At 71.2% G+C, this 113439-nt stretch carries 110 protein-coding genes, 2 pseudogenes and 1 riboswitch; of the genes and pseudogenes, 74 read left to right on the forward strand and 38 right to left on the reverse strand.

Annotated features, from left to right (window positions below):
* From GA0070215_RS14770 to GA0070215_RS28455, 3 genes are all read left to right on the forward strand, one after another.
* Positions 1–2406, forward strand: a 2406-nt coding sequence (locus tag GA0070215_RS14770; RefSeq protein ID WP_141708202.1) for an ATP-binding protein, incomplete at its 5' end; no start/stop codon positions are given.
* Complete coding sequence (locus tag GA0070215_RS14775; protein ID WP_018787866.1) at positions 2403–2960, forward strand: response regulator; 558 nt, start codon at positions 2403–2405, stop codon at positions 2958–2960. The genes GA0070215_RS14770 and GA0070215_RS14775, both read left to right, overlap by 4 nt.
* A 25-nt stretch (positions 2961–2985) precedes the next feature.
* On the forward strand, positions 2986–3144 hold the full coding sequence (locus GA0070215_RS28455) for a hypothetical protein (RefSeq protein ID WP_244167005.1): 159 nt from the start codon (positions 2986–2988) through the stop codon (positions 3142–3144).
* Positions 3145–3237: 93 nt separating this feature from the next.
* Here the strand turns inward: GA0070215_RS28455 and GA0070215_RS14780 are convergent, their stop codons facing one another.
* Entirely contained in the window at positions 3238–3570 is a 333-nt protein-coding gene (locus GA0070215_RS14780; protein WP_018787865.1) for an STAS domain-containing protein, read from the reverse strand.
* Between the two features lie 146 nt (positions 3571–3716).
* On the opposite strand from GA0070215_RS14780, the gene hemL reads away from it, so the two are divergent.
* Genes hemL through ccsB form a run of 6 tightly spaced genes read left to right on the forward strand, consistent with a single transcriptional unit; the run spans position 3717 to position 9775 of the window.
* On the forward strand, positions 3717–5054 hold the full coding sequence (gene hemL / locus GA0070215_RS14785; RefSeq protein ID WP_091046388.1) for a glutamate-1-semialdehyde 2,1-aminomutase: 1338 nt from the start codon (positions 3717–3719) through the stop codon (positions 5052–5054).
* A 3-nt stretch (positions 5055–5057) separates the two neighbouring features.
* Positions 5058–5705: a histidine phosphatase family protein gene (locus tag GA0070215_RS14790; RefSeq protein ID WP_018787863.1), complete on the forward strand. Its 648-nt coding sequence runs from the start codon at positions 5058–5060 to the stop codon at positions 5703–5705.
* Positions 5705–6280 (forward strand): TlpA family protein disulfide reductase, encoded by a 576-nt coding sequence (locus GA0070215_RS14795; protein ID WP_091046392.1) that lies wholly within the window; start codon positions 5705–5707, stop codon positions 6278–6280. The genes GA0070215_RS14790 and GA0070215_RS14795 overlap by 1 nt, the downstream gene beginning before the upstream one ends.
* The gene (locus GA0070215_RS14800; RefSeq protein WP_091046396.1) at positions 6280–7182 is read left to right on the forward strand and encodes a cytochrome c biogenesis CcdA family protein; all 903 of its coding nucleotides are present in this window, start codon (positions 6280–6282) and stop codon (positions 7180–7182) included. The genes GA0070215_RS14795 and GA0070215_RS14800 overlap by 1 nt, the downstream gene beginning before the upstream one ends.
* Positions 7182–8798 carry a cytochrome c biogenesis protein ResB gene (resB, locus tag GA0070215_RS14805; protein WP_091046399.1) on the forward strand — a complete coding sequence of 539 codons (1617 nt, stop codon included), beginning with the start codon at positions 7182–7184 and terminating at the stop codon, positions 8796–8798. Before GA0070215_RS14800 ends, resB begins: the two co-directional genes overlap by 1 nt.
* Entirely contained in the window at positions 8798–9775 is a 978-nt protein-coding gene (gene ccsB / locus GA0070215_RS14810) for a c-type cytochrome biogenesis protein CcsB (RefSeq protein WP_091046402.1), read from the forward strand. Before resB ends, ccsB begins: the two co-directional genes overlap by 1 nt.
* Here the strand turns inward: ccsB and GA0070215_RS14815 are convergent.
* Together GA0070215_RS14815 and GA0070215_RS14820 are read right to left on the reverse strand one after the other, a co-directional pair.
* Positions 9741–9965, reverse strand: a complete 225-nt coding sequence (locus tag GA0070215_RS14815) for a hypothetical protein (protein ID WP_018787858.1) — start codon at positions 9963–9965, stop codon at positions 9741–9743. The two genes, ccsB and GA0070215_RS14815, sit on opposite strands and share 35 nt — an antisense overlap.
* Before the next feature lie 44 nt (positions 9966–10009).
* Positions 10010–10480: a MarR family winged helix-turn-helix transcriptional regulator gene (locus GA0070215_RS14820; protein ID WP_091046406.1), complete on the reverse strand. Its 471-nt coding sequence runs from the start codon at positions 10478–10480 to the stop codon at positions 10010–10012.
* A 63-nt stretch (positions 10481–10543) separates the two neighbouring features.
* On the opposite strand from GA0070215_RS14820, the gene GA0070215_RS14825 reads away from it, so the two are divergent.
* From GA0070215_RS14825 to mqnP, 3 genes are all read left to right on the forward strand, one after another.
* Entirely contained in the window at positions 10544–11098 is a 555-nt protein-coding gene (locus GA0070215_RS14825) for a carboxymuconolactone decarboxylase family protein (protein WP_091046409.1), read from the forward strand.
* Positions 11099–11191: 93 nt separating this feature from the next.
* Positions 11192–12649 (forward strand): menaquinone biosynthesis decarboxylase, encoded by a 1458-nt coding sequence (locus tag GA0070215_RS14830; RefSeq protein ID WP_091046412.1) that lies wholly within the window; start codon positions 11192–11194, stop codon positions 12647–12649.
* Positions 12649–13554, forward strand: coding sequence for a menaquinone biosynthesis prenyltransferase MqnP (mqnP, locus tag GA0070215_RS14835; protein WP_091046416.1), 906 nt, complete (start codon positions 12649–12651; stop codon positions 13552–13554). Before GA0070215_RS14830 ends, mqnP begins: the two co-directional genes overlap by 1 nt.
* A 37-nt stretch (positions 13555–13591) precedes the next feature.
* Here the strand turns inward: mqnP and GA0070215_RS14840 are convergent, their stop codons facing one another.
* Positions 13592–14578 (reverse strand): terpene synthase family protein, encoded by a 987-nt coding sequence (locus GA0070215_RS14840; RefSeq protein ID WP_377467852.1) that lies wholly within the window; start codon positions 14576–14578, stop codon positions 13592–13594.
* 121 nt (positions 14579–14699) lie between these two features.
* Here GA0070215_RS14840 and GA0070215_RS14845 point away from each other — a divergent pair, with 121 nt between their 5' ends.
* Positions 14700–15344 (forward strand): UbiX family flavin prenyltransferase, encoded by a 645-nt coding sequence (locus tag GA0070215_RS14845; protein WP_026268468.1) that lies wholly within the window; start codon positions 14700–14702, stop codon positions 15342–15344.
* 57 nt (positions 15345–15401) lie between these two features.
* On the opposite strand, the gene GA0070215_RS14850 is transcribed toward GA0070215_RS14845, so the two are convergent.
* On the reverse strand, positions 15402–15668 hold the full coding sequence (locus GA0070215_RS14850; RefSeq protein ID WP_013473529.1) for a BldC family transcriptional regulator: 267 nt from the start codon (positions 15666–15668) through the stop codon (positions 15402–15404).
* A 257-nt stretch (positions 15669–15925) separates the two neighbouring features.
* Here GA0070215_RS14850 and GA0070215_RS14855 point away from each other — a divergent pair, with 257 nt between their 5' ends.
* The 3 genes and pseudogenes from GA0070215_RS14855 (at position 15926) to cds1 (ending at position 18232) form a co-directional block, all read left to right on the forward strand.
* Positions 15926–16384: an Lrp/AsnC family transcriptional regulator gene (locus tag GA0070215_RS14855; RefSeq protein ID WP_018787850.1), complete on the forward strand. Its 459-nt coding sequence runs from the start codon at positions 15926–15928 to the stop codon at positions 16382–16384.
* Positions 16385–16426: 42 nt separating this feature from the next.
* Positions 16427–17127, forward strand: a pseudogene (locus tag GA0070215_RS14860) (SDR family NAD(P)-dependent oxidoreductase).
* Between the two features lie 10 nt (positions 17128–17137).
* The gene (gene cds1, locus GA0070215_RS14865) at positions 17138–18232 is read left to right on the forward strand and encodes an L-cysteine desulfhydrase Cds1 (RefSeq protein WP_091046424.1); all 1095 of its coding nucleotides are present in this window, start codon (positions 17138–17140) and stop codon (positions 18230–18232) included.
* Positions 18233–18241: 9 nt separating this feature from the next.
* Here the strand turns inward: cds1 and GA0070215_RS14870 are convergent, their stop codons facing one another.
* Both GA0070215_RS14870 and GA0070215_RS14875 read right to left on the reverse strand, forming a co-directional pair.
* Positions 18242–18859: a putative glycolipid-binding domain-containing protein gene (locus GA0070215_RS14870; RefSeq protein ID WP_091046427.1), complete on the reverse strand. Its 618-nt coding sequence runs from the start codon at positions 18857–18859 to the stop codon at positions 18242–18244.
* A gap of 94 nt (positions 18860–18953) precedes the next feature.
* Positions 18954–19169, reverse strand: coding sequence for a helix-turn-helix transcriptional regulator (locus GA0070215_RS14875; RefSeq protein ID WP_091046429.1), 216 nt, complete (start codon positions 19167–19169; stop codon positions 18954–18956).
* 185 nt (positions 19170–19354) lie between these two features.
* Between GA0070215_RS14875 and GA0070215_RS14880 the strand changes: the two genes are divergently transcribed.
* A complete protein-coding gene (locus GA0070215_RS14880; protein ID WP_091046434.1) occupies positions 19355–19606 on the forward strand; it encodes a flavin reductase in 252 nt (83 codons plus the stop codon).
* Complete coding sequence (locus GA0070215_RS14885; RefSeq protein ID WP_091046437.1) at positions 19599–19820, forward strand: hypothetical protein; 222 nt, start codon at positions 19599–19601, stop codon at positions 19818–19820. Before GA0070215_RS14880 ends, GA0070215_RS14885 begins: the two co-directional genes overlap by 8 nt.
* A gap of 76 nt (positions 19821–19896) precedes the next feature.
* Here the strand turns inward: GA0070215_RS14885 and GA0070215_RS14890 are convergent, their stop codons facing one another.
* From GA0070215_RS14890 to GA0070215_RS14900, 3 genes are all read right to left on the reverse strand, one after another.
* Positions 19897–21837, reverse strand: a complete 1941-nt coding sequence (locus GA0070215_RS14890) for a DEAD/DEAH box helicase (RefSeq protein ID WP_091046439.1) — start codon at positions 21835–21837, stop codon at positions 19897–19899.
* A 191-nt stretch (positions 21838–22028) separates the two neighbouring features.
* Entirely contained in the window at positions 22029–23807 is a 1779-nt protein-coding gene (locus tag GA0070215_RS14895; RefSeq protein ID WP_091046443.1) for a hypothetical protein, read from the reverse strand.
* Positions 23808–23916: 109 nt separating this feature from the next.
* Positions 23917–25569, reverse strand: coding sequence for a C40 family peptidase (locus GA0070215_RS14900; protein ID WP_208600349.1), 1653 nt, complete (start codon positions 25567–25569; stop codon positions 23917–23919).
* Positions 25570–25791: 222 nt separating this feature from the next.
* On the opposite strand from GA0070215_RS14900, the gene mqnE reads away from it, so the two are divergent.
* From mqnE to GA0070215_RS14935, 7 genes and pseudogenes are all read left to right on the forward strand, one after another.
* The gene (gene mqnE, locus GA0070215_RS14905) at positions 25792–26961 is read left to right on the forward strand and encodes an aminofutalosine synthase MqnE (protein ID WP_018787841.1); all 1170 of its coding nucleotides are present in this window, start codon (positions 25792–25794) and stop codon (positions 26959–26961) included.
* Between the two features lie 7 nt (positions 26962–26968).
* Positions 26969–27397, forward strand: coding sequence for a hypothetical protein (locus GA0070215_RS14910; protein WP_018787840.1), 429 nt, complete (start codon positions 26969–26971; stop codon positions 27395–27397).
* A 26-nt stretch (positions 27398–27423) separates the two neighbouring features.
* Entirely contained in the window at positions 27424–27702 is a 279-nt protein-coding gene (locus tag GA0070215_RS14915) for a DUF4229 domain-containing protein (protein ID WP_091046449.1), read from the forward strand.
* 323 nt (positions 27703–28025) lie between these two features.
* Positions 28026–29348, forward strand: a pseudogene (locus GA0070215_RS14920) (M14 family metallopeptidase); the annotation flags it as partial.
* A 119-nt stretch (positions 29349–29467) separates the two neighbouring features.
* A riboswitch (cobalamin riboswitch) is annotated at positions 29468–29560 on the forward strand.
* 104 nt (positions 29561–29664) lie between these two features.
* Positions 29665–30597 carry an ABC transporter substrate-binding protein gene (locus tag GA0070215_RS14925; protein ID WP_018787837.1) on the forward strand — a complete coding sequence of 311 codons (933 nt, stop codon included), beginning with the start codon at positions 29665–29667 and terminating at the stop codon, positions 30595–30597.
* A gap of 80 nt (positions 30598–30677) precedes the next feature.
* Positions 30678–31772, forward strand: coding sequence for a FecCD family ABC transporter permease (locus GA0070215_RS14930; protein WP_026268464.1), 1095 nt, complete (start codon positions 30678–30680; stop codon positions 31770–31772).
* Entirely contained in the window at positions 31769–32548 is a 780-nt protein-coding gene (locus GA0070215_RS14935) for an ABC transporter ATP-binding protein (RefSeq protein ID WP_091046452.1), read from the forward strand. The genes GA0070215_RS14930 and GA0070215_RS14935 overlap by 4 nt, the downstream gene beginning before the upstream one ends.
* A gap of 150 nt (positions 32549–32698) precedes the next feature.
* Here GA0070215_RS14935 and GA0070215_RS14940 read toward each other — a convergent pair whose 3' ends face one another.
* From GA0070215_RS14940 to GA0070215_RS14950, 3 genes are all read right to left on the reverse strand, one after another.
* On the reverse strand, positions 32699–33457 hold the full coding sequence (locus GA0070215_RS14940) for a VOC family protein (protein ID WP_091046456.1): 759 nt from the start codon (positions 33455–33457) through the stop codon (positions 32699–32701).
* A 94-nt stretch (positions 33458–33551) separates the two neighbouring features.
* Positions 33552–34289: an ABC transporter permease gene (locus GA0070215_RS14945; RefSeq protein WP_018787833.1), complete on the reverse strand. Its 738-nt coding sequence runs from the start codon at positions 34287–34289 to the stop codon at positions 33552–33554.
* A 9-nt stretch (positions 34290–34298) separates the two neighbouring features.
* Positions 34299–35186: an ABC transporter ATP-binding protein gene (locus GA0070215_RS14950; protein ID WP_091046459.1), complete on the reverse strand. Its 888-nt coding sequence runs from the start codon at positions 35184–35186 to the stop codon at positions 34299–34301.
* Between the two features lie 149 nt (positions 35187–35335).
* On the opposite strand from GA0070215_RS14950, the gene GA0070215_RS14955 reads away from it, so the two are divergent.
* Genes GA0070215_RS14955 through GA0070215_RS14970 form a run of 4 tightly spaced genes read left to right on the forward strand, consistent with a single transcriptional unit; the run spans position 35336 to position 37561 of the window.
* Positions 35336–35656 carry a type VII secretion target gene (locus tag GA0070215_RS14955; protein WP_091046463.1) on the forward strand — a complete coding sequence of 107 codons (321 nt, stop codon included), beginning with the start codon at positions 35336–35338 and terminating at the stop codon, positions 35654–35656.
* An 11-nt stretch (positions 35657–35667) separates the two neighbouring features.
* Positions 35668–36594: a WXG100 family type VII secretion target gene (locus GA0070215_RS14960; protein ID WP_091046467.1), complete on the forward strand. Its 927-nt coding sequence runs from the start codon at positions 35668–35670 to the stop codon at positions 36592–36594.
* Between the two features lie 9 nt (positions 36595–36603).
* Positions 36604–36957 (forward strand): YbaB/EbfC family nucleoid-associated protein, encoded by a 354-nt coding sequence (locus GA0070215_RS14965; protein ID WP_091046471.1) that lies wholly within the window; start codon positions 36604–36606, stop codon positions 36955–36957.
* 4 nt (positions 36958–36961) lie between these two features.
* Positions 36962–37561, forward strand: coding sequence for a hypothetical protein (locus GA0070215_RS14970; protein WP_091046475.1), 600 nt, complete (start codon positions 36962–36964; stop codon positions 37559–37561).
* 79 nt (positions 37562–37640) lie between these two features.
* Here the strand turns inward: GA0070215_RS14970 and GA0070215_RS14975 are convergent, their stop codons facing one another.
* Positions 37641–39686 carry a HelD family protein gene (locus GA0070215_RS14975; RefSeq protein WP_091046479.1) on the reverse strand — a complete coding sequence of 682 codons (2046 nt, stop codon included), beginning with the start codon at positions 39684–39686 and terminating at the stop codon, positions 37641–37643.
* 35 nt (positions 39687–39721) lie between these two features.
* Here GA0070215_RS14975 and GA0070215_RS29085 point away from each other — a divergent pair, with 35 nt between their 5' ends.
* From GA0070215_RS29085 to GA0070215_RS14995, 4 genes are all read left to right on the forward strand, one after another.
* A complete protein-coding gene (locus GA0070215_RS29085; protein WP_244167006.1) occupies positions 39722–39985 on the forward strand; it encodes a hypothetical protein in 264 nt (87 codons plus the stop codon).
* A 55-nt stretch (positions 39986–40040) separates the two neighbouring features.
* Positions 40041–40622: an ArsR/SmtB family transcription factor gene (locus tag GA0070215_RS14985; protein WP_091046483.1), complete on the forward strand. Its 582-nt coding sequence runs from the start codon at positions 40041–40043 to the stop codon at positions 40620–40622.
* A 40-nt stretch (positions 40623–40662) separates the two neighbouring features.
* The gene (locus GA0070215_RS14990) at positions 40663–41919 is read left to right on the forward strand and encodes an MFS transporter (protein ID WP_091046486.1); all 1257 of its coding nucleotides are present in this window, start codon (positions 40663–40665) and stop codon (positions 41917–41919) included.
* A 136-nt stretch (positions 41920–42055) separates the two neighbouring features.
* A complete protein-coding gene (locus tag GA0070215_RS14995) occupies positions 42056–42907 on the forward strand; it encodes a menaquinone biosynthetic enzyme MqnA/MqnD family protein (RefSeq protein ID WP_018787823.1) in 852 nt (283 codons plus the stop codon).
* A gap of 37 nt (positions 42908–42944) precedes the next feature.
* Here GA0070215_RS14995 and GA0070215_RS15000 read toward each other — a convergent pair whose 3' ends face one another.
* Both GA0070215_RS15000 and GA0070215_RS15005 read right to left on the reverse strand, forming a co-directional pair.
* The gene (locus GA0070215_RS15000; RefSeq protein WP_091046490.1) at positions 42945–43883 is read right to left on the reverse strand and encodes a hypothetical protein; all 939 of its coding nucleotides are present in this window, start codon (positions 43881–43883) and stop codon (positions 42945–42947) included.
* A complete protein-coding gene (locus tag GA0070215_RS15005; RefSeq protein ID WP_091046493.1) occupies positions 43883–44863 on the reverse strand; it encodes a hypothetical protein in 981 nt (326 codons plus the stop codon). Before GA0070215_RS15005 ends, GA0070215_RS15000 begins: the two co-directional genes overlap by 1 nt.
* 360 nt (positions 44864–45223) lie before the next feature.
* On the opposite strand from GA0070215_RS15005, the gene paaA reads away from it, so the two are divergent.
* From paaA to GA0070215_RS15140, 27 genes are all read left to right on the forward strand, one after another.
* Positions 45224–46291: a 1,2-phenylacetyl-CoA epoxidase subunit PaaA gene (paaA, locus tag GA0070215_RS15010; protein WP_018787820.1), complete on the forward strand. Its 1068-nt coding sequence runs from the start codon at positions 45224–45226 to the stop codon at positions 46289–46291.
* Positions 46288–46632, forward strand: coding sequence for a 1,2-phenylacetyl-CoA epoxidase subunit PaaB (gene paaB / locus GA0070215_RS15015; RefSeq protein ID WP_377467826.1), 345 nt, complete (start codon positions 46288–46290; stop codon positions 46630–46632). Before paaA ends, paaB begins: the two co-directional genes overlap by 4 nt.
* Positions 46629–47348 (forward strand): 1,2-phenylacetyl-CoA epoxidase subunit PaaC, encoded by a 720-nt coding sequence (gene paaC / locus GA0070215_RS15020; RefSeq protein ID WP_018787818.1) that lies wholly within the window; start codon positions 46629–46631, stop codon positions 47346–47348. The genes paaB and paaC overlap by 4 nt, the downstream gene beginning before the upstream one ends.
* Positions 47349–47403: 55 nt before the next feature.
* The gene (paaD, locus tag GA0070215_RS15025) at positions 47404–47880 is read left to right on the forward strand and encodes a 1,2-phenylacetyl-CoA epoxidase subunit PaaD (protein ID WP_091046662.1); all 477 of its coding nucleotides are present in this window, start codon (positions 47404–47406) and stop codon (positions 47878–47880) included.
* Positions 47877–48989, forward strand: a complete 1113-nt coding sequence (gene paaE, locus GA0070215_RS15030; RefSeq protein WP_018787816.1) for a 1,2-phenylacetyl-CoA epoxidase subunit PaaE — start codon at positions 47877–47879, stop codon at positions 48987–48989. Before paaD ends, paaE begins: the two co-directional genes overlap by 4 nt.
* Positions 48990–49067: 78 nt before the next feature.
* Positions 49068–49346: a type II toxin-antitoxin system Phd/YefM family antitoxin gene (locus GA0070215_RS15035; protein ID WP_013283593.1), complete on the forward strand. Its 279-nt coding sequence runs from the start codon at positions 49068–49070 to the stop codon at positions 49344–49346.
* Positions 49343–49753, forward strand: a complete 411-nt coding sequence (locus GA0070215_RS15040) for a type II toxin-antitoxin system VapC family toxin (protein WP_018787815.1) — start codon at positions 49343–49345, stop codon at positions 49751–49753. Before GA0070215_RS15035 ends, GA0070215_RS15040 begins: the two co-directional genes overlap by 4 nt.
* A gap of 73 nt (positions 49754–49826) precedes the next feature.
* Positions 49827–51017 carry a cyclic dehypoxanthinyl futalosine synthase gene (gene mqnC, locus GA0070215_RS15045; RefSeq protein ID WP_091046497.1) on the forward strand — a complete coding sequence of 397 codons (1191 nt, stop codon included), beginning with the start codon at positions 49827–49829 and terminating at the stop codon, positions 51015–51017.
* A 425-nt stretch (positions 51018–51442) separates the two neighbouring features.
* The gene (locus GA0070215_RS15050) at positions 51443–52702 is read left to right on the forward strand and encodes a cell wall anchor protein (protein ID WP_091046503.1); all 1260 of its coding nucleotides are present in this window, start codon (positions 51443–51445) and stop codon (positions 52700–52702) included.
* 98 nt (positions 52703–52800) lie between these two features.
* Positions 52801–53511: a demethylmenaquinone methyltransferase gene (locus GA0070215_RS15055; RefSeq protein WP_091046507.1), complete on the forward strand. Its 711-nt coding sequence runs from the start codon at positions 52801–52803 to the stop codon at positions 53509–53511.
* Between the two features lie 74 nt (positions 53512–53585).
* Positions 53586–53804 (forward strand): hypothetical protein, encoded by a 219-nt coding sequence (locus GA0070215_RS15060; RefSeq protein ID WP_018787811.1) that lies wholly within the window; start codon positions 53586–53588, stop codon positions 53802–53804.
* Between the two features lie 134 nt (positions 53805–53938).
* Positions 53939–55249: a geranylgeranyl reductase family protein gene (locus GA0070215_RS15065; RefSeq protein WP_026268460.1), complete on the forward strand. Its 1311-nt coding sequence runs from the start codon at positions 53939–53941 to the stop codon at positions 55247–55249.
* A 132-nt stretch (positions 55250–55381) separates the two neighbouring features.
* Positions 55382–55747 carry an NADH-quinone oxidoreductase subunit A gene (locus GA0070215_RS15070; protein WP_013283601.1) on the forward strand — a complete coding sequence of 122 codons (366 nt, stop codon included), beginning with the start codon at positions 55382–55384 and terminating at the stop codon, positions 55745–55747.
* Positions 55748–55758: 11 nt separating this feature from the next.
* On the forward strand, positions 55759–56439 hold the full coding sequence (locus GA0070215_RS15075; protein WP_013283602.1) for a NuoB/complex I 20 kDa subunit family protein: 681 nt from the start codon (positions 55759–55761) through the stop codon (positions 56437–56439).
* Entirely contained in the window at positions 56436–57170 is a 735-nt protein-coding gene (locus GA0070215_RS15080; RefSeq protein ID WP_018787809.1) for an NADH-quinone oxidoreductase subunit C, read from the forward strand. Before GA0070215_RS15075 ends, GA0070215_RS15080 begins: the two co-directional genes overlap by 4 nt.
* A complete protein-coding gene (locus GA0070215_RS15085; RefSeq protein WP_018787808.1) occupies positions 57167–58492 on the forward strand; it encodes an NADH-quinone oxidoreductase subunit D in 1326 nt (441 codons plus the stop codon). Before GA0070215_RS15080 ends, GA0070215_RS15085 begins: the two co-directional genes overlap by 4 nt.
* Positions 58489–59655 carry an NADH-quinone oxidoreductase subunit NuoE gene (nuoE, locus tag GA0070215_RS15090; protein WP_091046509.1) on the forward strand — a complete coding sequence of 389 codons (1167 nt, stop codon included), beginning with the start codon at positions 58489–58491 and terminating at the stop codon, positions 59653–59655. Before GA0070215_RS15085 ends, nuoE begins: the two co-directional genes overlap by 4 nt.
* A complete protein-coding gene (gene nuoF / locus GA0070215_RS15095; protein ID WP_018787806.1) occupies positions 59652–60968 on the forward strand; it encodes an NADH-quinone oxidoreductase subunit NuoF in 1317 nt (438 codons plus the stop codon). Before nuoE ends, nuoF begins: the two co-directional genes overlap by 4 nt.
* Positions 60968–63409: an NADH-quinone oxidoreductase subunit G gene (locus tag GA0070215_RS15100; RefSeq protein WP_091046513.1), complete on the forward strand. Its 2442-nt coding sequence runs from the start codon at positions 60968–60970 to the stop codon at positions 63407–63409. Before nuoF ends, GA0070215_RS15100 begins: the two co-directional genes overlap by 1 nt.
* Positions 63406–64761: an NADH-quinone oxidoreductase subunit NuoH gene (gene nuoH, locus GA0070215_RS15105; protein WP_018787804.1), complete on the forward strand. Its 1356-nt coding sequence runs from the start codon at positions 63406–63408 to the stop codon at positions 64759–64761. Before GA0070215_RS15100 ends, nuoH begins: the two co-directional genes overlap by 4 nt.
* A gap of 1 nt (position 64762) precedes the next feature.
* A complete protein-coding gene (nuoI, locus tag GA0070215_RS15110) occupies positions 64763–65410 on the forward strand; it encodes an NADH-quinone oxidoreductase subunit NuoI (RefSeq protein ID WP_018787803.1) in 648 nt (215 codons plus the stop codon).
* A complete protein-coding gene (locus GA0070215_RS15115) occupies positions 65407–66177 on the forward strand; it encodes an NADH-quinone oxidoreductase subunit J (protein ID WP_018787802.1) in 771 nt (256 codons plus the stop codon). The genes nuoI and GA0070215_RS15115 overlap by 4 nt, the downstream gene beginning before the upstream one ends.
* A 55-nt stretch (positions 66178–66232) precedes the next feature.
* Entirely contained in the window at positions 66233–66532 is a 300-nt protein-coding gene (nuoK, locus tag GA0070215_RS15120; RefSeq protein ID WP_013283611.1) for an NADH-quinone oxidoreductase subunit NuoK, read from the forward strand.
* Positions 66533–66539: 7 nt separating this feature from the next.
* Positions 66540–68501 carry an NADH-quinone oxidoreductase subunit L gene (gene nuoL / locus GA0070215_RS15125; RefSeq protein ID WP_091046518.1) on the forward strand — a complete coding sequence of 654 codons (1962 nt, stop codon included), beginning with the start codon at positions 66540–66542 and terminating at the stop codon, positions 68499–68501.
* Between the two features lie 64 nt (positions 68502–68565).
* Positions 68566–70098, forward strand: coding sequence for an NADH-quinone oxidoreductase subunit M (locus tag GA0070215_RS15130; protein ID WP_018787800.1), 1533 nt, complete (start codon positions 68566–68568; stop codon positions 70096–70098).
* On the forward strand, positions 70095–71648 hold the full coding sequence (gene nuoN / locus GA0070215_RS15135; RefSeq protein ID WP_018787799.1) for an NADH-quinone oxidoreductase subunit NuoN: 1554 nt from the start codon (positions 70095–70097) through the stop codon (positions 71646–71648). Before GA0070215_RS15130 ends, nuoN begins: the two co-directional genes overlap by 4 nt.
* Positions 71649–71735: 87 nt before the next feature.
* The gene (locus tag GA0070215_RS15140) at positions 71736–72776 is read left to right on the forward strand and encodes a polyprenyl synthetase family protein (RefSeq protein ID WP_018787798.1); all 1041 of its coding nucleotides are present in this window, start codon (positions 71736–71738) and stop codon (positions 72774–72776) included.
* Positions 72777–72852: 76 nt separating this feature from the next.
* On the opposite strand, the gene GA0070215_RS15145 is transcribed toward GA0070215_RS15140, so the two are convergent.
* On the reverse strand, positions 72853–74049 hold the full coding sequence (locus tag GA0070215_RS15145; protein WP_091046665.1) for an MFS transporter: 1197 nt from the start codon (positions 74047–74049) through the stop codon (positions 72853–72855).
* A 152-nt stretch (positions 74050–74201) separates the two neighbouring features.
* Here GA0070215_RS15145 and GA0070215_RS15150 point away from each other — a divergent pair, with 152 nt between their 5' ends.
* On the forward strand, positions 74202–74984 hold the full coding sequence (locus GA0070215_RS15150; protein WP_026268458.1) for an IclR family transcriptional regulator: 783 nt from the start codon (positions 74202–74204) through the stop codon (positions 74982–74984).
* Positions 74985–75095: 111 nt separating this feature from the next.
* On the opposite strand, the gene GA0070215_RS15155 is transcribed toward GA0070215_RS15150, so the two are convergent.
* Positions 75096–77222: a PhoX family protein gene (locus GA0070215_RS15155; RefSeq protein ID WP_091046520.1), complete on the reverse strand. Its 2127-nt coding sequence runs from the start codon at positions 77220–77222 to the stop codon at positions 75096–75098.
* Between the two features lie 169 nt (positions 77223–77391).
* Here GA0070215_RS15155 and GA0070215_RS15160 point away from each other — a divergent pair, with 169 nt between their 5' ends.
* The gene (locus tag GA0070215_RS15160; RefSeq protein WP_018787794.1) at positions 77392–77961 is read left to right on the forward strand and encodes a sigma-70 family RNA polymerase sigma factor; all 570 of its coding nucleotides are present in this window, start codon (positions 77392–77394) and stop codon (positions 77959–77961) included.
* Positions 77958–78647 (forward strand): anti-sigma factor family protein, encoded by a 690-nt coding sequence (locus GA0070215_RS15165; protein WP_018787793.1) that lies wholly within the window; start codon positions 77958–77960, stop codon positions 78645–78647. Before GA0070215_RS15160 ends, GA0070215_RS15165 begins: the two co-directional genes overlap by 4 nt.
* Positions 78648–78729: 82 nt before the next feature.
* Here GA0070215_RS15165 and rarD read toward each other — a convergent pair whose 3' ends face one another.
* The 4 genes from rarD to eccE all read right to left on the reverse strand — a co-directional run bounded on the left by rarD (position 78730) and on the right by eccE (position 82491).
* Positions 78730–79662: an EamA family transporter RarD gene (rarD, locus tag GA0070215_RS15170; RefSeq protein WP_091046523.1), complete on the reverse strand. Its 933-nt coding sequence runs from the start codon at positions 79660–79662 to the stop codon at positions 78730–78732.
* Positions 79659–80147, reverse strand: coding sequence for a GNAT family N-acetyltransferase (locus GA0070215_RS15175; RefSeq protein WP_091046526.1), 489 nt, complete (start codon positions 80145–80147; stop codon positions 79659–79661). The genes rarD and GA0070215_RS15175 overlap by 4 nt, the downstream gene beginning before the upstream one ends.
* A gap of 105 nt (positions 80148–80252) precedes the next feature.
* On the reverse strand, positions 80253–80639 hold the full coding sequence (locus GA0070215_RS15180; RefSeq protein ID WP_026268456.1) for a phage holin family protein: 387 nt from the start codon (positions 80637–80639) through the stop codon (positions 80253–80255).
* A gap of 49 nt (positions 80640–80688) precedes the next feature.
* The gene (gene eccE / locus GA0070215_RS15185; protein ID WP_091046530.1) at positions 80689–82491 is read right to left on the reverse strand and encodes a type VII secretion protein EccE; all 1803 of its coding nucleotides are present in this window, start codon (positions 82489–82491) and stop codon (positions 80689–80691) included.
* Positions 82492–82735: 244 nt separating this feature from the next.
* Here eccE and GA0070215_RS15190 point away from each other — a divergent pair, with 244 nt between their 5' ends.
* The gene (locus GA0070215_RS15190) at positions 82736–83053 is read left to right on the forward strand and encodes a WXG100 family type VII secretion target (RefSeq protein WP_091046534.1); all 318 of its coding nucleotides are present in this window, start codon (positions 82736–82738) and stop codon (positions 83051–83053) included.
* Between the two features lie 20 nt (positions 83054–83073).
* A complete protein-coding gene (locus GA0070215_RS15195) occupies positions 83074–83367 on the forward strand; it encodes a WXG100 family type VII secretion target (protein WP_013473567.1) in 294 nt (97 codons plus the stop codon).
* A 61-nt stretch (positions 83368–83428) separates the two neighbouring features.
* Here GA0070215_RS15195 and mycP read toward each other — a convergent pair whose 3' ends face one another.
* On the reverse strand, positions 83429–84643 hold the full coding sequence (gene mycP, locus GA0070215_RS15200) for a type VII secretion-associated serine protease mycosin (RefSeq protein ID WP_091046538.1): 1215 nt from the start codon (positions 84641–84643) through the stop codon (positions 83429–83431).
* A 152-nt stretch (positions 84644–84795) separates the two neighbouring features.
* On the opposite strand from mycP, the gene GA0070215_RS15205 reads away from it, so the two are divergent.
* Together GA0070215_RS15205 and GA0070215_RS15210 are read left to right on the forward strand one after the other, a co-directional pair.
* A complete protein-coding gene (locus tag GA0070215_RS15205) occupies positions 84796–87840 on the forward strand; it encodes an SseB family protein (protein ID WP_091046668.1) in 3045 nt (1014 codons plus the stop codon).
* On the forward strand, positions 87837–88202 hold the full coding sequence (locus GA0070215_RS15210) for a hypothetical protein (protein ID WP_018787786.1): 366 nt from the start codon (positions 87837–87839) through the stop codon (positions 88200–88202). Before GA0070215_RS15205 ends, GA0070215_RS15210 begins: the two co-directional genes overlap by 4 nt.
* Before the next feature lies 1 nt (position 88203).
* On the opposite strand, the gene GA0070215_RS15215 is transcribed toward GA0070215_RS15210, so the two are convergent.
* From GA0070215_RS15215 to acs, 4 genes are all read right to left on the reverse strand, one after another.
* The gene (locus GA0070215_RS15215; RefSeq protein ID WP_018787785.1) at positions 88204–89136 is read right to left on the reverse strand and encodes an alpha/beta fold hydrolase; all 933 of its coding nucleotides are present in this window, start codon (positions 89134–89136) and stop codon (positions 88204–88206) included.
* A gap of 119 nt (positions 89137–89255) precedes the next feature.
* On the reverse strand, positions 89256–89594 hold the full coding sequence (locus GA0070215_RS15220) for a hypothetical protein (protein ID WP_091046542.1): 339 nt from the start codon (positions 89592–89594) through the stop codon (positions 89256–89258).
* Between the two features lie 177 nt (positions 89595–89771).
* Entirely contained in the window at positions 89772–92174 is a 2403-nt protein-coding gene (locus GA0070215_RS15225; protein ID WP_167361521.1) for an immune inhibitor A domain-containing protein, read from the reverse strand.
* A gap of 388 nt (positions 92175–92562) precedes the next feature.
* Complete coding sequence (gene acs, locus GA0070215_RS15230) at positions 92563–94551, reverse strand: acetate--CoA ligase (protein WP_091046549.1); 1989 nt, start codon at positions 94549–94551, stop codon at positions 92563–92565.
* A 222-nt stretch (positions 94552–94773) separates the two neighbouring features.
* Between acs and GA0070215_RS15235 the strand changes: the two genes are divergently transcribed.
* Complete coding sequence (locus tag GA0070215_RS15235; protein WP_091046552.1) at positions 94774–95520, forward strand: Fic family protein; 747 nt, start codon at positions 94774–94776, stop codon at positions 95518–95520.
* Between the two features lie 14 nt (positions 95521–95534).
* Here GA0070215_RS15235 and GA0070215_RS15240 read toward each other — a convergent pair whose 3' ends face one another.
* The 8 genes from GA0070215_RS15240 to GA0070215_RS15275 form a co-directional block, all read right to left on the reverse strand.
* Positions 95535–96341: an HAD family hydrolase gene (locus GA0070215_RS15240; RefSeq protein WP_091046556.1), complete on the reverse strand. Its 807-nt coding sequence runs from the start codon at positions 96339–96341 to the stop codon at positions 95535–95537.
* Positions 96342–96447: 106 nt separating this feature from the next.
* Positions 96448–97911 (reverse strand): tyrosine-type recombinase/integrase, encoded by a 1464-nt coding sequence (locus GA0070215_RS28035; protein WP_244167007.1) that lies wholly within the window; start codon positions 97909–97911, stop codon positions 96448–96450.
* 11 nt (positions 97912–97922) lie between these two features.
* Positions 97923–98216, reverse strand: coding sequence for a helix-turn-helix domain-containing protein (locus GA0070215_RS15250; protein WP_244167008.1), 294 nt, complete (start codon positions 98214–98216; stop codon positions 97923–97925).
* 17 nt (positions 98217–98233) lie between these two features.
* Positions 98234–99265 (reverse strand): replication initiator, encoded by a 1032-nt coding sequence (locus GA0070215_RS29090; RefSeq protein WP_244167009.1) that lies wholly within the window; start codon positions 99263–99265, stop codon positions 98234–98236.
* Positions 99266–99269: 4 nt separating this feature from the next.
* Positions 99270–99950 (reverse strand): replication initiator, encoded by a 681-nt coding sequence (locus GA0070215_RS29095; protein WP_244167010.1) that lies wholly within the window; start codon positions 99948–99950, stop codon positions 99270–99272.
* Between the two features lie 65 nt (positions 99951–100015).
* Entirely contained in the window at positions 100016–100717 is a 702-nt protein-coding gene (locus GA0070215_RS15260; RefSeq protein WP_091046563.1) for a DUF2637 domain-containing protein, read from the reverse strand.
* Entirely contained in the window at positions 100714–102150 is a 1437-nt protein-coding gene (locus GA0070215_RS15265) for an FtsK/SpoIIIE domain-containing protein (protein ID WP_091046566.1), read from the reverse strand. Before GA0070215_RS15265 ends, GA0070215_RS15260 begins: the two co-directional genes overlap by 4 nt.
* Positions 102151–102532: 382 nt before the next feature.
* On the reverse strand, positions 102533–102961 hold the full coding sequence (locus GA0070215_RS15275; protein WP_208600350.1) for a hypothetical protein: 429 nt from the start codon (positions 102959–102961) through the stop codon (positions 102533–102535).
* Positions 102962–103204: 243 nt separating this feature from the next.
* Between GA0070215_RS15275 and GA0070215_RS28040 the strand changes: the two genes are divergently transcribed.
* Positions 103205–104215: a CBS domain-containing protein gene (locus GA0070215_RS28040; RefSeq protein ID WP_141708197.1), complete on the forward strand. Its 1011-nt coding sequence runs from the start codon at positions 103205–103207 to the stop codon at positions 104213–104215.
* Positions 104216–104247: 32 nt separating this feature from the next.
* Here GA0070215_RS28040 and GA0070215_RS15285 read toward each other — a convergent pair whose 3' ends face one another.
* The 3 genes from GA0070215_RS15285 to GA0070215_RS15300 form a co-directional block, all read right to left on the reverse strand.
* Positions 104248–104973 (reverse strand): GntR family transcriptional regulator, encoded by a 726-nt coding sequence (locus GA0070215_RS15285; RefSeq protein WP_091046576.1) that lies wholly within the window; start codon positions 104971–104973, stop codon positions 104248–104250.
* A gap of 348 nt (positions 104974–105321) precedes the next feature.
* A complete protein-coding gene (locus tag GA0070215_RS15295; RefSeq protein ID WP_091046580.1) occupies positions 105322–105564 on the reverse strand; it encodes a hypothetical protein in 243 nt (80 codons plus the stop codon).
* Entirely contained in the window at positions 105557–105829 is a 273-nt protein-coding gene (locus GA0070215_RS15300; protein ID WP_244167012.1) for a hypothetical protein, read from the reverse strand. Before GA0070215_RS15300 ends, GA0070215_RS15295 begins: the two co-directional genes overlap by 8 nt.
* Before the next feature lie 368 nt (positions 105830–106197).
* Here GA0070215_RS15300 and GA0070215_RS15305 point away from each other — a divergent pair, with 368 nt between their 5' ends.
* The 5 genes from GA0070215_RS15305 (at position 106198) to GA0070215_RS29840 (ending at position 112819) form a co-directional block, all read left to right on the forward strand.
* Entirely contained in the window at positions 106198–107421 is a 1224-nt protein-coding gene (locus GA0070215_RS15305) for a helix-turn-helix domain-containing protein (protein ID WP_091046583.1), read from the forward strand.
* A gap of 24 nt (positions 107422–107445) precedes the next feature.
* Positions 107446–107916: an NUDIX domain-containing protein gene (locus GA0070215_RS15310; RefSeq protein ID WP_091046587.1), complete on the forward strand. Its 471-nt coding sequence runs from the start codon at positions 107446–107448 to the stop codon at positions 107914–107916.
* 288 nt (positions 107917–108204) lie between these two features.
* Positions 108205–110166, forward strand: a complete 1962-nt coding sequence (locus GA0070215_RS15315) for a helicase HerA domain-containing protein (RefSeq protein ID WP_141708198.1) — start codon at positions 108205–108207, stop codon at positions 110164–110166.
* A gap of 9 nt (positions 110167–110175) precedes the next feature.
* Positions 110176–111573, forward strand: coding sequence for a DNA double-strand break repair nuclease NurA (locus GA0070215_RS28045; protein WP_141708199.1), 1398 nt, complete (start codon positions 110176–110178; stop codon positions 111571–111573).
* Positions 111574–111592: 19 nt separating this feature from the next.
* Complete coding sequence (locus tag GA0070215_RS29840) at positions 111593–112819, forward strand: DNA adenine methylase (RefSeq protein WP_167361520.1); 1227 nt, start codon at positions 111593–111595, stop codon at positions 112817–112819.
* The last annotated feature ends 620 nt before the right edge of the window (positions 112820–113439 follow it).

Below are 113439 nucleotides of genomic sequence, written 5' to 3' on the forward strand. Positions count from 1 at the left end.
CTGACCGACAACGTGAACTCGATGGCGTCGAACCTGACCAGCCAGGTGCGGAACATCGCCTCGGTCACCACGGCCGTGGCGAACGGCGACCTGGGTCAGAAGATCACCGTGGACGCGCAGGGCGAGATCCTGGAGTTGAAGAACACCGTCAACACGATGGTGGATCAGCTGTCGTCGTTCGCCGACGAGGTGACCCGGGTGGCCCGCGAGGTGGGCACCGAGGGCAAGCTGGGTGGTCAGGCCCAGGTCAAGGGCGTGTCCGGTACGTGGCGTGACCTGACCGAGAACGTCAACCAGCTCGCCTCGACCCTGACCACGCAGTTGCGCGCGATCGCGCAGGTCTCCACGTCGGTGACCCGTGGCGACCTGACCCAGCGGATCAACGTGAAGGCGCAGGGCGAGGTCGCCGAGCTGAAGGACAACATCAACCAGATGATCGTCACCCTCCGGGAGACGACCAAGAAGAACGCCGAGCAGGGCTGGCTCGACTCGAACCTGGCCCGGATCGGTGGTCTGCTCCAGGGGCAGCGCGACCTGGGCGAGGTCTGCCGGATGATCATGCAGGAGGTGACCCCGCTGGTGGACGCGCAACTCGGCGCGTTCTTCCTGGCGGACAGCTCCGAGGGCAGCATGCGGCTGCGGCTCACCGCCTCCTACGGGTACGTGGCACGCGGCCACGACGTCACGTTCGGCCCGGGTGAGGGGCTGGTCGGGCAGGCCGCCCTGTCGCGCCGGACGATCCGGGTCAAGGCGCAGCCGGACGGCCGCCTCGTCGTACGGTCCGGGTTGGCCGACACGCCTCCGGCCGACCTGGTGGTCCTGCCCGTCCAGTTCGAGGGCGAGCTGCTCGGCGTGATCGAGTTCGCCGGCGTCGCCACGTTCTCCGAGCTGCACCTGGCGTTCCTGGAGCGGCTGGTGCTCACCATCGGCGTCGCGGTCAACACCATCCAGGCCAACCGGCGTACGGAGGAGCTGCTGGCGCAGTCGCAGCGGCTGGCGCACGAGATGCAGGACCAGTCGGCCGAGTTGCAGCGCACGAACGCCGAGCTGGAGGACAAGGCGAAGCTGCTGTCCGAGCAGAAGGCCAACATCGAGATGCAGAACCGGGAGATCGAGCTGGCCCGCCTCGGCCTGGAGGAGAAGGCGCAGCAGCTCACCCGCGCGTCGGCGTACAAGTCGGAGTTCCTGGCGAACATGAGCCACGAGCTGCGTACGCCGCTGAACTCGCTGCTCCTGCTGGCCCGGCTGCTGGCCGAGAACCCGGAGCGCAACCTCAGCGCGAAGCAGATCGAGTTCGCCCGGACCATCCACGGCGCCGGGTCCGACCTGCTGTCGCTGATCGACGACATCCTCGACCTGTCCAAGATCGAGGCGGGCCGGATGGACGTGGAGCCCACCGAGATCCAGTTCGCCGAGATCCGCGGCTACGTCGAGCAGGCGTTCGCGCCGCAGGCCGAGGAGAAGGGACTGGACTTCCAGGTGCGGGTCAGCCGCGACCTGCCGCCCGCGCTGGTCACCGACGCCCAGCGGTTGCAGCAGATCCTGCGCAACCTGCTGTCGAACGCGGTGAAGTTCACCGACAACGGCGCGGTGACGCTGCGGATCGGCCCGGCGGCCGACAACGCCGTGTTCGACGTGCCCGCGCTGACGAACGCGCAGCGGGTGATCGCGTTCACCGTGATCGACACCGGCATCGGAATCTCCGACGACAAGCTGTCGCTGATCTTCGAGGCGTTCCAGCAGGCGGACGGCACCACCAGCCGGCGTTACGGCGGCACCGGCCTCGGGCTGTCCATCAGCCGAGACCTGGCCCGCCTGCTCGGCGGCACGATCACCGTCTCGTCCGCGCCCGGTCAGGGTTCGACGTTCACGCTCTTCGTACCCGATGTGCTGGCACCGGACGCGGTGGTGGCGCCGGCGCCGCCGTCGCCGAGCCGCGCGGGCCTGCCGTCGTCGCTGCTCATGCCCATGGAGCTGCCGCAGCCGCAGGAGACGCCCGCCACCCGCCGCCTGGACGGCGTGACCGTGCTGATCATCGACGACGACGTGCGGAACGTGTTCGCGCTGACGTCCGCGTTGGAACTGCACGGGATGACCGTGTTGTACTCGGACAACGGGGCGGACGGCGTCCGCCAGCTCGCCGAGCACCCGGAGGTGGACATCGTCCTGATGGACGCCATGATGCCGGACCAGGACGGGTACGAGACGACCGCGCAGATCCGCCGCAACCACCGGTTCGCGGACCTGCCGATCGTGTTCCTGACCGCGAAGGCGATGCCCGGTGACCGGGAGTCGGCGCTCAGCGCCGGCGGCAGCGACTACATCACCAAGCCGGTGGACCTGGACGAGCTGATCGAACTGATGGCGTCCTGGATCGGCCGGAGCCGAGGCGAGGAGAACGCGTGACGCAGACGGCCAAGGCCCTGCTGGTGGACGACCGGCGGGAGAACCTGATGGCACTGGAGGCGATCCTCCAGGGTCTCCCGGTGCAGTCGGTCGCGGTGGAGAGCGGCGAGGCGGCGCTCAAGCAGCTCCTGGTGGACGACTTCGCGGTGATCCTGTTGGACGCCCAGATGCCGGACATGGACGGGTTCGAGACCGCCACCCACATCAAGCGGCGTGAGCGTACCCGGCACGTACCGATCATCTTCCTGACCGCCGCGGACAAGGACGCCCAGCTCGCGCTGCGCGGTTACGCGGCCGGTGCGGTCGACTACCTGACCAAGCCGTTCGACCCGTGGGTGCTGCGGGCCAAGGTGACGGTCTTCGTCGACCTGTGGGTGAAGACGCGGCAGCTCGCCGCCCAGTCGGACCTGGTGCGGGAGCGCGACCTCCAGTGGCGGCACCTGACCGACGCGGTGGACGAGGCCACGGCGCTGCTGCGCGCCGACGACGACCCGTCGACCCGGGAACGCGCGGTTCAGCTGCTGGAGCAGGCGCGCTGGGGCAACACCCGCTGACGGTTCAGCCGCCGGCCGGGCCGCCGTGCCCGGTCGCGCGTCGGCCGCCTGGGTGGTGCTGGCGGTCTGCGGGCTGCTCGACGCCTGGAACCCCACCCCGCTCTACGTGCTGACGGCGCTGGCGGTGACCCTGGCCACAGCCGGCCTGCTCACCTTCCGCCGCCGCGACCTCCCCGTCCTCTGACCCCCCGTTGATCTTGCACGTGCGGCCCGGCGAAAGGGTGAATCACCCGACGCGGGGCCGCACGTGCAGGATCGCGGGGAGGAAGCGGCGGGGCTACGGGGTGGCTTCGTTGCGGATCATCAGGGCGCTGCGGAGGCCGGTGATGTCCAGGACGCGGATCAGGAAGTCGCCGACGTTGGTGAGGATCAGCAGGCACTGGGTGTGACTGGCCTTGCGGCTGAGCACCACGAGCGTGCCGAGACCCTGCGAGTCGCAGAACGTGACTCCGCCCAGGTCGAGCACGATGCGCGGGGGCGGATCCGTCAGCACCTCGTTGACCACCGTCGAGAGCTGGGCGGCCGTGAGCATGTCGATCTCACCGGCCAGGCGAAGCACTGCTTCGTCACCCGTCCGGTGTACGGTGATGGACAGCTCGGCACGATCCACCCGGTCAGCCTATCGCGATCTCGACCGGCGGGCCTGTCGAGCGGATCGCCGTCGGCCCGTCGCGCCGCTCAGGCGGGTGAGCCTGGTAACCCCCGTCGCGGGGTGGCTGCCGGGCAGCACTCCGGCGCTGACACAATGGCCTCATCGTGACCGAGACGCATTCCGCCGGATCCGGCCGCTACCCGGCCGACGCCCCGGCCTCCGAGGCCCTGTTCGACCGCGCCAAGGCCGTCGTGCCCGGTGGGGTCAACTCTCCCGTGCGCGCGTTCCGTGCCGTCGGCGGCACCCCGCGCTTCATGGTGCGGGGGGAGGGTCCGTGGCTCTTCGACGCCGACGGTCGTCGCTACGTCGACCTGGTCTGCTCCTGGGGCCCGCTGATCCTCGGCCACGCGCACCCGGCCGTGGTGGAGGCGCTGCGTGCGGCGGCAGGGCTCGGCACCAGCTTCGGCACCCCGACGCCGGGCGAGGTCGACCTGGCCGAGGAGATCATCGCGCGGACGCCCGTGGAGCAGGTCCGCCTGGTCAACTCCGGCACCGAGGCGACCATGTCGGCGATCCGGCTGGCCCGCGGCTTCACCGGCCGTTCCAAGATCATCAAGTTCTCCGGCTGCTACCACGGCCACTCCGACGCGCTGCTCGCCGCGGCCGGCTCCGGCGTGGCCACGTTCGGCCTGCCCGACTCGCCCGGCGTGACCGGCGCGGCGGCCGGCGACACCATCGTGCTGCCGTACAACGACCTGCACGCGGTCGAGGAGGCGTTCGCCGCCGAGGGGCAGCACATCGCCGCGATCATCACCGAGGCCGCCGCCGGCAACATGGGCGTCATCGCGCCCCGCGACGGTTTCAACGCCGAGCTGGCCCGGATCGCACACGCCAACGGCGCACTGCTCATCGTCGACGAGGTGATGACCGGGTTCCGGGTCTCCCGCGCCGGGTGGCACGGCCTCGACCCGTCGGACGCGGACCTGTGGACGTACGGGAAGGTCATGGGTGGCGGCCTGCCCGCCGCGGCGTTCGGCGGGCGCGCGGAGATCATGGCGAAGCTCGCCCCGGCCGGCCCGGTCTACCAGGCGGGCACGCTGTCCGGTAACCCGCTGGCCTGCGCGGCCGGGCTGGCCACGCTGCGGCTGGCCGACGACGCGCTCTACCGGCGGCTCGACGAGACCGCCGCCACGCTGGGCAAGCTGACCACCGAGGCACTGTCCGAGGCGGGTGTGCCGCACCGGCTCTCCACCGCGGGCAACATGTTCTCGGTCTTCTTCACCGACGCGGACGTGCACGACTACGACAGCGCCCGCACCCAGGTGGTGCCGGCGTTCAAGGCGTTCTTCCACGCGATGCTCGCCGGCGGCGTCTACCTGCCGCCGAGCGCGTTCGAATCGTGGTTCGTCTCGGCCGCGATCGACGACGCGGCGTGGGAGCAGATCGCCGCCGCCCTGCCGGTGGCGGCGCGGGCGGCGGCAGCGGCAGGAAGCGGGGGGTAACTGATGGCGGAGACCGTGGTACACGTGCTGCGGCACGGCGAGGTGCACAACCCGGACGGCGTCCTCTACGGCCGGATGCCCGGGTTCCGCCTCTCCGAGCTGGGCGTGCAGATGGCCAAGGCGGCGGCGCAGGCGCTCGCCGACCGGACCGTGGTGCACGTCGTGGCCAGCCCGCTGGAGCGCGCCCAGCAGACCGCCGAGCCGATCGCGGCGCAGTTCGGCCTCTCCGTCGGCGTCGACGAGCGGCTGATCGAGAGCGCGAACTGGTTCGAGGGCAAGAAGGTCTCGCCCGGTGACGGCTCGTTCCGCGACCCGCGCAACTGGTGGGTGCTGCGCGACCCGATGACCCCGTCCTGGGGGGAGGCGTACCGGGCCATCGCCGAGCGCATGTTCGCCGCCCTGCACGCCGCCCGGGTCGCCGCCGAGGGGCGGGAGGCGGTGCTCGTGTCGCACCAGCTCCCGATCTGGACGCTGCGCCGGCACGTCGAACGCAAGCGACTCTGGCACGACCCGCGCCGCCGCCAGTGCGGTCTGGCCAGCCTCACCTCGTTCCACTTCGACGGCGCCAAGATCGTCGGAATCGGGTACTCCGAGCCGGCGGCCCACCTCGTGTCGATCTCGCCGACCGCCCGGACGGCCAAGGGGGCCTGATGCTCACCCGGAGGCTCGCTGCCGCCCTGCTCGCCGCCGTGACCGCCGGTACGGCGCTGGTCGGCTGCTCCTCCGGCACCCAGGAGAGCCGGTGTGCGGCCGACGGCTCGACCGTCAACTGCGCTCCCGACCAGCGCTCCAAGACGCCGAAGGTGAGCGGTGAACTGCTCACCGGCGGCAGCTACGACATCTCCCGCGACCGCGGGCAGGTCGTCGTGGTCAACTTCTGGGGCTCCTGGTGCGCGCCCTGCCGCGCCGAGGCGGACGACCTGGAGGCCACCTACCAGGCCACCAAGGGCTCCGGCGTGACGTTCCTCGGCATCAACGTGCAGGACAGCAAGGACAAGGCGATCGCCTTCGAGGAGGGCCGGGTCACGTACCCGAGCATCTTCGACCCGGCCAGCCGGCAGGCGCTGAACTTCGACATCCCGCCGAACACCACCCCGGCCACCGTCGTGCTCGACCGCGAGGGCCGGATCGCCGTCGTGATCCGCAGGGCCGTCACCCGCGACGAACTGCGGCCGATCGTCGAGGAGATCGCTGCCGAGGCGCCGCCGCCGAACGGCGCCCGCTGATGGGCGAGACGTTCCGCCAGCTCGCCGAGTCCGGCCCGCTGCTGCTCGCGGTCGGTGCGGCGGCGCTGGCCGGACTGGTCAGCTTCCTGTCCCCGTGCGTGCTCCCGCTGATGCCCGGCTACCTGTCGTACGTGACGGGTTTGGCCGGCTCCGACCTGGAGGGCGCAAGGAAGGGCCCCCTGTTAACGCCTCCGGTAGAGGAAGGGCCCCCTATTAACACCGCCGCCAGCGCGGGCGGCGCGGGCGGCGCGGGCGGCACGGGCGGCGCAGGCGGCGGCGTGAGCGTCGCCGAGCGGGCGGCGCCGCAGCGGACCACCGCCGCCGTCAAGGGCCGGGTGCTCGCCGGCACGCTGCTGTTCATCGCCGGCTTCACAGTCGTGTTCGTCGCCACCGCGATCCTCTTCTCCGGCGTCGGCAAGCTCTTCTTCCGGTACGAGCGCACGCTGGAGATCGTCATCGGTGTGCTCGTGGTGGTGCTCGGCCTCGGCTATTCGGGTGTGATCCCCGGGATGCAGCGCGAGTTCCGTATCCGCTGGCTGCCCGCCGCCGGGCTGCTCGGCGCGCCGGTGCTCGGCGCGGTATTCGCGCTCAGTTGGCTGCCCTGCACCGGCCCGACGCTCGGCGCGGTGCTCGGCATGGCGGCCACCGAGGGCGGGACCGACCGGGCCGTGCTGCTCGCCGTGGCGTACTGCCTCGGGTTGGGGATACCGTTCGTCGTCTTCGGGCTGGGCTTCCAGCGCCTGCTCGGGGTGTTCCGCGCCGTCCGGCGCAACAGCCGCTGGGTCACCCGGATCGGCGGCGCGCTGCTGATCGCGATCGGCCTGGCGCTGATCACCGGCGGCTGGGTGAACGTGGTGATCTGGCTGCAGACGAACGTGGGCGTGGGCGAGGTGAGCATCTGATGACGACCGTGGACGATCGGCCGTCGACCCCACCCGCACAGGCGCCCCGGCGGGTCAACCCGGTGCTGGCCCTGCTGCGCAACTCGTGGCGGCAACTCACCAGCATGCGTACGGCGCTGATCCTGCTGTTCCTGCTCGCCGTCGCGGCCATCCCCGGCTCGGTGCTGCCGCAGCGCGGCGTCAACCCGGAACGGGTCGACCAGTGGTTCGTCGACCACCCCGATCTGGCACCCCGGCTCGACCGGATCGGCGCGTTCGAGGTCTTCGGGTCGGTCTGGTTCTCCGCGATCTACCTGCTGCTGTTCACCTCGCTGATCGGCTGCATCCTGCCCCGGGCCCGGGACCACGTCCGCGCGCTGCGGATGAAGCCGCCGGCCGCGCCGAAGCGGTTCGCCCGGCTGCCCCAGCACGCCGTGCTGGAGGCTCCGGCCGCCGCCGATCCGGAGGCGATCGCGGCGGTGCTGCGCCGCCGCCGCTGGCGGGTCGTCGTGCGCGGCAACGAGGTCTCCGCCGAGAAGGGTTACCTCAAGGAAACCGGCAACCTGCTGTTCCACGTGTCGCTGGTCGCCGTCCTGCTCGGGGTGGCGCTCGGTTCCTGGTACGGCTGGCACGGCAACCGCATCCTGGTCGCCGGCGCGGACAACGCGTTCTGCAACACCCGCCAGCAGTACGCCGAGGCGTCGCTCGGCCCGCGCGTGGACAGCTCCGACCTGCCGCCGTTCTGCCTGACGCTGGAGAAGTTCGAGGCCGACTACCTGCCGTCCGGGCTGGCGTCCCGCTACTGGGCCACGGTGACCGTGGACGAGCCCGGCGGCGCGGAACGGACCGCCGGGTTCTCGGTCAACTCGCCGCTTCGGCTCGGCTCGGCGAACGTCTACCTGCTCAGCAACGGCTACGCGCCGGTGCTGAGGTACACCGACAAGTACGGCCGGAGTCAGACCAGCCGGACCCCGTTCCTGCGTACCGGCGACTCGAACGCGACCGAGGAGGGCGTGGCGATCTTCCCGGACGCCAACGTCGACCCGGCGACCGGCGTCCGCGCCGCCGACCAGCAGATCGCCTTCGACGGGTTTTACCTGCCCACCGTGCCGGCCGAGGGCCCTCCCGTCCGCTCCGCCTGGCCCGAGGAACGAGATCCGGCGGTGAACCTGCTCGCGTACCGGGGCAACCTCGGGCTGGACGCGGGCATCCCCGGCTCGGTTTACGAGCTGGACAAGCGGCAGCTCGACGACGGCAAGCTCAAGGAGATCGGCACCAAGCTGCTGCGGCCGGGGGAGAAGTGGACCCTGGACGACGGCAGCACGCTGGAGTTCGTCGGCACCGAGCCGTACATCACGATCTCGGTGCGGCACGCACCCGGGCAGACGCTGCTGCTGGTGGCCAGTGGGACGCTGCTGCTGGGCCTGATGGGCTCGCTGTTCGCCCGGCGGCGCCGGGTCTGGTTCCGGGTTCCGCCCCCCGAGGGTGGATCTCCGACGGGCGGTAGTAGTTTGGTGGAGGCCGGTGGGCTGCCGCGCACCGAGCACCCAGGGTTCGCCGACGAGTTCGCGCAGCTCGTCGCCGCGGTGAGCGGCGACGCGCCGGACGCGCGGCGGGCGCGAGAAGGAGACGAGTGATGGTCGCACTCTCCGACCAGTTGGTCACGTTCGCGATCCTGGCGTACCTGATCGCGATGATCAGCCACGCCGTGGAGTTCGCGCTGGGCAACGCGCGGAAGGTGCCGGCGGCCGCACCGGCGCGGGAGCTGGTCGGCGCGGGTGTCGGCGGCGTCGGCGGCGTGATCGACGAGCCGGTCGTCCCGGCCGCGCCGCAGCGTCCGGACCGCTCCGCCGCGCGGGCCGTGCTGGCCGGCCGGATCGCCGCCTGGCTCATCGTGCTGGGCGCCGCGCTGCACCTGGGCGCCGTGGTCACCCGGGGCCTGGCCGCCGACCGGATGCCCTGGGGCAACATGTACGAGTTCGTGCTGACCGGCACCTGGATCGGGGTGGCGGCCTGGCTCGTGGTGCTCTGGAAGCAGCCGGGGCTGCGCCGGCTCGGGCTGTTCCTGACGCTGGTCATGGTGCTGCTGCTGGCGTTCGCCGAGCTGAAGCTCTACGTGCAGGTCGAGCCGCTGATGCCGGCGCTGCAGTCGTGGTGGTTCATCATCCACGTCTCGACGATCATCTTCGCCTCGGGCATCTTCCTGCTGGGCGTGGTGCCCGCCGCCGCGTACCTGATGCGGAACGGCTGGGAGCAGGGCCGGCGCAGCTTCCCGTACACCCTGGCCCGCCGCCTCCCGGCGGCGGCCGGGCTGGAGCGGCTGACCTTCACGCTGCACGCCTTCTCGTTCCCGGTCTTCACGTTCGCGGTGATCGCGGGCGCGATCTGGGCCGAGGCGGCCTGGGGCCGCGCCTGGGGCTGGGACCCGAAGGAGACCTGGGCGTTCATCTCCTGGGTGGTGTACGCGGGCTACCTGCACGCCCGGGCCACGCCGAGCGTGAAGCGCAACGTGGCCACCTGGATCGCCATCGTGGGCTTCCTGACCGTGATGATGAACCTGTTCGGGGTGAACTTCTTCTTCACCGGTCTGCACTCGTACGCCGGGGTGGAGTGACCGGGCGAGCGCTGAGCACCTCGTCCACCCGGCGCGTGACCTGGTAGGCCACCTCCGGCAGGTCGGCCAGTTCGAGGCGGTCCGCCCGCAGCGCGAACTGGGCGTGCAGCTCGCGGGCCACCGCGTCGCGGATCTCGGCCTGGAGCTGGCTCAGGCCGTCCGGGTCACCCACCACGTACGCGTCGTCCATCAGTCGATGATGACCCGCGCCGGGTGAGGCTGTCAGTGACGAAGTCATCCGCCGAACCAGCCGGGGACGTCGAGGCGGAACACGTCGGCGGGGACCATCCGTTGCAGGTCGTCCTCGATGGCGGCGAGCCGGTCCGCGCCGAGCGTGGCCGCCCATTGATCGCGCAACTCGTCGAAGACGGCTGCCGAGCGGTGCAGCCCGTCGCGGCCCTTCGCGGTCATCCGTACGAGCTTGCGGCGGGCGTCGGCGGGGTCGTCCACGCGTTCCAGGTAGCCGAGCGCGACCAGCCGGTCCACCGTCTTGCCCGCGGCCTGCTTGGAGACGCCGAGGCGTTGCCCGAGTTCGGAGGCGGTGGTGCCGGCCGGGCCGACGGACTGGAGGACGAAGCCGTGGGCCGGGCGCAGTTCGGGGTGCCCCTGCCGGGCCAGCTCGGCGTGCAGGTCGTCGACGAGCGTCCGAAAACCGGCGAGCAGGAGCAGCGGCAGCGCGAAGCCGGGGCGGTCAGGCGTTGTCATGTTCGACAACTACGTTTACTATTTCGTCAACCACGTTGACCATCTTAGGAGAGGAACCCCGTCATGTCCCGCTTCACCGCGTACGAGCCGGACACCGCACCCGCCGCCGCCCGCCCGGTCATGGCCGGCGTACGCCGCATGCTGGGCCACCTGCCCGCCGCCGTGCGCCTGATGGCCGGCTCGCCCGAACTGCTCAAGGGTTTCCTCGCCGCCAACGCCGCGTTCGAGGCCACCGACCTGGACCCGGTCGCCCGGGAGGTGGTCGTGCTGACGGTCGCCACCCGCAACGGCTGCCACCTCTGCGTCGCCATGCACACCGCGACGCTCGTCCGGGACGCCGCCGCGCCCGAGCTGATCGAGGCGCTGCGGACCGGCGCGACGCTGCCCGACCCCCGGCTGGAGGCGCTGCGCCGGTTCACCGTCGCCGTCCTCGACCACCGGGGCGCGGTCCCCGACGCCGACCTGGACGCGCTGCTCGCCGCCGGATGGCAGCCCCGGCACGCGCTGGACGTGGTGCTCGGCGTCGGCACGTACACGATCTCCACGTTCGCGAACCGGCTCACCGGGGCCCCGCTCGACGAGCCGCTGATGGCGTACGCCTGGACGCCCGCGGCCTGAGCTGCGGATGTTAAGAAGGGGCCCTTCCTCTACCGGAGGCGTTAAAAGGGGGCCCGTCCTTACCTCCGCAGGAGGGTACGGGAGGATGGTGGTATGGCGGCTCGCTTTCCGTACACCGATCTGAAGGACTTCCTCACGGCGCTGGAGCGTGCGGGCGAGCTGCGGCGGGTGAGCGCGCCGGTCGACCCCACGCTGGAGATCAGCGAGGTCGTCACCCGCACCGTCCGGGCCGGTGGGCCGGCACTGCTGTTCGAACGCCCCACCCGGGGCGAGATGCCGGTGGCGATCAACCTGTTCGGCACCGAGAAGCGGATGGCGATGGCGCTCGGGGTGGAGCACCTCGACGAGATCGGCGAGCGGATCGGCGACATGCTCAAGCCGGAGCTTCCGCAGGGCTTCTCCGGGATGATGGGCGGCCTGGGCAAGGTCATGCAGCTCAAGTCGATGCCGCCGAAGAAGGTCAAGACCGCCCCCTGCCAGCAGGTGGTCTACCGGGGCGACGACGTCGACCTGAACCGGCTGCCCGGGTTGCAGGTGTGGCCCGGTGACGGGGGGATCTTCCACAACTTCGGGCTGACCCACACCAAGCACCCGGAGACCGGCAAGCGCAACCTCGGGCTCTACCGGCTCCAGCAGCACTCGCACAACACCATCGGCATGCACTGGCAGATCCACAAGAACTCCACCGCGCACCACGCGGTCGCCGAGCGGCTCGGCCAGCGGCTGCCGGTGGCGATCGCGATCGGTGCCGACCCGGTGGTGGCGTACTCGGCCAGCGCGCCGCTTCCCGCCGACATCGACGAGTACCTGTTCGCCGGGTTCCTCGCCGGTGAGCGGGTCGAGATGGTGGACTGCCTGACCGTCCCGTTGCAGGTGCCGGCGCACGCGCAGATCGTGCTGGAGGGCTACATCGAGCCGGGCGAGCGCCTGCCCGAGGGCCCGTTCGGCGACCACACCGGCTTCTACACGCCCGTCGAGCCGTTCCCGGTGATGCACGTCGAGTGCATGACCATGCAGCGTGACCCGGTCTACCACTCGATCGTCACGTCCCAGCCGCCGCAGGAGGACCACGGCCTCGGCAAGGCCACCGAGCGGATCTTCGCGCCGCTGCTGCGCTTCCTGATCCCGGACATCGTCGACTACGACCTGCCCGCCGCCGGGGTCTTCCACAACTGCGCGATCGTGTCGATCCGCAAGCGGTACCCGAAGCACGCGCAGAAGGTCATGAACGCGATCTGGGGCGCGCACATGATGTCGCTGACCAAACTGATCGTGATCGTCGACGAGGACTGCGACGTGCACGACTACAACGAGGTCGCGTTCCGCGCCTTCGGCAACGTCGACTACGCCCGTGACCTGATGGTCACCGAAGGGCCGGTGGACCACCTCGACCACGCCTCGTACCAGCAGTTCTGGGGTGGCAAGGCGGGCATCGACGCGACCCGCAAGCTGCCCGAGGAGGGCTACACCCGGGGCTGGCCGGAGGAGATGCGCATGTCGCCCGAGGTGGTCTCGCTGGTCGACAAGCGCTGGAAGGAATACGGGATCTGATGACGGCGGCAGTACAGGAACGACCCGGCCGGGTCGCGTCCTTCCTCAAGCTCGTCGCCATCGAGCACTCGGTCTTCGCGCTGCCGTTCGCGTACCTGTCGGCGCTGACCGCCATGCAGCTCGACGGTGGCCGGGTGCACTGGGGAGACCTGCTGCTGATCACCGTGGCGATGGTCGGCGCGCGGACGTTCGCCATGGCCGCGAACCGGATCCTCGACCGGCGGATCGACGCGCGGAACCCGCGTACCGCGAACCGGGAACTGGTCACCGGCGCGGTGAGCGTGCGGACGGCCTGGACCGGCGCGGCCGTCGCGCTCGTGGTGTTCCTGGCCGCCGCCGCCCTGCTCAACCCGCTCTGCCTGGTGCTCGCGCCGCTCGCCGTGGTGCCGCTCGTGGTCTACCCGTACGGCAAGCGGTTCACCAACTGGCCGCACGCCATCCTCGGGGTGGCCCAGGCGGTCGGCCCGGTCGGCGCCTGGCTGGCGGTCACCGGCACGTTCGAGGGGTCCGGCCCGGCCTGGCTGCTCGGTGTCGCGGTCGGCCTCTGGATCGGCGGCTTCGACCTGATCTACGCCTGCCAGGACTCGGAGATCGACCGGGAGATCGGGGTGCACAGCGTCCCCGCCCGGTACGGCCGCCGCTTCGCGCTGCACGCCTCCACGGTCGCCCACGTGGTGACGTTCGCGTTGTTCATCTGGTTCGGCGCGTGGGTCGGCTTCGGCTGGCTGTGGTGGATCGGGCTGGCGCTCACCGCTGTCGCCTTCGCCTACCAGCACATGGTGGTCAGCCCCACCGACCTGAGCAAGGTCAACCGGGCGTTCTTCACCGCCAACGGCTTCGTCGGCATCGCGCTGTTCGTCCTCGCGCTGCTCGACCTGGTGATCCGGCTCGGCCTGCGGCCCTGAGCCGGAACACCGGAACACCGGAACGCCGGGCGCCGGATCAGGTCGCCGCGGCGACCGGGTAGCGGGCGCTCTCCAGCGTCCAGTCGACGGTGCCTCGCACGGCGGCGGCCAGCCCGTCGAGATGGGAGGCGACGGCGTCGTCGAGCGTCGGGCCGAACGACGGCGCCGCCGCCCGGAGCACCACGAACCGGTCCATCTCGGCACGCCAGTGCCCGGCCACCAGGTCGACCGCCGCCGGCAGTGGCACACCTCGTTCGGCGGCCGTCGCGAGCACCAGATTGTGCCCGCCGCCGGTGGCCCGGTCGCGCTCCAGCGAGGCGATGTCGTTGAACCAGGACAGCAGGTCGTTGGCGAGGGCGGCGAGCCGCCGCAGCGCCGGATGGTGGTAGACCGCGTCGGGCAGCGCACGCCCGGACGCGAACTCGATCAGCGGGTACGACACGTATGCCGCCGACGTGGCCCGGCGCAGCCGCACGTACTCGGCGACGCCCGGTGGACGGCCGGACGTGGTGGCGGTGGCCTCCCGGTACACCCCGTCGAGGTGGTCGGCGACCGCGTCGGCGAACCGCAGCCGCCAGCGGGCCGGCATCCGGCGGCGCGGCTCGCGCCACGCCTGCACCAGCAGCCGGCGCAGCGGGCCGGAGAAGCCCGGATGGCGGGCGCGCGGACCCTCGCGCAGCAATGCGAGCGCGCCGTCGCGCAGCGTGCGGATCTGCGGCGGGGTCAGCCCGTCCCGCCCGTCGCAGGCGTCGTCGACGAGGAAGAACCAGGTGAACAACGCGGTCAGCACGCGCAGGTCCGCCTCGGTGGCGTCCGGGTAGAGGCGGCCGGCGTACCGGGCGAAACCGGCCCGGGCCAGCCGACGCCGCTTCGCCGGGTCAGCCGGCAGGCCGAGCCGGTCGACCTGCTCCACCAGCCAGCCCTGCACGTCGTCCGCGTACGGGGAGAGGCGGGGCGGGATGGGGCAGCCGGAGCGGAGGCTCCGCAGCACCGCCGCCGTCATCACCGGCCCTTCCGTGGACATTTATCGCCGAGCGAAGAATTTCACGTCGCGGGAAGTTCCGTGAACCCGCCGGACATCCCGGGCGTGCCGCCCGAACGGGGGTCGTCGTCCGCCACCCGCGACGACCAGGCACGCTTGAGGCATGCGTGAACCATGGGTGGTGGGGGTCTCCGGCGCGTCCGGGACGCCGTACGCGGCGGCTGTCGTCCGGGGCCTGCTCGACGCAGGCCAGGCGGTGGACCTGGTCGTCTCCCGGGCGGCCCGGCTGACAGTGCTGGACGAGACCGGCCGGCCCTTCCGGGACGCACACTGGACCGAGGACCTGGCTGCCTGGCTCGACCGCGACCTCACCGGCGCGGACCTGCGGCACTGGCCCGCCGGTGACCTGGCCGCGGGCCCCAGCAGCGGCTCCTACCCGGTACGCGGCATGGCGGTGGTGCCCGCCAGCACCGCCGCGTGCGCCGGCATCGCCATCGGGCTGTCGAAGGATCTGCTCCAGCGCGCCGCCGAGGTGAACCTCAAGGAGCGCCGCCCCGTCGTCGTGGTGCCCCGGGAGACGCCGGTCACCCGCAGTCACCTGGAACACCTCATCGCGCTGCACGACGCGGGCGCGGTGGTGCTGCCGGCCAGTCCCGGCTTCTACGGCGCCGGTGCGGCGGCGTCCGCCGGGCAGCTCGTGGACTTCGTGGCCGGGAAGGTGCTCGACGCGCTCGGCGTCGAGCACACGCTGTTCCGGCGGTGGTCCGGCGAACTGGCCGCCGGTCGCCGGGAGACGGATCCGGACTGACGGACCCGGTTGCCGGCGTACGGGGCGCGGCCCTCGGCCGGACCGCGCCCCGTACGTTCAGTACATGCCGGCGTTGGCCGGTCCGGGGCCGGTGGAAGCGGTCGGGCCCATGTTGCGGGCCTTGCCCATGTCCTCCGCCTCGTCCAGCATGCCCTCCCCCTCGAGCAGGGCCCGCACCTCGGATTCCCGAAACCGGCGGTGCCCTCCTGGAGTCCGGATACTGCCGATCCGGCCGGCCGCTGCCCATCTGGTCACGGTCTTCGGGTCCACCCGAAAAAGCGCAGCGACCTCACCCGGTGTCAGCAGGCGATCTCCAGTGTCCACAGCCCCCTCCTCGCGTCGACGAAGCCCCCGGCTGAACACACTGCCCCCGGCCGGTGCGAGCCCAGAGCCGTCATGAGGGACGTATGGCAATTACAGCACCGGCTACCGGACGTGTCCGCCAAACGCGAAAAACGCACACACTGGGAAGGTTAGGAAATGGTACCGGCGGAGAACCCCCGTGATCGTACGTTTGTGAAGGGTTGATCCACGGGTACCGACAGTGTTCCGTGCCCGACAAACGGATAGGGTCACTCTCCGTGGACACGATCGACCTGAGCCTCGTGGAGCTGTTGCGGGGCAACGCCCGTCTGTCGTACGCCGAGCTGGCCCGTCAGGTCGGCCTCTCCGCCCCGGCCGTGCACGAGCGGGTCGGCAAGCTGGAGTCCAGCGGCGTGATCCGGGCGTACCGGGCCGAGGTCGAGCCGGAGTCGATCGGGCTCGGCGTGACGGCGCTCATCGGGATCATCGAGGACTCCGACGCGGACACCGACGACGTGCTGGAGTCGTTCCGCCGCATCCCCGAGATCGAGTCCTGCTACTTCATGGCCGGTGTCGAGTCCTTCCTGCTCAAGGCGCGGGTCGGCACGATCGCCGAGCTGGAGCAGTTGATCGTCCGGCTGAACCGGACGGCCGGTGTGGCGTCCACCCGCACCAGCATCGCCCTGTCGACCAAGTGGGAGAACCGTCCGCAGCCGCTGGAACCACCCACCGCCTGACGCCTCTGGCCCAGGGCCGGGGGTTGCGGTTACCGTGCGCCGATGACGAGCGCGGGACGCGGTGCCGCAGTGGCGACCGGAGCGGCCGGCGGGCTGGGACGGGCGATCGCCGCCGCGCTGCACACCGACGGCTGGAACGTGCTGCTCACCGACACCGACGCCGGGGCCGTGGCGGCTGCCGCCGCGCCGCTGGGTGGCTGGTCCCGCCCGCTCGACGTACGCGACGAATCCGCATGCGCGGAGGTCGCCGCCGAGGCGGCGGCCTCGGGCTCTGGGTGAACAACGCGGGCATCCTGGTCACCGGCCCGTCCTGGGCGCACGACGCCCGGACCCGCCGCGCGCTGGTCGAGGTGAACGCGCTCGGCGCGATGAACGGCACGCTCGCCGCCGTCGCGGTGATGCGGGAGCAGGGCCGCGGCCACGTACTCAACGTCGTCTCCCTGGCCGGGCTGATCGCCGCACCGGGCGAGACGGTGTACGCGGCCAGCAAGCACGCCCTGCTCGCGTTCAGCCTCGGCATCCTGAGTGACCTGCGGATGGCCGGCGTCCGGGGCGTACACGTGTCGTGTCTGTGCCCGGACGGGATCTGGACGCCGATGCTGCACGACAAGCTGGACGACCCGGGAGCGCTGGCGTCGTTCACCGGCTCGCTGCTCACGCCGGTGATCCGGGCCGCCGGGCGGGCCGGTCAGCGGCGGCAGGCCCGCCGGGTCCGGGAGAACCCGAGCCCACCTCGCTTGTAACGTTGCCGACGTGACTCATCTCGACCGGTGCGACGAGGCCAGCCGGCGCTGGGTGACCGAGGCGATCGCCACCGTCGAGGCGGACGCCAACCGTTCCGCCGACACCCACCTGTTGCCCTTCCCGCTGCCCCGCGAGTGGGGGATCGACCTCTACCTCAAGGACGAGTCGGTGCACCCCACCGGCTCGCTGAAGCACCGGCTGGCCCGCTCGCTGTTCCTCTACGGCCTCTGCAACGGCTGGATCGGCCCGGACACCACGATCGTCGAGGCGTCGTCCGGCTCGACGGCGGTCTCCGAGGCGTACTTCGCCCGGATGCTCGGCCTGCCGTTCATCGCGGTCATGCCCGCCTCCACGTCGCCGGAGAAGATCGCCCAGATCGAGTTCCAGGGCGGGCGCTGCCACCTGGTGGACGACCCGTCGAAGGTCGTGGTGGAGGCGCGCTGGCTCGCCGAGGACAGCGGCGGCCGGTTCATGGACCAGTTCACCTACGCCGAGCGGGCCACCGACTGGCGGGGCAACAACAACATCGCCGAGTCGATCTACGCCCAGCTCGCGCTGGAACGGCACCCGGTGCCCGCCTGGATCGTGGTCGGCGCCGGCACCGGCGGCACCAGCGCCACCATCGGCCGGTACGCCCGCTACCGGCGGCTGCCCACCAAGCTCTGCGTGGTGGACCCGGAGAACTCCGCGTTCTACCCCGCCTGGCAGGCCGGTGACTGGTCGGTGCGCACCGGCCGCGGCTCCCGGATCGAGGGCATCGGGCGGCCCACCGTCGAGGCGTCCTTCCTGCCCAGCGTGGTGGACCGGATGGTGCAGGTGCCGGACGCCGCGTCGCTCGCCGCGATGCGGGCCGGCTCGGCGGTGCTCGGCCGCCGGGTGGGCGGCTCCACCGGCACCAACCTGTGGGGCGCGTTCGGGCTGATCGCGCAGATGCGCGCGGCCGGGCGTACCGGTTCGGTGGTCACGCTGATTTGCGACCCGGGCGACCGGTACGGCGACACCTACTACTCCGATGAGTGGGTGGCCACGCAGGGCCTCGACCTCGCCCCGCACCTCGCCACCATCGACCGGTTCCTGACCGACGGCGCCTGGCCGGCGGCGTGAGCCGGGTGGTCAGAGCGGGTCGGCCCGCTCGGCCAGCCCCGGGTAGCGCACCACGAAACCGTCCGGGTCGACCTCCAGGTCGGCGGTGAACGTGCCGCTCGCGAACCGGACCCGGCCCGGACCCAGCGAGGTGTAGACCTGCTCGGCGGGCACCACGGCCAAGCCGGGCAGCAGCACCCAGGCCACAGTCACGGCGGTCGCCAGGTCGGCGGGTAGCCGCCCCAGCCCGATCCGCCGGATCGGCAGCGTGTTCGTCAACAGGGAACCGCCCAGGTCGACGTCGAGCGCCTCGGCCAGCCGCCCCGGGTCGTCGGTGCCCGGCAGGCCCGCCGGTGGGTGGCCCGCCGCGCTCAGCGCCGCGTCCAGGTCACCCTCCTCGCCGGTACGCACGCGCCACCCGTCCCGGCCCCGCTCCAGGCGTACGCTCCGCGACCAGCCCGCGCCCTCGGACTCGACCTCCAGCCGGTTCGTCGACCAGTCCGGCCCGACGCTCAGGCGGTACCGGCACGTGTACGGGATCGGATCGACGGCGAGCGCCACACCCTGCGCGGTGAGGCCGGGGCCGTCGAGCACGACGTGCTCTGAGCCGGCGGTGTCGGTCCGGGACCAGAAGAGCGACTTCGGCATGGACCGGACGTTACGCGACCCGGCGGTCAGCGGCAGCGGATGCGCGAACGCCGCCGCCGGGAGTCAGGAGACGTACGGGTCATACCTCGTCGGGCTACTCGTCGTCGTCCGCCGGCCGGGGCGGCCGGTGCTCCCGGACGTACCGCTCGACGTCCCGCTTCAACCAGACCGCGCCGACCGACAGCTCTTGATACGGCGCGGGGAATGCGGGATGCCGCCGGATCTCGCGGAACCTCGACCTGCCCACGCCGAGCATCTTCAAGATCTCACCGGCCGCGACAAGTTCGCCCGGTCCCGTCTCCTTGGTCACGACCTCGAAGGTAGGAGCGGACCGGCCCGACTATGGTGACGCGGACAAATGATCCCACCTAGGTGGGCCCGTCAACGTTGACAGGGGGCAAGTGAGCGATCTGATGGATCAGGCCCTCCGTCCGGTGGCGAGTTCGCGGCGGACGGGGGTGCCACCTGGACGCCGACCACGCAGGAGGGCCCCGAGTGACCCAGCGCCACGCTCCGCTGAAACCCCTTTGGGTCTGTACGGCAGACCTGCTCAACTGGCCGTGCGAGAACGCCAAGCTCGAGTTGGTCGCTGACTACGAGCACGACCGACGCCACCTCGCCGTCGATCTGACTGCTCTGATGCGGCAGGCAACCGACGACCTGACCAGGCTCTACTCCGAGCCGCCGGACCCCGCCGAGATGCACATCCGGTTCCTGGGCTGGCTGCGGTCGGTGCGCAATGTCTGACCCGATCGGCACCGGGCTGCTGCTGGCCGCCGTCATCGCCCAGGCGTTCGGCTGCTGGGTCGCCTGGTCGTGGGGCCGGTCCGCCCGGCGCAGCCTCCGGCAGACCATCGAAAAGACCATCCCGACGCCACCGCCCGACTGGCGGCCTCGTCATCGCCTGTCACTGTGGAATGAGCCGACCCGGCGGTATCCCGTCCTCACCCCGCGCAGCTAGAACGGGAGCCGAGATCACCCCGGACGCACCGCCGCCGCCGAGCGGATGCTCGGCGGCGGCGGTGGGTGCGCTCAGATCAGTGGGTACGTGCCGGCGGGCGCCCGCCGAAGCCGCGCCTGTCGTCCCGGCCCCGACCCTCGGCCCGGAAACCGCCCCGGCGCTCGGCCGGCCGCGCGTCGCCCCGGTCACCGAAACGTCGCTCGGCGTGCGGGCGGTCGTCCTGGCGCCGGTCACCGAAGCCGCGCGAGCCACTCGACCGGTCGTCGTACCGCCGCTCGTCGCGGTCGTACCCGCCGCGTCCGGTCGCCGGGCGCTGCCGGTCGCCGTACGGCCGGTCGGACCGCTCGCCGAATCGCCGGTCGTCGCCGCGCTGGCCGCCGAAGCGCTGGCCGCGGTCGTCGGACCGCTGCTCGCCGAAGCTCCGGCCCTCGGACCGCCGGTCACCGAAGCGCTCGCCCCGGTCGCCGAAGCTGCGGTCGTCGCGGCGCTCCGGCCGCCCGAAGCGGCGCTCGCCGCCGGACCGCTCGCCCGAGTAGCGCTCGCCGGCCGGCCGGTCGCCGAACCGGCGGTCACCGCCGCGGTCCGCGAACCGGTCACCGGACCGGTCACCCGCGGGCCGGTCGCCGAACCGGCGCTCGCCCTGGCCGTCACGGTCGCCGAACCGGCGCTCGCCCCGGTCGGAGAAGTCGCGTCCGCCGCCGAAACCGCGTCCGCCCCGGTCGAAGCCGCGGCCGTCGCGGTCGCCGAAGCGGCGCGAGCCGCCGCCGCGTCGCGGCTCCGGCTCGTCCCGCACCGGTACGCCGCTGGGCTCGCGCGCGCCGGTCAGCTCGGCCAGCGCCTCGTCGCCCGCCCGGACCCGGGTCTCGGCCGGCTCGACGCCCGCCTTCTCCATCATGGCCAGAGTGGTGCGGCGCTGCTTCGGCAGCACCAGCGTCGCCACCGCGCCCGACTCACCGGCGCGGGCCGTACGGCCGGCCCGGTGCAGGTAGTCCTTGGGGTCCTTCGGCGGGTCCACGTGCAGCACCAGCGAGACGCCGTCGACGTGGATGCCCCGGGCCGCCACGTCGGTGGCGACCAGCACGGGCGTCCGGCCCTCGCGGAACTCGGCGAGCGTCCGGGTACGCATGCGCTGGGTCTTGCCACCGTGCAGCCCGCCGGCCCGTACGCCGACGGCCGCGAGCTGCTCGACGAGCCGGTCCACGCCGAGCTGCGTACGGGCGAACAGCATGGTGCGGCCCTCGCGGGCGGCGATGGACGCGGCGACCGCGAACTTGTCGTGCGGCGGGATCAGCAGCAAATGGTGATCCATGGTGGACACGGCGGCGGTGGCCGGAGCGGTCGAGTGGGTGACCGGGTCGGTCATGAACCGCTTGACGAGCGCGTCGACGTCGTTGTCCAGAGTGGCCGAGAACAGCAGCCGCTGCGCGTCCGCCGGGGTCTTCGCCAGCAGCTGGGTGACCTCGGGCAGGAAGCCCATGTCGGCCATCTGGTCGGCCTCGTCCAGCACGGTGATCTCGACGTCGTCGAGGCGGCACACGCCGCGCTCGATCAGGTCGCCGAGCCGTCCCGGGGTGGCCACGATGATCTCCACGCCGCGGCGCAGCGCGTCGATCTGCCGGTCGTACGGCACACCGCCGACGGCGGTCTTCAGGAACACGCCGACCGCCTTGCCGAGCGGCACGAGCGCGTCGTTGACCTGCATGGCCAACTCGCGGGTGGGGACCAGGACCAGGGCGCGCGGGTACAGCGGCCGGGCCCGGTTGCGGTCGGCGAGCCGGGCGATCACCGGCAGGCCGAAGGCGAGCGTCTTGCCCGAGCCGGTCTGGCCGCGGCCGAGGACGTCGCGGCCCGAGAGCGAGTCGGGCAGCGTGGCCCGCTGGATCTCGAACGGGGTGGTGATGCCCTGCCGGGCGAGCGCCTCGACGACCTGCCGGGGCAGGCCGAGCGAGGCGAAGTCGACGGTGTCGGGCGTCGGGTCGACGGACGGGGACGTGCTGGATTCAGCGAACGTGGTCAAGAAATACCTCTCGAGCGGGGCGCATCTTCGCGATGGCCCGCCGCGGCCTGTCACGCCGCCGAATCGCCCGCAAGATCGCCCATGGGCGCGCAGTCGGGGCGCGCGCCGGGTCAGTGATCGCAGACAAGTGTACGGCGCACCGCCGGCTCCGCCACGGCAACGCGAGGAGGTAGTGGGCGGGCTCACCCCTGTCACTCGATGAGCGCGGTCCCGGTCAGCCCGCTCAGCGCGTCGTTGGCCAGGAAGACCACGAGCAGGCTGATCGCGATGAGCATGGTCATCGCGACGGCCAGCACGATGATCACCTTGGTGTTGCCGGCCCGGGCCGCCGGGCTCTCCTCGGACCAGCCCTGGGCCAGGATGTGCCCGGTCAGCGATCCCGAGTTCTCCAGCGGGTTGCCCTGCGGGAACGACACGGTGGCGAAACCGGGCCCGTCGGTCCCGCCGTACGCGGTGGTGCCGAGATCGGAGCCGGCGGGCTGCGGGCGTACCGGACGGGTCGTGTCGGCGTCGCGGGCGGGCGTGGCCGGCGGCGGCCAGGTCGGCAGCGCCGGGGCCGGCACCACGGGCGGCGGCGGTGCCGACACGGGCGCGGCGGCCCACGACGGCAGCGCGCCGTCCGGCGTGCCGGGCGTGGCGGCCCGCGCGGGCGGGAACGACGGCCCGGCCGCCGGGGCGGGGAACAGCGGCGCGGGCAGCGGGCCCGGCCCGCCGGTCATCGCCGGTGGCGGCGGGAACGGCGGCGCGGGCATCGGACCCGGCGGGGGCGGTGGCGGAGGTACGGGCGGACCCGGCGGCGGCACCGGCGGCCCGGGGACCGGTGGCACCGGCCCGGGCGTGGGCTTCGGCGGGGTGGGCGCGGGCGGCGTGGGCAGGGGCGGCGTGGGCCGGAGCGGGGGCTCCGGCTCGGGCGACGGCGGCTCGGGCGAGGGCGGCGTCGGGCCGGGCACCGGGGTCGGTGCCGGCTCGGGCTCCGGGCCGTTCGGGGCCGGAGGCTGCGCGGGCTCCGGCGGCTGGACCGGCTCCGGCGGTTCCGGGTTCACCGGTCCGGCCCGGTAGACGGTGGCGGCGGCGGGCGGCGCGGCCACCACGGAGGCGGCGACCTCCTCGGCGGAGACGCGGCTCAGGCCGGGCACCGACGCGCTGGCCCGCGCGGGCGCAGGTGCGGCTGGCTCAGCGCCGGTGGGTGAAGCCGGGCGGTCGGCCGCGGAGGACGGCGGAGAATCGGTGGACTCATGCGGCAGGGAGCCGGACGTGACCGGCGGGGAGCCAGCGGGCCCGGTCGACGGCGCGGTGACCGGCGTGGCCGGCGAGGACTCGACGGGCCCGGCCGCCGGGCCCCCGGTGGTTCCGGCGGGGGAGGTTGCCGAGTCGCTGCGTGGTTCGGAGGCGGTCCCGTCGGCCCGGTCCGGTGCGGTGTCGTGGTCCGGCCGGTCGTCCGGCCGGCTCCCGGCGCCGGCCGGCTCTGCGGCGCCCACAGCCGCCGAATCGGCGACGGGCGGAGCGGGCGCGGGCACGCGCGCGGAACCGGAGACGCGGGGCGCCGGGATGGCCGCGGGAGCGCCGGCGGGCGTACCCGGAGAGGCGTCGCCGTCCCCCGCCGATGCGGCGGCGGGCTCGGATGCCGTGCCGGACGGCGGGACGGCGGGCGGGGGCGTCGACTGGCGTTCTGCCACCTCGAAGGCGGACCAGCTCGACGGCGGCACGGTGGCGCCGGGAAGGCGCCGGTCCAGCGGCGGTGGGGTATCCGCCGGGGTGCCCGCCCGGTACGTCGTGGGACCGGCCGGCGGAATCGGCAGTTCGTCACCGGCGGGCGGCGGCACGGCCGAGCCGGCGACCGACACCCGCGCCCGCGCGACGGCTACCGGCCCGGGTGTGGCCGAGCCGTGGTCGTCGTCGCCGGCCGGTTCGGCGGGGCCGGGCGTCGGTCCGGGGTGGACCCTCTCCGCCGGAACGTCCTGCTCGCCCATCTCGCCCCTCCGCACCCACGCTCGCCTCCGGCCGTGGCGCCGACCGGAAGTGCCTGGATCTCACCGTGCCATATTCCGGCCCGGGAGCACAGCCGGAGTGGCGGTTGGGTCAGTCGGCGCTGCTGGTCGGGCTGGCCGAGCCGCTGCCGGACGTGCTGCTCGACGGGGCGACACTGCTTCTCGACGGGGCGGCACTGCTGCTGCTCGGCGCGGCGCTGCTGGTGTCCGGCTCGGCGCTCACGCTCTGGCTCGGCGTCGGGTCCGGCGAGTCGGTCGGGCTCGGCGGCGGCGTGCTGTGCGCCGGGCTGGACGTCGTCGGCGTCGGCTTCGGCGTCGGCGTGGTGGGCGTCGGCGTGGTGGGCGTCGGCGTGGTCGGCGTGGGCTTGGGCGTGGCCGACGGCTTCGGCGTCGTCGGCGTGGGCTTGGGGGTCGTCGACGGCTTCGGCGTGGCCGGCACGGTCGGCGGCGGGGCGGGGGTGGCCGGGGCGGGTACGGCTCCGATCACCCGGGTCGCGGCGTAGAGCCGGGACCAGCGGACCACCGAGATCTTGACGACGTCGCCGGTCCGCGGCGCCTCCACCATCTTGCCGTTGCCGATGTACATGGCGACGTGGTGGACGCTGGTCCAGCTGCTGCCCGAGGCGAAGAACAGCAGGTCACCGGGGAGCAGGGCGTTCGGCGAGACGGTGCGGGAACGGGTGGCGAAGTACTGGTCCTTGGCGACGCGGGGCAGACCCCGGTAACCGGCCGCCTGGTAGGAGGCGAGCACCAGGCCGGAGCAGTCGAACCGGTCCGGGCCCTCCGCGGCCCACCGGTAGGGGTCGCCGAGCTGGGCGAGGGCGTAGCGCACGGCGGCGAGCGCCCGCGGTTCCGCCACCAGGCCGTCGATGCTCTGGTCGACCACGTACGAGGTGCCGAGCTTCTGCTCGGCGGCCTCCGCCAGGCGCTCGATCTCCAGGAGCTTGGCCGTGTTCTCCTTGCGCAGCGCGACGAGGGTGGTCTCCTGCTTGCGGAGGTCGCCTTCGGCACGGGTGTACTCCCCGGCCTTCTCGGTGGCCCGGCGCTGAACCGACTCGTGTGCCTTCCGGGCGGCCTCCTCGGCACCGGTGGCGCGGAGGAGTTCGCCGGTCACCGACGTGGTGGCGCCCTCCGCCCGGTCGCCCCGGGTGATCCGCTGGAGGTTGGCGAAGTCGCGCAGGCTGGCGCCGAACTCGCCGGGCGGCAGCGCCGCGTCGGCCTTGACCGCGTCGGCGGCGGCGCTCTTGGCGTTGTCCCGGGCGCGGGCGAGCGCGTCCTGGGCCTCCTTGAGGCGGGCGGCGGACTGGGCCAGCTCGGTCTGTACGGCGTCCCGCTCGGTCTTGATCCGGAGCAGTTCCTCGCCGAGCTGGGTGACCCGGGCGTCGAGCTGGTTGATCTGCGCGATCAGCGGGCCGTCGGCCGGGTCGGTGACGCCGGTGGTGCCCGGCAGGCCCGCCGTGCCACCCGGGACGGCGACGCCGGGCAGAACCGGGACGGTGCCCGGGACGGTGCCCGGCACGCCGGGAACGGTGCCGGACGAGCCGGGCAGTTGCAGGGGGCCGGTGGCCTGGGGCCGGGAGCCGGTGTCGGGCACGACATCGGGTAGCGGGTCGGCCCAGGCGGGTGTGGCGAGCGCCGCGGCCGCGACCGCCCCCAGGAGGGCGGACCAGAGCGCCGGGCGCAGGACCGGTGAGATCACCGGCTGCCGTCCTCGTCGCCGCCGGGCCTTGGTGCTGTGAGCCATGCCGCTCCCCGTCCGGTTTGGGGTCCGGTCACGCGTGCTTGGGGCGTGTCGGGACAGGACGGCCCTGGTGTGTGTTCCGCCCCACCCTGTCTTACCTCACGGGTGCGACGATGTCGATGTGCGGAGCGTGACCGCCGGCGAACCGGCGCGACCACGCCGGCGCCCGGTCGGACCCGCGACGTACGCTCGATCGGAACCCAGGTGGAAGGACGTGGCTTTCGGATGGACGCCGGACTCAAGCGCGAACTCGAGGCGAAGGTGTACGCGGGGGAGCGGCTGACCCGCGAGGACGGCATCGCCCTCTACGCCAGCGACGACCTGACCTGGCTGGGCCGGCTGGCCCACCACAGGCGTACGGAGCTCAACGGCGACCGGGTCATGTTCAACGTCAACCGGCACCTGAACCTGACGAACGTCTGCTCGGCATCGTGCGCGTACTGCTCGTTCCAGCGTAAGCCGGGCGAGAAGGACGCCTACACGATGCGCATCGACGAGGCGGTCCGCAAGGCCAAGGAGATGGAGGACGAGCAGCTCACCGAGCTGCACATCGTCAACGGCCTGCACCCGACGCTGCCCTGGCGTTACTACCCGAAGGTGCTGCGTGAGCTGAAGGCCGCGCTGCCGAACGTCAACCTCAAGGCGTTCACCGCGACCGAGGTGCAGTGGTTCGAGAAGATCAGCGGGCTCACCGCCGACGCGATCCTCGACGAGCTGATGGACGCCGGCCTGGAGTCGCTCACCGGCGGCGGCGCGGAGATCTTCGACTGGGAGGTCCGGCAGCACATCGTCGACCACAACTGCCACTGGGAGGACTGGTCGCGCATCCACCGGCTGGCCCACTCGAAGGGCATGAAGACGCCGTCGACCATGCTCTACGGCCACATCGAGGAGCCCCGGCACCGGGTCGACCACGTGCTGCGGCTGCGGGAGCTCCAGGACGAGACCGGCGGTTTCCAGGTCTTCATCCCGCTGCGCTACCAGCACGACTTCGTCGACTCGGCGGACGGCAAGATCCGTAACCGGATCCAGGCCCGGACCACGATGGCCTCGCCGGCCGAGTCACTCAAGACGTTTGCGGTCTCCCGGCTGCTGTTCGACAACGTGCCGCACGTCAAGTGTTTCTGGGTCATGCACGGGCTGTCCGTCGCGCAGCTCTCGCTGAACTTCGGCGTCGACGACCTGGACGGCTCGGTCGTCGAATACAAGATCACCCATGACGCCGACTCGTACGGCACGCCGAACACCATGCACCGCGACGACCTGCTCCACATGATCTGGGACGCGGGCTTCCGTCCGGTCGAGCGGAACACCCGCTACGAGATCGTCCGCGAGTACGACGGGCCGCCGTCGCTGGCGGAACGCCGGTCCGAGCCGCAGCAGGTCTGGGCCTGACCTGGCGATGAGCGGCGAGGAACAGCAGCGCACCTTCCCACGGCGGGACGCCGAGGGGCGCATCCTCACCCTGGGTGACCTGCTCGGCGTGAGCCTGGCCGGCCTGGTCATCGGGGTGCTGGCGCTGCTGGTCTTCGAGTGGGCGTTCGCCACCGTGGGCGACAGCGGCTTCGGGGGCACGAACGGCTGGCTGGCGGTGATCCTGCCGCTCTGGCTGTTCTGGGACGAGTTCCGGGCCTGGGAGTTCGGTGCCGCCCGGGTGGTGGCCGCGCTCGCCGGCATCGCGCTCGGTGTCCTCGCCGGTCTGCTCGCCGCCGGGCTGGCCTCGGGGCTGCCCGCGTTGTTCACCGGAGCGTTGGCCGCGGCGGTGTTCACAGTGGTCTACGCGGTCGTCTGGTTTCATGGCGTGCACTGGCTGGCCCGGCGTACGGGCTGAGGCACGAAGAGAGTGGGAATGCGGGAATGAGCGCGGCGCTCAAGTACACGCTGGGCCGGATCGGGCTGTTCGTCGTCGTGCTGGCGGCCCTCTGGTTCGTCGACATGAACATGTTCCTGCGGCTGATGCTGGCGCTGATCTTCTCCGCCACACTGTCGTTCTTCCTGCTCAAGGGTCTGCGGGACGATATGGCCGAGGAGATGGCGGAGGCCGCGGAGCGGCGGCGCACGGAGAAGGAGCGGCTGCGGTCCGCGCTGGCCGGTGACGACCAGGCCGAGCCGGACGGCGAGCGCCGCGAAAGCTGAGCGGACCGGGCCGGGCGCGCGGTAGAGCGTCAGCCGCAACTGGTACGAGCGCAGCAGCACCCCGGCGTCGTCGACGGAGACGGTGTCGGTCCAGATGCTCGACCACGGGTCGCCCTGACCGTCCATTGTGGAGCGTGCGGCGTTGCCGTTCACTGTCGCGCTTGGCGGGAAGTTCCACCAGATGTTGGAGCCAGGAAAATCATTGCCGAAATGAGGATCAGGACGGGATGGTCAAAGAGAAAGACGGATATTGATATGACCATGTGTCTCCTGGTGGAGTGTGTGGACAACGGGAGTTCTCCCGTACCCCCAGGAGGTTGTCCATGGCCTTCCGCACCTCTCCGCTCCGCCGCCGGCTGGCGCTCGCCGCCGCCGTCGGCCTGACCATCGTCCTCACCGCGGCCGCCGCTCCCGCCGTCGCCCGGCCCGCGCCGGAAGGCTCCGGCGAACCCTCCACCGTCGCCTACCGGGTGCTCGGACCGCGTACGGCGGCCGACCGTACCGCGGTCGCCTCCACCGGGGCCGCGATCGACTACGCCGAGCACGGCGTGCTGCACATCACGGCGACCAAGGCCGAGGCCAACGCGATCACCCGCCTCGGGTTCCGGCTCGAGAAGGACGCCGTGCCGGAACACGACCACGCCGACGGGGGCATGACCGCCAGCGCCTTCCCGCCCGCCGACTCGAACTACCACGACTACGCCGAGCTGACCGCCGTGGTCAACAAGGTGGTCGCCGACCACCCGACGATCGCCCGCAAACTGAGCATCGGCACGTCGTACCAGGGCCGGGACCTGATGGCGGTGAAGATCTCCGACAACGTCGCCACCGACGAGGCCGAGCCGGAGATCCTGTTCAACGCCCAGCAGCACGCCCGTGAGCACCTGACCGTGGAGATGGCGATCTACCTGCTCAACCTCTTCACCGACAACTACGGCAGCGACTCCCGGATCACCAGCATCGTCAACTCCCGGGAGATCTGGATCGTCCCCACCGTCAACCCGGACGGCAGCGAGTACGACATCGCCTCCGGGTCGTACCGCTCCTGGCGCAAGAACCGGCAGCCGAACAGCGGCTCCTCGTACGTCGGCACCGACCTGAACCGCAACTGGGGCTACCAGTGGGGCTGCTGCGGCGGCTCGTCCGGCTCCAAGTCGTCGAGCACCTACCGGGGCCCGTCCGCCTTCTCCGCCCCGGAGGCCGCGGCGCTGCGCGACTTCGTCAACGGCCGGGTCGTCGGCGGGGTGCAGCAGATCAAGGCCAACATCGACTTCCACACCTACTCGGAGCTGGTGCTCTGGCCGTACGGCTACACGTACAGCAACACCGCCACCGGGATGAACGCCGACCAGTACAACACCTTCGCCACCATCGGTCAGCAGATGGCGGCGACGAACGGCTACACCCCGGAGCAGTCGAGCGACCTCTACATCGCCGACGGCACCAGCATCGACTGGATGTGGGGCGCCCACAAGATCTGGGCGTACACCTTCGAGCTGTACCCCGGCTCGGCCTCCGGCGGCGGCTTCTACCCGCCGGACGAGGTGATCCCGGCGCAGACCTCACGCAACCGGGAGGCCGTGCTGATCCTGTCCGAGTACGCCGACTGCCCGTACCGGGCGATCGGCAAGCAGAGCCAGTACTGCTGACCCCCCACCGGGCGGGAACCCCGGTTCCACCCCCACCGGGGTTCCCGCCCACCCCTCCCGTCCGGACGATCTCCGCTGGTCGTGCGCTACCGTGGCACCGACCGTGCCACAGCGAAGCCGGTGCGAAACCGGCGCTGTCCCGCAACTGTGATGCCCCGTACGCGCGGCGCCGGCCTCCACCGGCGCCGACGGACGTGGGACGAGCCAGGTCGCCTGCGGCCCGGTCGCGACACGCGCTCTCGAGGAAGGGCGCCTCGCGGACGGGCCTTCCACCTGTCGGCGAAGCATCACTCCTCGACCGACAGGAGGCTCCATGTCCCGACGTACCCCCCGGCTCTTCGCCACCGCGCTCGCGGCCGGCGTGCTGCTTCTCGGCGGCTGCGCCGAGAAGACCTCGACCGACACCCCCGCCTCCGGCGGCTCCGGGGGTGCGTTCCCGGTCACCGTCGGCAATCTCACGCTGGAGAAGCGGCCGGAGAAGATCGTCTCGCTCTCGCCGACCGCCACCGAGATGCTCTTCGCCATCGGCGCCGGCAAGCAGGTCACCGCCGTCGACGACCAGTCGAACTACCCGGCCGAGGCGCCCCGCACCGACCTGTCCGGCTACCAGCCGAACGCCGAGGCGATCGCGGCCAAGAGCCCCGACCTGGTGGTGCTCTCCAACAACCTCAACAAGATCGTCGACCAGCTCGTCGCGCTGAAGATCCCGGTCCTGCAGACGCCGGCCGCGACCACGCTCGACGACTCGTACCGGCAGCTCACCGACCTGGGCACGCTCACCGGCCACCGGTCCGAGGCGGACGCCGTGGTGCAGAAGATGAAGGACGAGATCACCGCGCTGACCAAGGACCTGCCGAAGCGTACGGAGAAGCCGACCTACTTCCACGAGCTGGGCCCGGAGCTGTACACGGCGACCAGCAAGACGTTCATCGGCACCATCTACGCGCTCGCCGGCCTGGAGAACATCGCCGACGCGTCCGACGCCGACGGGAAGAACGGCGGCTATCCGCAGCTCTCCCAGGAGGTCATCGTCAAGGCGAACCCCGACTTCATCTTCCTGTCCGACACCAAGTGCTGCAAGCAGAGCGCCGACACGGTGAAGGCGCGCAGCGGGTGGTCCGGCATCACCGCGGTGAAGAACAACCAGATCGTGGAGCTGGACGACGACATCGCCTCGCGCTGGGGCCCGCGTGTGGTCGAACTGCTCAAGGTGATCGTCGACGCCACCGCCAAGGTCCCGGCCTGACCGTGGCCCTCCGGCAGGCCGACCCCGCCCCGACGAGCCCGGCCGGGACGCCCGACGCGTCCCGGCCGGGCGACCGGCAGTTGTTCCGCCCCCGGCGGCGTACCGCACGCGGTGCGCCCGGCGGCCCGATCCGGCCCGCCGGGCTCCGCAAGCGCTGGCTGCTCGCCGGTGTCGTCGCGGTGCTCGTCGCGCTCGTGGCGGGCGTCTCCCTCGGCCCGGTCAGCCTGCCGCCCGGCAGCGTCGCGGCCGAACTGCTCAACCTGCTGCCCGGCGTGCATCTGGACAGCGGGCTCACCGAGCGGGAAGTCGCGATCATCACCGAGCTGCGGCTGCCCCGGGTCGTGCTCGGGCTGCTCGTCGGCGCGCTCCTCGCCCTGGCCGGCGGCTGCTACCAGGGCGTCTTCCGCAACCCGCTGGCCGATCCATACCTGCTCGGCGTGGCGGCCGGAGCCGGGTTCGCGGTCACCGCGGCGATCGTCCTCGGCGCCGGAGCGGGCGGGGCGCTGACCGGGCTGCCGATCACCATTCCGCTCGCCGCGTTCGTCGGGTCGCTCGGCGCGGTCGTGCTGACGTACCTCCTCGGCGCCGCCGGCGGGCGGGACCGGTCCCCGGCCACGCTGATCCTGGCCGGGGTGGCGGTCTCCGCGTTCTTCGCCGCCGGGCAGACGTACCTGCTGCAACAGCACTCCGACAACATCCAGCAGGTCTACTCCTGGCTGCTCGGGAGGCTGGCCACCGCCGGCTGGCACGACGTGTGGCTGGTCCTGCCGTACTTCGTGCTCACCTCCGTGGTGGTGCTGCTGCACCGGCGCGAGCTGGACGTGCTCTCCGTCGGCGACGACGAGGCCGCCGGTCTCGGCCTGCACCCGCAGCGCTCCCGCTACCTGCTGATCGCCGCCGCGTCGCTGGGCACCGCCGCCGCCGTCTCCGCGTCCGGGCTGATCGGCTTCGTCGGCATCATCGTGCCGCACACCATGCGGCTGCTCGCCGGTTCCAGCCACCGGGTGATCCTGCCGCTGTCGATGCTGTTCGGCGGCGCGTTCCTGGCCCTGACCGACGTGGTCGCCCGGACCGCAGCCGCCCCCGCCGAGATCCCCATCGGCGTGGTCACCGCGCTGCTCGGCGGACCGTTCTTCGTGCTGGTCCTGCGTACCGCCCGCCGGGTGGCGATGTGAACGCCCCCGCGGTGCGCGTCCACGATCTGCGCGTCACCCTCGGCGGCACACCGGTCCTGGCCGGCGTCGACCTCACCGTCGCGGCAGGCGAGTGGGTCACCGTGATCGGACCCAACGGCGCCGGCAAGTCCACCCTGTTGCGCGCCGTCGGCGGCCTGCTCACCGGCCCGGGCGAGGTGACCCTCTTCGGTACGCCGATCGGCTCGCTGCGCCGCCGCGACCGCGCCCGTGTGGTGGCCACCGTGGCGCAGTCCCCGGTCGTACCGATCGGGATGTCGGTGTTCGACTACGCGCTGCTCGGGCGTACCCCGTACATCCCGCCGCTGGGCCGCGAGTCGGCGGCCGACCTGGCCGCCGCGCACGAGGTGCTGGACCGGCTCGACCTGGGCCCCTTCGCGCACCGCGAGCTGGCCACGCTCTCCGGCGGCGAGCGGCAGCGCGTCTTCCTGGCCCGGGCGCTGGCCCAGGGCGCCACCCTGCTGCTGCTCGACGAGCCGACGAGCGCGCTGGACATCGGGCACCAGCAGGAGGTGCTGGAACTGGTCGACCAGCTCCGCCGCGAGCACGGCCTCACCGTGCTCGCCACAATGCACGACCTCTCCATCGCCGGCGAGTACGCCGATCGCCTGGTCCTGCTCGCCGACGGCCGGGTGGCAGCCGCCGGGCCGCCGGAGGAGGTGCTCACCGAGGAGCTGCTGGCCCGCCACTACCGCGCCCACATCCGCGTCATCCCCGGCGACCACGGCCCCCTGGTGGTCCCCGTCCGCCCCACCTGACCCCCACCCCACCCACCCCACCCTCCCTCGCGCCCCGTCCCGCCTCGCCCGCCCCGTCGATCTTGCACTTTTCGCCCCGACAGCAGGTGTGTATGCCTCGTTGGGCGGGCCGCAACTGCAAGATCGGCGAGGTAGGGCTGGGGTGGGCCGTCAGCGCAGCGTCGAGACGGAGAAGAGGGCGCCGGACAAGTCGCGCAGGGCGGCGCTGCGTCCGGCCGGGTTGTCGCGCGGCGGGACGAGGATGGTGCCGCCCAGCTCGGTGGCCCGGGCGGCGGTCGCGTCGGCGTCCTCCACCGCGAAGTAGACCGCCCAGTACGCGGGCAGGTCCTCCGGAAGCGGCTCGGCCCGGGGCAGCATCCCGGCGACGATCCGGGCCCCGCAGCGCCAACCGGTGTACGCGACCGGCCCGACCGGGCGCTCCTCCGGATGCCAGCCGAACACCAGCGCGTAGAACTCCTTCGCGCCCTCCGGGTCCGGCGTGACCAACTCGTTCCAGCACATCGCACCCGGCGCGTTGTACAACTCCGCCCCGCGCATCGCCATCGGCTGCCACACGCTGAACACCGCGCCGGCCGGGTCGGCGAGCACCGCCATCCGGCCCTGCTGGGCGACGTCGAACGGGGACACGACAACCTGCCCGCCGGCCGCCTCCACCCGGGTGGCGACCAGGTCCGCGTCGTCGGTCGCCACGTACGTGGACCAGACCGGCACCTGGTCCGGCGTACCGGGTGGCCCGGCCCCGGCGACCGCCTTGCCGTCCTTGCGGAAGACCGTGTAGCCGCCGGCGTCCGGCTCGGGGGAGATCTGCCCGGTCCAGCCGAACAGCTCCGGGTAGAACCGTCGTGCGTCGTCCAGCCCGGGCGTGGCCAGGTCGGTCCAGCAGGGCGTGCCGGGCTCGACGCCGTTCACGGTGACCCCTCTCGCCGGGACGGGCTCCGCTCGCCCGCCCTGTCGGCATCGTGGCACCGCCCGTACGGTCGCCGGGCCGGAACCGGACAAACTGTCAGCTGAAGCGGCGTCCCTCGTCCCGCCGGTACGCCCAGCCGGCGAGCGCGGCGAGCACCAGCACCCAGACCACCAGCATCACCAGCGCCCGGATGTCCGGCCGGAAGTCGGTGACCGCCGTCCAGATCAGTTCCACGGCGCCCCGGGTCGGCAAGTAGGGGGCGATCGCCTTGATGAAGCCGGGCGCGTCGTCCGGCCCGGAGAGCAGGCCACCGCCGAACGCCAGCGGGAAGAAGATCACCTGGGCCACCACGATCGCCGCCTTGCTCGGCAGCGAGTAGCCGATCGCCAGGCCGAGCAGCGTGAACGGCACCGAGACCACGGCGACCGCGCCGAGCCCGAGCAGGAACTGCACCGCGCTGACCCGGGCCTCGGTGGCGACCGCCGCGATCAGCACCACCGGGATCATCGACACGTAGGTCAGCACCAGCCCGGCCAGGATCCGCCCGGCCAGCCGCGGTGCCGGTCCGGCCGGCAGGGTCCGGGTGTACGGGTTCCAGGGCTGGTCGCGGTCCTCGGCGACGCCCACGCCGTACTGGAAGATGTTGGCGCTCATCACCGCGAACGTCACCATGGCGGCGGTCGCGTAGGTGGCGCCGACCGGGTCGTCGCCGGCGAACGGCACCACGAAGAAGAGCATCGCGGCGGCGGGGAAGAAGGCGCTGCCCACCACCGCCACCGGGATCCGGATGATCTCCAGGAGCTGGTAGCGGGCGTGGACCAGGGCGAGCGGCACGGCGGTCTCCTAGGCGGCTGCGGGCGCGGGCCGGTCGTCGGCCGTGATGGCGAGGAACGCCTCCTCCAGCGAGGTGGGGCGGACCTCCAGGTCGTGGAACGCCACCCCGGCGGTGACCAGGTCACGCACGAGCTGGTCGGCGTCGCTGGTGAGCAGGTGCAGCCGCCCGTCGGCGCGTTCGGTGGCGACCACTCCCGGCAGCGCCGGCAGGTCGTGGGCGACCAGGCTGACCCGGCGTACGCCGACGATCCCGCGGATCGCCGCCACCGAGTCGTCGGCCAGCACCCGCCCGTGGCCGATCACCACCACCCGCTGCGCGAGCGCCTCCACCTCCTCCAGATAGTGGCTGCTCAGCAGCACGGTGCCGCCGTCGGCGTGGAAGCCACGGATCGCGTCCCAGAGCGCGTGCCGCGCCTCCACGTCGAGGCCGGTAGTCGGCTCGTCGAGCACCACCAGCCGGGGACGGCCGACGAACGCCAGCGCCACTGCCAGCCGGCGACGCTGCCCGCCGGAGAGGCCGCCGGTCTGCCGGCGCACCTGGTCGGCGAGGCCGAACCGGTCGAGCAGCTCGCCGCGCGGCACCGGGTCGGGGAAGTGCGCGGAGACGAAGTCGACCACCTCGCCGACCCGCAGCGTGCCGGGCAGGCCGGTCTCCTGCGGGGTGACCCCGAGCTGCCGCCGGCTCGCCGGGTCGCGCGGGTCGCCGCCGCACAGCTCGACCCGGCCGGCTGTGGGGCGGCGCAGCCCGACCAGCAGGTTGATCAGGGTGCTCTTGCCGGCGCCGTTCGGGCCGAGCAGGCCGACCAGTTCCCCGGCCCGGACGGTCAGGTCGACCCGGTCCAGTGCCAGCACCTCGCCGTAGCGACGGCTGACCTGTTCGGCGCGGGCCAGGATCATCGGCGGTCTCCTCGGAGCGGAAGGACTGTGCCTCCCTGTCTACCGTGCGTGTGCCAGCGGCGGTGACCCCTGGCCGGGTGCCCACATCCCCTAGTCTGGTGGCGCCGTCGACGACGGTGGAAGTTCCGACCGGACACCGGGGAGGGTCCGTGACCAGTCCGAGCAGGAATCTCGACGCCCAGCCGGAGGCGTTGCGGGCGTTCGCCGCCGCCTCCCGGGACCGGTCGTCGCGGTTCCGCGAGCTGGAGCGGGCGTTCCGCGACGGCCACGTGGCCCGGCACTCCTTCGGCGTGATGCCCGCGTCGTTCAGCCTCGCCGCCGCGTACGAGCAGCAGTTCGAGGCGTGCCTGCAGGGGCTGGCGGACGGCGCCGAGACCATGCTGACCATCGCCACCGGGCTCACCGAGACAGCCGCCGCCTACGACGACACGGACGCGGCGAACGACACCATGTTCACCGCGGGCGGCTGAGGGGGGCGGGGATGAGCACCGAGGCGCTCCAGCGCAACAAGACCTACTTCGAGCAGATCGTGTCGGGCACCCCGGACCCGTTCAAGCCGCTGTCGAACGCGGTGCTGTGGCCGTTCGAGCAGCTCCTGGAACTGGTCGCCGGTGAGCCGGACGACCTGATGCGGGCCGGCCAGCTCGCGATGACGACCGGGGAGGCGGTCCGGCGGATCGCCGGTGACCAGGTCGCCGATCGGGCCCGGCTGCGCGGCGCGTGGGACGGCGACGCGGCGGACAAGTTCCACGCCTCGATGCAGTCCATCGAGGACGCGATGGACGATCTCGCCAACGGGCTGGACGGCACCAAGGAGGTGCTGGTCGACGCCGCGAACGCGGCGGTGGACGCGTTCAACCTGCTGGTCGAGTTGATCCTGGAGTTCCTGCTCTGGTTCCTGACCGAGATCATCATCGCCGCGGTGGCGGCGGCGCTGAGCGCCGGGGTGAGCCTGGCCGCCACAGTGGTGCGGGTGCTGGCCCGGCTGGCCACCACCGTCGGCCGCATGGTCAAGATCGTGGCCCGGTTCGCGGAGATCCTCACGAAGCTCGCGACCAGGCTCCAGAAGGTCGCCAACCTGCTCGACCGCTACGCCAAGGTCGTGATGGAGCTGCGCCGGGCCAAGAAGGCGTACAGCGCGTTCAACAAGTCCGGCTACACGAAGGCGGCGCTCGCCTTCAAGGTGGAACGCGCCGCCGTCCTCTTCCCGGGCAAGTTCGTCATCAACCAGGTGTCCCCGGTGAACGTCCCCGGCATGGGCGGCGCCCTGCTCGACACCGGGATGGGCCTGCACGACGTCTCCGACGGGCGCAAGGACCGCAACTACCTGGTGGACGGCACCTACCGCGAGGATCTCGGCCCGTACACCACGGGCGTGCAGAACGTGTTCGACTCGATCGTGAACTGAGAGGCAGCAATGACGTTCCCGGCCCTGGACCGGATCGAGGCGCTGGCCCGCAACCTGGACGGTTGGCAGCGCGAACTCGGCGCGCGGATGGCCGAGCTGGAACAGAGCAGCGCCGAGGGGGTGAGCGACTCCGGCCTGGTCACCGTCGTGGCCGCCGCCGACGGCGGGATCCTCTCCACCGACATCAACGCGCGGGCCATGCGCTTCGACTCGTACACGCTCGCCGAGGAGATCACCTCGGCGGCGAACCGGGCGCAGGAGGCCGCCGCCGCCCGCGTACGCGAGATCGTCGGCGAGGTGATGGGCAACGCGCCGGGCGCGGAGCGCCCCGCCGACGACGGCTACGGCCACGACCGATACTGAGCCGATGGACGAGACCAGATTCCGCGACCGGATCGGCCTGCTCGTCGAGCCGGGCGAGCGTGTCCTGGCGCACGCCAAGGCCGACGTCGGCCAGGGGCTCGCTCCGGCACCGCCGCCCGAGCCGGAGCCGGACGCCGAGCCGAGCCGGCGGACGATCGGCTCGGTGCTGCTCAACGTGCTGCTGCCACTGGCCACCTGGGACCGTGGCGACCGCCTGGTCGACGCGATCGGCTGGGGGATCGCCGGGCGCGGCGCCCCCGGCTCGGCCGCCTCGCGCCTGCACCGCGCGCTCCGCCCGCCCCGGCCCGACCTCCAGGTCCGGGAGACGCTGCTCGCGGTCACCGACCGGCGGCTGCTGGTCTGCCGCACCGGCGGGGTCGAGTTGCTGGCCGGGCGCGAGGCCGAGGAACGCGCGCTGGCCGAGACCGCAGTGGCCTGGTCGACCGCGCGCGCAGAGATCGCCTCCGCACGGGTGGGCTGGCACCGGCTGAACCCGAAGCGGCTGCGGATCGACTTCACCGACGGTTCCTGGCTGTCGTTCACCGTGCCGATCGCCGAGTCCGGCCGCCCCCTGCGTGCGGTCGCCGCCGCACTGTCCGCCTGACCGGTCCGGCCGCCCGGACCGCGGCCGGGCCGCCCAGAACCGTGGCCGGGCGGCCACGGCAGCGCAGCCGAGGCCCACGTCAGGCGGTCAGCGGCGCGGGCAGCGGCTCGCGGTGCAGCACGGCCAGGCGGGAGACCGCCCGGGTCAGCACCACGTACAGGCGGTGCAGTCCGCGCGGCTCGGCGGCCACGATCGCGGCCGGCTCGACGACCACCACGTGGTCGTACTCCAGGCCCTTCACCAGCGTCGCCGGGACCACAGTGACACGCGCCGCGGCCTCGACGTCGTCGGCGGTAGCGGTCTCGACGCCCGCGTCGGCGAGCGCCGCGCGGAGCCGGTCCACCGCGCCGTCGGCGGCGATCACACCGACCGAGCCGTCGTGCGCGAGCGCCGCCCGCACCTCGGCCACCGTCGCGGCCGTTAGGTCCTCGGTGGTACGCACATCCAGCGCGCCGTCGTTGCGCAGCGACCGGGCCGGGGGTACGTCGACAGCGAGCGCCGGCAGCAGCCGGTTCGCGAACGCCACCACCGCGGCCGGCACCCGGAAGCCCACGCTCAGCGGCACCACAGCCGCGTCCGGCTTGCCCAGGTGGGCCAGCGACTCCCGCCAGTCGGTCGCGGCCCAGGGCGCGGTGCCCTGGGCCAGATCGCCGAGCAGCGTGATCGAGCCGTGCTCGCTGCGCCGGGCGATGGCGCGGCACTGCATCGGGGAGAGGTCCTGCGCCTCGTCGACCACCACGTGCCCGAAGCCGGCGGGCCGTTCCAGCAGCCCGGCCACCTCGTCGATGAGCACCGCGTCGGCGGCGGTCCACCGGGTCGCCTTCGCGGTGCGCCCGGTCCTGCCGGCGCGGAACAGCTCCTGCTCCTCGGGCGTGAGCAGGTCGTCCGCGGCGGCGGCCAGCGCGTCGGCGTCGGTACGCAGCCGGTGCAGCAGCCCCTCCGGGGTGAGCGCGGGCCAGACCGCGTCGAGCAGGTCGGTGACCGGCTTGATCCGGCTCATCCGGCGCAGCCAGGCGTCGCTCGGTGACTCCGCCCGGCGCGCCTCGGCCTGGCGTTGCAGCAGCCCCACCACCCGCGCCCGCACCCGGTCCCGGCCGGTCGCGTAGGGCAGAGCCTCCGCCCGGGTCTCGGTGACCAGCCGGTGCAACGGGTCGAGTCCGATCCGCCACCGGTACGAGCCGTCCGACACCACGATCGGCTCGGTGGGCGTACCGATGTGGGCGTCGACGGCCCGGCGCAGCACCTCGGCCATCCGGACGTCGTGCTTGAGCGCGGCGGCGGCCGGGTCGTCGACCGCGCGGACCGGAACCCGCGCGACCAGGTCCTCCACGGTGGCCTGCTCGACCTCGACCTCACCGAGGGTGGGCAGCACCGCCGCGATGTACGACAGGAACGCCCGGTTCGGCCCGACGATCAGCACGCCCGAGCGGCGCAGCCGTTCGCGGTGCAGATAGAGCAGGTACGCGGCGCGGTGCAGCCCGACCGCCGTCTTCCCGGTGCCGGGCGCGCCCTGTACGCAGATCGAGTCGGCCAGGTCGGCCCGGACCAGCTCGTCCTGCTCCGGCTGGATGGTGGCGACGATGTCGCGCATCGGGCCGACGCGGGGACGCTCGATCTCGGCGGTGAGGATGCGGCTGGCCGTGCCGAGTTCCTCGCCCCGGTCCAGGTGCTCGTCCTCGAAGCTGGTCAGCGTCCCGGCGCTGAACCCGAACCGGCGGCGTACGGCGACACCCTGCGGGTCACGCGCGCTGGCCCGGTAGAACGACCGGGAGACCGGCGCCCGCCAGTCCAGCACCAGCGGTTCGCCCAGCTCGTCGGTGACGTGCCGCCGCCCGACGTGGTACTCCCGCCCGGCGTGGTCCGGGTCGTCGCCGCCGAAGTCCAGGCGGCCGAAGAACAGCGGGGTGGTCGGGTCGTCGGCCAGCTCCTTGACCCGCCGGGCCATGTGCCGGCCGAGCTGTTCGGCGGTGTACGAGTCACCGGCCACCTTGTCGCCGGTGGCGAAGAGCGCCTGGGCGCGTTCCCGCATCCGGGTCAGCGCGGCGCGGGAGGCGTCGAGGTGGACACGTTCGGCTGCGAGTTCGGCGTCGAGGGCGGGTGTGGCGTCAAGGTCGGTTGCGGGCACGATGAACTCCGATGGCTCAACTGAGGCTCGCTCGCGTGTCCGGGGCGGTTGGCCTGCTCCCGGCGCGGGGACGTCCGCTGCGGTGCATGCTCACCGCGGCCGTCGGGCGGCCCTCCACGCTACGGGAGCACCGGCAGGTCGCGCCAACGAATTTCGTGGTGGCAGGCGATCCGCTCGATCCATCTCCACTCTGCGAGCAACGTCGCGACCAGGAGGTGCTCGCGCGCTACATCGGCGCGCTCGGTGGCACCCTCGAGCTGATCGCCGACTTCGGTGACGAGCAGCTCAAGGTCGCCTGATCCGATGGGTTGCACCGCTGGATCCCGGCGTCCTCGGACGCGGGATCATTGCGGTATGACCGAGGCGCTTCCCGGCGGCAGCCGGGTGACGATCAGTGATCCGCATGTGATGCGGGCGCTCGCTCATCCGGCCCGCATGGCGATCATGGAACATCTCGGCACGCTGGAGGGCGGTACGACGGCCACCGAGTGCGCCGAGATCGCCGGGCTGTCGCCGAGCGCGACCAGCTACCACCTGCGGGAGCTGGCGAAGTTCGGGCTGGTCCGGCAGGCGCCCGGCCGGGGTGACGCCCGGGAGCGGGTGTGGCAGGCGGTGAATCCGTCGTACCACGTCGAAGCGGGGCCGGACGCCGATCCGGAGGCGCGTGCCGCCGAGGCGGCCCTGGTCGAGGCGCACCTGGTCCGCGACGCCCAGCGGGTCCGAGAGTGGTTGCGCCGTGCGCCGGACGAGTCGCCGGAGTGGTACGCGGCGACCTGGTTCAGCGACAGCGTGCTGCTCATGACCGCCGGGGAGTTGACCGAGCTGAATCAGGCGATCCAGGCGCTGATGGAGCCGTACCGGCGACGGACCCGGACCGATCCACCGGCCGGGGCCCGGCCGGTGGCGACGCAGTACCGGGCGATGCCCCTCGACTGAGGGGTTGCGCCCGGCAGTTGTGAAGGAATATTTTCGAAGTATGTCCTTCGCAGCTGTCCCGTCGCGCTGGTCGGACGTCTGGCTCGCGGCCACCGCCCGCGGCATCTCCAGTTGCGGGAACTTCCTCGTCACCAGCGCCCTCACGCTCGCGCTCCAGTCCGCCGGGGCCGGCGGCCTCGCCGTCTCCGGGCTGCTGCTGGCCGCGACGCTGCCGCTCGTGGTGCTCGCGCCCCTGACCGGCCGGCTCGCCGACCGGGTGGACAGCCGGGTGCTGCTGATCGCCACCGGGGCCGGCCAGGGAGCGACCTGTCTGGCGCTCGCGTACGCCCAGGCCCCGGCGCTGGTGATCGCTCTGGTGGCACTGCTCGCCACCGGCCTCGCGGTCTCCCAACCGGTGATCTCCGCGCTGGTGCCGGTCATGGTGCGGACGGAGGACCTGCCCCGGGCCGGCGCGCTCAACCAGACCGCCGGCACGCTCGGCGCACTCGCCGGACCGGCACTGGCCGGGCTCCTGGTCGGCCAGTTCGGCACCCGGGTGCCGCTGCTCCTCGGCGCGCTCAGCTATCTCTCGCTGGTGGTTGCCGGGCTGCTCGTGCGTACCCGCAGAGGTGGCCGCCGGGCGACGGCCGCAACCGCCACCGCGGTGGCGCCCCCGTGGCGGTTCCGGCGCGACCCGCTGCTGACGGTGATGGTCGGCAGCGTGGCCGCGGTGATCGGCGCGGTCGGCGCGGTGAACGTCATCGAGGTCTTCTTCATCCGCGAGACGCTCGGCAGCAGCGCCACCGTGTACGGGCTGGTCACCGGCTCCTGGACGCTCGGCATCGTGCTCGGCGCGTGGCTGTTCGCCCGCGTCGCCCGGCGGCTCGCCGACGACGGCGCGCTGCTGGGCGCCGGGCTGGTGCTGCTCGGCGGCTGCGGCCTGGCGGTGCTGGTCTCGGCGGCGGTCCCCTCGGCCTGGCTGCTCGTGCCCATCTGGCTGCTGGGCGGCGTGGGCAACGGCGGCGACAACGTCTTCAACAACCTGCTGCTGGCGCGACGGGTGCCGGAGGCCGCACGGGGCCGGGCGTTCGCCGTCTTCGGCGCGGCCGCGCAGGGCGCCGCGATGGGCGGCTACCTGGTCGGGGGCCTGCTCCTGGAGGTGGCCGGCCCGCGCATGCTCGTCGCCGGTTGCGGCGTGGCCGGACTGCTCGTGGTGGCGGCGCTGGCCTGGCCGGTGCGCCGGGCGGTACGCGCCGAGCGGGCCGCCGCCGCCATGGCCTCGCCTGCCGCCGCAGCCGTGACGGCGGGGGCCGCATGACCGCTGGTGTTAAGAAGGGCCCCTTCCTCTACCGGAGGCGTTAACAGGGGGCCCTTCCTTTCCGTCGGGTGCGGGGTTCACCACTCGATCGGATCCCCCGGCGGCAAGGTGGTGGCCACGGCGATACGGTCGGATCATGGCCGACCGCATCGCCCGCCCCCGGGTGGGGCACATCCAGTTCCTCAACTGCCTGCCCATCTACTGGGGGCTGATGCGGTCCGGCGCGCTGATCGACGTCGACCTGCACAAGGACTCGCCGGACCGGCTGAGCGCCGACCTGGTCGCCGGTGACCTGGACATCGGCCCGATCACGCTGGTGGAGTTCCTCAAGCATGCCGACGACCTGCTGCTCCTGCCCGACCTGGCGGTCGGCAGCGACGGGCCGGTGCTCTCGGTGAACATGGTGTCGACCCGCCCGCTGGGCGAGCTGGACGGCGCCCGGGTGGCACTCGGCTCCACGTCGCGAACCGGGGTGCTGCTGGCCCAGCTGCTGCTCGCCGAGCGGCACGGGGTGCGACCGGAGTACTTCCGCTGCCCGCCGGACCTGACCCAGATGCTGCTGGAGGCCGACGCCGGGGTGCTCATCGGCGACGTGGCGCTGCGCGCGCTCTACGAGGCCCCGGCCAAGGGCCTCGAGGTGACCGACCTGGGCCAGGCGTGGCACGACTGGACCGGCCTGCCCATGGTGTTCGCCGTCTGGGCGGTCCGCCGCGAGTTCGCCGCCGCCCACCCGGGCCTGGTCAAGGAGGTGCACGAGGCGTTCCTGCGCTCGCGCGACCTGTGCCTGGCCGAGCTGGACCAGGTGGCGGAGGCGGCGGCCCGCTGGGAGACGTTCGACGCGGCCACGCTCGCCACGTACTTCCGGGCGCTCGACTTCTCGCTCGGTGAGCGGCAGGTGGCCGGGCTGCGCGAGTTCGCCCGCCGGGCGGCGGCGTACGGGGAGGTGCCGGCGCTGCCGGCCGGCGGCCCGGAGTTCTTCCAGGGCTGAGCGCGCCGGGCGGGGCTCGGGTTGCCGGCCGCGTGACTCAGGTCGAGGGCCGCAGCAGCGCCTTGGTGATCCGTTCGCAGGCGTCCATGCCGTACTCCCAGCCGCCCTCGACGCCGAACGGGGTGCGCAGCATCACGCCCATCGTCCAGGTGTCGCCGATGGCCAGGCAGTTGACGTGGTACTCCTCTTCCTTGTCCCGGTCGATCCAGCCGTTCTTGATGGCGATCTCCTTCTGCTGGGCCGCCGGGAACGCCTTGCGGATGCCGAAGTCGCCGGAACCGCGTACCAGGCGCATCTCGTCGAGCAGCCACTCGGTCCATTTCGGCCCGGCCGCGCGGCCGTCGTCGATGCAGAGCCCGAGCCGGGCGGCGTCCCGGGGGGACAGCTCGGTACGGCTCCACCCGCCGTCGGAGGCGACCTCGCTGTCGGTCAGCTTGCAGATCGAGATCATCCGCTCGATCGAGTCCGAGCCGCCGACGCTCTCGTAGAACTCCTGCGCCCGGGTGTTGTCGCTGTCCCGGATGATCCTCGTGGCGTCGGCCAGCTTCGCCTCGCTCGGAGTCTTGCCGCCCTCGGCGCGCAGGCGCAGGTAGTCGGCCACCACCCAGGCTTTGATCAGCGACGCGGTAGTGCTCGTCTGACCCATGTTCGCCGAACCGATGATCTTCCCGGTCCGCTTGTCCAGCACGGACCAGCCGTACCAGCCCTTGATCTTGAGGCTGTCCAGGTTCTTCGCCTCGAACGGCAGCGGTTCGAGCGACGGCGAGGGAGCGACCCGCGGTTTCGCGCCGCGATCGACCGGCTGCTGCTCGGACCGTTCACTCGTCGGTGCGGGACGTGAGTTCGCGGTGGCCTCCAGCGGGGAGCCGGGGATCACACGCAGGGAGAGGCCGAGCAGGCCGACGAGGACCGCAGCCAGGGCGCTGAACGCGAGCGGACGCCGATAGCTGCCGGGCCGACGCCGGGCGCCGGCCATCAGAGCTTTCCGACCGGCTGTTGCGGCACCTTGAGCGCGGCGCCGGGCTGCGGTGCCACGAGCTGGGTGGCGACGGCGGCGCACAGCTTCGCGCCGTACGACAGGCCGGAGCCGCCCGGGTACCGCATCATCACGGAGAGGCTCCACTTGTCGGTGAACGCCAGGCAGCTGATGTGCCAGTTGCCGTCGTAGGCGAGCTGGGTCCAGCCGTTCTTCATGTGCACCGGGCCCTGCGACTTGATCGTCGCGGGCAGGCCGTCGATGATGCCCCAGCGGCCGCCGCCGGACCGCGCGCTCTGCTTGCTGACGCTGCCGGCCACCTTGGTCATCTCGCTGAGCAGCCACTTGGTCCACGTGGGACCGGCGGCCCGGCCGTCGGCGATGCAGTCGCCGAGGCGGGCCGCGTCCCGGGGGGACATCTCGGTGAAGCTCCACCAGCCCTTGTATTGGGGCACGCTGCCGGGCCTGGTGTCGGTCAGGCCGCAGATCTGGATCGCCCGTGCGATGACCGGGTCGGGCCGGCCGCCCGGCTGTGGCACGTAGGAGCCGCCGGCCGCCAGGTAGACCTGGTTGGCGCCGTCGTCGTCGCTGTTCCGGATCGCCAGGGCCGCCGCCTTCTTGAGCTCGGCGGTCGGCTGCTCGTCGCCGAGCTGGCGCAGGTAGTCCGCGACGATCCAGGCCTTGAGCATCGACTCGGTGGAGCTGGTCTGGGTCATGTTCTCCGCGCCGGTGACGGTGCCGGTTTCCCGGTCCATCAGAGCCCAGGAGAAGAACTCGCCTTCGAAGTTCACCGACACCGGGGCGTCGGCGAGCGTCGGGGTCGCCGGCGCGGTCGGGGCCGGCGCCGGGACCTGCTCGCCGCCGCCGACGCCGCCCGTGCCGTTGCCGCCGGCGAGCTTCGCGTACGCGGCCGGCACCAGCATGACGCCGCCGACGAGGACCGCCACGATGGCGAGCACCAAGGTCACGCGAGGTCGCATGAGTGGTGAGCTCCAGATGTCTGGCCGGGGGGACCGGCGCTTGTGCATGAGTTCGCCGCCGGTCGTCAACAGGCCGGGGGATGGTGGCCTGAACGGTGACGATCATGAAGACGAACGGTTTGCCGGGGGGAAGTCTACTTCCGGACAGCCCTGATGCCAGGTCTCGACACCCGTGACTTTGCCGGGTGGGTGAGATATTGAACGCCTTTGTCATTCTTGGGCGGTTTCCTCACCTTGAGGTAATCGACATCACAGCTACCAGGGCCGATGGCGGCGCGTGCACGCCCGGTGACGCCAGTAGCTCCCCGAAACCTGTTACACCCTCTGGTGTCATCCGTGGCGAGCTGTAACACTGGCTGCATGTATGGCAATGACTTCGCCCCGCCGGAGGACGCTCCGGGCGGCGGCCTGCTCGGCGAGGTGGAGGCGGCGGAGGCGGCGCTGCGCGAGGCGGCGGCTCGGGCCCGGCGCGGCGGTCCGGCACCGGACGAGGACGTCGAGGCGTACTTCACCGACGTCATCAACGCGGACCAGAAGATCGAACCCCGCGACTGGATGCCCGAGGCGTACCGCAGGACGCTGATCCGGCAGATCGCCCAGCACGCCCACTCCGAGATCATCGGCATGCAGCCCGAGGGCAACTGGATCAGCCGGGCGCCGTCGCTCAAGCGCAAGGCGATCCTGCTCGCCAAGGTGCAGGACGAGGCCGGGCACGGCCTCTACCTCTACGCGGCCGCCGAGACGCTCGGCATCAGCCGCGACGAGCTGGTGGACCTGCTGCTCGACGGGCGGCAGAAGTACAGCTCGATCTTCAACTACCCGACTCTGACCTGGGCCGACGTGGGCGCGATCGGCTGGCTCGTGGACGGCGCGGCGATCGTCAACCAGGTGCCGCTGTGCCGCTGCTCCTACGGGCCGTACGCCCGGGCGATGATCCGGGTCTGCAAGGAGGAGTCGTTCCACCAGCGGCAGGGCTACGAGATCCTGCACACGCTGGCGCACGGCACCCCGGCGCAGAAGGCGATGGCCCAGGACGCGGTGGACCGCTGGTGGTACCCCTCACTGGCCATGTTCGGCCCGCCGGACGGCGACTCGACGCACAGCGCCCAGTCCATGGCCTGGAAGATCAAGCGCTTCTCCAACGACGAGCTGCGCCAGCGGTTCGTCGACATGTGCGTCGGTCAGGCGGAGGTGCTCGGCCTCACCCTCCCCGACCCGGACCTGCGCTGGAACGACGAGCGGCAGGCGTACGACTACACCCAGCCCGACTACGCCGAGCTGATGCGGGTGATCAAGGGCGACGGGCCGTGCAACCGGGAGCGCATGGCGCACCGGCGCAAGGCGCACGCCGACGGCGCGTGGGTACGGGAGGCCGCCGCGGCGTACGCCGCGAAGCGGGCGGAGCGAAAGGAACCGGTAGCGGCATGAGCGAACGCACCGAGCGAAGCGAGGGCCGTGAGGGCATGCCCAGCCAGTACGGCATGAGCGGTGCGTCCTCTCCCCTGTGGGAGGTCTTCGTGCGGGCCCGCCGTGGCCTGTCGCACACCCACGTCGGCAGCCTGCACGCCCCCGACGCCGAGCTGGCCCTGCGCAACGCCCGGGACCTCTACACCCGCCGCCAGGAGGGCGTCTCCATCTGGGTGGTGCCGGCGGGCGCGATCACCGCGTCCAGCCCGGACGAGAAGGACGCGTTCTTCGACCCGGCCGCCGACAAGGTCTACCGCCACCCGACGTTCTACGAGGTCCCCGAAGGGGCGGCCCACCTATGAGTCTCGACTTCACGCTCGCCATCGGCGACGACGCGCTCGTCGCGGCGCAGCGCCTCGGTGAGTGGACCTCCCGCGCGCCGGAGATGGAGGAGGACATCGCGCTCGCGAACATCGCCCTCGACCAGCTCGGCGCGGCACGGCTGCTGCTCACGTACGCGGGCGAGCTGGAGGGCGCGGGCCGCGACGAGGACGACCTGGCCTATCTGCGCGGCGACCGCGAGTTCCGCAACTGCCTGCTGGTCGAGCTGCCCAACGGCGATTTCGGCGTGACCATGGCGAAGCTGTTCTTCCTGGCCGCGTACCAGTCGCCGCTCTACACGGCGCTGGCCGGCTGCGCGGACGAACGGCTGGCGGCGGTCGGGGCGAAGGCGCGCAAGGAGTCGGCGTACCACCTGGACCACGCCGCGCTGTGGGTGAAGCGGCTCGGCGACGGCACCGAGGAGTCGCACCGGCGCATGCAGGACGCGGTCGACGAGGTGTGGCCGTACGTCCACGAGCTGTTCGCCCCGGACCCGGCGGCGCCGGTCGACCCGTCCACCCTTCGGGCCGACTTCGACGCCACCGTCTCCGCCGTGCTGGACGAGGCCACGCTGACCCGGCCGGAGACCGGCTGGGCACCGGGTGGCGGCCGGGACGGCCTGCACACCGAGCACCTCTCGTACCTCCTCGCCGAGATGCAGGTGCTGCACCGCGCCCACCCCGGAGCGAGCTGGTGAGCGCGAGGAGTGCAGCGGAGCGGAGCCCCGCAGTCGCGAACGGAGGGTGGCGCTGGTGACAGGCGCGAGGGAGGCCGTGGCGGTGGTGGTGGACCCGGAGATCCGGGTCGTCACCATCGACGAGCTGGGCATCCTGCGCGCGGTCGACGAGGAACCGGGCACCGGCCGGGTCGTCGTCACCATCACCCCCACCTACACCGGTTGCCCGGCGATGGACGTGATCCGGGCGGACATCCGCCGGGCGCTCGCCGCCGCCGGGCATCCGGACGCCGAGGTCCGCACCGTCTACCATCCGGCGTGGAGCACCGACTGGATCTCCGACACCGGTCGGGCGAAGCTCGCCGCCGCCGGCATCGCCCCGCCCGCGCCGCGCGGCGACGGCACGGTGGTGCCGTTGACCCTGGCCGTGCGCTGCCCGCGCTGCGGCTCGCCGGAGACCACGCAGATCAGCCGTTTCGGCTCCACCGCGTGCAAGGCGCTGTGGCGCTGCGGATCCTGTTCCGAACCCTTCGACCACCTGAAGGCGCTGTGACTGTCACCATCACCCGGCCGGTGCGCCGCCGGCCGGTCTTCCACCCGCTGCCCGTCACCGCCGTGGACCGGCTCACCGACGACTCGGTGTCGATCACGTTCGCGGTACCGGAGGCGCTGCGCGAGACGTTCGCGTTCTCCGCCGGGCAGCACCTCACCGTCCGCCGCCCGGCCGACGCCGACGGCGAGGAGGTGCGCCGGTCGTACTCGATCTGCTCCACCCCGGACGAGCTGGCCCGGCACGGCCGGTTGCGGATCGGGGTGCGTGAGGTCCCGGGTGGGGCGTTCTCCGCGTACGCCTGCGGCGCGCTGCGCGACGGCGACACCGTCGAGGTGCTGCCGCCGCTGGGCCACTTCACCTCCGCGTTCACCCCGGACCGGGTCCGCCGGTACGGCGCGGTGGTCGCCGGTTCCGGCATCACCCCGGTCCTCGGGCTGGCCGCGACCGCGCTGGCCACCGAGCCGCGCAGCACGTTCACGCTGGTGTACGGCAACCGCACGGCGAACACGGTGATGTTCGCCGAGGAGCTGGCCGACCTGAAGGACCGCTATCCGGCCCGGCTGCACCTGGTGCACGTGTTGTCCCGGGAGATGGGCGAGTCGGCGCTGCTGTCCGGGCGGATCGACGCCGACCGGCTGACCCGGTTGCTCGACACCGTCGTACCCGGCGCCGAGATCGAGGAGTGGTTCCTCTGCGGCCCGTACGGCATGGTGGTGGACGCCAAGGCGGTGCTCGCGGGTCGCGGTGTGCCGGACGCGGCGGTGCACACCGAGCTGTTCCACGTCGACGCCCCGCCGGAGCCGGTCCGGCGCGAGGCCGACCGGCCCGGGGCGGGCACCGAGGTGACGATCCTGCTGGACGGGCGTTCGTCCAGTTTCACGATGGGCCGGGACGAGCGGGTGCTCGATGCGGCCCTGCGGGTGCGCGGTGAGTTGCCGTACGCCTGCAAGGGCGGGGTGTGTTCGACCTGCCGGGCCAAGGTGACGGCCGGTGAGGTGACGATGGCGCGCAACTACGCGCTGGAGCCCGACGAGGTGGCCGCCGGTTACGTGCTGACCTGCCAGTCCAGCCCGGTCACCGACGAACTGACTGTCGACTACGACGCGTAGGGCGCCACCGGTGAGATCACCGGCGGCGGGTCGACCACCATCCGTGACGCGTAGAACGTTGCGTCCTACACTTGGCTCATGGAGCAGATCGCCGTCCGGGAGCTGAACCAGCACACCAGCCGGGTGCTGGCGCGGGTGCGCGCCGGTGAGACGGTCGAGGTGACCGATCGGGGTGAGCCGATCGCCCGCCTGGTCCCGGTGCTGGCCGGCGACGCGCTCCTCGGCCGGTTGGTGGCCGAGGGCCGGGCCACGGCCCCGACCACGACCGGTCCGGTCCCGATGCCGCCGGTGCTCGGGGATCCCACGGTGGACGCGGCGGCCGCGCTGGTCGAGGCGCGCGACGAGGAGCGCTGGTGATCTATCTCGACTCGGCAGCGGTCATCAAGATGCTGCGGCGGGAGGCGGAGACGCCGGATCTGCTCGGCTGGCTGAACGAGCGCGCCGGCACCGCTCTGGTGTCGTCGGCTCTCGTCGAGGTGGAGGTGCCACGGGCGTTGCGCCGTGCCGCTCCACAGGCGCTGGTGGGTGTCCCCTCGGTGCTGGGGCGTCTCTACCGGGTCGAGATCGACGCCACGGTCCGGGCGACAGCGGGCGCGTATCCGGAGCCGATGCTGCGCAGCCTGGACGCGGTCCACCTCGCCACCGCCGAGATCCTGGCCCGGCAGGCGGCGGCGGAGTTCGTCGCGTTCGTCACGTACGACAAGCGGCTGCTGGAGGCGGCCAAGGCGATCGGGCTGCCGGTGGCCAGTCCCGGCATGCCCTGACCGGGTGGGTCTCTCGTCACCGGGTGAGGAGTGGCGTTTCCCGCCGTCGGGCCCGCGACGTACGCTCGGGGATGTGACGGCGAACCGGGAGATCGACGACATCCTGCAACGCGGCGCGGACGGCGGGCGGATCACGCCCGAGGAGGCGCTGCTGCTCTACACCGACGCGCCCTTCCACGCGCTTGGCGAGGCGGCCGACGCGGTTCGGCGGCGCCGCTACCCGGACAACATCGTCACGTACCTGATCGATCGCAACATCAACTACACGAACGTCTGCGTGACGGCGTGCAAGTTCTGCGCGTTCTACCGGGCCCCCAGGCACAAGGAGGGCTGGACCCACCCGACCGAGGAGATCCTGCGCCGCTGCGGCGAGGCGGTCGAGCTGGGCGCCACCCAGGTCATGCTCCAGGGCGGGCACCACCCGGACTACGGCGTCGAGTACTACGAGGAGCTGTTCTCCTCGGTCAAGAAGGCGTACCCGCAGCTCGCCATCCACTCGATCGGCCCGAGCGAGATCCTGCACATGGCGAAGGTCTCCGGCGTGAGCCTGGACGAGGCCATCGCCCGGATCAAGGCCGCCGGCCTGGACTCGATCGCCGGTGCCGGTGCCGAGATGCTGCCGGACCGGCCGCGTAGGGCGATCGCGCCGCTGAAGGAGTCCGGCGCCCGCTGGCTGGAGGTCATGGAGCTGGCGCACCGGCAGGGCCTGGAGTCGACGGCCACCATGATGATGGGCACCGGCGAGACGAACGCCGAGCGCATCGAGCACCTGCGGATGATCCGCGACGTGCAGGACCGTACCGGCGGCTTCCGGGCCTTCATCCCGTGGACGTACCAGCCGGAGAACAACCACCTCAAGGGCCGCACCCAGGCGACCACGCTGGAATACCTCCGCCTGGTCGCGGTGGCCCGGCTGTTCTTCGAGACGGTGCCGCACCTTCAGGCGTCCTGGCTGACGACCGGCAAGGACGTCGGGCAGCTCGCGTTGCACATGGGCGTGGACGACCTCGGCTCGATCATGCTGGAGGAGAACGTCATCTCCTCGGCCGGCGCCCGGCACCGGTCCAACCTGCACGAGCTGATCGGCATGATCCGGTCCGCCGACCGGATCCCGGCCCAGCGGGACACGCTCTACAACCGGCTCGCGGTGCACCACACGCCCGCCGACGACCCGAGCGACGAGCGGGTGGTCTCGCACTTCTCGTCGATCGCCCTGCCCGGCGGCGGTGCCGGGAAGTCGCTGCCGCTGGTCGAGGTCAACTGACCGGGTTCGGCCGTTCGGCCGGTCGGGGACCGTCGTGCGGCCGGAGCTCCGCCCGTTTCCGGTGGAGCTTCGGCCGGGGCTCTTCACCCGCGTGATCACCGGCGGCTAGCCTGCCCGCGCGACACCACCGATCCGGGCCCCGAGCAGGCAGGTAACAGGTCGGCGGCGACCTGGTTGAGCACCGCCCAATGAGCTGGCGACGCCATTACGCTTGCGGCGTTCGTCGGACCGTCGTCCTCCATCGGCCCATGAGGGCCGTCCACATAACGCACCGCGGCAGGGGCGGGATGGGTGACCATCCCGCCCCTGCCGTCTGCCGGGGTCGATCGGAATTCCCGCCGCCGGGCGGTGGCGTGGCGACGCGTCGCTCCGGTACCGTCCGTTCGTTCGGTACCTGATCACGCGTCCCTACCCCCGGGGGAACAATGACCTTCCGCTACCGGTCCACGCTGGCCAGCGCCGGCGTGGCGGCCCTGCTCTCCACCGCCGGTCTCGGCGCGCTCGCCGGCCCGGCGCAGGCGGCCGAGAAGGCCGACGTCCAGCTCATCCCGCTCAGCTACCAGCTCGCCAAGGGCGTCAGCGAGGCCAAGGCCAAGCCGTTCAAGTTCCAGGTGAACAACACCGTCGGGACCGTCGACGCGAAGGACGTCCGGGTCACCGTCGAGACGAAGGGCCTCAAGACCGCCAAGGTCGGCGTGCTGGTCCCGAAGGGCTGCGACATCAGCGGCACCGCCTTCTCCTGCCTGTTGGGCGACCTGCCCGCCGGCACCACTGAGGACTTCGGCATCCCGCTGTTCTCCACCGGCGGCAAGGGCGCGGCGGGCACGCTCACGGTCTCGATCAGCGCGGCGAACGGCACCGGCGTGCTGGACACGGTCGACCACGACATCACCGTCACCGAGCGCGGCTACGACCTCACCACGTGGGTCCAGGACGTGTACGCCGGCGTGACCGTGGACGGCGACGACGCCGACGAGGCGGGCCTGCGCCCGGTCCGGCCGGGCGAGACCGCGCCGCTGGACTGGGTCGTGTTCAACGACGGCAGCAAGCGCGCCACCGGCATCGGCTACGGGATCACGCTGCCGGCCGGCGTCACCTTCGCCAAGCTGCCCGACGGCTGCGTCGCGCAGGACCTGGGCGGCTTCGCCAACGCGTACTGCGAGGACCTGGGCGCGGTGCTCAAGCCCGGTCAGTACTACACCGCCGACGTCCGGGTGACTGTCGGCGCGGACGTGACCGAGAAGCTGCTCCGGCCGGGCTTCGTCTGGGCCGCCGGCCTGGACGGCGCCACCGGCACGCCGGAGGAGGAGCCGCGGGCCGCCAGCTCGGCGCAGCGGCGCGCGTTCGCCGAGGCCGACGACAGTGACAACACCGCCCAGTTCGACGTCTTCGTCGACCAGAGCCCGCAGTCGACGCCGAGCCCGACGCCGACCGCCGGACCGACCTCGACTCCGACCGCCCAGCCGACCCCGACCGGTGACGCGACGGCGGTGCCGACCCCGACCGCCGGTGGTGGCGCGGGTGGCGGCACCGGCGACGGCGGCCTGCCGGTGACCGGTACGCAGGTCGGCCTGATCGGCGGCATCGGCGCGGCGGTGCTCGCGGCCGGCGCGGCGCTGATGATGCTCTCCCGCCGCCGCAAGGTGGTCCTGGTGGCCCCGGGTGCGGAGCGCACCGGCGACTGACCGGGACCGGGTACGCGACCAGGGCGGGGTGGGTGACCACCTCGCCCGGTCGCGTACCCGGGGGCAGGCGGGGGCGGCGTGGCTGGCAGAGTGGAGGGGTGAGCCGTACCCCGCAGGGCCAGCGCGCCAGCCTGGACAAGCAGCCGCACGAAGTCGCCGCGATGTTCGACGGCGTCGCCGCCCGCTACGACCTGACGAACACCGTGCTCTCGTTCGGGCAGGACCGGTCCTGGCGGCGGGCCACCCGGGCGGCGCTCGGGCTGCGGCCGGGCGAGCGGGTGCTCGACGTGGGCGCCGGCACTGGTGTGTCGACCGAGGAACTGGCCCACTCCGGGGCGTACGCGGTGGGCGCGGACCTGTCGCTGGGCATGCTGCAAGCCGGCAAGCGCACCCGGCCGTCGGTGCCGTTGCTGGCCGGGGACGCGCTGCGGCTGCCGTTCGCCGACGCCAGTTTCGACGCGGTGACCATCTCCTTCGCGCTGCGCAACGTCAACGACACCGACGCGGCGCTGGCCGAGCTGGCGCGGGTGACCCGGCCGGGCGGGCGGCTGGTGGTCTGCGAGTTCAGCACGCCGGTCAATCCGGCGTTCCGTACCGTCTACCTGTCGTACCTGATGCGGTCGTTGCCGGCGGTGGCGCGCGCGGTGTCGAGCAACCCGGACGCCTACGTCTATCTGGCGGAGTCGATCCGGGCCTGGCCGGACCAGGCGGCGCTGGCCGCGCGGATCGGCGCGGCCGGCTGGGGCCGGGTGGCCTGGCGCAACCTGACCGGCGGCGTCGTGGCGCTGCACCGGGCCGTCCGAAACTGACCGTCCGGTCAGCGGTATCTGGTCATTTCGTGAATATCCGGTTTCGGTCTACTTTGCCCCGTAGGCTCGCCTCCATGACCGGACCAGACCAGGCCGCCACCGACGACGACGCCGCCGAGCTGATCGCGCAGCTCCGCGAGCTGGCCGGCGCGGATCCCGCCGACGTCCGGCAGGTCGTCGCCGAGGTGCTCGCCGCGCTGGACCGGGCCGCGGGTGGGGCGTTGCGCGACCATCTGCCCGAAACCATCCGGCTCGACGCCGGACTCGGACCGGCCGCGCAGGCGCGCCCCTGACCGGTCTCGACGCCCCTACCGGCGCGTTTCCGCGAAGTTAGGCCCCCCTCAGCGCGTACTGGTGTAACGCCGGTCATAGACTCCAACCGGATCGGCTTGTGAAGCATTTCACGAGCATGCGGGAGGAGGCGCGGATGACCGCGGTGGAGAACGACGCCGACGTCATCGTCGTGGGCGCCGGTCCCGGAGGATCGGCCACGGCGTACCACCTGGCGCGGCACGGCGTACGCGTGCTGCTGCTGGAGAAGACTGAATTTCCCCGGGAGAAGGTCTGCGGTGACGGGCTCACGCCCCGGGCCGTGCGGCAGCTGATCCGGATGGGCGTCGTCGGCGGGAGCGCAGCGACCGGCGACAGTGCCGGCGCTGCCGCCGCCGAGGACGGCTGGCAGGTCAATCGGGGCCTGCGGGTGATCGGCGGCGGAGTACGCCTGGAACTGGACTGGCCCGACCTGGCCAGCTTCCCCAACTACGGCCTGGTGCGGACCCGGCTCGACTTCGACGACCTGCTCGTCCAGCGGGCGGTCGCCGCCGGGGCGAAGTTGCGCACCAGCGTCAACGTCCTCGGGCCGGTGCTCGGCGTCGACGACCGGGTCGTCGGCGTGCAGGCCGAGGTCGGCCCGGACAGGGAACCCGCCACGTTCCACGCGCCGCTCGTGGTCGCCGCCGACGGTGTCTCCGGCCGCTTCCCGCTCGCCCTCGGGCTGGCCAAGCGGGAGGACCGCCCGATCGGCGTGGCCGTCCGCCGCTACTACCGCTCGCCCGCCAAGCACGACGACGACTACCTGGAGTCCTGGCTGGAGCTGCGGGCCAAGGGCAGCGACGCGCTGCTGCCCGGGTACGGCTGGATCTTCGGCCTCGGCGACGGCCGGGTGAACGTCGGGCTGGGCGTGCTGAACTCCTCCTCGGCGTTCGGCAAGACGAACTACCGCAAGCTGCTCACCGACTGGCTCGCGAACACCCCCGAGGACTGGGGGATGACCGACGAGTCCAACGCGGAGGGTCCGATCCTCGGCGCCGCGCTGCCGATGGGCTTCAACCGGGTACCGCACTACACCCGCGGCGTGCTGCTCGTCGGCGACTCCGGCGGCATGGTCAACCCGTTCAACGGCGAGGGCATCGCGTACGCGATGGAGTCGGGCGAGATGGCCGCGGAGGTCGTGGTGCAGGCACTCGCCCGCCCGGCCGGCGCGGAGCGGGAGCGGGCGCTGATGGCGTACCCGCAGGAGCTGAAGGCCCGCTTCGGCGGCTACTACCGGCTCGGCGGCGTCTTCGTGAAGCTCATCGGCCGCCCCGAGATCATGCGGATGGCGACCAAGCACGGCATGCCGCACCCGATGCTCATGCGGTTCGTGCTCAAGCTGCTGGCCAACCTGACCGACCCGCGCGGCGGGGACGCGATGGACCGGGTCATCAACGCGATGACGAAGGTGGCCCCGGCCGTGTAGGAGACGACGGCCCGAGGCCGGACGCCCACGGGCCGGACAGAGATCGACCCCGCCGACCGAGGTCGTGAGGGACGTGAATAGTGTGATTTTGGCCAACCACCGAGGTCAGGGAAGGACGAGCAGGGGACAACGATGACGCTCTCTCCTTACGCACCCATCATCGGGCTGTTCGCCCTCGCTGCGGCGTTCGCGCTGTTCTCCGTGGCCGCTGCCCGACTCGCCGGTCCGCGGCGTCTGAACAAGGCCAAGCTCGAGGCGTACGAGTGTGGCATCGAGCCGAGCCCGCAGCCGGTCGGCGGCGGCCGGTTCCCGATCAAGTTCTACCTGACGGCGATGCTCTTCATCGTCTTCGACATCGAGATCATCTTCCTCTACCCCTGGGCGGTCTCCTTCGACGCTCTGCCGATCTTCGGCTTCGTGGAGATGGTCCTGTTCATCGTCGCGGTCTTCGTCGCATACGCCTACGTCTGGCGGCGCGGCGGCCTGGACTGGGACTGAGGAGGTAGCAGATGGGCATCGAGGAGAAACTCCCCTCCGGCGTCCTGCTCACCAGCGTCGAGAAGCTGGTCAACTGGACCCGGAAGACCTCGGTCTGGGGCGCCACGTTCGGTCTGGCCTGCTGCGCCATCGAGATGATGGCGGCGGGTGGCCCGCACTACGACATGGGCCGCTGGGGCATGGAGGTCTTCCGCGCCTCGCCCCGCCAGGCGGACCTGATGATCGTGGCCGGCCGGGTGAGCCAGAAGATGGCCCCGGTCCTGCGCCAGATCTACGACCAGATGGCCGAGCCCCGCTGGGTCATCTCGATGGGCGTCTGCGCCAGCAGCGGCGGCATGTTCAACAACTACGCCATCGTGCAGGGCGTCGACCACGTGGTCCCGGTCGACATGTACCTCCCCGGCTGCCCGCCCCGGCCGGAGATGCTCATCGACGCGGTGCTCAAGCTGCGCGAGAAGATCATGCACGAGCCGCTGGGCCCGAACGGCCGCAAGATGCTGGAGGCCCGCCAGGCGCGCGGTGACGTGCCGGTGGTGCCGTACGGCTCGATGCCGTCGTCGTACCGCAGCGACAAGGCCCGGCGTGCCGAGTGGACGAAGGCGGTCCGCGAGGGGCGCGAGGAGCAGCTGCGGATCGAGAACTGGATGAAGGCGCAGAACCACCTCCAGGCGTCGCATAGGGGCCCGAAATGACCACTCCGAACGACAAGACCAACGACGGCGGGGTGCCGGTACCCACCACCCCGGCCGGCGCCAGCTCGACCGCCCCGGCGGAGTACCCGCCGGCCAGCCCGGCCGGCCGGGGCATGTTCGGCAACCAGGGCACCGGTGACGTCTCCGGCTACGGCGGCCTGGTCCGCCCGCGAAAGCCGATCGAGGAGGCGGCCCGGCCGTACGGGAGCTACTTCGACGAGGTGCGGGACGCGCTGGAGGAGGCGTACCCGGACTTCGGCGACGCGATCGAGAAGGTCGTGGTCGACCGGGGCGAGCTGACCCTGCACGTCCGCCCGGAGCGGATCGCCGAGGTCTGCCAGGTGATGCGCGACGACCTCGCGCTGCGCTTCGAGCTGCTCTCCTCGCTGTCCGGCGTGGACTACCTGGGTGCGGAGCGCCGCCTGCACGTGGTCTACCAGCTCACCTCGATGACCTACCGGCGCATGGTCCGGCTGGAGGTGGCGGTCTCCGCCGAACAGCCGCACGTCCCGAGCGTCACCGCCGTCTACCCGACCGCCGACTGGCAGGAGCGGGAGGCGTACGACATGTTCGGCGTCGTCTTCGACGGCCACCCCGCCCTGACCCGGATCCTCATGCCGGACGACTGGGAGGGGTACCCGCAGCGCAAGGACTACCCGCTGGGCGGCGTCCCCGTCGAGTACAAGGGTGCGGAGATCCCCCCGCCGGACCGTAGGAGGTCCTACCAATGACCACGTCGAACTACGCGACCGAGCGCGAGACGACCGAGGGCAAGGTCTTCACCGTCACCGGTGGGGACTGGGACGAGGTCGTCTCCGGCACGGACCCGATCAACGACGAGCGGATCGTCGTCAACATGGGTCCGCAGCACCCGTCCACCCACGGCGTGCTGCGGCTGGTCCTGGAGCTGGAGGGCGAGACGGTCCGCGAGGCCCGCTCGGTCGTCGGCTACCTGCACACCGGCATCGAGAAGAACCTGGAGTACCGCAACTGGGTCCAGGGCTCGACGTTCGTGACCCGGATGGACTACCTCTCGCCGCTGTTCAACGAGACGGCGTACGCGCTCGCGGTGGAGAAGCTGCTCGGGATCACCGACGACATCACCGAGCGGGCCACCACCATCCGTGTGCTGATGATGGAGCTCAACCGCGTCTCGTCGCACCTGGTCTGGCTGGCGACCACCGCCATGGAGCTGGGCGCGATCAACATGATGTTGTACGGCTTCCGCGAGCGGGAGTACGTCCTCGACATCTTCGAGACCATCACCGGCCTGCGGATGAACCACGCGTACGTGCGGCCGGGCGGCGTGGCGCAGGACGTGCCGGACGACGCGATCCGCAAGATCCGTGACTTCCTCACGCTGATGCCGAAGCGGCTCAAGGAGTACGAGAACCTGCTGTCCGGCCAGCCGATCTGGCTGGAGCGTACGCAGCACGTGGCGGTGCTCGACGTGACCGCCTGCATGGCGCTCGGCGTCACCGGCCCGGTGCTGCGGTCCGCGGGCCTCGCCTGGGACCTGCGCAAGACCATGCCGTACTGCGGGTACGAGACGTACGAGTTCGACGTGCCGACCCACACCGACGGTGACGTGTGGGGCCGCTACCTGGTCCGGGTGGCGGAGATCCGCGAGTCGCTGAAGCTGATCGAGCAGGCGCTGGACCGCCTGAAGCCCGGCCCGGTGATGGTGTCCGACAAGAAGATCGCCTGGCCGGCGCAGCTGGCCATCGGCGTGGACGGCATGGGCAACTCGCTGGAGCACGTCGCGAAGATCATGGGTCAGTCGATGGAGTCGCTGATCCACCACTTCAAGCTCGTCACCGAGGGTTTCCGGGTTCCGCCGGGCCAGGTGTACGTCGGCATCGAGTCGCCCCGTGGCGAGCTGGGCGTGCACGCGGTGTCCGACGGCGGCACCCGGCCCTACCGGGTGCACTACCGGGAGCCGAGCTTCGTCAACCTCCAGGCCCTCCCGGCGATGGCCGAGGGCGGCCTGATCGCCGACGTGATCGCCGGCGGCGCCTCGCTGGACCCCGTGATGGGTGGTTGTGACCGATGAGCTTTTCCGAAACGACTCGCGCCCGGGCCCGGGAGATCATCGCCCGGTACCCGGCGGACCGGTCCCGCTCGGCGCTGCTGCCGCTGCTGCACCTGGTCCAGTCCGAGGAGGGCTACGTGTCCCCGGCCGGCGTCGAGTTCTGCGCCGAGGTGCTCGGGCTCAACAAGGCCCAGGTCGGCGCCGTCGCCACCTTCTACACCATGTACAAGCGCAAGCCCACCGGTGACTACCTGGTGAGCGTCTGCACAAACACCATGTGCGACGTGCTCGGCGGGCAGAAGGTCTACGACACCCTCGCCGAGCACCTCGGCGTGGGGCACGAGGAGACCACCGCCGACGGGAGGATCACCCTGGAGCACGCCGAGTGCCTGGCGGCGTGCGACTACGGCCCGGTGATGACAGTCAACTACGACTTCTTCGACAACGTGGAGCCGCAGGCCGCGCTCGACGTGGTCGAGGAGCTGCGCGCCGGCGGCCGGCCGATGCCGACCCGCGGGGCGCGGCTGTGCACGCTCAAGGAGATGGCGGTCCAGCTCGCCGGTTTCGCCGACGAGCGCGACGGCGCGGTGGCCGACGGCGGGCCGGGCGAGCCGAGCCTGCGCGGCCTGCGCCTGGCCGAGCAGCACGGCGTCTCGGTGCCGGGCTTCGACCCGAAGACCCCGATCCGCAGCAAGGCCGAGGCCGACCGGGACGCCGCCGAGGCGAAGGCGAAGGCCGAGGCCACGAAGCCGGCCCCCGCGCCCGAGCCGGCCAAGACCGCCGAGCCGGCCAAGACCGCCGAGCCGGCCAAGACCGCCGAGCCGGCCAAGACCGCCGAGCAGGCCAAGCCGGAGGCGGCCACGGGCAGCACCGCGCCGGACGTGAAGGCACCGGACGACAAGTCGCCGCAGGTGCGTACCGCGGAGACCCGGCAGCCGGACGCGAGCACCCCGGTGCCGGACGCGCCCGGCACCAAGGTCCCGGTGGACGGCCCGGCCCCGGCGTCCCGCGACGCGCGGGCGGCGGAGGCGGCCGGCGTGGCGGCGAACCCGCCGGCCGGCGACGGCAAGCCCGCCGGCGACGCGGCCGGCGCGCAGGAGCGCAACCTCAAGGAAGCGGAGTCCGGTACGGGCGCGGACGGCGCCGACCCGGCGGACGCGAACGGATCGGGGGTCCGGAAGTGACCACTCCTCGGCCGGAGACGCTGGCCAAGCTCACGCCGGTGCTGACCAAGCGCTGGCTGTCGCCGGACGCGTGGCGGCTCGGCACCTACGAGAAGCTGGACGGCTACGCCGCCCTGCGTAAGGCGCTCAAGGCGCACCCGGACGACCTGATCCAGCTGATCAAGGACTCCGGACTGCGCGGCCGGGGCGGCGCGGGCTTCCCGACCGGTCTCAAGTGGGGCTTCATCCCGCAGGGCGACGGGAAGCCGCATTATCTCGTGGTGAACGCCGACGAGGGCGAGCCGGGCACCTGCAAGGACCTGCCGCTGATGACCCACGACCCGCACTCGCTGGTCGAGGGCGTCATCATCGCCTCGTACGCGATCCGGGCCAACCGGGCGTACATCTACATCCGCGGCGAGGCGGTGCACGCCGCCCGGCGGCTGCGCAGCGCGGTCGCCGAGGCGTACGCCAAGGGTTATCTCGGCCGGAACGTCCTCGGCTCGGGATTCGACCTGGAGCTGGTGGTGCACTCAGGCGCCGGGGCGTACATCTGCGGTGAGGAGACCGCGCTGCTGGACTCGCTGGAGGGTTTCCGGGGTCAGCCCCGGCTGCGCCCCCCGTTCCCGGCGACCCACGGCCTGTACGCCAGCCCGACCGTGGTCAACAACGTCGGCACCATCGCCAGCGTGCCGTACATCGTGCTCGGTGGCGCGGACTGGTGGAAGACGATGGGCACGGAGAAGTCGTCCGGACCGATGATCTACTCGCTGTCCGGCCGGATCGCCGACCCCGGCCAGTACGAGTGCTCGATGGGCATCACGTTGCGCGAGCTGATCGAGCTGGCCGGCGGCATGAAGCCCGGGCACAACCTGAAGTTCTGGACCCCGGGTGGCTCGTCGACGCCGCTGCTGACCGCCGAGCACCTGGACGTGCCGCTGGACTTCGAGGGGGTGGCGGGGGCCGGCTCGATCCTGGGCACCACCGCCACGCAGATCTTCTCCGACCAGGACTGCCCGGTGTACGCGACCTACCGGTGGCTGGAGTTCTACCACCACGAGTCGTGCGGCAAGTGCACCCCGTGCCGGGAGGGCAACTACTGGATGGTCCGGGTCTACCGGCGCATCCTGTCCGGCCAGGGCACCCACGAGGACCTGGACACCCTGCTCGACACCTGCGACAACATCCTCGGCCGCTCGTTCTGCGGTCTGGGTGACGGCGCGACCAGCTCGGTGACCTCGTCGCTGAAGTACTTCAAGCAGGACTACCTCGACTACATCGAGGGACGTACCGCGCCGAAGCTGTCGGACAAGCAGCTGGTGGGAGCCCACTAATGACCGACGTAGCCAAGCAGACCGAGACCGTCACGCTGACCATCGACGGCGTCGAGGTCACCGCGCCCAAGGGCGCGCTGCTGATCCGCGTCGCCGAGCAGCTCGGCACCGAGATCCCGCGCTTCTGCGACCACCCGCTGCTGGCCCCGGCCGGCGCCTGCCGGCAGTGCCTGGTGGAGGTGGAGGGCCAGCGCAAGCCGGTCGCCTCCTGCACCCAGACCGTCGCCGACGGCATGGTGGTGCGCACGCAGCTCACCTCCCCGGTCGCCAAGAAGGCCCAGGAGGGGGTGATGGAGCTGCTGCTCCTCAACCACCCCCTGGACTGCCCGATGTGTGACAAGGGCGGCGAGTGCCCGCTGCAGAACCAGGCGATGTCCACCGGCCGGACGGACTCGCGGTTCCACGAGCACAAGCGGGAGTACCCGAAGCCGCTGCCGATCAGCACCCAGGTGCTGCTCGACCGCGAGCGTTGCGTGCTCTGCCAGCGGTGCACCCGGTTCTCCGAGGAGATCGCCGGGGACAAGTTCATCGACCTGATGGGACGCTCCTCGCACGAGGAGATCAACATCTACCGGGACGACGCGTACGGCGAGGAGGGCGACGAGGGGGACGTCCCGTTCAACTCGTACTTCTCCGGCAACACCGTGCAGATCTGCCCGGTGGGCGCGCTCACCGGCGCGCAGTACCGGTTCCGGGCCCGCCCGTTCGACCTGGTCTCCACGCCCAGCGTCTGCGAGCACTGCTCCGCCGGCTGCGCGCAGCGCACCGACTGGCGGCGCGGCAAGGTGCTGCGCCGGCTGGCCGGCGACGACCCGGCGGTGAACGAGGAGTGGAACTGCGACAAGGGCCGCTGGGGCTTCCAGTACACCCGCGCGTTCGACCGGATCAGCACCCCGATGGTGCGCGACGAGAAGACCGGTGACCTGCGCGAGGCGTCCTGGAGCGAGGCGCTGACCCGGGCCGCCGAGGGGCTGCGCGCGGCCCGCGACGGCGCGACCGGCACGGCGGTGCTGACCGGCGGCCGGCTCACCGTCGAGGACGCCTACGCGTACGCGAAGTTCGCCCGGGTCGCGCTGCACACCAACGACATCGACTTCCGGGCCCGCCCGGTCTCCCGCGAGGAGGCCGACTTCCTGGCCAGCAGCGTCGCCGGGGTCACCGACGTGACCTACACGGACGTGGAGAACGCGCCCGCCGTGGTGCTGGTCGGCCTGGAGCCGGAGGAGGAGTGCCCGATCCTCTTCCTGCGGCTGCGCAAGGCGTACCTGAAGAAGAAGCTCACCGTGTACGCGCTCGCGCCGTTCGCCACCCGCGGCCTGGAGAAGCTCGGGGCGAAGCTGGCCCGGGTGGTGCCCGGCGAGGAGGCCGGCGTGCTGGCCGAGCACGCCACGGTGGCCGAGGCGCTGGGCCGGCCCGGCGCGATCCTGATCGTCGGCGAGCGCCTGGCCGAGGTGCCGGGCGGGCTGTCGGCGGCGGCGGACGTCGCCCGGCGTACCGGTGCCCGGCTGGTCTGGGTGCCGCGGCGCGCGGGTGACCGTGGCGCTGTCGACGCGGGCTGCCTGCCGAACCTGCTCCCCGGCGGCCGGGTCGTCACCGAGCCGGCCGCGCGCGCGGAGCTGGGCGAGGCGTGGGACATCCCGGCCGGGGTGATCCCGAGCCAGGCCGGCCGCGACACCGACGGAATCCTCACCGCCGCCGCGAACGGCCGGCTCGGCGCCCTGGTGGTGGCCGGCGTCGACCCGGCCGACCTGGCCGACCCGCGCCTGGCCGAGGCGGCCCTCGACGCGGTGCCGTTCCTGGTCAGCCTGGAACTGCGGATGAGCGCGGTGTCCCGCCGCGCCGACGTGGTCCTGCCGGTCGCGCCGGTGGTCGAGAAGTCCGGCAGCTTCCTGGACTGGGAGGGCCGGCTGCGCACGTTCGAGAAGGTGCTGGACACCGGCGCGATGACCGACGCCCGGATCCTCGACGCGATCGCCGCGCAGCTCGACGTGCGGCTCGGCACCGGCGACGTGCCGGCCGTCCGCCGCGAGCTGGGCGCGCTGCCGCGTACCCGGGTCGAGCGCCCGTCGGCCCCCTCGGTCGAGCCGGCCGCCGTGCGGCAGCCCGGACCGGGCGAGGCAGTGCTCGCCACCTGGCACCAGCTGATCGACCTGGGCAGCCTCACCGACGGCGACGAGCACCTCGCCGGCACCGCCCGCCCGCCGGTGGTCCGGCTCGGCAAGGGCACCGCCGAAGCGGTGGGCGTCGCCGACGGTGACCCGGTCACGGTGGGCACCGACCGCGGCGCGATCACGCTGCCGGCGGCGATCACCGAGATGCCCGACGGCGTCGTCTGGCTGCCGACCAACTCACCCGGCTCCACCGTGCGGCGCGGCCTCGGCGCGACGTCCGGCGACGTGGTGAGCGTCTCCGCAGTCGGGAACGAAAGGTGGGTGCAGTGAATCCCGTCATCCTCGCGGCGCAGGACCCGACGCTTGCCGACTTCGGCAAGGACCCGTGGTGGCTGGTCCTCGGCAAGATCCTGTTCGCGTTCGTCGTCGCCGTGGCGGCCACGCTGCTCGGCGTCTGGTTCGAACGCCGGGTCGTGGGCCGCATGGCGGTGCGGCCCGGCCCCAACCAGGCCGGCCCGTTCGGTCTGCTCCAGACGCTCGCCGACGGCGTGAAGCTGGCCTTCAAGGAGGACATCCTCCCGCGCAAGGCCGACAAGGTCGTCTACTTCTTCGCTCCGGTGATCTCCGTGGTCTGCGCGGTCACCGCGCTGTCGGTGATCCCGTTCGGGCCGATGGTGAGCATCTTCGGGCACCGCACGCCGCTCCAGGTCACCGACGTGTCGGTGGCGGTGCTGGTGGTGTTGGCCTTCTCCTCGCTCGCCGTGTACGGCATCGTGCTCGGCGGCTGGGCCAGCGGCTCCACCTACCCGCTGCTCGGCGGTCTGCGCTCGGCGGCCCAGCTGGTCTCGTACGAGGTCACCATGGGCCTGAGCGTGGTCGCTGTCTTCATGACCGCGGGCACCATGTCGACGAGTGGGATCGTCGCCCAGCAGGGCGACGGCACGCGGCTGAGCATCGGCGGCTTCGACCTCGCCGCGCCCGGCTGGTACGCGATCCTGCTGCTGCCCAGCTTCATCATGTTCTTCATCGCCATCGTCGGTGAGACGAACCGGGCGCCGTTCGACCTGCCCGAGGCGGAGTCGGAGCTGGTGGCCGGCTTCCAGACCGAGTACAGCTCGCTGAAGTTCGCGCTGTTCATGCTCAGCGAGTACGTCGCGATGGTGACCATGTCGGCGTTCACCGTGACGCTGTTCCTTGGCGGCTGGCACGCCCCGTGGCCGATCACGATCTGGTCGGGCGCCAACGAGGGCTGGTGGCCGATGCTGTGGTTCTTCGGCAAGGTCATCATGCTCGTGTTCGTCTTCGTCTGGCTGCGCGGCACGCTGCCCCGGCTCCGGTACGACCAGTTCATGCGGTTCGGCTGGAAGGTGCTGCTGCCGCTGAACCTGGTCTGGATCATGGTGCTCGCCGGGCTGCGCTCGATCGAGGACTGGCAGGCCCGGGACCGATTGCTCGTCACCGCCGTCGGCGCGGGCGTGCTGCTGCTGGCCACGCTGTTCTGGCCGGCGCGGAAGAAGGAGCCGAAGCCGTCGCTGCAGGAGCAGGCGGACACCCGGCCGTACGGCAGCTTCCCGCTGCCGCCGATGGATCTTCAGGTTCCGCCGAGCCCGCGTACGAAGCGCGTGCTCGCCGAGCGGGAGCCGGCCAACGTCGTCGCCGGCCCGGACTCCAGGGAGGTGTGACGTGGGCGCGATCACCGGAACGTTCAAGGGCTTCGGTGTCACCTTCTCGCACATGTTCAAGAAGGTCGTCACCACCGACTACCCGTTCAAGCCGCCGGTCTCGGCGCCGCGCTACCACGGGCGGCACATCCTCAACCGGCACCCGGACGGGCTGGAGAAGTGCATCGGCTGCGAGCTGTGCGCCTGGGCCTGCCCGGCCGACGCGATCTACGTGGAGGGTGGCGACAACACCGAGGAGCAGCGCTTCTCCCCGGGTGAGCGGTACGCCAGCACCTACCAGATCAACTACGCCCGGTGCATCTTCTGCGGGCTCTGCATCGAGGCCTGCCCGACCCGTTCGCTCACCATGAGCAACGAGTACGAGCTGGCCCGGGACAACCGGCAGGACCTGATCTTCACCAAGGAACAGCTGCTCGCGCCGCTGCTCGAAGGCATGGAGCAGCCGCCGCACCCGATGCGGCTGGGCGACAGCGAGAAGGACTACTACGTCGGCGCGCTCACCAACCCGGGCACCTCGGCCGGCGCCGAGCGCTCGCCGATGGGCCCCGGCCGGTACCGGGTGGAGGAGCACCCCGGTGTGACCTTCCCCGGCGCCGAGCAGGCCGAGCAGCGCTCCGCCGCCGCGGCGGGCAAGGAGGGCAAGGCATGACCTCGGCAACGGTGCTCGCCGCCGCCGGCCAGGTGTCCGGGGGTGAGGAGGTCACCTTCTGGATCCTCGCGCCGCTGGCCCTGCTCGGGGCGGTCGGCATGGTGTGGGCCCGCAACGCGGTCCACTCCGCACTCTGGCTGGTGCTGACCATGCTCTGCCTGGGCGTGTTCTACGTGCTCCAGGCCGGGCCGTTCATCGGCATGGTGCAGATCATCGTCTACACCGGCGCGATCATGATGCTGTTCCTGTTCGTGCTGATGCTCGTCGGCCGGGACGCGTCCGACTCGCTCATCGAGACGCTGCGCGGCCAGCGGGTCGCGGCCGTGGTCCTCGGGCTCGGCTTCGCCGGCCTGGTCGGCACCGGCCTCTACCGCGCCCTCGACGGCGTCCAGGCGGTCGGGCTCGACCAGGCCAACGGCGAGGGCAACGTGCAGGGCATCGCCCGGCTGCTGTTCACCAAGTACGTCTTCGCCTTCGAGCTGACCTCGGCGCTGCTGATCACCGCCGCCATCGGCGCGATGGTGCTGGCGCACGTGGAGCGGCGCAAGGCGGACCGGATGGACCAGATCGCCACCATGAAGGCGCGGTTCCGCCCCGGCAACTACCCCGGACCGAAGCCCGGCCCGGGTGTCTACGCCACGTCCTCCTCGGTGGCCACCCCGGCCCGTCTGCCCGACGGCCGGCTGACCGACCGCAGCATCCCGGAGATCATGCCGGTGCGTGAGCTGACGGCCGAGGAGACCGCACCGAAGGGGACTGATCGGTGAGCGCGAGGAGTGCAGCGAAGCGGAGCCCCGCAGTCGCGAACGAAAGGCTGGCACCGTGACCCCGGACTACTACCTCATCCTCGCGGCGGTGCTGTTCACCATCGGCGCCGTGGGCGTGCTCGTCCGGCGCAACGCGATCGTGCTGTTCATGTGCATCGAGCTGATGCTCAACGCGGCCAACCTGACCCTGGTCACGTTCAGCCGGATCAACGGTGACCTGAACGGCCAGATCATGGCGTTCTTCGTGATGGTGGTGGCGGCGGCCGAGGTCGTGGTCGGGCTCGCGATCATCATGGCGATCTTCCGGACCCGGCGCTCGGCCAGCGTCGACGACGCCAACCTGCTGAAGTACTGAGGGGCTCGTGGTGGAACAGATTCTGACGATCGCCCAGTCTGAGCCAGCCGAAGCCGTCACCTTCGCCACGGCGGACGGGATGCTGGGCACGGTCTGGCTGCTGGTGGCGATCCCGCTGGTCAGCGCGGCGATCCTGCTGCTGCTCGGCAAGCGGGCCGACCGCTGGGGCCACTGGCTGGGCGTGGGCGCCATCGGTGCCGCCTTCGTGCTCGGGCTCACCTACTTCCTCCAGCTCCGCGGCCTGGAGAACAAGCAGGTCGAGCTGAGCCTCTGGGACTTCATGGCGGTCGGCGACCTGCGGGTGGACTTCGGTCTGCTCTTCGACCCGCTGGCTGCGGTCTTCGTCCTGCTGATCACCGGGGTGGGCTTCCTGATCCACCTCTACGCCGTGGAGTACATGGCGCACGACGCGGGCCGGCGACTGTTCTTCGCGTACTTCAACCTGTTCGTCGCCGCCATGCTGCTGCTGGTGCTCGGCAACAACTACGTGATGCTCTACTTCGGCTGGGAGGGCGTCGGCCTGGCGTCGTACCTGCTGATCTCCTTCTGGTACGGGCGGCCCAGCGCGGCCACCGCCGGCAAGAAGGCGTTCCTGATGAACCGGGTCGGCGACGCCGGCCTGGCCATCGGCATCTTCATCATGTTCGCGATGCTCGGCACCACCCAGTACGACGAGGTGTTCAACGGGGTCGGTTCGCTGACCTCGACCACCGTGCTGGTGCTCGGCCTGCTGCTCCTGCTCGGCGCCGCCGGCAAGTCCGGTCAGTTCCCGCTCCAGGCGTGGTTGCCGGACGCGATGGAGGGCCCGACCCCGGTGTCCGCGCTCATCCACGCGGCCACCATGGTCACCGCGGGCGTCTACCTGATCGCCCGCTCCAACGCGATCTTCTCGGCCAACGAGACGCTCCAGCTCGTGGTGGTCAGCGTCGGCGCGCTCACGCTGCTGATGGGCTGCATCATCGGCGCGGCCAAGGACGACATCAAGCGCGTGCTGGCCTGGTCGACGGTGAGCCAGATCGGCTACATGTTCCTCGGCGTCGGTCTCGGCGGCGGCGCGTACGCGCTGGCCATCGTGCACCTGCTGGCGCACGGCTTCTTCAAGGCCAACATGTTCCTCGGCGCCGGCTCGGTCATGCACGGCATGAACGACCAGGTGGACATCCGCCGTTTCGGCGGGCTGTCCAAGTACATGAAGGTCACCTGGCTGACGTTCATGATGGGCTGGCTCGCCATCATCGGCATGTTCCCGTTCTCCGGCTACTTCTCCAAGGAGCCGATCATCGTGGCCGCGTTCGAGCGGGAGGGCTGGACGGCCTGGCTGTTCGGCATGGCCGCGCTGCTCGGCGCCGGGCTCACCGCGTTCTACATGACGCGGCTGTTCGTGCTCACGTTCCACGGCCCGAAGCGCTGGACCGAGGACATCGAGCACCCGCACGAGTCGCCGAAGCTGATGACCGTCCCGCTGATCCTGCTGGCGGTCGGCTCGGTCGGAGCGGGCTTCCTGCTCGCCACCTCCGTACCGGACTGGCTCAGCGCCACCAACGGGCTCGCCGCGGAGAGCGGGGAGCACGCGCCGGTGCTGGCGCACTGGCTGCTCACCGCGCTGTCGCTGCTGGTCACCGTGCTGGGCGCCGGGCTGGCCTGGTTCCTGTTCCGCGCCGGTACGGCCACCGAGCCGCAGCCGGCCGGCGTGGTGGTCACCGCCGCTCGCCGGAACCTCTACACGGACGCCTTCAACGAGGCGGTCTTCGAGAAGCCGGGCATCTTCCTCACCCGGGCGCTGGTGTTCCTCGACAACCGGGGCGTCGACGGGCTGGTCAACGGCCTGGCCGCCGCCGTGGGCGGGGGCTCGGGCCGGCTCCGGCGGCTCCAGACCGGCTTCGTGCGGTCGTACGCGACCTCGATCCTGACCGGCGCGCTGCTCGTGGTGGCGGCGTTCCTGGCGGTGCAGGCGGGGTGGCTGGCGTGATCGACAGCAACGCGGCCGCCCCCGCCGGCGGGCCACGCAGTCACGACGGAGGTAAGGCCGAATAATGTCCAACTTCCCGTTCCTCTCGGTGCTGACCGTGGCGCCGCTGGTCGGCGCCCTGGTGGTGGCACTGCTGCCCCGCAGCCGCCCGGACCTGGCCAAGCTGGTGGCGTTCGGCTGGTCGCTGCTGGTCCTGGTGCTCTCGGTGGTGATGTGGTTCGCCTTCTCCACCGGTGGTGACCGGTTCCAGTTCCGCGAGTCGTACCCGTGGATCCCGAACTGGGGCGTGAACTTCACCTTCGAGGTGGACGGCATCGCGCTGGTCATGCTGATGCTGATCGCGATCCTGGTGCCGCTGGTGATCCTGGCGTCCTGGCACGACGCCGAGGCGTCCAAGCGCTCGGTGCCCGCGTACTTCGCGCTGCTGCTCGTCCTCGAATGCACGATGATCGGCGTCTTCGCCGCCGCCGACGTCTTCCTGTTCTACGTGTTCTTCGAGGTCATGCTGGTGCCGATGTACTTTCTGATCGGCAGCTACGGCGGCCACCAGCGGCAGTACGCGGCGGTGAAGTTCTTCCTCTACTCGCTGGTCGGCGGTCTGTTCATGCTGGCCGCGGTGATCGGCCTCTGGGTGGTCGGCGGGAAGACCTTCGACTGGCAGACGCTGAGCCAGGCGGAGTTCGCCACCGACACGGCCCGCTGGCTGTTCCTCGGCTTCTTCGTCGCCTTCGCCATCAAGGCGCCGTTCTTCCCGTTCCACACCTGGCTGCCGGACGCCGGTGGCGCAGCCCCGGCCGGTGCCGCCGCGCTGCTCGTCGGCGTGCTGGACAAGGTCGGCACGTTCGGCATCCTGCGTTACTGCCTCCCGCTGTTCCCGGAGGCGTCGCGGTGGTTCGCACCGTGGGCGCTGGCGCTGGGCGTCATCGGCATCATCTACGCCGCGCTGCTGGCGGTCGGCCAGAACGACCTGAAGCGCCTGGTGTCGTACACCTCGATCGCGCACTTCGGGTTCATCGGCGTCGGCATCTTCGCGTTCACCACTCAGGCCGGCACCGGCGCGGTGCTCTACATGCTCAACCACGGCCTGGCCACCGGCCTGCTGTTCCTCGTGGTCGGCATGCTGATCGCCCGGCGCGGCTCGGCGCTGATCAGCGACTTCGGCGGTGCGGGGAAGCTGGTGCCGGTGCTCGCCGGTGTGCTCTTCTTCGCCGGTCTGGCCTCGCTGGCGCTGCCGGGCACCGCGCCGTTCGTCTCCGAGTTCCTGGTGCTGATCGGCACGTTCACCGTCAACAAGCCGGTCGCGGTGATCGCCACGCTCGGCATCATCCTGGCGGCGGCGTACGTGCTGTGGATGGTGCAGCGCACCACGCAGGGCACCCTGAACCCGGCGCTGACCGAGGTCGAGGGCATGCGCCGCGACCTCACCCTGCGCGAGAAGGTGGTCGTCGCGCCGCTGATCGCGCTGATCGTGCTGCTCGGCTTCTATCCGAAGCCGGTCACCGATGTCATCAACCCCGCCGTCCAGGCGACCATGCAGGACGTCGGCAAGTCCGATCCCGCCCCTGAGGTCGGCAGCGTCCAGGAGGCCGCAAAATGACCGAGCTCAAGCTGCCGTCGATCGACTACGCGGCGCTCGCTCCCATCCTGATCATGCTGGGCGCGGCGCTGCTCGGGGTCCTGGTCGAGGCGTTCGTGCCGCGTCGCCTGCGCAACGTGGTGCAACTCGGGCTCGCCCTGGTGGCGATGCTCGCCGCGATCGTCATGGTGATCCTGAACGCCGACGACCGGCTGATCACCGTCGGCGGTGCCATCGCGATCGACGGGCCGACGCTCTTCCTGCAGGGCGCCATCCTGGTGCTCGCAGTGATGGCGTTGCTGCTGGTCGGCGAGCGCACGGTGGAGCGTGGCGGCGCCTTCGTGGCGCACGCCGCCGTCACCGCCGAGTCGGCGGAGGACCGGCGGCAGGCCGAGGGCGTCGGTGGCGCCACCGAGGTCTACCCGCTGATGTCGTTCGCGATCGGCGGGATGCTGATCTTCGTGGCGGCCAACGACCTGCTGACCATGTTCATCGCGCTCGAGGTCTTCTCGCTGCCGCTCTACCTGCTCTGCGCGCTGGCCCGCCGCCGGCGTCTGCTGAGCCAGGAAGCGGCGCTGAAGTACTTCATGCTCGGCGCGTACGCCTCGGCGTTCTTCCTGTTCGGTGTCGCCCTGATCTACGGCTTCACCTCCGGGATCCCGGGGCGCGGGGCGGGCGTCGACTTCGCCACCGTGCACGCCGCGGTCACCGAGTCCCCGTCCAGCCCGGTGCTGCTGTTCGCCGGCATGGCGCTGCTCGCCATCGGCCTGCTGTTCAAGGCCGCCGCCGCGCCGTTCCACGTCTGGACGCCGGACGTCTACCAGGGTGCGCCGACCCCGATCACCGGCTTCATGGCGGCCTGCACCAAGGTCGCGGCGTTCGGCGCGCTGCTGCGCGTCTTCCACGTCGCGTTCGCCGGGGCCTCCTGGGACTTCACCCCGGTGCTCGGGGCGATCGCGGTGCTGACCATGCTGGTCGGCGCGGTGCTGGCGGTCACCCAGACCGACATCAAGCGCCTGCTGGCGTACTCGTCGATCGCGAACGCCGGCTACCTGCTCGTCGGTGTGCTGGCGCCGAGCCGTGAGGGGCTCTCCGGCACCATGTTCTACCTGGCCGCGTACGGCTTCTCGGTGCTCGCCGCGTTCGCCGTGGTGACGCTGGTCCGCGACGCCGACGGGGAGGCCACCCACCTGTCCCGCTGGGCCGGGCTGGGCCGCCGCTCGCCGTTCTTCGCGGCGATCTTCACGTTCATCCTGCTGGCCTTCGCCGGTATCCCGCTGACCAGCGGCTTCACCAGCAAGTTCGCGGTCTTCGGCCCGGCCCTGGAGGCGAACCAGGCGTGGCTGGTGATCGCCGGCGTGCTGACCAGCATGGTGCTGGCCTTCCCGTATTTGCGGGTCGTGGTGATGATGTGGCTGTCCGAGCCGGGCGAGTCCACCCCGACGGTGACCGTGCCGGGCGCGCTCACGTCGGCCGCGCTCGTCATCGGCGTGCTCGCCACGCTGGTCCTCGGCGTGGTGCCCGGACCGCTGCTCGACCTGACCACCGGTGCCGCCGAATTCGTCAGATGACAACGGTGATCCCACCGGGGGCCGGTACGCCGTGGCGTGCCGGCCCCCGGCGTATCCCCGTCGACGAGCAGGTCGAACGGGTGTGGCATGGTTGAGGACGTGGCGAACCCGGCTGGCGAGCGTTCAGGTCAGTTCGGCGCGCTCGGCCTGCACCTCGCCGACCCGCGCGTCGAAGCCTCGGTGCTGGGCGTGCTCGACCGGGTCGAGGCGAGCCTGCGGGCGAGCGTGGCGAGCGCCGATCCGCTGGTGACCGAGGCGTCCCGGCATCTGGTCGAGGCCGGCGGCAAGCGGTTCCGCCCTCTGCTGGTGGCGCTCGGCGCGCAGTTCGGTGACCCGGACGCCGCCCAGGTCGTCCCCGCCGCCGTGGTGATGGAGCTCACCCACCTGGCGACCCTCTACCACGACGACGTGATGGACGAGGCCGCGGTGCGGCGTGGCGCCCCGAGCGCCAACTCCCGCTGGACCAACTCGGTGGCCATCCTGGTCGGCGACTACCTCTTCGCCCGGGCCGCGGACATCGCCGCCGACCTGGGCCCCGAGGCGGTACGCCTTCAGGCGCGCACGTTCGCCCGGCTGGTGCACGGCCAGATCGCCGAGACGGTCGGCCCGCGCGGCACCGACCCGGTCGCGCACTACCTGCACGTGATCGCCGAGAAGACCGGCTCGCTCATCGCCACCTCGGCCCGCTTCGGTGGCATGTTCGGCGGCGCCGCGCCCGCGCACGTCGAGGCCCTGGCCGAGTACGGCGAGATCATCGGCGTCGCGTTCCAGCTCTCCGACGACCTGCTGGACATCGCCAGCGAGTCGGTGCAGTCCGGCAAGACGCCCGGCACCGACCTGCGCGAGGGCGTGCCCACCCTGCCGGTGCTCTACGCGATGGCCTCCGACGACGCGGACGCGGCGAGCGTACGGCTGCGCGAGATCCTGGCCAGCGGCCCGCTGGTGGACGACGCGCTGCACGCCGAGGCGCTCGGCCTGCTGCGGGAGTCCCCGGCGCTCAAGCGCGCCCGGGAGACGGTGCGCAGCTACGCCGAGGACGCACGGGCCCGGCTGGCTCCGCTTCCGGAGGGCCCGGCGCGTCGCGCGCTGGAGTCGCTCTGCGACTACATCGCCGACCGCACCAGCTGACCCCCTCGCCCCCTCGCGCTGCCCTCACCCCCTCGCTCTGTCGCCGCCCGTCCGGGCTCTCGTCGCCGCGCGGGGGTCAGGGGAGGGTGGGGGTGGGGCGGGGGCGCAGGAGACGGGCACCCAGCAGCATCAGGAGGGCGGCCAGGAACATCGCCGCGGCGGCCGTGAGCCACATCGCCGGGTAGCCCGCCGCGCCGGCCAGCGCGCCCAGGCCGAGCGGGCCCAGACAGCCGCCCGCGTACACGCCGGTCTGGGTGATCGAGGTGGCGGCGGCCGGCGCCTGCGGGTGGAGCCGGACCACGGCGAAGTTCATCAGCCCCGGCCAGGCCCAGCCGAGACCGAAGCCGAACACCACGCCCGCGACCAGCGGTGCCGAACCGGCCACCGCGAGCAGGATCAGGCCGATCGAGCCGGTCAGCAGCATCCCGGCGATCAGCCCCACGTGCCCGCCGGTGCGCCGGTCGGCCAGCCAGCCGACGGCGACGCGGGCGAGCACGCACACCACGCTGCCCAGGGTCAGCGTCAGCCCGGCCAGGCCGGGGGAGAGGCCCCGCGCCGCCGCCGAGTCGACGAGGAACGTGCCGAGGGCGTTCGCCGCGGCGGCGGCGAGCGTCGCGGCCAGCCCGATCACCATGAGCGGGCCGGTGCCGCCGGGACGGCGGCCGGAGGCGGTCCGGGTGCGCTGGTCCCGCCCGGACCGGGGCACGGCCGGTAGCGCCGCGAGCGCGGCCACGGCGGCTGCCACGAACGCCCAGCGCCAGCCGGCGGTGAGCGCGACGGTGGGGACCGCCAGACCGGCCAGCAGCGTGGCTGCCGGTACGGCGGCCTGCTTCACACCGAACGAGAGGCCCTGCCGGTGGGTCGGTACGTGCTCGGCCAGGGCGGCGTTGCTGGCGAGCTGCCCGAGGGCGTTGGCGGCGGCGCTGAGGGCCAGCAGCACCACCAGGACCGGATATGACCGGGCGAGCCCGGCCACGGCGAGCTGCGAGGCGGCGGAGAGCAGGACGGCGGCCCGTGCGACCGGTGCCGGGCCGAAGCGTTCGACCAGCGCGCCGGAGGGCACCGAGGTGAGTGCACTCACCCCGAAGTAGATCGAGACGGCCAGGCCCAGCCCGGCCGGGCTGAAGCGGAGTTCGTCAGCGAGCTGGACGGCGAGCCCACCGACCAGGAAGACGGGCAGGACGCACGCGATCGTGGTGAGCGTGGCGCCGGCGCCGACCGTGACGGCGTGACGGGACGCCGGAGGAGCGGCTCGCGAAACTGTTTCGGTCATCGCGAGCACACCTTACGCCGGACGTTCTGGCTGCTCATCGTGTCCGTCGACACACGTTCCGTGTCCGGTCTTCTGGCATTCTCCATCCGAACAGGCATTTCGCACTCGGCCGGTTTTTCATATGGTGTAAGTCCCCGGCGGCGGAGGTGGTTGTGCGCGACCCCTTGGCGGAACCTTCGGACCTGATCCGCAGCGTGTCACGCGCGCTTCGAGTCCTTGAGTCGGTCGGCCGTGCGCCGAGAGGGCTCACCGTGAAGCAGATCGCCCGGCGCTGCGAGCTGACCGTCGCCACCACCTACCACCTGGTGCGCACGCTCGCGTACGAGGGCTACGTGATCCGGCGCGAAGACGGGACGTACATCGTGGGGTTGGAGGTGGCCGACCGCTACCGCGAGCTGGTCACCGCGTTCCGCGGGCCGCCTGCGGTGGGCGAGGCGCTGCGTCGCGCGGCGTCGGACACCGGCTGGAGCCACTACCTCGGCCGTTTCGTCGGCGGGCAGGTGGCGGTGACCGCGTCCGCCGAGGGGCCGCGCTCGCCCTACATGGAAGACCTCGTGCCCGGCTTCGACGAGGGCGCGCACGCCACCGCGCTCGGCAAGAGCCTGCTCGCCACGCTCACCACCGAACAGCGCTTCCGCTACCTGCGCGAGTACGGCATGCGCCCGTTCACCACCGCCACCCTCACCACGGTCGAGGCGTTCGAGGCCGACCTGGCCGCCGGGGACCGGCGTGGCATGCAGCTGGAGCTGGGGCAGTTCCGGCAGGGCGTGGCGTGCGCCGCGGTGCTCGTGGCCCCGGACAAGGACATCGAGCGCCGGGTGGTGCTGGCCTGCGCGCTTCCGGCCGGCGAGATGATGACCTCCGCCCGGGTGGTCCGCGCCAAGCTGCTCACCGCCGCCCGCGCCATCGCCGACGGGATCGCCTCGGAGAACTGACGAGCGCCGTCGCCGACGGGATCGCCTCCCAGAACTGACGCAGGGCCGCCGACCTGGTGGGTCGACGGCCCCGCGCGGAGCGGTCCAGCGCCGGACCGCTCCCGGGATGGGTCAGCTACCGACCGGGCCGCCGTCGAGGCGCCAGGTGACCACCACGCCGGGCTTGGCGAAGGCACCGTCCGGCCAGGTGGAGGCGGGGTTCTCCACCGACGCACCGGTGACCTCGCCCGGGTGCTGCACCGCCACGAAGACCGAACGGTTGTCGTCGGTGATGAACGGGCCGCAGGCCTCCGCGCCCAGCGGTACGGTGAGGAACTGCTTCAGGTGACCCCGCTCCGGACCTTCGACGGCCGTGGCGAACAGGCCGTCGTTGCTGCCCAGTGCGTTGCCGTCGGTCGAGATCCACAGGTTGCCGGTGGCGTCGAAGGCGACGTTGTCCGGGCAGGAGATCGGCGAGACCTTCGTCTTGTCGTACCCGGCGAAGTAGGTCGAGGCGTCGGCCGGATCGCCGCAGACGATCGGCAGCGACCAGGCGAAGGTCTCGGCGGTGTTGTCGCCGCGGTCCTCGACCAGCTCCAGGATCTGCCCGTGCCGGTTGCTGTTGCGCGGGTTCGCCTCGTCGGCGGGCGCCTTGCCGGCCTTGCCGCGGTCGCTGTTGTTCGTCAGCGCCACGTAGACCTTGCCGGTGAGCAGGCTCGGCTCGACGTCCTCGGGCCGGTCCATCTTGGTGGCGCCGACCTTGTCCCCGGCCAGCCGGGTGAAGGTGAGCACGTCTGCGGCGGTCATGCCGTCGACGTACGAGCGGTTGCCGCTGACCAGCTTGATCCAGCGGCCTCGGCCGCCGAACCCGCCGTCGGCCGGAAGCGTGCCGGAACCGTCGATCTCGGCGGCGGGGCTGTCGCCCTCGATCTTCGCGACGTAGAGCGTGCCGGACTCCAGCAGCGTCAGGTTGTGCCGCCGCGCCACCGCGGACCTGCCCGGCATGAACTTCTTGTCCGAGACGAACTTGTAAAGGTAGTCGAAGCGCTCGTCGTCACCCATGTACGCGACCACCCGGCCGTTGCGTGCCACGATGACGTTCGCGCCCTCGTGCTTGAACCGGCCCAGCGCGGTGTGCTTGCGCGGCTTGGCCTGCGGGTCGAACGGGTCGATCTCGACGATCCAGCCGAACCGGTTCGCCTCGTTGGGGTGCTTGGCCAGGTCGAACCGCTCGTCCGCCCGCTCCCACTTGCGGCTGCCGCTCGGGTGGCGCACGTCGGTCGGGATGCCGTAGCGGGCCAGCTTCGGCTTCTGCTCCTCCGGCACCCCGTCGCCGCCGACGAAGTACTGGTTGAAGTTCTCCTCGCCGGAGAGGACGGTGCCCCACGGGGTGACGCCACCGGCGCAGTTGTTGAGCGTGCCGATCACCGTCCGGCCCTTCGGGTCGGCGGCGGTACGCAGCCACGGCGAGCCGGCGGCCGGGCCGGTCAGCTCGAACTTCGTGGCCAGTGCGGTGACCCGCCGGTTGTACTCGCGCCGGCCGCGCCGTACCGGCCGCCACTGCCCGGTGTTCTCCACCCGCTCCAGTTCCACCACGGACATGCCGTGCGCGGCCATCGCGATCCGCACCTGCTCCACCGTGAGCGCGTCCTGGCTGGTGAAGCCGGGGAACATCAGGTCTTCGTTCGTGTACTCGTGGTTCACCACGAGCAGCGCGCGGCGGCGGTCGATCGGGAGCACGCCGACGAAGTCGTTGTTGTAGCCGAACTGCTTGGACTGGGCGGCGGCGGTCTGCCGGCCGAGGCTGAACGCGGGCGCGCCGGGCACCACCTCGTCACCCCAGCGGATCACGACGGAGTGGTCGTACCCGTTCGGGACCACGAGGGTGTCGAGCTTGTTCGGCGGGATCGGCTTGAACGTCAGTGCGCCGCTACCCGGGCGGCCCGCGCCGGTGGCGGCCACCTCGCCGCCGCCGGGTGCGGGCGGGGCGGCGGGGGCGGCGGCGGCCGGTGCGGCGCCGGCGAGCGCGCCCGCGGCGGCACCGCCGAAGCCGAGCACCAGCGCGCCGACCGCGCCGGCCCGGACCACGCCGCGCCGGGAGATCTCGGTGTCGACCACGTCGCCGAAGTACGGGTTGTCGGTCGGGTTGGGCACCGGGTGGTCACACGCGTTGCCGCACCGGTACAGACAGGTCATCGCGTCGCGGCTGCCGTGGCGGGTGCCACCCAGCAGCGGAAGCAGGCGAGGCCGGTCGCTCATGAGGTGGTGCCTCCTGATCTCAATGTCGGAAGGCGCACGGCTGATCGGCCCGCGCGCCCACCCGCCGGACGCTGCCAGGGCACGGTGAGCGGCGATCGGCCCGGACCTGAACCGGACGTGAACAGCTCCGCGCTGACCTGCGGATGAACCGTTCGGCGTCACGGCACGTATGGAAGGGCGAACGCATCGCCGGTTTCCCCGCCGCCGGAAGCGAGGTACCGCCATCAGCGACCACGACGCCCAGCTGCTGCGCGCCCTGCACGACGAACATGCCGACGCGCTGTACGCGCACGCCCTGCGGCTGGTGAACGGCGATCGGACGCGCGCCGAGGACCTGGTGCAGGAGACGCTGCTGCGTGCCTGGCGGCATCCCGAGTCGCTGGATCCGCGGCGCGGCTCGGTACGCGCCTGGCTGTTCACCACTGCGCGGAACCTCGCGATCGACGCGTGGCGGCGGCGCTCGGCCCGGGTGGGTGAGGTGTACACGGACGAGCTGCCGGAGACCGCCGAGACGGTCGACGAGACCGAGCGCGCGGTGGAGGCGTGGACCGTCGCCGAGGCGCTCAACCGGCTCAGCCCGACCCACCGGGAGGTGCTGGTCGAGTGCTTCTACCAGGGGCGTTCGGTGGCGGAGGCGGCGGCGCGGCTGGGCGTACCACCGGGCACGGTGAAGTCGCGTACCCACTACGCGCTGCGCTCACTACGGTTGGCGCTGGCCGAGATGGGGGTGACCGGATGACACGCTGCGAGTTCGCGCACGACGACGGGGCGTACGTGCTCGGCGCCCTCACCCCGGCGGACCGCGTCGCCTACGAGCGGCACCTGGCCGGCTGCGCGCAGTGCCGGGAGGCGGTGGCCGAGATCGCCGTGCTGCCCGGGCTGCTGGGGCGGCTCGACCCGGCCGGGCTGGAGCAGTTCCTGGAGGTCGGGCCGGAGACGTCGCGGGTGCCCGCGCTGCTCGACGCCGCGCGCGAGCGCAAGCGCCGCGACCGGTCCCGCTCCCGCCGGCGGTACGCGTTGACGGCGCTCGCCGCCGCCGCGCTCGCCGTGCTGGCGGGCGTCGGGGTGGGGCTGGTGCAGTCGCCGGCCGAGCCGTCGAAGCCGCCGGTGGCGCTGGCCTCCATGCGGCCGGTGGCCGGGACGGTGCCGGTGCACGCCGAGGTGGGGCTGACCGAGACGCCGTGGGGCACCGAGGTCACCATGCACTGCGGGTACGACAGGCGGGCCGGGCACCGGGAGGCGTACACGTTCCGGCTGGTGGCGCACGGCCCGGACGGCGCGACGGAGCAGATCGGCTCCTGGCTGGCCGCCCCCGGTGACGACCTGCGCTTCTCCGGCGTCACCCGCTTCACCAAGGGTGAGCTGGTCCGCCTGGAGCTGCTCCGGGGCGCGAATTCCCCAGTCCTGGCCTACGACCTTCGCTGACCCGCCTCCCCTCCCGTCGTCTTGCACTTCTGGCCCTCGGTGCGGGCGTTCTCGCCCCTTTGCCTGGGCAGCAAGTGCAAGATCAGCGGGACGGGGTGGGGGTGGGGGCCGGGACGGCGGCGGTGCGGGCGGTCACGCGGGTGCGGTGGGAGTGGCGCAGCGCGTCGGCGGTGAAGACCACCAGGGCGAGCCAGACCAGCGCGAACCCGGCCAGCCGGGCCGGCGGCATCGGCTCGTGGAAGATCAGCACGCCGCAGCCGAGCTGGAGGATCGGGGCGAGGTACTGCAGCATGCCGACAGTGGACAGGGGCAGCCGGTTCGCCGCCCCGGCGAACAGCAGCAGCGGGGTCGCGGTGGCGGCACCGGCGAGCACGAGCAGCGCGGTGTGCCCGGCCGAGACGTGCCCGAACGTCGAGTCGCCGCGCGCCGACAGCCACCCCAGGTACGCCATGGCGGGCAGCGCCAGCACCGCCGACTCGACGAACAGCCCCTCCGTGGCGGGCAACGCGAGCCGCTTCTTGACCAGGCCGTAACTGGCGAAGCTGAACGCCAGGGTGAGCGCCAGCCAGGGCAGGCGGCCATAGTCGACGGTGAGCACCGCCACCGCGAGTGCGCCGACGCCGAGTGCCGCCCACTGGGCCCGACGCAGCCGTTCCCGCAGCACGAGCACGCCGAAAAGCACCGACACCAGCGGGTTGATGAAGTAGCCGAGCGCCGTCTCCACCACCCGGTCGGAGTTGACACCGTAGATGTACGTACCCCAGTTGACGGCGATCAGCGCGGCGGCGAGCCCGATGCCGGCGAGCGCCCGGGGCCGCCGGGCCAGCTTGCGCAGGAAGCCGCCGTGCCGGGTGGCGGCCAGCAGCAACGCCACGAACGCCACCGACCACAGGATCCGGTGCGCGAGGATCTCCACCGGCCCGGCCGGGCGCAGCAGCTTCAGGTAGATCGGGAAGAAACCCCAGATCAGGTACGCGCCGACGCCGTACAGGTAGCCGAGCCGGAGCGGGTTCACCGCTTCACTGTAAGTGGTGAACCGTTTTCCTGGTCCTTATCGGTGACCGGCGTCACCCGCTGATCCAGCTCCATCCACAGATCCGCCGCGACCGGCCGGAAGCCGATCTTCGCGTAGACCTCGTGCGCGTCGAGCGTGGCCAGCAGGATCCGGCGTACGCCCAGCTCGCCCAGGTGGTCGCGGACCGCGCCGGCCAGCCAGGTGCCGAGCCCGCGGCCCCGCTCGGCCGGGTCCACGTACACGTCGCAGAGCCAGGCGAACGTGGCGCCGTCGGTGACCACCCGGGCGACCGCCACCTGCCGTCCGTCGCCGGGCCGGTAGACGCCGAAGCCGGTCGAGCCGGCGAAGGCGCGCACCACCGTCTCCCGGTCCCGCCCCAGCGCCCAGTACGCGTCGGTGGCGAGCCAGACGTGCACCCGGTCCAGGTCGATCCGGTCCGGGTCGGTACTGATCTCGTAGCCGTCCGCGCGGGTTACTGTGAACACGCGGCCGAGGCTAGTACCCCCGCCCGGCCCTCTCGCCAGCCAATTCCCTGCTGCTGGCCTGGTGGCCCCGGCCGGTCACCACGGCGACCGGCCGGGGCCCCGGGGTCAGTCGCGGTCGAGGACGGCGCCGAGGATCCAGGTGACGATGCCGACGAAGAGCGCGCCCAGCACCGCCTCCGGCCAGAACCCGTCCACGTGGAAGGGCAGTCCGGCCTCACCGGCGATCCAACTGGTGAGCAGGAAGAGCAGGCCGTTCACGACCAGCGCGATCAGGCCGAGGGTCAGCAGGTAGAAGCCGCACCCCACGGTCTTGATGATCGGCTGGAGCACCGCGTTCACCACGCCGAAGATGACCGCGACGAGCACCAGCGTGATCACCGTCTCGGTGGCCGAGCCGGAGTCGAGCGAGATGCCCGGGATGAGTAGCGTGGCGAGCCAGAACGCCACCGCCGTCGAACCCACGCGAATCAGTAGACTCTTCAGGAAACCCATGGCCGGGATCGTGCCACGGCCGTACCACCAGGGGAAGTCGTGCGGCCAGTCAGTGCCGGGCGGGCCGACCGACCAGTTGCGACTCGACCGGCGTGGGCGAGAGCAGCGCCCAGCGCAGGGCCCGCCGGTTGACCACCGCCACCATGTCGTCGCGGATCCGGGTCAGCCACTCCGCGGAGCCGCCCAGACCCAGCGCCGCGCCCGCCAGGGCGGCTTCGTCCGGGTCGAGCGGCTGAAGGACCGCCAGGTCGGCGCGGGCCAGCGCGGGCGTGTCGGCCGGGGTCAGCTCGTCGCGGACCACCAGCACCGACTGCCAGGCGGCTGCCGGTCCGGCCTCCGGCGGCACCGGCCCGGCGTCCACCACCACCAACAGCGGGTGCAGCGGCGAGCCGGGCGCGCCACCGACCGGGCGGCCCGGCGGGAGCAGCGGTACGCCACCGCCGACCGTCCCGACACCCCGCACGAACGGTTCCCAGAACCGGGGACGGCCGGTCTGCACCACCACGCGCGCGCCGAGCGCCAGCGCCCGCAGCGCGAGCAGTTGCGCCGCGGGCACACCGCCGACCAGCAGCACCCGGGTCGTGGCCGGGCGGAACAGGCGGACGGTGAGCGCGGCGCCGTGCCGGTTCGCGCCCACCATCAGCCCGGCGGTGGTCGGGGGCAGGTCGAGTGCGGGTGGCGGCGACCCGGCCGGGGACGCGGCCCCACCGGACACCGCCAACGGCAGCGTGGCGGCCAGCCCGGCCAGGTGCTCACCGTCGAGGCGGCGCCACGCGCCGCCGACGTCACCCACGATCCGGCGCAGCGTGCGCTCCGCCGTCGACAGTTCGGCCGCGCTCCCGGCCGCCACCCGTACCGCCAGCTCGGCCGGGACCGGTGCGGTGCCGGTGCGCGGTCCGGCGGTGAGCGCGACCGTGGTGGCGGTGGCCGGCAGCGCGAGCAGCCGTCCGATCAGCCCTCGGGTCGCCTCGCCACGCGGATCCGGCCACCGGCGCAGTCGCCAGGTGGCCTGCGTCAGACCACCCACCGAGAGCTGGGGCCAGGTCTCCCGTACCGGGACGCCGGGCTCGTGGTGGGCCAGTTCGGTGATCACCCGCAGCGCCGCGTCGCCGCCCAGCGGCCGGGCGGTGAGCGGGCCGAGCCGGCGGACGAGTCGCCGCAGGGTGCCGGACAGGGCCCGCGAGAGGTCCTCGTCCGGCCAGCCTTCGGCGCGCAGCACCCGGACGGCCAGCACCACGCGCGCCCGCCCGGCCACCCGCCCGTCGGTGAGCCGGCGGTACGACGTCCCGGCCGGACCGGCGGCGACAGCGGGCGCCGGTGCGGGCGACGACGAGAACACCAGTTGCAGCCGGACCGCGGGGGCGTCCGGGCCGGTCGGGGGAAGCAGGTCGAACGGCGTGGGTAGCTCGTGGGCGTGGTCGCCGAGCAGGTCGTCCGGGTCGCCCAGCTCCAGCAGCGCGGTCAGTCCGGCGGCGTCGTGCAGCACTGCCGCGCCGCCGGACGCCTCCGTCACGCCGATCACCGAGCCCGGCCGGAGCAACTCCAGCAGCGCCGCCGGATCGGCCACCGGTGCCAGGGCGCGCCGCCGGGTCAGGTACGCGGCGGCGGTGACGAGCCACTCGTGCAGCCAGCGCCCGCGTAACCGTACCCACGCGGCCGGCAGCAGCAGTGTCGCCGACAGCAACGCGACGGCCGTCGGCACCACACCCCGCCCGGCGGCCGCGATCAGCAATGCCGCGGCGACCTGGGTCGCCACGACCTGGCCGGAGCGCAGCCGGGCGGCCGGGCGGCTCGTCCACTGTGGTGAGCGGACCGGGGCCGACGCAGGCCGCTCGGACGTGCTCGCGGTCACCGCACCTCCTCGCCGGGCCTCCGCGTGACGCTGCCGTGGCTCATCGTAGTCGCCGAGTTGTCCACAGGGGAGCCCGAAGGGGTGGCAGAACCGAAGTCGGACGGCTACCGTCAGCGACGAAATCGTCGAGTTGCGTGTCCGCCGCCGCCGGGCTTCCCCTCCACCGGCCCCGGACTCCCGCCGACGAGTCCACGGTGGTCACACGGTGGCCAGCCACGACCGAGGAGACGAGGTGACGTCCGGGATGTCCCAGACCCAGGCAGAAGCCGCGGTGATGCAGCAGACCGCCGCGAAGTTCGAGCAGGTCGACCAGTCGCTCCAGACCATGCTCAGCGGCCTGATGGCCGAGCTGGAGGTGTTGCAACAGGCCTGGCGGGGCGCCGGTGGGCGTTCCTTCGCCCAGGTCAAGCAGCAGTGGGCGCAGGACCAGGCAGCCCTCCAGCGCGCCCTGCGCGAGACCGCCACCGCGATCCGCAGCGCCGGCCACCACTACGACGTCTCCGACACCGAGGCCGCCGGCCGGGTGGCGGGCACCAACCGCGGCATCCAGCTGCCGCTCTGACAACCGGAAGGAACGAATCCATGGAGCACGGTGTGCTGGTCGTCAACTTCGCCGCCCTGCAACAGGCGGGTGCCGACATCCAACGGGCGCTGTCCACGCTGGAGAGCCAGCTCGGTCAGCTCGAACGCGACGCCGCCCCGCTGGTGGCGAGCTGGAACGGCGAGGCCCGCGAGGCGTACGAGGTGCGGCAGTCCCGCTGGCGGGCCGCCTCGCAGGACCTCCAGGCGATGCTGCGTGACATCAAGCTCGCCGTCGAGGACTCCGCGACCGACTACCTCGACACCGAGAAGCGCAACGCCAACCTGTTCCAGTGAACCGGCACCGCGCGGCCCGGTCGGGTGACCCGGGCCGCGCGGCGCCGCACCTGGCCGGTGATCACCTCGGAGCGGCCGGGTCCGCCGCCCGCCACCGCCTGCGTGCGCCGCGCGGCAGCACCAGGGCCAACGCCGCCACGAGCACCACCGCTCCGCCCGCGACGGCGGCGGCCAGCACCGCCCGGTCCCGGGCCGCGTCCCGGCGGGAGCCGCGGGCCAGCGCTGCCGGATCCGGCCGGTCGGCGGGAAGCGCGGCGCCCGGCTGGGGGCGGGAATCCGGCGCGCCGGCCGACTCGGTCACCGCCCGGTACGGGTTGAGCACGCCGGCGCCGTAGCCCGCGTCCCGCCCCGGCGCCGGGTCGGCGGCGGCCACGATCCGGCCGGCCACCTCGTCCGCGCTCAGCCGGGGCCGGTACTGGCGCAGCAACGCGGCAGTGCCGGCCACGAACGGAGTGGCGTAGCTGGTTCCCTCCGCCCGCTGGTGTCCCGCCCGGGGCGCCGCCATCAGCACCTCGCTGCCCGGTGCGACCACGTCCACGTACGGGCCGGTCTGGGAGAACGCGGAGCGTGTCCCGTCCCGCCCGATCGCGCCGACGCCGAGCACCCCCTCGTACGCCGCCGGATAGGGTCGGGGATCCCCGTTGTCGTGCAGGTTTCCGGCGGCGGCCACCACTACCACGTCCCGCCGCACGGCGTAGGCGACGGCGGCGCGTACGGCCGGGTCGTCCGCGTACAGCACGACCGAGAGGTTGAGCACGTCGGCGTCGTGGTCCACGGCCCAGCGGATGGCCCGGGCGAACCCGGCCGCGTCGACCGTACGCCCCGACTCCCGCCCCTCGACGACCTGCTGCTCGCTGACCCGTACCGGCAGGATGCGCGCGTCCGGCGCGAGACCGCGGAACGCGACACCGGGCTGCGGCGCGGCGGCGATGATGCTCGCCACCCCGGTGCCGTGGCCGGCGCAGTCCCGGGTGCCGTCCCCGCCCCGGTCGAGGAAGTCGGCGCCGTCGACAACGCGGCCGGTCAGCTGCGGGTGGGACCGGTCCACCCCCGAGTCGACGACCGCGACCAGGATCCCGGCACCTGTCGCGAGCGGGGTGAGCCGGTCCGGAGCGTACCGCTGCTGTGGCCACGGCTCGCCCGCGACCGGCCGGGCCGGCGCGGGCGGCGAGGCGCAACCGGCCGGCGCGCGAGCCGCCGCCGGTGCGGCCGGAACCGCCGTGACGAGGAGCGTCGCCAGGACGGCCACGGCGGGGTACGCGACTGGCCGGGACATCGACGACCTCCGTATCGTGTCGGCTCCGGAACGGGATGTTAGCGGCTCGTCCACGTCGGGGCCGGCCGTCGATGGCCAGGAGTCCTGATCTTGCTGTCACCTTGTAGGTTGTAGGCGATGCCTGTGGCCTGTTCGCGGAAGGAGAGGTGGCCGTGACCGGATGGGAGCCGGCCACCGAGGCCGAGGTGGCGATGCGGGACGCGCTGCGAGCGCAGGACCAGCAGCAGTACTTCCGGGCGCTGACCCGTGTCGATCTCCTGCTTCCGGTCGCGAGCGGGCCGACCGCCGGGTGGGGCACCTGGACCTCCGGAGGCCGCACCCACGTGCTGGCCTTCACCTCCGTCGTCGCGATGCGCACGAGCCTGGGGGAGAACGCGGGGCCGACCCGTCGCGTCGCCTACCCGGATCTGGCGGCCGGCTGGCCCAACCCCGAGTGGTGGCTCGCGGTAAACCCCGGCCTGCCGATCGAGGGTTACCTGCCCGCCTGGTACGTGGCGCAGCTCTCCCGGGGCGACGTCCGGCTGCCCGGCCGGACGATGGGTGCCCGCGCCCGGCTGGAACGGGTGGAGAACGCGACCCGGAGAGCCCGGAACACGGTGCCCGAAGCCGCACCCCGCCCGCCCGCCGTGCCCGTCCCACCGACCGCCGTCACGCCTGCTCCCGTACCCCCTGCCGTCGTGCCCCCTGCTCCCGTGCCGCCGGCCGCTGTTCCGCCTCCGGTCGTGCCGCCGGTTGCCGGTGCGCCCGGCCGGGACGACGAGCGGCTGATGGAGACCGACGAGCCGGCCACGGTGCCGATGCGGGCCGCCTCGGTCCTGGGACGGCGGCTGCCCAGCGTGGCGCCCCGCCGCCGCGCGCCGGACAGCGACGTCCCGAGCCGGGCCGCCCCCGGCGCCGAATCGGGCACGGACGCCCTCGACGGCTGGCTCACCGATCTGCGTCGTCGCCCGGACGAGCCGGACCCCTTCGCCGCCGACCCGGCCGCACCCGAAGACGAGTCACCGGTGGCCGCCGCACCGCCGCCCTCCCGCTCGTTCTTCGAGCCCTCGTCCGGTGGCCGCTCGGCCCGGCGCCCGTCGTCGCTGGACCCGTCGCGCCGGGCCGGCGACCGAGCCGCCCCGCCGACCCGGTTCGCCGGCGGGCAGCCGTTTCCGCGCAGACGGCCGCTGAACGAGCCGGTACGCGAGGGCCCGACCCACGCCTTCCCGGCCCGGAGCGACGAGTCGTCGGCCGTGCCCCGGCCGGAGGAGGCGACTCAGGCGTTCCGCCCGGCCCGCCCGCCCGAGGACGCCACCGAGGCGCTGCCCCGCCGCCACGCCGGACCGGCCGACGCAGCGCCGGGCGCGGCGACGAACGCCGGCCCCGCCACCGCTGACGGGTGGGGGGCCGCGCCGGACGGTACCGAGGGCGGGACGACCCGGTGGGAGAAGCTCGACGAGCCGGTGGAGGAGTTGCCTCCGTCGATCGCCGAACCGGTCTCCGCGCCGCCCGTCTCACGCCGCGACTTCACACCCATCGTCATCGAGGGCACCGTCGTCGAGGCCCGTGACCTGACCGAGCCCGCGCCGCTCTGGTCCCCGCAGCCGGCCGGTCCGGTGCGCGCGGAACCGGCCGAAGACGCGGCCACGCCGTGGGCCGGCGCCGACCCGACCATGTCGCTCTCCGTGGACCCGCCGGTCGCCGACGACACGGTGGACGTCACCGAGCCGACGCCGAGCCGAACCGGGGCCACCGGTGTGACCGACCGGGGTGCGCCGGCCGACGAGCCGACTGTGTCGCTCGCGTCGGAGTCCGAGTCCACGACGTCCCTGTTCGAGCCGCCGGCTCCCGCAGCGGACGCCACCGCGCCGCTGTTCGCGTCGTCCCCGTCGGCCGAGGCCGAACCGACGGTGTCGCTTTTCGCACCCGCGTCGTCAGCCGAGCCGACCGCGCCGATTCCCGGCCTCACCGACGCCGAGCCCACGGTCTCGCTGTTCGAACCGGCGACGGCGGAGCCGACCGCGCCGCTGTCCGGCCCCGTGCCGGCGGAACAGCCGACCGTGTCCCTGTCCGACCCTGTGCCGGCGGAACAGCCGACCGTGTCCCTCTTCGAGCCCGCGACCGGCGACGAGCCGGTCACCACCTCGTTGTTCGCGACCGGTGAGCCGACCGTGGCGCTGTCCACGCAGGCGCCGGACACGGCGGAGCCCGCGGCCCTCGAAACGACTGACGATCCGCCGTCGGGCGACGGGACGGCCGCCGAATTCGTGCCGGCGAACGACGTCGAGGAGGACCTGCTGGCCGCCGCGGGCAGCGGCAGCACCGACGGCTTCCTCACCACCCTGCTGCTGGCCCGGGTGCTGCTGCCGGTCGCGCCCGACTCGGCGGCCGACAGCCGCCCGGGTGACAGCGGCTTCGTCTGGCACGCGGATCAGGTCGAGGGCGGGATGTGCGTCTCGGTCTACACCTCACCGGAACGCCTGGCCGAACACACCGAGGGCCGGATCGAGACGGTACGGGTCAAGTTCGTCCAGCTCATCCGCCGGTGGCCGGACGTGGCCTGGTCGTTCCGGGTCAACCCGGGCAGCCCGGTCGGCGCGACGTATCCAGGAGAGCAGGTCCTCGCGCTCGCCAACTGGGCGGCCGAAGTGGGTCTCGGCGACGACCCGGAGCCGGCCTCCGCGCCGCAGCCGGCGGAGCGGCAGCGCCCGGAGGTGCCCACGATCGCCGCGAACCGGCCGGTCACCATGCAGAAGGTGATCGCGGCCAGCCAGCTCGCGTACTACCTGGAGCGTGGCTACGACCGGGTCTCCGGATTCGTGCACCGCGCCGGGGAACTGGCGCACCTGCGTACCCCGGCGGAGCTGTACCAGGCGCTCGGCCTCGGCCACCCCGGCTCGCCGTTCTCGCCGGACGACGAGGAGATCTACCTGCTGCGCTGGCCCGCCCACCGGCCGAGCCTCTACCGGATCCCCTACGGCGGCCCGAACGAGGCGGCGATGCGGGCGATGGAGGGCTGGGTGATCGAGCGGCCCCCGTTCCGCGGCAACGGCTTCGCGCCAGGGGAGAGCAGCGACGTGATCGCCGAGTTCAAGGTGGACAGCGCCCGGCTCCCGCACGGCGCCGAGCTGTGGCGGGTCGGCGCGGACGGTGACAGCAAGCTGGTAGCGGTCCTGGACACCGACGAACTGCTGTGGCGGAAGGCGGGCGAGGCGTGACCCGCGACGGCTACGTGGCCCGCTGGCGCGGGCGGGAGTACCAGGCCAGCCCCGACGGCGACGACATCCGCCTCTACCAGCCCGGACCCGGCGAAGGCTTCACCGAGGTACGCCCCGGCCGGTACGTCCGGGTGGTGCCGGCCGCCGAGGTGGAGGATCTGGCGTACGTACGGACCACCTGCACCTGGCAGGGACAGCCGTTCATCGTGCTCGCCGAGCACGACGGCTGGCTGCGGCTGGAGTACACCGGCGGGCGCTGGCCGGTGGCGGAGGCGATGGGGCTGGAGGCGTTCGACTTCGGCGTCTACCAGGGCTGGGCGCCCGCGACCCAGGTGGCCGACCTGGGCGAGCAGCGGGTCTGAGTCAGGACTTCGCCCAGCGCAGGATCTCGCCGAGCACCACGTCCCGGGCCTCCACGTGCGGGAAGTGGCCCACGTCGTCGAGCAGCCGCCACTCGTACGGGGCGGTGACGTAGCGGCCGGAGCCCTGGGCGGTGCGGGGGAGCGAGGCCTGGTCGAGCGCGCCGTGCAGTTGCAGGGTCGGCGTGACCAGCGGCTTCTGCATCAGCTTCACGAAGCGGTAGCCGTGCAGCCGCAGCACCGAGCGGAACGCCCACCGGTAGCCCTCCATCGCGCAGAACGCGGCCTGCGGGATCTGCATCGCCACCCGGCAGCAGTGGGCGTAGTCGGCGAAGTCGGGCCCGGACACCCAGCGGGGGCCGCCCCACCGGCGCAGGATCTCCTCCACCTCGGCGGCGCCGTCCCGCGCCAGGACGTGCTCGTAGCGGGGGAGCTGGAACTTCAGCGTCGCGGTGGCCGAGGTGAACTGCCCGCGCGGGTCGGCGAAGATGGCCGCGCGCAGCCGCAGCGGGTGCGGCGCGCCGAGCACCACGAGCCGCCGGACCAGGGTCGGGTGGAAGGAGGCGGCGGTCCAGCCGATGAGCCCGCCCGCGCCGGTGCCGACCACTGTGGCGGACCGCTCACCGAGCGCCCGGATCAGGCCGGCGACGTCAGCGGCGAGCGTGTAGCCGTCGTACCCCCGGGGTGGTTTGTCGCTCGCGCCGTAACCGCGCAGGTCGACAGCGACCGCGCGGAAGCCCGCGTCGGCGACCGCCGGCAGCATCTCGTGCCAGGCGTACCAGTATTCGGGGAAGCCGTGCAGGAAGAGCACCATCGGGCCGGTGCCCGCCTCGACGACGTGGAACCGGCTGCCGTTGGCGCCGACGAACCGGTGCGTCCACGGCCCTTCGGGCAGGACGCAGGACTCGTCGACGGGTCCGCCGCGCTGGTCGGTCATGGGGCACAGCCTAGGACCGCCGGTCACCCACCGGACCCGCAGGTGACGAGGATCAGGGATTTCTCCGGGCGGTCACCCGGCCCGGACGCCCGGACGCGTGCGGGTGCCGCTGCCGTTCGTCACTCCTCGATGATCCGCATCGGGATGCCGGGTCCGCAGTCGACGGAGCGGTCCCGGGCGGTCAGCCGGAGTGTGACCAGTTCGCCCTTGCGCAGCTCGCCGGCGTTCGGGCCGTACACCGCGTACTCGGTGCCGTTCTCGTCCATCAGCCCGTAGCACGGTCCGGACCCGCCCCTGGTGATCCAGCCGGCGACGACGCCTGTGGGCCGGTTGTCGGTCGGTTTCCTCGGCGGGCCGGCGGGCCGGCGCAGCGTCGGCAGGTCGGTGGCGGACCGCGGCGTGGGGCGGTCGGCGGGCGAGGTCGCGCCGCTCGCGGCCGGCTGCTGGTCGTCGGGCACTGATCCTCCGTCTCGGCCGTGAGCGCACCTGCGGGCAGCGCCGTCGCGAAGGCGGTCGGCGGCGTGGTGCGGGGCGTCCCCCGGGATGGGACGCGGATGGGGCGTGCCGCGTTCCCGGAAGGGGCGATGCCCGGGCGGTTCACCGCCCGGGCATCGCGTGGTGCGTCGATCAGTGGATCAGGAGAAGCGGACCTTCATCGAGGTGCCGTTCTGCTCCAGAACCTTGATCTTGGTGCCGGTGGCCGGGAGCTTGACGCCGTGGTTCGGCAGCTCCGGGTACCAGTACTTCTTGGTGTCGTCGAACAGCGGCTGCGCCGCCTGGCCGCGGATGTACTGCGGCTGGCTGTTGATGTGCAGCGTGAACGAGTCGGCCTTCTTCAGGCTGAACGGCGCGTCGTAGACCTGGACGCGGGCCCTCCAGGGGTTGCCGGTCAGGTTGTAGATGGGCCGCGGGTGCGCGTCGATGATCATGTTCCGACCCTCACCCGGGTGCGCGAACGTGTCGTTGTCCGCGAACCGGAGGTTCCAGTAGGAGATCAGCAGACCCTCCTGGTACGCGTAGTGGTCCACGTAGTCCGGGCGGGTGTTCGCGTAGCCGAAGTAGTACGGGCCGGTCTTGAGGTACTTGTCGTACGAGACGTACGACCGGTTGCCGGCGATGTAGTAGTTGTCGAACTTACGGGTGTAGGTCTCCTCGACGACGCTGAAGCCGCTGAGGGTCCAGCCGTCCGCACCAGCCTCGGCGCCGTCGGAGAGAACCGTCTGGCCGTCGGCGGTCACGGTGATCGCGTCACCGTAGAAGCCGCCCTCGGAGACACCGCCGTCCGTCTGGTAGCGGAGCCGGAACTGCACGACGCTGCCGGCGGCCGCGTCCATCGGGATGTTGATGTCGACCCACTGGTCGTTGCTGGAGCCGTCCAGGGCGTAGCGCCCGGGGGAGATCTCCTTCAGCGGGTCGCCGTTTACCGTACCGGGCAGCGAGGTCCAGGTCTGGCCACCGTCGGTGGACGCCTCGAAGAACAGGTAGTCGTAGTCCGCCTCGATGCTGTAGCGACCCTTCATCGACAGCGCGGCACTGGTCTTCCCGGTGAGGTCGAGAGTGCGCGTCATCGTGGTGTTCAGGTCGTCCTCGTTGCCCGAGAAGAACTGCTTCGTACCCTCGAACGGCTTGCCGTTCTGGAACGTGTACTCCCGCTGCGGCAGTACCACCACGGCGGCCTGGGCCTTGTTGGAGTTGTACTCCTGCGGGCCCAACTCCAGGGTGCGCTTCTGGCCGGCCACGATCACCTCGTAGTCGAGCCAGCCGAGCTGGAGCTTGTTCCAGGCGCCGAGGTCGCCACCGCGCTCGCCGATGCCGCCGTCGTTCTTGGCGCCGAGCCGGCTCTGGGCCATCAGGGTCCAGTGCTCGTTGTTGTTGTCCCCACCACTGACCACGTTGTAGTCGTCCGGCAGACCGAGGTCGTGGCCGTACTCGTGGTAGAAGACGCTCCGGCCACCGTTCTCCGGCTGGATCGTGTAGTCACCGATCCAGACGCCGGTGTTGCCGATCTGGGTACCGCCGGCCGGGAAGTTCGCCGGGCCGGTGTTGCCCTGGTCGCTGGCGAAGGCGTACCACCGGTGGCTCCAGATGGCGTCCTCACCCTGGTACGGGTCACCGTCGGCCTGGTCGCCGCCGGCGTGGACGATCTGGAAGTGGTCGATGTAGCCGTCCGGCTCGTTGAAGTTGCCGTCGGCGTCGAAGTCGTACCGGTCCCACTCGTCCATCGCCTTGACGTCCGCGGCGATCTCCGCGTCGGAGCGGCCCTGCGCCTTCTGGTCGGCGACCCACTGGTTGGCGGCGTCGCGGACCAGGGCCCAGGTGTTGGTGCAGACGCTCGACGCGCACGGGTAGCCGTCGGAACGGCCGTAGCGGGCCTCGTTGTAGCGCACCTTGACCCAGTTGGTGACCTCGCCGTCGACACTGTACCGACCCGAGGACTGGGCCTCGTAGTACTGCTTCAGCGACTCGTCACCCGGGGCGGTGCCGAAGTAGAGCTTCCGGAAGTGGTCGGCGCTGTAGTCGGCCTGCCACACGGTGGAGTTGTCCACCGCCCGGTTGGGCTCCGGGATCTGGTTGACGCGCGGACCGTCGAACCGGGTCGGGCCCGGGGTGCCCGGGTCGGTGTCCTGGTCCGGGTAGTCCGGGTGCCGCTCGTCGCCGAACTCCGCGAGGATGACGAAGATCTTGTCGGTCCGCTCGCGGGAGAGTTCGACGTACTGGTCCTTGGTCGGACCCTTGCCTGCCTTGGTGCTCTTGGCGGACCTGCCCGCCGCGGCACCTTCGGCAGCCCGCTCGCCGACCTTGACGACTGTGCTGCCGTTGATCTTCTGGGCCTTCGCCCTGCCGGACAGGACCTCGCTGAGGCCCTCCTGGCGCAGCGCGCGCCGCTTCTCCTCGAGCGGGTTGGGCAGGTCGTGCTCAGCCTGCGCAGGCTCGGCCACCGACGGGGCGGCGGCCGGCAGCTTCGGCGTCGGCGCGGCGCTGGCGGACGTGCCTGCCACCAGTCCCGTCGCGGTCAGCGAAAGCCCGAGCAGACCCACTGCGACTTTGCGCACGTGGTACCTCCGGTGTGAGGGAACCGGCCCAACTGGGGGTACGGGCCGGTGGAACGTCCCACTAGTGGGACAAGGGTGAACATAGACACTGCTGCGACTGGTGGGAAGACGTGTGCGTCGATTTGTAGCAACTTTTTGTTGGGAATGCTTTTCACCGTCACAAGCCAGTCCGTCACCGAGTTGTTGACCAGTGACGATGGCCGGATCTTGAAATGCAGTGACAGTTATGGATTAAAAACCTGCGCGGAAGCCTTGAGCAGGCCCTCCGGCCGATCAGTTCAGGCACGGGCCAACCGATCGACCGGCCCGGATCCCCCGGATACGACGAAGGGGCGGACCGCCCGGCGACCCGCCCCTTCGTCGTACGTCGTCGTCAGTCCTCGTCGGACTTCCCGCCGCTCATCCCCGACGAGATCAGGTCCATCACCGAGGAGTCCTGGAGCGTGGTCACGTCGCCCAGCGACCGGTTCTCCGCCACGTCCCGCAGCAGACGGCGCATGATCTTCCCGGAGCGGGTCTTCGGCAACTCCGGCACCAGCATGATCTGCCGCGGCTTGGCGATCGGGCCGAGCGCCTTCGCCACGTGGTTACGCAGCTCGGCGATGAGCTGCTCGCCCTGCTCGCCCGAGGTCTCCGCGCTGCCCCGCGGGATGGCGAACGCGACGATCGCCTGGCCGGTGGTCGGGTCGGTCGCGCCGACCACCGCCGCCTCCGCCACCGACGGGTGACTGACCAGCGCCGACTCCACCTCCGTGGTGGAGATGTTGTGGCCGGACACCAGCATCACGTCGTCCACCCGGCCGAGCAGCCAGATGTGCCCGTCGTCGTCCTTCTTGGCGCCGTCGCCCGCGAAGTAGACCCACTCGTCACCGAGGTTGGCGCCCGCGCCGAACCGGGACCAGTACGTCTCCAGGAACCGGTCGTCGTCGCCCCAGATCGTCCGCAGCATCGACGGCCACGGCTCCGTCAGCACCAGGTATCCGCCGCCACCGTTGGGCACCGACTGGCCCTGGTCGTCGACCACGTCGGCGACGATGCCGGGCAGCGGGCCCATCGCCGAGCCGGGCTTCGCCTCGGTCACGCCCGGCAGTGGGGAGATCATGATGGCGCCGGTCTCGGTCTGCCACCAGGTGTCCACCACCGGCAGCTCACCACGGCCGACGTGCTGCCGGTACCAGATCCACGCCTCCGGGTTGATCGGCTCGCCGACGCTGCCGAGCAGGCGCAGCGACGACAGGTCGTACCCGGCCGGGATGTCCTCGCCCCACTTCATCATGGTGCGGATCAGCGTCGGCGCGGTGTACAGGATGGTCACCTTGTACTTATCGACGACCTCCCAGAACCGGCCCTTGTGCGGGGTGTCCGGGGTGCCCTCGTACATGACCTGGGTGGCGCCGTTGGAGAGCGGGCCGTACACGATGTAGGAGTGCCCGGTCACCCAGCCGATGTCCGCGGTGCACCAGTAGACGTCCGTCTCCGGCTTCAGGTCGAACACCGCGTGCGTGGTGTACGACGCCTGGGTCAGGTAGCCGCCGGTGGTGTGCAGGATGCCCTTCGGGCGGGCGGTCGTGCCGCTGGTGTAGAGGATGAACAGCGGGTGCTCGGCGTCGAACGCCTGCGCCTCGTGCTCCGGCGACGCCGTCTCCACCGTCTCGTGCCACCAGTGGTCCTTCGCCGACCAGGCGACCTCCTCACCGGTACGCCGCACCACCAGCACGTGCTCCACCGACGGGCAGTTCGCCACCGCCTCGTCCACGGTCGGCTTGAGCGCCGACGGCTTGCCCCGCCGGAAGCCGCCGTCCGCGGTGATCACCACCTTGGCGCTGGCGTCCTGGATCCGGTTGGTGAGCGCGTCGGCGGAGAAGCCGCCGAACACCACGCTGTGCGTGGCACCGATCCGGGCGCAGGCGAGCATCGCCACCGCCGCCTCCGGGATCATCGGCAGGTAGATCGCCACCCGGTCACCGGCGGTCACGCCCAGCTCGGTCAGCGCGTTCGCCGCCTGGCAGGTGAGCCGGTGCAGGTCGGCGTAGGTGACGGTACGGGTGTCGCCCGGCTCGCCCTCCCAGTGGATCGCCACCTTGTCGCCGAGGCCCGCCTCGACGTGCCGGTCCAGGCAGTTGTACGCCACGTTGAGCCGGCCCCCGGTGAACCACTTCGCGAACGGGGCGTTCGACCAGTCGAGCACCTGCTCCCACGGCTGGGCCCAGGCCAGCCGGCCGGCCTGGCGCTCCCAGAAGGCCAGCCGGTCGCCGGCCGCCTCCTCGTACGCCACAGCGGTCACGTTGGCGTTCGCGGCGAGTTCGGCAGGCGGCGGGAACTGGCGCGTCTCGTTCAGCAAGTTGGCCAATGCCTCGCTCATGCGGTGACTCCTTCGTCGCGTGACCTGCGTCTCCTGATGCGGGGAAGGTTAGTCCCGCCGTACCCCGGCCGCGACCGTCCGGCCCCTCCCCGCGCGCCGAGCGGCCCGGTCCCCGCGCCGAGGTGTAAGGAAGGGCCCCCTGTTAACGCCTCCGGTAGAGGAAGGGCCCCTTCTTAACAACCCCGGCCGTACGACGGGCCCGGCGGTCGCTAGCGTGACGGGGTGACCACCGATCCGCTCGCCCCGCTGCTCGCGCTCGCCGACGTCGCCCCCGCCGTCGAGCAGGCCCGCGACCGGGTCGACCAGGCCCACCGGCACCGCGCGCTGCGCCGCCAGGGCGGCCAGGTCGCCGCCGAGGTCAGCCTCCGCTCGGCAGTGGCCAGCGCCGCGCTGGAGGGCCGCGTCCACGACCGCGAGGAGGTACGCGCCGGCACCGTCACCGACCCGGTGCTCCAGGGCGCGCTGCGGGTCGCCGGGGCGCTGCCAGGGCTGAGCGACCTCTGGTCCAAGGCGCCCCGGCAGGTGCTGGCCCGGCTGCACGTACTCGCCGCCCGCGACGTGGTGACCGAGGAGGAACTGGGCCGGCCGGTCGCCGACCCGGTGGTCGCGGCCCGCCTCGACAGCCTGGCCGCCCTGGTCGCCGGCGGCACCAAGGTGCCACCGCTGGTGCTGGCCGCCGTCGTACACGGCGAGCTGCTGAACCTGCGCCCGTTCCCAGGCCCGTCCGGGGTCGTGGCCCGCGCGGCCGCCCGGCTGGTGCTGATCTCCACCGGGTTCGACCCCCGCGGGCTGGTCGCGGTGGACGTCGGGCACCGCGAGCGCGAACCGGAGTACGTGGGCGCGGCCGGCGCCTTCGCCACCGGCACGCCCGACGGCCTGCGCTCCTGGCTGCGGCACTACATGAGCGCGGTGGAGGTCGGCGCGGACCAGATCACGCTTATCGGCGACGAGATCCTCGCCGCGTCCTGACGGGTGCCGGGGTGTCAGGCGGTGGGCGCGGCAGCGCGGGCACGGCGGTGCCGGCCGTACCAGGCGATGCCGATGGCCACGCCGACGCCCACGCCGAGCGCCGCCGCCGCGACCGGCACCGCCGGCCGCTCGCGCAGCCGCCGGCCCACCGGAATCGGGTGCCGGAACTCCAGCACCGGCCACGCGTTCTCCACCGCCAGCTTGCGCAACGCCCGGTCCGGGTTGACCACCGTCGGATGCCCCACGCACTCCAGCAGCGGCCGATCGGAGTACGAGTCGGAGTACGCGTACGAGTCGGCCAGGTCGTAGTCCCGCTCCAGCGCCAGTTCGCTGACCGCCTCGACCTTGCTCGGACCGGCCGCGTAGAACTCGACCTCGCCGCTGTAGCGGCCGTCCACCACACCCATCCGGGTGGCGATCACGTCGGTGATCCCGAGCAGCTCACCGATCGGCCGGACCATCTCGTCGCCGGACGCGGAGACCAGCACGACGTCCCGCCCGGCGGCCTGGTGCTCCTCGATGAGAGCGGCCGCCTCGGCGTACACGTAGGGGTTGATCAGCTCGTGCAGCGTCTCCGCGACGATCTGGCGGACCTGTTCCACCGGCCAGCCCTTGCAGAGCGTGGCCAGATAGTCCCGGGTGCGGGCCATGGTCTGCTCGTCGGTGCCGCCCAGCCGGAACATCAGCTGCGCGTACGCCGACTTGACCACGTCACGCCGAGTGATCAGCCCGTCCCGGTAGAACGGCCGACCGAACGCCAGGGCGCTCGACTTGGCGATGACGGTCTTGTCGAGATCGAAGAAAGCGGCGCTGCGGCCCACGGCGCGAAAGTCTAGCCCGACGGGAGGCGTGGGGGCGCCCGCCCGGGTAGCGAAAGCCGATGAGCACCCCCTGGAGTGATGGCGGTCACAGGCAGCTATCGATGAATTAGCTTTGCGTGGAGTGAACAACACTCGACGTATAAGGGTCGACTGCGGCATGCTTGTTCTCGCGACGGGAGTTCGCATGCCCGGCGCCGATGGGCCTCGGCGGTTGCACCCCCCGTAACCGCTGGGTCGGTTCGGCTCGACCCCCCCGGAGCCGAACCACAAGACGACCCCCGTCTCCCCCCGACGGGGGTCGTCCCTTTGTGGCTTGCCGTTCCGGCGCAGGTGGAGGCGGGTTCTCCGGATCGGCCGGGTGCGGCTCCGGGCGGAAAGTCAGCGAATCGTCAGCGAACGTCAGCCGGACCCGATCGGCGTAGTCGTCGGGCGTGTGCGTGTACCGGTCCAGCGTCGTCGACGCCTTCTCGTGGCCCACCACCCGCCGCACCACGTTGACCGGCACCCCGTCCGTGACGAGCCACGTGATGTACGAGTGCCGCAGGTCGTGGAACCGCAACCCGCCGACCGCCGAGGCCGCCGCATGCGCTACTGCCGCCGCCTCCGTGGCGAACCCCGTCCGCTGCTCCCGCCCGTCCCGATCCGGCCACACCGCGAGCCACCGGCCCGGCGCCACCTCGGTCACGCGACCGAGCAGGCCGGCCCGCACCAGCGACGGCAGCCACACCCGGCGCCGGAAGTTCGACCGCCGCTGCGGGCCGCCGTCCCGGTCGGCGAAGACCAGCGCCCGGCCGTCCGGCGAGCCGGCCCCGCGCCGCCGGCGCAGCTCGTCGACGAGGAACCGCGGCATCGGCACCGCGCGCACGCCGGCCCGAGTCTTCGGATACGTCCGCAGCACGACCCCGCCGTGGGTCTCCACGGCCACCTGGGCGACGTGCACGAGCCCTCGGTCGAGGTCGACCGCTTCCCAGGGCAGGCCCGCGCACTCACCCCAGCGCAGTCCCGCCCCGGCGGCGGCGCAGACGATCCCGCGGTGTTCGACCGGCACGGCGGGCAGCAGCCGGCCGAGGAACGCCTCCCGGCTGATCGTGCCGGCGCGAGCCTCACCAGCCCGGTTTCGCGGTATCCGCACCCCCTCGCACGGGTTCACCGCGATCAGCCGCGCCCGGATCGCCGTCTGCATGATCATCGACAGCATCCCGAGGTGTTTGGCCGTCGTCGAGGGCGCCAAGGTCCGGCCCAGGTTCGTCACCCACTCCTGCACCGCCAGGTAGTCGATTCGCGCCAGCGGCCATTCCGCCCACTGCGGCAGCAGATGCGCTCGCAGCATCGATTCCGTCCGCTCGGCCGTCCGAACCTCCACCGACCGCCCGGCCAGCCACCGTGTCACGAACTCGCCGAACCGCATCCGCCCGGCGTGCGGGTCGACGTACGTGCCCCGGTTGATCGCGCCTTCCACCTCAGCCAGGTACGCGTTCGCCTCCTTCTTCGTGCGGAACGTCTTGGCCTTCTGTCGGTTGGCCGAATCCCGCCAGTTCGCCCGGTAGGTCCCGGCCGGCGTCTTGCTCACGAAGCCCACGGTCACCAACCCCCGCGCGGCGCGTCGGTACCCGTTGCCGAAAGGCCGCCAGAGGCACCGTCCAGCCATGCGTGGAAACGGCTACGCGGCACCACCCAGCGCCGCCCCAGCCGCTCGGCGGGGATCTGCCCGGCCCGGACCAGGGCGTAGGTCGAGCTGACCGACAGGGACAGCAGCGCGGCCACTTCCTTGACCGTGTAGACGGCCCGGACCGGCCGGGGCGGGCAGTGGCCGGGGGCGACGTCGCCAGCACGAGGCCCGGCCTGCCGAGGCGCGAACGGCACGACGATGGACAAGATTTCCTCCCCAGGGTTCAGGCCGCGAGCGCGGCGGGTTGATCAGTTGCCGAAACAGCGGCGGCTGTTCGGAGCCGGGCGGTGTCGAGGTCTGCGCGCCAGCGGATACGGGCGGAGATCGATCGCAGGAGGCGGTGTTCCAGGGGCGGCACGTCTGGGTCTTCGGGTCGGGCGAGTTCGAACCGGTACCGCTTCGAGCCGTCCGCGTCGTCGGCCGGCTGGTCGTGTTCCTCGATGTCGGCCATGCCGCCAGCGAGGATCGCCCTCACCCAGGCCCGGTTGTCGGCGCGGTGGTCGGCGAGGGTCTTGCCCGACCACTGCCGGGAGACGAGGACGCGGCGGCCGGTGAAGCCGAGGGTGGAGCGCTGGTGGACCTTCCCCGTGCACCGGCCGGGGGTCAAGCCGGCCTTGACCCCGTCGGGCTGGACGCCGTATAGCAGCCAGTTCGCGCACGTCGGCGAGCACGGCAGCACCGACAGCTCTGCGTGCAGGCGGTCGAAGTGTGCCTTCTGCGCGTCGGTGCGGGGCTTGGCCTGGTCGGTCAGGTCCTTGGTGACGTACTTCGTCACGTACCGGATGGAGCGTTCCGCGTCCTTGGTGCCCTGCTCGATGCCGCGTGCGTCGATCCGGCCGAGCCGGGCGACGTAGGCGGGGCGGCTGTCGGGTTCCTCCAGGGCGTCGAGGGCCTCACCCCAGGTGGGCAGCGGCTCGCGCGTCTTCGGATCGACGTACGCCTGCCGGTCGACGTCCCAGACCGGTGGCTTGTCGACCGGGTAGGCCAGCTCGTCGAAGGGTGGCCACCACACCTGGTGGTAGGTGGCCGCCGCGATCTGCTTGAGCAGCCGGCGGGGCAGGGTGCCCCGGATGGCGAAGTGCGCGTGCGGAGCGAGCCGGCGTTGCAGCTCGACGGCGCCCGCGTATTGGACGTTCCAGCCGGCGGCGCGGCGGACGTTCTGCCACCACCGGTCAAGAACCCGCGCGAAGTGGACCGAGTCGAGCGCGGCCCGCCGGTAGTCGTAGCTGGTCGGGTCGACGGGCGTGCCGAGCACGTCGTCATACGGGCCGTGCGTGCCGTTGGCCGCACTCGCACGGGGCGACGTAGGCGCCGCGCCGTAGGTGGGAGTGCACCGGCCCGTGCGAGCCCAGGGTGAGCGTGATGAGCATTGACGGCCGGTGTGTCTTGCCTGCCTTGCCGGAGTAGGCGCGGCCGACCGTGCGCGGGGCGACCGGCAGGCGTGGCAGGTCTGGGGAGTCCTGCCGCCGCCTGGTCGACCGCTTGCGCCGGGGCCGCTCGTCGCGCTCTTTCGGGGTCAGGTGCCCGCGCAGGCTGGTTTCGGCGAGCGCTTCATCCAGCTCAACGATCGCGGCGTCCACGTCGGCGATCTGCGCGGCCCGCTCGTCGGGGGCCATCGGCTGGTAACGCAGCGCTTCCCGTTCGAACTCCAGGTGTGCCCGGACCCGCACGAGGGCGAGGACATCTTCCCCGGGTTTGTCGGGGCGGACGGCGGGTTCGTCGGCGAGGTGCCAGCCCTCGCGAATCTGTTGGATGCGCAGCCGCCGGCCCCGCTCCGCACACGGCTTGCATTTGGCCGCCAGGGTCGCACCGCAGGGCACCTCCACGACCTCGGTGAGGCCGGTGGCGGTGTCGGTACGCCGCAGGGCGAGAGGGCGGACGCACACGCCGTTCTGTTCGGCGAGTTGCTTGAGCGCGTCCTTAGCGAAGGGCTTGCGCATCCGGTCCGCCCGCGACCCCGGCCGGGGCTGCTCGACGGGAGTCGTGGGGATGAGTTCGAGTTGGCTCACCGGTCACGCTCCCCGCCGAAGACGCTGCCGTTGCGGGGCGCGAACGCCGCCGCCGGCACGGGCACCAGTCCCGGCCGCCGCTCCACCGGCATCGCATGGACCGGGCGGAGGAGGGCCGCCGGGCGAGGCTGCTCGTCGGTGGCTTCCACGGCGACGTTCACCGCCTGGCCCTCATCGACGACGGCGAGGGTCACCGCCTGGTCCTCGTCGGCGACGTCAAAAGGCGGCCGGTCGTCGGCCGGGTTGTAGCCGGGCGGGACGTCGCCCCACTCGCTGGTGTCTGCCGCTTTGTCGACGGGGACCGCCGCCGGGGCGGGGGTGGTGGAGAAGATGAGCTTGGACAGGCCGAGGAACGCCAGCGCCGGCACGGCCGACAGCAGCCACCCGGACACGCCCGGCTTGGCCACGGCGAGTTGCGCCGACAGGGACAGGGCGACGGCGCAGACGAGCAGGAACATCGGGTACCCGATCGGGCCGCCGGTGCGGCGTCGCCGCCGGATCGTCAGCAAAGCCGCGAGGGGCAGTAGTTCGGAGATGGCGGCGTTGGCCCAGCCGAACCAGTCCCCGGTACCGGTCGGAGAGTTCGCCATGGTCCAGTCGTGCACGTGGGTGAACGACGCCGCGCCGGCCAGCCCGCCCACGGTGAGGACGATGAGCACCAGGACCACGCCCTCCACCCGATCTGCGTTGGCCTTCACCGGGTCACCTCCTGCTCGTCGTTGTCGGTGTCGTCGCAGAGCCGCCGGTAGTCGCGGCCGAGTTGGCGGATGTCGTCGTCGGTGAGGTAGGCGAAGCGGACCCGCACGGGTTCGCGAACGCCGTCGAGGACGACGAACCCCACACCGGGGGCCGATTCGGGGATGCGGTCACACAGCGCGCCCCGGTCACGAGCCCCATCGCCGAGGACCATGTCCACCTGCTCCGGCTCGGTCAGCCGCAACCCGATGCGGGTCGGGAACAGGTCCCGAAACGGCAGCACGTCCTTGCGCGGATCCTGCAACGCCGCCACAACGTGCACCCCTACCGCCCGTCCCTGGGACAGCAGCAAGCCGAGGGCTTCCTTGATCCGGTCGCGCACCTTCCGATCGGTGATGTACGCCGTCAACGCCGCCAGCTCGTCGACCACCAGGACGATCAACGGCTCATCCGGTGTCGGCGTGTGCTGGCGGGCGACCCCGCGCAGGCGGGCCGCCCGCAGGCGCATCCGCTTGACGGCCTCTTCCAGGACGCCGGCCATGCCGTCGGGGTCGTCGTAGGAGAACCGGGCGAACAGCGGCACCCCGGCCGCCAACTCCATGCCGCCCTTCGGGTCGAATGCCCACAGCTCCACCAACCCCGACCTGACACCGCCGGCCAAGGACCGGATCAGCGACCACAACACCGACCCCTTGCCGGAGTTCGTGGCCCCGGCGATGAGCACATGCGAGCCGGCCAGGCGCAGCCGGTAAGGCTGCCCGTCCTCGCGCACCCCGAGCGTGAGCCCGTCGAGGTTCGGCACCTGAGCCACCGGCATCGGGGCCACGGTGCCGGCCAAGGGGTCACGGCGCAGAAATCGGATCACCACCCGATCCGGGCGGGCCGTCGAGCGGGCTTGGCCGGTGCGCAGGCGGAAGGCGTAGGCGAGGCGTTCCGCGGCCTGCCCCCAGTCGTCCGGGATCTGCCCCGGCAGCATGCGGACGGTCAGCTCGTCGCCGTAGCGGTCGCAGCGCACCTTGAGAAGCTGCGGCACGTAGCGGTCACCGGCGAAAACCGTCGCCAGCCCACACGTCGCCATGACCGACGCCCACCGAGGCCGGTAGACCACCAGGGCGCGGACGCGGCTGACGATCGGGTACCAGCCGAAGCGCAGCCACGACGACGGGTGCCACCGCCACCAGGCCGCACACCCAACGGCGACCGCCAGGACGACGCCGGCCAAAACCCGGCCGCCATACTCGGCCCGCACCCACAGAACGGCCACGGTCGGGGCGGTCAGCCACCAGTACCGCATCGCGAGGACCGTGAGGCGGAACAGGCCCCGGGCCAGCCACCAGAACACCAGCAGCCAACCCGGAACCCGCCACGCAGGAAGGCGCACGTTCATCGGCGCCACCGGGATCTTCTCCCCGGGGATGATGTTGATCAGAGGCACAGGTCCCCACCCCTGCCAGGACGCGCCAGGGTCGCGATGCACGAGCGGCACGACATGCGGCGCAGGTCGAAGCGGCGCGGCTTCACCCACTCCTCGCAGCGCGGGCAGCGGATCGCGCACACCCGCGCCGAAGCCGGCGGCAGCCGCAGCGCCGACCGGATCGCCGCTTCTGCTTCGCGGTAGGCGTGGCGTAGGCCGATCAGACGGGTACGGGACATCAGGACCACCGTCCCGACGAGCAGCGGCCCTCAGAGCAGTTCAGGGCAGGGGGAACTACGGTGGGCATCACGCCCTCCTTCACACGTGAGGGATGGGAGAGCGCGGGACGGGCCGGGACTCTTGGCGGGGAAACGACCCGCCCCGCGCGCCAAACAGCGACCAGTCAGGCCGCCACCGAACCCGGCACTATCGACGCCGGCCGGATCGCCGTGGCCCGCAGCGAGTACGCCATGCGGGAGCGGCAGTCACCCGACGAGCGGCCCGGCTTGCACCGCTGCGAATCCACGTACGGGGTCAGGGTCAGGCCCTCGAACTCGACCGCCGGCGGGTAACCCGGCACCGTCGACGGCGGCGGCACCGGCTGCTGCGCCGCCACGACCTTGACCTTCACCTCGGTCGACCGACCGAACTTCCCGGCCTCCGGGTCCAGGTCCATCACCCGCACCACCCAGACCCGCTCTCCGGTCTCCTTGTCCCGCGCCTGGTTGTCCGCCTCACCACGCCGCTCAAAGTCGATCTGCGGCGACACCCCGAGGCAGAGAGCCCCGGCGGGGAACACGTACTCGGACGGGACGGGCACCTTCAACGTCATCGGAACCACGTCGACAGCCTCCTAGCCTCACCAATCGTCCATCTGACAACCGGTTGAGCTAACAAGCTACGTCAGCTTGTAAGCACAAGCAAGGGATTCTCCTCGCCCGGCTCCCACTCGCCCCCTTGGTCGGCAGCACCACGAGGGGATGCTTGTAAGGGCACTCTTGGCGGGCTGTGGATTGCCCTGGCCGGTCGCTCCTGCCTATGGTGTCGATCCATCATGGACAGAGCGGGGTCGGGCGTGAGTGTAGACCGTGAGGCTTTCCTTGCCGAGGCGAAGGATCGGGCAGGCACCAACCCGATCGAAGTTTCCGTGCGTGACCTTTTGAACTACTGGGGCGCGAAGCGGCGAGGCTACTGGATTGTGGAGCAGATCCGGAACTCCTTGGAAGCGCATGGACTTCAGACGACTCCGCCGTTCGTTGATGTATGGATCGGTTCGTCAGTCAAAATAGTGCCCCTTCAGCCTCAAGACGTACTCGTGCCTATCCCTGAAGTGGATACCGTAAAGAAGGATCAAGGCGCTCCGGCCGAGATCTTCCTGAGAGTTGGTAGTCTCAGGTCGGCAAACTCTGGAGTGGTTTCGGTCAGCCCCCAGGATGAGGTATCCAAAGCGCAATCGCTAATGCTCCGCTATGGGTATTCGCAACTTGCAATCCTTTCAGGGGAGCGTGACCTAAGGGGTGCTGTGAGTTGGGAGTCAATCTCACACGCGCGGATTCGCGGAGTCACTACCGCGCTGGCGGACGTCACGGTGACCGCTGAGGTCGTTCGAGAGGACGATGATCTGCTAGCTCAAATCCCACGGATTATTGACGCCGGCTTCGTGTTCGTGCAGGCAAAGGACAAGAGGATACGGGGCATTGTCACCACGGCGGATCTGAGTGAAGAATTCTCTCGTACCGCCAATCCGTTCTTCATCATCGGTGAGATTGAAAGGCGATTGCGTGCAATCATCGACGACGTCTTCAGCCCCAACGAGCTCGCAGAAATAGCGGACCCTGAAGACGTCGATCGCACCGTTGGCGAAGCAGCCGATCTAACCTTTGGCGAGTATCAGCGACTTCTCGAGAACCCAGGTCGCTGGTCTCGGCTTAACTGGCACCTGGATCGCAAGGTATTCATTGACGCTCTGGATGAAGTGCGTGAGATTCGGAACGATATCATGCACTTCAGTCCAGATCCGCTCGACGAAGAGAGCGTGGCCAAGCTCAGAAGATTCGCGCAATGGCTGCGGAAACTAATGGCGTAGGGGCCTCGTCCGCCCTGGGTGGCAAGTGGGTGTTAGGAGATCGCGTAGGTGTCCTCGATCTCGTGGCGGCTGCCGGGCATCACCAGCACCGACGTCATGATCGGGTTGCCGGATGCCTGGTGGACGGTGATGACGACGCTCATCACCGACTCGTCGGCTGGCACCTGTAGGGCCTCAGCCTCGACGTCGCTCACCCGGCGGGCGGTCATCCGCTCGGTGGCGTAGTCGGCGCGTAGGCCCTTGTGACGGGCGATGAGGTCCAGCAGGCCACCCGCGATCGGGTCCGGCCTGGTGATATCGGTACCCACCGCGATATCCACCGGCACGAACGTGGCGACCAGGTCCACCGGCCCCGCCTCCGAGACGGTCCGGCGGCGCCGCTCGTAAACCGGCGTACCCTCCGGGATCTTCAACTCCGCCGCGATCCGCGGAGACGCGAGCACCGGGCCGACATGCAGGATCTCCGTCTCCCCGGTCTCGTCCAGCTCGACCGCGTCGCGAGCGTAGTCGGGCGAGGTGCGGCCAGAGGCGGGCCGGCCGCGTACGAAGCTGCCCTTGCCCTGCTGCGACTCGATCCAGCCGTCCTGCTTGAGGATGCCCAGCGCCTTGAGCACCGTCGGACGGGACACCCCGAACTCCGTACAGAGCTGGTTCTCCGACGGCAGTGCCGCACCGGGCGCGTAGTCGCCGTCCTCGATGCGCTTCCGCAGCGTGTTCAACACGCGCAGGTACTTCGGCGTCGGAATCTCGTACGCCATCGCGGGCCACCCCACCTAGGAACGCTGCATGAATCTCAGCAGCTTATGAGTTGTTTGCATGACAGGACAAGCAAGGTCAGCCGTTCGGCGTCACATGCTCCACCGCTGCGGCCAACCATCCCGACCATGACGACGGCGCTCCCACCGACTCCGGACGAGTCGCACCCGGCCACCGACGCGGCAGGCACCCGTACCGGCCGAACACCCGCAACGCTGCCTGACGCTGCGGGCACGGACCCTCCTCGCCACAGGTGACGCAGCGCCCGTCCGCGCTCGACGGCGTGTGCTGGTCAAGCTGCGCCTGTGCCGCCCGGAGCTGGTCGCGCACCGCACTGGACAGGTAGGTGCTCACTGGGCCGCCCCATCCGGCGGGAGCTTGCTCGCGCGCACCAGGATCTGCGCCTGCCGACCGTGACGGCCGGACGGACCGAGCCTGAATCCCTCGACCCAGATCCACTCATCCTGCGGCGGACGGTTGGCCACCAGCCGAACCCCAGTCACCCACAACGTCACCGGCCCGTCCGACGGCAGAAGACGATCTGCTGCATCGATCGTCAGCACCGCGCCGAGTCGTACCCGAACGTCAAACACCGCGCCTCCTCATCACCGGCGCCACGTTTCGAGGCGGCGCGTTGTCGGTAGTGCGTCGCTGGATCTGAAGGCCGGCGATCTGCGCGAAGACCTCACGCCGCGCCAGCGCCTTACCGGTGGCCAGGTCGATGGCGTAGCCGGTCAGCCACACCCAGCCGTGATACGTCGGCTTGTCGCATACCGACGTCACCCGTAGCCACAGCGCGCGATCGCCGCCGAACTGCACCGAGGCCCGTCCGTCGATTAGCACCAGGTCGCCTGGCACCGGGACGCCCGGCCGGGACGGCGCCGGCTTGCGGGGCGCCGGGGCGGGCGGGTCATTCACGGGCCGTCGTTCGGGTCGCGGTCCCACACCAGCACCCACCCTGGGCCAGCCTCAGCAGGTCGCCGCGCGACCGGAACCCGCGCAGTCCAGGCAGGACCGCCGGGCAAGCGAACGAGTTCGCTCCGACCCACGCCCCATCCCCCGAATAGCGGTGCGGGCAAGGGTGTACTTCCAGCCCGCGCCCGAGCAGGATTGGCAGTTGCTCGATACGTTCAGCCCCGTCATGAAGACAGGTTGTGGCACATACCGCCCAGTGACCCGGAAAATCCTTCCGGGGTCGCAGCCGACCGAGGGGAGACAGTGAACCGGTGCGCGGGACGACCAACACCCTGACCATCGGCGAACGCGTCGCCTGGTACCGCAGACGACGCGGCCTGTCCCAGGAAGTTCTGGCCGGGCTCATCGGTCGTACCGCCGATTGGCTCGGCAAGATCGAGAACAACCGGATCGAGCTGGACCGGCTCTCCGTCATCAAGTCCCTCGCCGAAGTCCTGGACGTCTCACTCGGCGACCTGCTCGGCGAACCCTCGCTGCTCGACTGGACCGGCGACAGCGGCACCGAAACCGTGCCCGCCCTGCGCGCCGCCCTGATGAACTACCGCGCCCTCGGTCCGTTCGGCGGCGGCACGGACGTGGAGCCGTCGAGCGTCGCCGCGCTCAGGAATGAGGTAGGCGCCCTGTGGGACGCCTACCAGGACTCACGATTCGGGTACGTCACCGGCCGCCTGCCTGACCTGCTGCACCGCGCCCAGGCCGCCGCCGACCACCACGACGGCGACGACCAGGACCAGGCCCGCCGCCTGCTCGGTCTGGCGTACCAGCTCGCAGCTACCCAGCTCACCAAACTTGGGGAAAGCGACCTCGCCTGGATCGCCGCCGACCGCGGCTTGACCGCCGTCCGCCCCACCGGCGACCCGCTCATCACCGGCTCCCTGTTCCGCTCCGTCGGCCACGCCCTACACGCCACCGGCCGCTACGCCGAAGCAGTACGCCTCACCGAGGACGCCGCCGGTTACCTTGAGCCCCACCTGAAGCACGCCACGCCAGCGTTGCTCTCCGTCTACGGAACCCTGTTCCTGTCCGGTTCGATGGCCGCCGCACGGTCCAACGACGCTGCCACCACCCGCGCTTTCCTCGCCGCCGCCGACCAAGCCGCCGGCCAGCTTGGGGCCGACGGCAACCACCTCTGGACCGCGTTCGGCCCGACCAACGTCGCCATCCATCGCGTAGCCACCGCCGCCGAACTGGGCGACCTACAAGTCGCCATCGACCTCGGACCCCGCGTCGACACCGCCGGCCTACCGATGGAACGCCGCGTACGACACGCCCTCGAAATCGCCCGCGCCTACAGCTCATGGAACCGCGTCGACGACGCCCAAGCCGTCCTACTCGACGCCGAACAGATGGCACCCGAACAGGTCCGCCACCACTTCCTCAGCCGACAACTCGCCCTCACCTGGATCCGCCGACAACGCGGCAAGCCCTCAGCCGAACTGGTCGGACTGGCCCAGCGACTCAAGGTGCTCGACTAAACCCAGCCCATCTAGGCTGCCCTGATGACGGCCAACGAGATGCCACCCACGGCAACCCCACGCGTCGCCGCCGGCGCCCTCTTCTTCGACAACGAAGGCCGCGTGTTGCTCGTACGCCCAACGTACAAGGAACATTGGGACATTCCCGGCGGTTATGTTGAGCCCGGAGAGTCACCCCGCGCTGCGTGCATCCGGGAGATCGAGGAGGAACTCGGCCTCAAGGTCGACATTGGATCCATGCTGGTTGTGGACTGGGCTCCTGCCGAGAGGGAGGGAGACAAGATCCTGTTCGTCTTTGACGGAGGGCTTCTCGGTCCAAGCAAGCTTCGCGAAGTCCAGTTTGAGGATGGCGAACTAGACGAGTGTCGGCTTGTTGTCATTGACGAGGTTGGACAACTTGTGCTGCCGCGACTCGCTCGTCGCATTCAGGTTGCGGTTGAGGCCCGGTCAGCCCGTCAAGGCGTCTACGCGGAGCACGGCAACGCGCTTGGCTAGTTGCCATCTACCTGCGGAAACGGTGGGTGAAGACTCCGATGAGGAGGGGCGTTCTATCTCGCCGAAGGCCTAGCCTGCAGCTAGGTCAAGGCTGCCCTGCTGTCACGGCCCCACTTCCCAGCACGCTTGCGCAGTTGTACCCTCGCCCGGGTAACTGTCTTGACACCAACTGATGACGTGGGGGTCTCCTAGGTGTCTAACATTATTCCGGGCATCGGCTCTGGCCATCTGCTTGAGAAAGAGCTGTTGGCTGAGGATCGGTCGGTCCGAGTTGGAGCGATCCATCGCTTGAACTACAGCGAGGCCATCGTCTTAACTCATGACACCTGGAAGACTCACGCCGGTGGCATTCCTCAGTTCGCCTACCTTATTGCGACGGCTCGCAAGGTCGACGGCGAATCCCAGGACGATGATGAAGTTCTCCTTCTTCGCGTTGAGGGAACTGCACCCTTAGCGATGGAGTCAGACCTTCACGCGGTCCGAGAAGAAGCCCTAAGGACTGCACTTTCTCAGAATGCAGACCCCTCGCCTTCTATGGTCCTTGATGTAAAGCTCGATCCTTTCACCAGAAATCGCGTTTCCTTCACCGGCTTGAGATGCAGGATCCTGGGAACCTTCTTTGAAGATGATCGAGATGGTAAGCGAGAAATCGCCTATGGTGCCGACGTTGATAACTTCTACGCCACGTCGACTTATAGGGTGCTCAAGCCAGTAGGCGAGGGGCTGTCTTACATTGCTTCGTATTTAAAGCCCTCGGACGGCCCCGTCGATCTTGTGCAAATTGGTCACGTCCGATACTCGGCCACCACTCGGCGAGCAAAGGCGTCGAAGCAGGCGGACGCCGCCGTGAAGGTGAATATCCACGACTTCATAGGAAATAAAACCGGGCTCCTAGGGATGACCCGTACCGGTAAGTCGAATACAGCCAAGATCGTAATCGCTAGAACATTCGCAGTTTCCGAGCAGCGGCGGGCAGCCGGAAAGGCCCCGATTGGTCAACTTATCTTCGACCCTCAGGGCGAATATGCGAATCCAAACACCCAGGACGGAACGGAAGTGGCCGCCATTGGCGAGCGGCACGTCCGAATCTTCAAGTTTGGCGCAGACGGTTCGCAGGCTCACGTTAGACCCCTGGGAATCAACTTCTACGACCCTGACCAGATCGAGGCGGTGCAAGGGCTTATTGCTGACAAGCTTAGGTCCGATGGGTCGGCTGGATATGTGAACGACTTCGCAGCTACTCATTTTACTGACGTCGCAGGAGACTACTCTCAGACCACCAGGGCCCAGCGTGGCCGCTTGATTCTGTACGCTGCGCTCCTTCGCGCCGACTTCAAAGTGCCTCAGAAAAACGCTGGAACGAATGTCCCCTATTCGGTCCTCGTGTCGATAAAGGCCGATCTTCGTGCAGAGATCACCCGTGTACTGGGCCGCGACCCCTTCAGGCAAGCTGGCAAGCAATGGTCTGTGCGCGCAGATGACGTTCGGGGCGTCGTCGACAGCATTATTTCGCTTCGCGAAGGTGGGAATGCGCACGCTGCTGACTTCTGTGATGACATTAGATGGCAGTCGACCGAGCCAATCTACACAGGTCAGACGAGCGGCTCAAGCAGAGTCAGAGGTTGGCGCAACCTCATTGATCTCAAGGACTTTCATAACGAAGATACACAACGTGACCCAGCCTTTGAGATTTATGATCACTTGAAGGACGGGCGGATCGTCATCGTGGACCTCCACGTTGGTTCACCCCCTATTGTTCGTGCTCTCTCCGAGTCCATCACCCGCAGACTGCTGGCGGTGCAGACAAGAGTCTTCACGTCAGGGGCAACCCCACCGGCGATCCAAGTGATGCTTGAAGAGGCGCACAACCTCTTCGCTGCCGATCGGTATAAAGATGACGGTGACGTTTGGGTCAGGCTCGCGAAAGAGGCAAGCAAGCTGAACCTAGGAATGACCTATGCCACGCAAGAGGTCTCAGGCGTCGCTCACCAAGTGAAGGCGAATACCGCCAACTGGGTTGTAGCGCACCTTAACAACACGAAAGAAGTCCAGGAGCTTTCAAAGTTCTATGATTTTGCGTCTTTTGGAGAATCGATCATCGCGTCAGAGGATAAGGGCTACGTTCGCCTCAAGACCTTGTCTTCTCCCTACATCATACCGGTCCAGATAGAGCGATACGACCGCGCTTTAGTCAACGAAGCTAGAGCCGCCGCAGGTGACCCTCCTCTGCCTCTGCCAGTCGAAGGCTAGGAGTCGGCGTTGTCATATCAGACAGTCTCTGGATCGTATGAACTGGCATCGCGTGTTGGGCATTCAAACGCCGCTCTACGAGCGATTGCGGATAGAGCTTCCTTCTACGTTCCAGCGCAGGAACTTGGCGATCTCGACTGGCTGAAGGCGAAAGTCTTGAAGCGGTCAGCCTTCCCTTCCCCTGAGGGCGTTGATCGTTTGACAGCTGCAATTGCGATCGACGGTTCACGTGTGGCCGAACGCGTTCGGGACGGGCTACCCTCGGTGGTCTACGGGTACGCGCAGGCAGCTGCAGCATACGTTGATCTCGCAACAATGGAGCAGCAGCAGGACGTGCGGTTCGTTGATCCGGTTGCCATCGAGCGTGCAGTCAACACTGCTCTGGTTTCACTTGATCTTCCGACTGCCGGAGCCTACACCCGTCGCGGAATTGATATTAAGAAGTCTTGGCGCGAAGCCCTATTTCGAATTTTTGCTTCCAAAAAGGTAGAGGTTAATCGCCTTAACCAAAGTCTCCTGGATCTTCTCATGCTTTTGCATGGTCATCCGGGCGCTCCTGCCGCAACCGTACCGGTCAACTGCCCGAAAGAGAACTGCAAGAGCCGAGGCATTCCAGTCCGAGCTGGCGGTGGTGAGTGTCCAGCGTGTGGCGAAACGCTGTACCCCACAGATGTGCTGCGCATTCATGAGGAAGTGGCGGAGGAAGGAACAAATGAGGGTGCTCTTGGCCGCTTGATGTCGGTTTTGGAGCTCCTGGTGCTTGTTGGGCTAGTGACGCTTTTGTGGACGCAATCGCGGGCGGACCTGCTACGTTCAACGCTTTTTATCGTAGACGGGCCCTTAGCGGTTCACGGACCCCCTGCGAAGCTCAGAGCGCGCGCGTTGGAATACTATCAGGCGATGTGTTCCTCGACGCCTGGAGTCGGGCCGTTTCTTTGCGGCTTAGAGAAGACGGGCGCGCTGGTTGACTACGCTCGCCAACTAGCCAGGCATGATGTTATTCGCGAGGGCGACTTGCTGATATGTGACGCAGACGTTATCAAGGTTGTCTGTAATACGGACAATCCCAAATCGTATGGTAAGGAGACTTACTGGGGGCGTAAGTTTGTCTACCGCGCCCTTGATGGCCGAGTAGTTGTCGCTACGATCCCGCCTGCTGCCGGTCCTGCTTACGACGAAAATGGGGGTCAGTCCGGCCCGGATAACTACCCCACGATACCTGCAATTTTGGATGTCATAGATAGAACTGGCTCATCAATGTATCGTGATGGCATTATTCCCGTAGCAGCAGCTCATGGTAGAGCGGCCTTCCCGATTGGCGTCGGAACCGACGTACTTCGGCTCGTTGCGAAGCAGAAACTGGGTTTAGAGCCGGATGGAACCCCGAAGGCAGGTCCTCAAATATGACGGCCTCCAAGGCTCGACTATGAGCGCGCAGCGCATTGCCAGCAAGTCGGCCAAGGGCGACCAGCAGGTCCCGGCTGCCCGAGGCCTTGCTGCTGTGCCTCCCGTGCCGCCAGAGATCGGGCCTACAGCTCGGAAGCTGCCACATCCCTCCGGGCTCCTAGATCATCCGCTTGCGCGAGCTCGTTATCAAACCCCACTCCGTTATCCAGGCGCCAAGACCGGGCTCGCTGACCTCATCGGCAGATTGATAGGAAATGCCGTCCACTCTCCTCAGGTTGGCAAGGTAGACCTGTTGGTTGAGCCCTTCGCCGGAGGTGCATCGACTTCCCTTCGTCTAGTTGGATCTGGCGTAGTGGACCGCGTCCTTCTTGCCGATGCGGACCCACTTGTAGCTGCCTTTTGGCAGGTTGCGGCGGCGGAAACCGAAAACCTCGTCGACAGAGTGTGCGATGAACACGCGCGGTTCGTGAGTCTTGGGGGACAGATAGCGCTAGACCGATGGGACTACTGGCGGGCTTGGACGCCGCGGCCAGGCACCTCTGCGGCAACAGCCCGATTCGAAGCAGCTGTTAAATGCCTTTTCCTGAACAGAACCACCTTCTCAGGTATTCTGCATGGTCAGGCAGGCCCAATTGGCGGCCGTTCTCAGACGTCGGCGTATGGCATTGGTTGCCGGTTCACCCTCGAACCCTTGATGGAACGTGTGCGATATGTCGGGTGGCTGTACGGTGAGGGCCGTTTGGTGGATGTCTGGTGCAAGCATTGGGAGAGAACCCTGGCTGACGTCCCTGAGTGGTATCCGCAACTTATACCGAACCATGTGGTGGCATATCTTGATCCGCCTTACCTCGAAAAGTCGGATAAGCTATACCAGAAGTCGTTCAATCCCAATGGAGGGTATGGCGCTAGCCCCGTTAGTGACCTCCACTGGTCAAACATTTTACCTCATCAACATCTCGCCGAATACCTTCGCCGTCGAATCCAGTTCCGGTGGATTTTGTCCTATGACTCCCATGCAAGTCTTCTGAGTGATCCGGCGCTTTATCTCTCTAGAGAGATGACCCCTTCTGCGCATGAACGAGAGGTTCTTGGCGTTCGCCGGTGGCGGATCTCTAAGAGACTAGTGTCTTTGCGCTACACAGCTTCGGCGCGGAAGGGCCGGGGGCCGGCCGATGAGTTGCTCCTAACTACGCTGCCGCCTTCGACGGTGCCAACGGACGACGACTTCCGGCCTCTCGGTGAGTGAAGAATGCTGTAGCTGCCCGATTGCCGAAACCCTCTCTTGTAAATCAAGGCGCTCCGCGCGGCGCGGGCCGGGGGGCGGCAACCGGCTCCTACCGAGCTGCCGCCCCGGCCGCCTACGGCGTCGGGCGGAAAGCCAGCCGGCCCGCAAATGACGCCTCGCCCCGCGCGTCACCCCTGGGTCCGTGAAGGGACCCGGTGACGAGTCCGATGGACCGACCGAGGCCATGCGATAGCTCTACCTTCCGTGTCTTCCAGCCCCGGTGACGTCTCACCACGGAACGGTCGACGGTCGGCCGATCGAGTTGCCGAACGGAATCCGTCAGCCGCTCACGGGTCCGAGGTGGGGAAGAGGTGGAGGTAGGAGGAGAGGCGGAGGGTGGGGCGGGTTGGGGTTAGAGCTGCCTCCGGCGGGGGCGCAACGACTCCGGTATGGAGTTGCCGAACGGTTGGGGTCGTGGGTGGTTGGGGTGGGATGCCATCCCGCCAGCCACCGACCCAGGCAAGCCGAGCAGACCAGGGCCAGGGCGACAAGGTCGTACGTCCGGTAGGGCGCTCCACCTTGTCGCCCTGGCCCTGGCCCGCTCCACGGTGTGTGGGTCGGCGGCAGACGGGATGGCAGAC

Source organism: Micromonospora marina (genome assembly GCF_900091565.1).
Classification (GTDB): Bacteria; Actinomycetota; Actinomycetes; order Mycobacteriales; family Micromonosporaceae; genus Micromonospora; species Micromonospora marina.

What these genes read in the sequence shown, in the direction of transcription:
- GA0070215_RS15140 (WP_018787798.1), top strand. Translation starts at nt 71,736, where the DNA reads ATGGTTGAGGACGTGGCGAACCCGGCTGGCGAGCGTTCAGGTCAGTTC.
- GA0070215_RS15085 (WP_018787808.1), top strand. Translation starts at nt 57,167, where the DNA reads ATGACCACGTCGAACTACGCGACCGAGCGCGAGACGACCGAGGGCAAG.
- GA0070215_RS14900 (WP_208600349.1), bottom strand. Translation starts at nt 25,569, where the DNA reads ATGGCTCACAGCACCAAGGCCCGGCGGCGACGAGGACGGCAGCCGGTG.
- GA0070215_RS14970 (WP_091046475.1), top strand. Translation starts at nt 36,962, where the DNA reads ATGGACGAGACCAGATTCCGCGACCGGATCGGCCTGCTCGTCGAGCCG.
- GA0070215_RS15155 (WP_091046520.1), bottom strand. Translation starts at nt 77,222, where the DNA reads ATGAGCGACCGGCCTCGCCTGCTTCCGCTGCTGGGTGGCACCCGCCAC.
- GA0070215_RS14985 (WP_091046483.1), top strand. Translation starts at nt 40,041, where the DNA reads ATGACCGAGGCGCTTCCCGGCGGCAGCCGGGTGACGATCAGTGATCCG.
- paaB (WP_377467826.1), top strand. Translation starts at nt 46,288, where the DNA reads ATGAGCGAACGCACCGAGCGAAGCGAGGGCCGTGAGGGCATGCCCAGC.
- GA0070215_RS14990 (WP_091046486.1), top strand. Translation starts at nt 40,663, where the DNA reads ATGTCCTTCGCAGCTGTCCCGTCGCGCTGGTCGGACGTCTGGCTCGCG.
- mycP (WP_091046538.1), bottom strand. Translation starts at nt 84,643, where the DNA reads ATGTCCCGGCCAGTCGCGTACCCCGCCGTGGCCGTCCTGGCGACGCTC.
- GA0070215_RS15195 (WP_013473567.1), top strand. Translation starts at nt 83,074, where the DNA reads ATGGAGCACGGTGTGCTGGTCGTCAACTTCGCCGCCCTGCAACAGGCG.
- GA0070215_RS15115 (WP_018787802.1), top strand. Translation starts at nt 65,407, where the DNA reads ATGACCTCGGCAACGGTGCTCGCCGCCGCCGGCCAGGTGTCCGGGGGT.
- GA0070215_RS14845 (WP_026268468.1), top strand. Translation starts at nt 14,700, where the DNA reads ATGCGTGAACCATGGGTGGTGGGGGTCTCCGGCGCGTCCGGGACGCCG.
- GA0070215_RS15145 (WP_091046665.1), bottom strand. Translation starts at nt 74,049, where the DNA reads ATGACCGAAACAGTTTCGCGAGCCGCTCCTCCGGCGTCCCGTCACGCC.
- GA0070215_RS15080 (WP_018787809.1), top strand. Translation starts at nt 56,436, where the DNA reads ATGACCACTCCGAACGACAAGACCAACGACGGCGGGGTGCCGGTACCC.
- nuoN (WP_018787799.1), top strand. Translation starts at nt 70,095, where the DNA reads ATGACCGAGCTCAAGCTGCCGTCGATCGACTACGCGGCGCTCGCTCCC.
- resB (WP_091046399.1), top strand. Translation starts at nt 7,182, where the DNA reads ATGACGACCGTGGACGATCGGCCGTCGACCCCACCCGCACAGGCGCCC.
- GA0070215_RS14825 (WP_091046409.1), top strand. Translation starts at nt 10,544, where the DNA reads ATGTCCCGCTTCACCGCGTACGAGCCGGACACCGCACCCGCCGCCGCC.
- GA0070215_RS15050 (WP_091046503.1), top strand. Translation starts at nt 51,443, where the DNA reads ATGACCTTCCGCTACCGGTCCACGCTGGCCAGCGCCGGCGTGGCGGCC.
- GA0070215_RS14885 (WP_091046437.1), top strand. Translation starts at nt 19,599, where the DNA reads ATGTCTGACCCGATCGGCACCGGGCTGCTGCTGGCCGCCGTCATCGCC.
- GA0070215_RS15190 (WP_091046534.1), top strand. Translation starts at nt 82,736, where the DNA reads ATGTCCCAGACCCAGGCAGAAGCCGCGGTGATGCAGCAGACCGCCGCG.
- GA0070215_RS15005 (WP_091046493.1), bottom strand. Translation starts at nt 44,863, where the DNA reads ATGCGACCTCGCGTGACCTTGGTGCTCGCCATCGTGGCGGTCCTCGTC.
- acs (WP_091046549.1), bottom strand. Translation starts at nt 94,551, where the DNA reads ATGAGCGAGGCATTGGCCAACTTGCTGAACGAGACGCGCCAGTTCCCG.
- GA0070215_RS15035 (WP_013283593.1), top strand. Translation starts at nt 49,068, where the DNA reads ATGGAGCAGATCGCCGTCCGGGAGCTGAACCAGCACACCAGCCGGGTG.
- GA0070215_RS14820 (WP_091046406.1), bottom strand. Translation starts at nt 10,480, where the DNA reads ATGACAACGCCTGACCGCCCCGGCTTCGCGCTGCCGCTGCTCCTGCTC.
- GA0070215_RS15215 (WP_018787785.1), bottom strand. Translation starts at nt 89,136, where the DNA reads ATGACCGACCAGCGCGGCGGACCCGTCGACGAGTCCTGCGTCCTGCCC.
- GA0070215_RS15160 (WP_018787794.1), top strand. Translation starts at nt 77,392, where the DNA reads ATGGAAGGGCGAACGCATCGCCGGTTTCCCCGCCGCCGGAAGCGAGGT.
- GA0070215_RS14795 (WP_091046392.1), top strand. Translation starts at nt 5,705, where the DNA reads ATGCTCACCCGGAGGCTCGCTGCCGCCCTGCTCGCCGCCGTGACCGCC.
- GA0070215_RS15180 (WP_026268456.1), bottom strand. Translation starts at nt 80,639, where the DNA reads ATGGGTTTCCTGAAGAGTCTACTGATTCGCGTGGGTTCGACGGCGGTG.
- paaC (WP_018787818.1), top strand. Translation starts at nt 46,629, where the DNA reads ATGAGTCTCGACTTCACGCTCGCCATCGGCGACGACGCGCTCGTCGCG.
- mqnP (WP_091046416.1), top strand. Translation starts at nt 12,649, where the DNA reads ATGACGGCGGCAGTACAGGAACGACCCGGCCGGGTCGCGTCCTTCCTC.
- GA0070215_RS15310 (WP_091046587.1), top strand. Translation starts at nt 107,446, where the DNA reads ATGACGGCCAACGAGATGCCACCCACGGCAACCCCACGCGTCGCCGCC.
- GA0070215_RS15130 (WP_018787800.1), top strand. Translation starts at nt 68,566, where the DNA reads ATGTCCAACTTCCCGTTCCTCTCGGTGCTGACCGTGGCGCCGCTGGTC.
- GA0070215_RS14815 (WP_018787858.1), bottom strand. Translation starts at nt 9,965, where the DNA reads ATGGACGACGCGTACGTGGTGGGTGACCCGGACGGCCTGAGCCAGCTC.
- GA0070215_RS15000 (WP_091046490.1), bottom strand. Translation starts at nt 43,883, where the DNA reads ATGGCCGGCGCCCGGCGTCGGCCCGGCAGCTATCGGCGTCCGCTCGCG.
- GA0070215_RS29840 (WP_167361520.1), top strand. Translation starts at nt 111,593, where the DNA reads ATGAGCGCGCAGCGCATTGCCAGCAAGTCGGCCAAGGGCGACCAGCAG.
- GA0070215_RS14830 (WP_091046412.1), top strand. Translation starts at nt 11,192, where the DNA reads ATGGCGGCTCGCTTTCCGTACACCGATCTGAAGGACTTCCTCACGGCG.
- GA0070215_RS15070 (WP_013283601.1), top strand. Translation starts at nt 55,382, where the DNA reads ATGACGCTCTCTCCTTACGCACCCATCATCGGGCTGTTCGCCCTCGCT.
- mqnE (WP_018787841.1), top strand. Translation starts at nt 25,792, where the DNA reads ATGGACGCCGGACTCAAGCGCGAACTCGAGGCGAAGGTGTACGCGGGG.
- GA0070215_RS29095 (WP_244167010.1), bottom strand. Translation starts at nt 99,950, where the DNA reads ATGCGCAAGCCCTTCGCTAAGGACGCGCTCAAGCAACTCGCCGAACAG.
- GA0070215_RS14840 (WP_377467852.1), bottom strand. Translation starts at nt 14,578, where the DNA reads ATGTCCACGGAAGGGCCGGTGATGACGGCGGCGGTGCTGCGGAGCCTC.
- GA0070215_RS14800 (WP_091046396.1), top strand. Translation starts at nt 6,280, where the DNA reads ATGGGCGAGACGTTCCGCCAGCTCGCCGAGTCCGGCCCGCTGCTGCTC.
- GA0070215_RS15100 (WP_091046513.1), top strand. Translation starts at nt 60,968, where the DNA reads ATGACCGACGTAGCCAAGCAGACCGAGACCGTCACGCTGACCATCGAC.
- GA0070215_RS14870 (WP_091046427.1), bottom strand. Translation starts at nt 18,859, where the DNA reads ATGCCGAAGTCGCTCTTCTGGTCCCGGACCGACACCGCCGGCTCAGAG.
- GA0070215_RS14910 (WP_018787840.1), top strand. Translation starts at nt 26,969, where the DNA reads ATGAGCGGCGAGGAACAGCAGCGCACCTTCCCACGGCGGGACGCCGAG.
- ccsB (WP_091046402.1), top strand. Translation starts at nt 8,798, where the DNA reads ATGGTCGCACTCTCCGACCAGTTGGTCACGTTCGCGATCCTGGCGTAC.
- GA0070215_RS14950 (WP_091046459.1), bottom strand. Translation starts at nt 35,186, where the DNA reads ATGATCCTGGCCCGCGCCGAACAGGTCAGCCGTCGCTACGGCGAGGTG.
- GA0070215_RS14895 (WP_091046443.1), bottom strand. Translation starts at nt 23,807, where the DNA reads ATGGGCGAGCAGGACGTTCCGGCGGAGAGGGTCCACCCCGGACCGACG.
- GA0070215_RS15285 (WP_091046576.1), bottom strand. Translation starts at nt 104,973, where the DNA reads ATGGCGTACGAGATTCCGACGCCGAAGTACCTGCGCGTGTTGAACACG.
- GA0070215_RS15165 (WP_018787793.1), top strand. Translation starts at nt 77,958, where the DNA reads ATGACACGCTGCGAGTTCGCGCACGACGACGGGGCGTACGTGCTCGGC.
- GA0070215_RS14995 (WP_018787823.1), top strand. Translation starts at nt 42,056, where the DNA reads ATGGCCGACCGCATCGCCCGCCCCCGGGTGGGGCACATCCAGTTCCTC.
- paaA (WP_018787820.1), top strand. Translation starts at nt 45,224, where the DNA reads ATGTATGGCAATGACTTCGCCCCGCCGGAGGACGCTCCGGGCGGCGGC.
- GA0070215_RS14915 (WP_091046449.1), top strand. Translation starts at nt 27,424, where the DNA reads ATGAGCGCGGCGCTCAAGTACACGCTGGGCCGGATCGGGCTGTTCGTC.
- GA0070215_RS15060 (WP_018787811.1), top strand. Translation starts at nt 53,586, where the DNA reads ATGACCGGACCAGACCAGGCCGCCACCGACGACGACGCCGCCGAGCTG.
- nuoE (WP_091046509.1), top strand. Translation starts at nt 58,489, where the DNA reads ATGAGCTTTTCCGAAACGACTCGCGCCCGGGCCCGGGAGATCATCGCC.
- GA0070215_RS14965 (WP_091046471.1), top strand. Translation starts at nt 36,604, where the DNA reads ATGACGTTCCCGGCCCTGGACCGGATCGAGGCGCTGGCCCGCAACCTG.
- GA0070215_RS14790 (WP_018787863.1), top strand. Translation starts at nt 5,058, where the DNA reads ATGGCGGAGACCGTGGTACACGTGCTGCGGCACGGCGAGGTGCACAAC.
- GA0070215_RS15275 (WP_208600350.1), bottom strand. Translation starts at nt 102,961, where the DNA reads ATGACGTTGAAGGTGCCCGTCCCGTCCGAGTACGTGTTCCCCGCCGGG.
- GA0070215_RS14960 (WP_091046467.1), top strand. Translation starts at nt 35,668, where the DNA reads ATGAGCACCGAGGCGCTCCAGCGCAACAAGACCTACTTCGAGCAGATC.
- GA0070215_RS14925 (WP_018787837.1), top strand. Translation starts at nt 29,665, where the DNA reads ATGTCCCGACGTACCCCCCGGCTCTTCGCCACCGCGCTCGCGGCCGGC.
- GA0070215_RS15075 (WP_013283602.1), top strand. Translation starts at nt 55,759, where the DNA reads ATGGGCATCGAGGAGAAACTCCCCTCCGGCGTCCTGCTCACCAGCGTC.
- GA0070215_RS15065 (WP_026268460.1), top strand. Translation starts at nt 53,939, where the DNA reads ATGACCGCGGTGGAGAACGACGCCGACGTCATCGTCGTGGGCGCCGGT.